Source organism: Chryseobacterium gleum (assembly GCF_900636535.1).
Classification (GTDB): Bacteria; Bacteroidota; Bacteroidia; order Flavobacteriales; family Weeksellaceae; genus Chryseobacterium; species Chryseobacterium gleum.
In genome coordinates this window covers 5371887-5487229 of record NZ_LR134289.1, presented here as the reverse complement: position 1 = coordinate 5487229, position 115343 = coordinate 5371887, and the positions used below count along the sequence as shown (strand labels likewise).

Annotated in this window: 89 protein-coding genes and 2 pseudogenes (2 of these 91 cut by a window edge); 38 read left to right on the top strand and 53 right to left on the bottom strand. The window is 36.8% G+C overall.

Annotation, left to right across the window (positions count from 1 at the left end):
- Nucleotides 1-627, bottom strand: the 5' portion of a protein-coding gene (locus EL165_RS25140) for a CoA transferase subunit B (protein WP_002980639.1). It extends 27 nt beyond the left edge of the window; only the first 627 of its 654 coding nucleotides appear in the window; it begins with the start codon at nucleotides 625-627; its stop codon lies off the left edge, out of view.
- 122 nt (nucleotides 628-749) lie between these two features.
- Between EL165_RS25140 and EL165_RS25135 the strand changes: the two genes are divergently transcribed.
- A complete protein-coding gene (locus tag EL165_RS25135; protein WP_002980641.1) occupies nucleotides 750-2552 on the top strand; it encodes an ABC transporter ATP-binding protein in 1803 nt (600 codons plus the stop codon).
- A 42-nt stretch (nucleotides 2553-2594) separates the two neighbouring features.
- Here EL165_RS25135 and EL165_RS25130 read toward each other — a convergent pair whose 3' ends face one another.
- Entirely contained in the window at nucleotides 2595-3296 is a 702-nt protein-coding gene (locus EL165_RS25130) for a CoA transferase subunit A (protein ID WP_002980643.1), read from the bottom strand.
- Between the two features lie 368 nt (nucleotides 3297-3664).
- Between EL165_RS25130 and EL165_RS25125 the strand changes: the two genes are divergently transcribed.
- Nucleotides 3665-5191 (top strand): toxin-antitoxin system YwqK family antitoxin, encoded by a 1527-nt coding sequence (locus tag EL165_RS25125; RefSeq protein ID WP_002980645.1) that lies wholly within the window; start codon nucleotides 3665-3667, stop codon nucleotides 5189-5191.
- A gap of 289 nt (nucleotides 5192-5480) precedes the next feature.
- Here EL165_RS25125 and EL165_RS25120 read toward each other — a convergent pair whose 3' ends face one another.
- Entirely contained in the window at nucleotides 5481-8219 is a 2739-nt protein-coding gene (locus EL165_RS25120; protein ID WP_002980646.1) for a fibronectin type III domain-containing protein, read from the bottom strand.
- A gap of 293 nt (nucleotides 8220-8512) precedes the next feature.
- Here EL165_RS25120 and rplS point away from each other — a divergent pair, with 293 nt between their 5' ends.
- Nucleotides 8513-8869 carry a 50S ribosomal protein L19 gene (gene rplS, locus EL165_RS25115; RefSeq protein WP_002980648.1) on the top strand — a complete coding sequence of 119 codons (357 nt, stop codon included), beginning with the start codon at nucleotides 8513-8515 and terminating at the stop codon, nucleotides 8867-8869.
- Between the two features lie 71 nt (nucleotides 8870-8940).
- Here rplS and EL165_RS25110 read toward each other — a convergent pair whose 3' ends face one another.
- On the bottom strand, nucleotides 8941-9408 hold the full coding sequence (locus EL165_RS25110; protein WP_002980651.1) for an SRPBCC family protein: 468 nt from the start codon (nucleotides 9406-9408) through the stop codon (nucleotides 8941-8943).
- Between the two features lie 85 nt (nucleotides 9409-9493).
- Nucleotides 9494-10276: an AraC family transcriptional regulator gene (locus tag EL165_RS25105; protein WP_002980653.1), complete on the bottom strand. Its 783-nt coding sequence runs from the start codon at nucleotides 10274-10276 to the stop codon at nucleotides 9494-9496.
- A gap of 75 nt (nucleotides 10277-10351) precedes the next feature.
- On the opposite strand from EL165_RS25105, the gene EL165_RS25100 reads away from it, so the two are divergent.
- Complete coding sequence (locus tag EL165_RS25100; RefSeq protein ID WP_002980655.1) at nucleotides 10352-11488, top strand: MFS transporter; 1137 nt, start codon at nucleotides 10352-10354, stop codon at nucleotides 11486-11488.
- Between the two features lie 6 nt (nucleotides 11489-11494).
- Here EL165_RS25100 and EL165_RS25095 read toward each other — a convergent pair whose 3' ends face one another.
- The 4 genes from EL165_RS25095 to rpsA form a co-directional block, all read right to left on the bottom strand.
- The gene (locus EL165_RS25095; protein ID WP_002980657.1) at nucleotides 11495-12487 is read right to left on the bottom strand and encodes an alpha/beta fold hydrolase; all 993 of its coding nucleotides are present in this window, start codon (nucleotides 12485-12487) and stop codon (nucleotides 11495-11497) included.
- A gap of 81 nt (nucleotides 12488-12568) precedes the next feature.
- Complete coding sequence (locus EL165_RS25090) at nucleotides 12569-13555, bottom strand: EamA family transporter (RefSeq protein ID WP_041461527.1); 987 nt, start codon at nucleotides 13553-13555, stop codon at nucleotides 12569-12571.
- A gap of 126 nt (nucleotides 13556-13681) precedes the next feature.
- On the bottom strand, nucleotides 13682-16309 hold the full coding sequence (locus EL165_RS25085) for a T9SS-dependent M36 family metallopeptidase (protein ID WP_164720354.1): 2628 nt from the start codon (nucleotides 16307-16309) through the stop codon (nucleotides 13682-13684).
- 386 nt (nucleotides 16310-16695) lie between these two features.
- Entirely contained in the window at nucleotides 16696-18486 is a 1791-nt protein-coding gene (rpsA, locus tag EL165_RS25080) for a 30S ribosomal protein S1 (protein WP_002980663.1), read from the bottom strand.
- 403 nt (nucleotides 18487-18889) lie between these two features.
- Here rpsA and EL165_RS25075 point away from each other — a divergent pair, with 403 nt between their 5' ends.
- Nucleotides 18890-20197, top strand: a complete 1308-nt coding sequence (locus tag EL165_RS25075) for a DEAD/DEAH box helicase (protein WP_002980665.1) — start codon at nucleotides 18890-18892, stop codon at nucleotides 20195-20197.
- A 95-nt stretch (nucleotides 20198-20292) separates the two neighbouring features.
- Here EL165_RS25075 and EL165_RS25070 read toward each other — a convergent pair whose 3' ends face one another.
- The gene (locus EL165_RS25070; RefSeq protein WP_002980667.1) at nucleotides 20293-21186 is read right to left on the bottom strand and encodes an SMP-30/gluconolactonase/LRE family protein; all 894 of its coding nucleotides are present in this window, start codon (nucleotides 21184-21186) and stop codon (nucleotides 20293-20295) included.
- 253 nt (nucleotides 21187-21439) lie between these two features.
- On the opposite strand from EL165_RS25070, the gene ccoG reads away from it, so the two are divergent.
- Entirely contained in the window at nucleotides 21440-22882 is a 1443-nt protein-coding gene (gene ccoG, locus EL165_RS25065) for a cytochrome c oxidase accessory protein CcoG (protein ID WP_002980671.1), read from the top strand.
- A 143-nt stretch (nucleotides 22883-23025) separates the two neighbouring features.
- Here the strand turns inward: ccoG and EL165_RS25060 are convergent, their stop codons facing one another.
- Complete coding sequence (locus EL165_RS25060; protein WP_002980672.1) at nucleotides 23026-23907, bottom strand: AraC family transcriptional regulator; 882 nt, start codon at nucleotides 23905-23907, stop codon at nucleotides 23026-23028.
- 181 nt (nucleotides 23908-24088) lie between these two features.
- Between EL165_RS25060 and EL165_RS25055 the strand changes: the two genes are divergently transcribed.
- On the top strand, nucleotides 24089-24433 hold the full coding sequence (locus EL165_RS25055; RefSeq protein WP_002980674.1) for a MerR family transcriptional regulator: 345 nt from the start codon (nucleotides 24089-24091) through the stop codon (nucleotides 24431-24433).
- A gap of 133 nt (nucleotides 24434-24566) precedes the next feature.
- On the opposite strand, the gene EL165_RS25050 is transcribed toward EL165_RS25055, so the two are convergent.
- Nucleotides 24567-24794, bottom strand: a complete 228-nt coding sequence (locus EL165_RS25050; RefSeq protein ID WP_002980676.1) for a hypothetical protein — start codon at nucleotides 24792-24794, stop codon at nucleotides 24567-24569.
- Between the two features lie 241 nt (nucleotides 24795-25035).
- On the opposite strand from EL165_RS25050, the gene EL165_RS25045 reads away from it, so the two are divergent.
- Nucleotides 25036-26298: a ComEA family DNA-binding protein gene (locus tag EL165_RS25045; protein WP_002980678.1), complete on the top strand. Its 1263-nt coding sequence runs from the start codon at nucleotides 25036-25038 to the stop codon at nucleotides 26296-26298.
- A 54-nt stretch (nucleotides 26299-26352) separates the two neighbouring features.
- Here EL165_RS25045 and EL165_RS25040 read toward each other — a convergent pair whose 3' ends face one another.
- The 7 genes from EL165_RS25040 to EL165_RS25010 all read right to left on the bottom strand — a co-directional run bounded on the left by EL165_RS25040 (nucleotide 26353) and on the right by EL165_RS25010 (nucleotide 31799).
- The gene (locus EL165_RS25040; protein ID WP_002980679.1) at nucleotides 26353-27576 is read right to left on the bottom strand and encodes a YncE family protein; all 1224 of its coding nucleotides are present in this window, start codon (nucleotides 27574-27576) and stop codon (nucleotides 26353-26355) included.
- A gap of 162 nt (nucleotides 27577-27738) precedes the next feature.
- Nucleotides 27739-28461: a 23S rRNA pseudouridine(2604) synthase RluF gene (gene rluF / locus EL165_RS25035; protein WP_002980681.1), complete on the bottom strand. Its 723-nt coding sequence runs from the start codon at nucleotides 28459-28461 to the stop codon at nucleotides 27739-27741.
- Between the two features lie 109 nt (nucleotides 28462-28570).
- On the bottom strand, nucleotides 28571-29269 hold the full coding sequence (gene truB / locus EL165_RS25030; RefSeq protein ID WP_002980683.1) for a tRNA pseudouridine(55) synthase TruB: 699 nt from the start codon (nucleotides 29267-29269) through the stop codon (nucleotides 28571-28573).
- Nucleotides 29259-29675 (bottom strand): hypothetical protein, encoded by a 417-nt coding sequence (locus EL165_RS25025; RefSeq protein WP_002980685.1) that lies wholly within the window; start codon nucleotides 29673-29675, stop codon nucleotides 29259-29261. The genes truB and EL165_RS25025 overlap by 11 nt, the downstream gene beginning before the upstream one ends.
- Nucleotides 29675-30493, bottom strand: coding sequence for an undecaprenyl-diphosphate phosphatase (locus tag EL165_RS25020; protein ID WP_002980687.1), 819 nt, complete (start codon nucleotides 30491-30493; stop codon nucleotides 29675-29677). Before EL165_RS25020 ends, EL165_RS25025 begins: the two co-directional genes overlap by 1 nt.
- Nucleotides 30494-30600: 107 nt before the next feature.
- Nucleotides 30601-30897: a DUF3098 domain-containing protein gene (locus tag EL165_RS25015; protein ID WP_002980689.1), complete on the bottom strand. Its 297-nt coding sequence runs from the start codon at nucleotides 30895-30897 to the stop codon at nucleotides 30601-30603.
- 2 nt (nucleotides 30898-30899) lie between these two features.
- Entirely contained in the window at nucleotides 30900-31799 is a 900-nt protein-coding gene (locus EL165_RS25010; protein ID WP_002980691.1) for a cell division protein FtsX, read from the bottom strand.
- A gap of 91 nt (nucleotides 31800-31890) precedes the next feature.
- Between EL165_RS25010 and rsmA the strand changes: the two genes are divergently transcribed.
- Nucleotides 31891-32661 (top strand): 16S rRNA (adenine(1518)-N(6)/adenine(1519)-N(6))-dimethyltransferase RsmA, encoded by a 771-nt coding sequence (rsmA, locus tag EL165_RS25005; protein WP_002980692.1) that lies wholly within the window; start codon nucleotides 31891-31893, stop codon nucleotides 32659-32661.
- 123 nt (nucleotides 32662-32784) lie between these two features.
- Here the strand turns inward: rsmA and EL165_RS25000 are convergent, their stop codons facing one another.
- The 8 genes from EL165_RS25000 to EL165_RS24965 all read right to left on the bottom strand — a co-directional run bounded on the left by EL165_RS25000 (nucleotide 32785) and on the right by EL165_RS24965 (nucleotide 45515).
- Nucleotides 32785-35145 carry a T9SS C-terminal target domain-containing protein gene (locus tag EL165_RS25000; RefSeq protein ID WP_002980694.1) on the bottom strand — a complete coding sequence of 787 codons (2361 nt, stop codon included), beginning with the start codon at nucleotides 35143-35145 and terminating at the stop codon, nucleotides 32785-32787.
- 275 nt (nucleotides 35146-35420) lie between these two features.
- Nucleotides 35421-39005 carry a choice-of-anchor L domain-containing protein gene (locus tag EL165_RS24995; RefSeq protein ID WP_002980696.1) on the bottom strand — a complete coding sequence of 1195 codons (3585 nt, stop codon included), beginning with the start codon at nucleotides 39003-39005 and terminating at the stop codon, nucleotides 35421-35423.
- A 168-nt stretch (nucleotides 39006-39173) separates the two neighbouring features.
- Nucleotides 39174-41534 carry a T9SS C-terminal target domain-containing protein gene (locus EL165_RS24990; protein ID WP_002980697.1) on the bottom strand — a complete coding sequence of 787 codons (2361 nt, stop codon included), beginning with the start codon at nucleotides 41532-41534 and terminating at the stop codon, nucleotides 39174-39176.
- A gap of 191 nt (nucleotides 41535-41725) precedes the next feature.
- Nucleotides 41726-42295 (bottom strand): DUF1003 domain-containing protein, encoded by a 570-nt coding sequence (locus EL165_RS24985; RefSeq protein WP_002980699.1) that lies wholly within the window; start codon nucleotides 42293-42295, stop codon nucleotides 41726-41728.
- 10 nt (nucleotides 42296-42305) lie between these two features.
- Nucleotides 42306-43076 carry a TIGR02757 family protein gene (locus EL165_RS24980; RefSeq protein WP_002980701.1) on the bottom strand — a complete coding sequence of 257 codons (771 nt, stop codon included), beginning with the start codon at nucleotides 43074-43076 and terminating at the stop codon, nucleotides 42306-42308.
- Between the two features lie 7 nt (nucleotides 43077-43083).
- Nucleotides 43084-43998 (bottom strand): ribonuclease Z, encoded by a 915-nt coding sequence (locus tag EL165_RS24975; RefSeq protein WP_002980702.1) that lies wholly within the window; start codon nucleotides 43996-43998, stop codon nucleotides 43084-43086.
- A gap of 68 nt (nucleotides 43999-44066) precedes the next feature.
- A complete protein-coding gene (gene rdgB / locus EL165_RS24970) occupies nucleotides 44067-44642 on the bottom strand; it encodes an RdgB/HAM1 family non-canonical purine NTP pyrophosphatase (RefSeq protein WP_414631917.1) in 576 nt (191 codons plus the stop codon).
- A gap of 42 nt (nucleotides 44643-44684) precedes the next feature.
- Nucleotides 44685-45515, bottom strand: a complete 831-nt coding sequence (locus tag EL165_RS24965) for a CPBP family intramembrane glutamic endopeptidase (RefSeq protein ID WP_002980706.1) — start codon at nucleotides 45513-45515, stop codon at nucleotides 44685-44687.
- 221 nt (nucleotides 45516-45736) lie between these two features.
- Between EL165_RS24965 and EL165_RS24960 the strand changes: the two genes are divergently transcribed.
- Together EL165_RS24960 and EL165_RS24955 are read left to right on the top strand one after the other, a co-directional pair.
- Nucleotides 45737-47335 carry a peptide chain release factor 3 gene (locus EL165_RS24960; RefSeq protein ID WP_002980707.1) on the top strand — a complete coding sequence of 533 codons (1599 nt, stop codon included), beginning with the start codon at nucleotides 45737-45739 and terminating at the stop codon, nucleotides 47333-47335.
- Between the two features lie 266 nt (nucleotides 47336-47601).
- On the top strand, nucleotides 47602-48546 hold the full coding sequence (locus EL165_RS24955; RefSeq protein WP_002980710.1) for a DUF4349 domain-containing protein: 945 nt from the start codon (nucleotides 47602-47604) through the stop codon (nucleotides 48544-48546).
- A gap of 243 nt (nucleotides 48547-48789) precedes the next feature.
- Here EL165_RS24955 and EL165_RS24950 read toward each other — a convergent pair whose 3' ends face one another.
- Together EL165_RS24950 and EL165_RS24945 are read right to left on the bottom strand one after the other, a co-directional pair.
- Complete coding sequence (locus tag EL165_RS24950) at nucleotides 48790-49155, bottom strand: hypothetical protein (protein ID WP_002980711.1); 366 nt, start codon at nucleotides 49153-49155, stop codon at nucleotides 48790-48792.
- Between the two features lie 20 nt (nucleotides 49156-49175).
- Nucleotides 49176-50315, bottom strand: coding sequence for an acyl-CoA dehydrogenase (locus tag EL165_RS24945; protein WP_002980714.1), 1140 nt, complete (start codon nucleotides 50313-50315; stop codon nucleotides 49176-49178).
- A 355-nt stretch (nucleotides 50316-50670) separates the two neighbouring features.
- Here EL165_RS24945 and EL165_RS24940 point away from each other — a divergent pair, with 355 nt between their 5' ends.
- A complete protein-coding gene (locus tag EL165_RS24940) occupies nucleotides 50671-52449 on the top strand; it encodes an AMP-dependent synthetase/ligase (RefSeq protein WP_002980717.1) in 1779 nt (592 codons plus the stop codon).
- Nucleotides 52450-52755: 306 nt separating this feature from the next.
- Here EL165_RS24940 and EL165_RS24935 read toward each other — a convergent pair whose 3' ends face one another.
- From EL165_RS24935 to EL165_RS24925, 3 genes are all read right to left on the bottom strand, one after another.
- Entirely contained in the window at nucleotides 52756-53532 is a 777-nt protein-coding gene (locus EL165_RS24935; protein ID WP_002980719.1) for a zinc ribbon domain-containing protein, read from the bottom strand.
- A 2-nt stretch (nucleotides 53533-53534) separates the two neighbouring features.
- Nucleotides 53535-54632 (bottom strand): Nif3-like dinuclear metal center hexameric protein, encoded by a 1098-nt coding sequence (locus tag EL165_RS24930; RefSeq protein ID WP_002980720.1) that lies wholly within the window; start codon nucleotides 54630-54632, stop codon nucleotides 53535-53537.
- A gap of 127 nt (nucleotides 54633-54759) precedes the next feature.
- A complete protein-coding gene (locus EL165_RS24925) occupies nucleotides 54760-55608 on the bottom strand; it encodes a hypothetical protein (RefSeq protein WP_228370537.1) in 849 nt (282 codons plus the stop codon).
- A gap of 250 nt (nucleotides 55609-55858) precedes the next feature.
- Between EL165_RS24925 and EL165_RS24920 the strand changes: the two genes are divergently transcribed.
- Nucleotides 55859-56686 carry an ion transporter gene (locus EL165_RS24920; protein WP_002980724.1) on the top strand — a complete coding sequence of 276 codons (828 nt, stop codon included), beginning with the start codon at nucleotides 55859-55861 and terminating at the stop codon, nucleotides 56684-56686.
- 43 nt (nucleotides 56687-56729) lie between these two features.
- A complete protein-coding gene (locus EL165_RS26025; RefSeq protein WP_002980726.1) occupies nucleotides 56730-56888 on the top strand; it encodes a hypothetical protein in 159 nt (52 codons plus the stop codon).
- 169 nt (nucleotides 56889-57057) lie between these two features.
- Here the strand turns inward: EL165_RS26025 and EL165_RS24915 are convergent, their stop codons facing one another.
- The 3 genes and pseudogenes from EL165_RS24915 to dnaE form a co-directional block, all read right to left on the bottom strand.
- Nucleotides 57058-59382, bottom strand: a complete 2325-nt coding sequence (locus EL165_RS24915) for a GEVED domain-containing protein (protein WP_002980728.1) — start codon at nucleotides 59380-59382, stop codon at nucleotides 57058-57060.
- A 170-nt stretch (nucleotides 59383-59552) separates the two neighbouring features.
- Nucleotides 59553-62834, bottom strand: a complete 3282-nt coding sequence (locus tag EL165_RS24910) for a fibronectin type III domain-containing protein (protein WP_002980731.1) — start codon at nucleotides 62832-62834, stop codon at nucleotides 59553-59555.
- Nucleotides 62835-63187: 353 nt separating this feature from the next.
- Nucleotides 63188-67856: pseudogene (gene dnaE, locus EL165_RS24905) on the bottom strand (DNA polymerase III subunit alpha).
- 264 nt (nucleotides 67857-68120) lie between these two features.
- Between dnaE and EL165_RS24900 the strand changes: the two are divergent.
- Complete coding sequence (locus tag EL165_RS24900; RefSeq protein ID WP_002980733.1) at nucleotides 68121-70244, top strand: S8 family peptidase; 2124 nt, start codon at nucleotides 68121-68123, stop codon at nucleotides 70242-70244.
- Between the two features lie 76 nt (nucleotides 70245-70320).
- Nucleotides 70321-72393, top strand: a complete 2073-nt coding sequence (locus EL165_RS24895) for an alpha-ketoacid dehydrogenase subunit alpha/beta (protein ID WP_002980734.1) — start codon at nucleotides 70321-70323, stop codon at nucleotides 72391-72393.
- Between the two features lie 39 nt (nucleotides 72394-72432).
- Here EL165_RS24895 and EL165_RS24890 read toward each other — a convergent pair whose 3' ends face one another.
- On the bottom strand, nucleotides 72433-75480 hold the full coding sequence (locus tag EL165_RS24890) for a T9SS type A sorting domain-containing protein (protein WP_002980735.1): 3048 nt from the start codon (nucleotides 75478-75480) through the stop codon (nucleotides 72433-72435).
- Between the two features lie 230 nt (nucleotides 75481-75710).
- On the opposite strand from EL165_RS24890, the gene EL165_RS24885 reads away from it, so the two are divergent.
- On the top strand, nucleotides 75711-76739 hold the full coding sequence (locus tag EL165_RS24885; protein WP_041461530.1) for a bestrophin family protein: 1029 nt from the start codon (nucleotides 75711-75713) through the stop codon (nucleotides 76737-76739).
- 182 nt (nucleotides 76740-76921) lie between these two features.
- Nucleotides 76922-78007 carry a serine hydrolase domain-containing protein gene (locus EL165_RS24880; protein ID WP_002980742.1) on the top strand — a complete coding sequence of 362 codons (1086 nt, stop codon included), beginning with the start codon at nucleotides 76922-76924 and terminating at the stop codon, nucleotides 78005-78007.
- A gap of 34 nt (nucleotides 78008-78041) precedes the next feature.
- Here EL165_RS24880 and EL165_RS24875 read toward each other — a convergent pair whose 3' ends face one another.
- Nucleotides 78042-78500 carry an Lrp/AsnC family transcriptional regulator gene (locus tag EL165_RS24875; protein WP_002980744.1) on the bottom strand — a complete coding sequence of 153 codons (459 nt, stop codon included), beginning with the start codon at nucleotides 78498-78500 and terminating at the stop codon, nucleotides 78042-78044.
- 157 nt (nucleotides 78501-78657) lie between these two features.
- On the opposite strand from EL165_RS24875, the gene EL165_RS24870 reads away from it, so the two are divergent.
- Nucleotides 78658-79887, top strand: coding sequence for an aminotransferase class I/II-fold pyridoxal phosphate-dependent enzyme (locus EL165_RS24870; protein ID WP_002980746.1), 1230 nt, complete (start codon nucleotides 78658-78660; stop codon nucleotides 79885-79887).
- A 174-nt stretch (nucleotides 79888-80061) separates the two neighbouring features.
- On the opposite strand, the gene EL165_RS24865 is transcribed toward EL165_RS24870, so the two are convergent.
- Entirely contained in the window at nucleotides 80062-81066 is a 1005-nt protein-coding gene (locus tag EL165_RS24865) for a glycosyltransferase family 2 protein (RefSeq protein WP_002980748.1), read from the bottom strand.
- Between the two features lie 209 nt (nucleotides 81067-81275).
- On the opposite strand from EL165_RS24865, the gene EL165_RS24860 reads away from it, so the two are divergent.
- Nucleotides 81276-82289 (top strand): SDR family NAD(P)-dependent oxidoreductase, encoded by a 1014-nt coding sequence (locus EL165_RS24860; RefSeq protein WP_002980751.1) that lies wholly within the window; start codon nucleotides 81276-81278, stop codon nucleotides 82287-82289.
- A 38-nt stretch (nucleotides 82290-82327) separates the two neighbouring features.
- Nucleotides 82328-83134, top strand: a complete 807-nt coding sequence (locus EL165_RS24855) for an AraC family transcriptional regulator (RefSeq protein WP_002980752.1) — start codon at nucleotides 82328-82330, stop codon at nucleotides 83132-83134.
- A gap of 67 nt (nucleotides 83135-83201) precedes the next feature.
- Here the strand turns inward: EL165_RS24855 and EL165_RS24850 are convergent, their stop codons facing one another.
- A complete protein-coding gene (locus EL165_RS24850) occupies nucleotides 83202-84185 on the bottom strand; it encodes a helix-turn-helix domain-containing protein (protein ID WP_002980753.1) in 984 nt (327 codons plus the stop codon).
- 361 nt (nucleotides 84186-84546) lie between these two features.
- On the opposite strand from EL165_RS24850, the gene EL165_RS24845 reads away from it, so the two are divergent.
- From EL165_RS24845 to EL165_RS24835, 3 genes are all read left to right on the top strand, one after another.
- Nucleotides 84547-84963: a hypothetical protein gene (locus tag EL165_RS24845; protein ID WP_002980758.1), complete on the top strand. Its 417-nt coding sequence runs from the start codon at nucleotides 84547-84549 to the stop codon at nucleotides 84961-84963.
- Nucleotides 84939-85286 carry a hypothetical protein gene (locus EL165_RS24840; protein ID WP_002980760.1) on the top strand — a complete coding sequence of 116 codons (348 nt, stop codon included), beginning with the start codon at nucleotides 84939-84941 and terminating at the stop codon, nucleotides 85284-85286. Before EL165_RS24845 ends, EL165_RS24840 begins: the two co-directional genes overlap by 25 nt.
- Nucleotides 85287-85536: 250 nt before the next feature.
- The gene (locus EL165_RS24835) at nucleotides 85537-86691 is read left to right on the top strand and encodes a hypothetical protein (RefSeq protein WP_002980770.1); all 1155 of its coding nucleotides are present in this window, start codon (nucleotides 85537-85539) and stop codon (nucleotides 86689-86691) included.
- A gap of 596 nt (nucleotides 86692-87287) precedes the next feature.
- On the opposite strand, the gene EL165_RS24825 is transcribed toward EL165_RS24835, so the two are convergent.
- Nucleotides 87288-88454 carry a THUMP domain-containing class I SAM-dependent RNA methyltransferase gene (locus EL165_RS24825; protein WP_002980772.1) on the bottom strand — a complete coding sequence of 389 codons (1167 nt, stop codon included), beginning with the start codon at nucleotides 88452-88454 and terminating at the stop codon, nucleotides 87288-87290.
- Nucleotides 88455-88591: 137 nt separating this feature from the next.
- On the opposite strand from EL165_RS24825, the gene EL165_RS24820 reads away from it, so the two are divergent.
- Both EL165_RS24820 and EL165_RS24815 read left to right on the top strand, forming a co-directional pair.
- Nucleotides 88592-89317 carry a class I SAM-dependent DNA methyltransferase gene (locus EL165_RS24820; protein WP_002980773.1) on the top strand — a complete coding sequence of 242 codons (726 nt, stop codon included), beginning with the start codon at nucleotides 88592-88594 and terminating at the stop codon, nucleotides 89315-89317.
- On the top strand, nucleotides 89317-90045 hold the full coding sequence (locus EL165_RS24815) for a ZIP family metal transporter (RefSeq protein WP_002980774.1): 729 nt from the start codon (nucleotides 89317-89319) through the stop codon (nucleotides 90043-90045). Before EL165_RS24820 ends, EL165_RS24815 begins: the two co-directional genes overlap by 1 nt.
- Before the next feature lie 56 nt (nucleotides 90046-90101).
- Here EL165_RS24815 and EL165_RS24810 read toward each other — a convergent pair whose 3' ends face one another.
- Both EL165_RS24810 and EL165_RS24805 read right to left on the bottom strand, forming a co-directional pair.
- The gene (locus EL165_RS24810) at nucleotides 90102-91487 is read right to left on the bottom strand and encodes an OmpP1/FadL family transporter (RefSeq protein ID WP_126358712.1); all 1386 of its coding nucleotides are present in this window, start codon (nucleotides 91485-91487) and stop codon (nucleotides 90102-90104) included.
- Between the two features lie 55 nt (nucleotides 91488-91542).
- A complete protein-coding gene (locus EL165_RS24805) occupies nucleotides 91543-92640 on the bottom strand; it encodes a hypothetical protein (RefSeq protein ID WP_041461531.1) in 1098 nt (365 codons plus the stop codon).
- 144 nt (nucleotides 92641-92784) lie between these two features.
- Between EL165_RS24805 and proS the strand changes: the two genes are divergently transcribed.
- The 5 genes and pseudogenes from proS (at nucleotide 92785) to dnaJ (ending at nucleotide 99419) form a co-directional block, all read left to right on the top strand.
- Nucleotides 92785-94260, top strand: a complete 1476-nt coding sequence (gene proS, locus EL165_RS24800) for a proline--tRNA ligase (RefSeq protein ID WP_041461851.1) — start codon at nucleotides 92785-92787, stop codon at nucleotides 94258-94260.
- Nucleotides 94261-94379: 119 nt separating this feature from the next.
- Nucleotides 94380-95711 (top strand): OmpA family protein, encoded by a 1332-nt coding sequence (locus EL165_RS24795; RefSeq protein WP_002980778.1) that lies wholly within the window; start codon nucleotides 94380-94382, stop codon nucleotides 95709-95711.
- 113 nt (nucleotides 95712-95824) lie between these two features.
- The gene (locus EL165_RS24790; protein WP_002980780.1) at nucleotides 95825-97159 is read left to right on the top strand and encodes an Nramp family divalent metal transporter; all 1335 of its coding nucleotides are present in this window, start codon (nucleotides 95825-95827) and stop codon (nucleotides 97157-97159) included.
- 500 nt (nucleotides 97160-97659) lie between these two features.
- A pseudogene (locus tag EL165_RS24785) lies at nucleotides 97660-98201 on the top strand (nucleotide exchange factor GrpE).
- Between the two features lie 102 nt (nucleotides 98202-98303).
- The gene (dnaJ, locus tag EL165_RS24780; RefSeq protein WP_002980784.1) at nucleotides 98304-99419 is read left to right on the top strand and encodes a molecular chaperone DnaJ; all 1116 of its coding nucleotides are present in this window, start codon (nucleotides 98304-98306) and stop codon (nucleotides 99417-99419) included.
- Nucleotides 99420-99525: 106 nt separating this feature from the next.
- On the opposite strand, the gene EL165_RS24775 is transcribed toward dnaJ, so the two are convergent.
- Nucleotides 99526-100407, bottom strand: a complete 882-nt coding sequence (locus EL165_RS24775) for a DUF808 domain-containing protein (protein WP_002980787.1) — start codon at nucleotides 100405-100407, stop codon at nucleotides 99526-99528.
- Between the two features lie 155 nt (nucleotides 100408-100562).
- Between EL165_RS24775 and EL165_RS24770 the strand changes: the two genes are divergently transcribed.
- Both EL165_RS24770 and EL165_RS24765 read left to right on the top strand, forming a co-directional pair.
- Nucleotides 100563-101060: a tetratricopeptide repeat protein gene (locus tag EL165_RS24770; RefSeq protein WP_041461852.1), complete on the top strand. Its 498-nt coding sequence runs from the start codon at nucleotides 100563-100565 to the stop codon at nucleotides 101058-101060.
- Nucleotides 101061-101079: 19 nt separating this feature from the next.
- Nucleotides 101080-101949, top strand: a complete 870-nt coding sequence (locus tag EL165_RS24765) for an alpha/beta hydrolase (protein ID WP_041461853.1) — start codon at nucleotides 101080-101082, stop codon at nucleotides 101947-101949.
- Nucleotides 101950-102198: 249 nt separating this feature from the next.
- Here EL165_RS24765 and EL165_RS24760 read toward each other — a convergent pair.
- From EL165_RS24760 to EL165_RS24735, 6 genes are all read right to left on the bottom strand, one after another.
- Nucleotides 102199-103436 (bottom strand): IS3 family transposase gene (locus EL165_RS24760; RefSeq protein WP_429825934.1). Its coding sequence is split into 2 segments (ribosomal slippage): nucleotides 102199-103088 and nucleotides 103088-103436, totalling 1239 coding nucleotides; the frame shifts between segments, so codons are not numbered across the junction.
- A gap of 103 nt (nucleotides 103437-103539) precedes the next feature.
- A complete protein-coding gene (locus EL165_RS24755) occupies nucleotides 103540-104235 on the bottom strand; it encodes a DedA family protein (RefSeq protein WP_002980792.1) in 696 nt (231 codons plus the stop codon).
- A gap of 86 nt (nucleotides 104236-104321) precedes the next feature.
- Complete coding sequence (gene prfB, locus EL165_RS24750) at nucleotides 104322-105434, bottom strand: peptide chain release factor 2 (RefSeq protein WP_041461532.1); 1113 nt, start codon at nucleotides 105432-105434, stop codon at nucleotides 104322-104324.
- Nucleotides 105435-105560: 126 nt separating this feature from the next.
- Nucleotides 105561-106043, bottom strand: a complete 483-nt coding sequence (locus EL165_RS24745; RefSeq protein ID WP_126358711.1) for a hypothetical protein — start codon at nucleotides 106041-106043, stop codon at nucleotides 105561-105563.
- Nucleotides 106044-106049: 6 nt separating this feature from the next.
- Nucleotides 106050-107156: an NAD(P)/FAD-dependent oxidoreductase gene (locus EL165_RS24740; RefSeq protein WP_002980795.1), complete on the bottom strand. Its 1107-nt coding sequence runs from the start codon at nucleotides 107154-107156 to the stop codon at nucleotides 106050-106052.
- Nucleotides 107157-107230: 74 nt separating this feature from the next.
- Complete coding sequence (locus EL165_RS24735; protein ID WP_002980796.1) at nucleotides 107231-108583, bottom strand: AAA family ATPase; 1353 nt, start codon at nucleotides 108581-108583, stop codon at nucleotides 107231-107233.
- Between the two features lie 116 nt (nucleotides 108584-108699).
- Between EL165_RS24735 and EL165_RS24730 the strand changes: the two genes are divergently transcribed.
- The 4 genes from EL165_RS24730 (at nucleotide 108700) to EL165_RS24715 (ending at nucleotide 111843) form a co-directional block, all read left to right on the top strand.
- Nucleotides 108700-109602, top strand: coding sequence for an ABC transporter ATP-binding protein (locus EL165_RS24730; protein WP_002980797.1), 903 nt, complete (start codon nucleotides 108700-108702; stop codon nucleotides 109600-109602).
- 2 nt (nucleotides 109603-109604) lie between these two features.
- Nucleotides 109605-110450 (top strand): ABC transporter permease, encoded by an 846-nt coding sequence (locus tag EL165_RS24725; protein WP_002980799.1) that lies wholly within the window; start codon nucleotides 109605-109607, stop codon nucleotides 110448-110450.
- A 122-nt stretch (nucleotides 110451-110572) separates the two neighbouring features.
- Nucleotides 110573-111217 carry a hypothetical protein gene (locus EL165_RS24720; protein ID WP_002980801.1) on the top strand — a complete coding sequence of 215 codons (645 nt, stop codon included), beginning with the start codon at nucleotides 110573-110575 and terminating at the stop codon, nucleotides 111215-111217.
- Entirely contained in the window at nucleotides 111214-111843 is a 630-nt protein-coding gene (locus EL165_RS24715; protein ID WP_002980803.1) for a hypothetical protein, read from the top strand. The genes EL165_RS24720 and EL165_RS24715 overlap by 4 nt, the downstream gene beginning before the upstream one ends.
- 42 nt (nucleotides 111844-111885) lie before the next feature.
- Here EL165_RS24715 and msrB read toward each other — a convergent pair whose 3' ends face one another.
- The 4 genes from msrB to EL165_RS24695 form a co-directional block, all read right to left on the bottom strand.
- Nucleotides 111886-112983, bottom strand: a complete 1098-nt coding sequence (gene msrB, locus EL165_RS24710) for a peptide-methionine (R)-S-oxide reductase MsrB (protein ID WP_041461854.1) — start codon at nucleotides 112981-112983, stop codon at nucleotides 111886-111888.
- Nucleotides 112984-113000: 17 nt separating this feature from the next.
- Entirely contained in the window at nucleotides 113001-113444 is a 444-nt protein-coding gene (locus EL165_RS24705; RefSeq protein WP_002980807.1) for a DUF417 family protein, read from the bottom strand.
- 79 nt (nucleotides 113445-113523) lie between these two features.
- Nucleotides 113524-113793, bottom strand: coding sequence for a hypothetical protein (locus tag EL165_RS24700; RefSeq protein ID WP_002980809.1), 270 nt, complete (start codon nucleotides 113791-113793; stop codon nucleotides 113524-113526).
- A 6-nt stretch (nucleotides 113794-113799) separates the two neighbouring features.
- A complete protein-coding gene (locus EL165_RS24695) occupies nucleotides 113800-114354 on the bottom strand; it encodes a sigma-70 family RNA polymerase sigma factor (RefSeq protein ID WP_002980810.1) in 555 nt (184 codons plus the stop codon).
- Between the two features lie 249 nt (nucleotides 114355-114603).
- On the opposite strand from EL165_RS24695, the gene alaS reads away from it, so the two are divergent.
- On the top strand, nucleotides 114604-115343 hold the start of the coding sequence (gene alaS, locus EL165_RS24690) for an alanine--tRNA ligase (RefSeq protein ID WP_002980812.1). The gene runs 1864 nt beyond the window's last position; the window shows 740 of its 2604 coding nt (coding positions 1-740); the start codon lies at nucleotides 114604-114606; its stop codon lies off the right edge, out of view.

Genomic DNA, 115343 nt, shown 5'->3' with positions numbered 1-115343 from the left:
TTCAATGATCAGATCTGCTTCTGTCGCTTTGATAATATCTTCTACTGAGACACCCGGTGCTCTTTCCACCAGCTTGAATCCTGCCGGAGTTACATCCAGAACAGCTAACTCAGTAACCACTTTCTTCACACAGTTTACTCCTGTTAAAGGAAGCGTACATTTTTTAAGGATTTTACTTTCTCCTGCTTTATTTACGTGCATCATTGCAACAATAATATTTTCAGCAGAAGCTACAAGATCCATGGCTCCTCCCATTCCTTTAACCATTTTTCCCGGAATTTTCCAGTTGGCAATATCTCCGTTCTCTGAAACCTCCATAGCTCCAAGGATGGTAAGGTCTACTTTCTGACCACGGATCATCCCGAAACTGAATGCGGAATCAAAAAAAGAACCTCCTTCCAATATAGTGATAGTCTGCTTTCCGGCATTAATGATATCAGCATCTTCTTCTCCTTCGAAAGGGAAAGGTCCCATCCCCAACACTCCGTTCTCACTCTGGAATTCTACGGAAATACCTTCCGGAACATAGTTGGCAACCAAAGTAGGAATCCCAATTCCCAGGTTTACATAATAACGATCTTTCAGTTCTTTTGAAATTCTTTTGGCAATTTGTTCTTTTGTAAGCATAATAAAAACTTAGACTGCAATTTAATTATTTTCACTTGAATACAAAAGGCCTTTGTTGTATTCAACAATTAACACTGTTAGTTAAAATAATATCTGTAATTTTGCTTCATTATTTTAACAGAATGAAAATACTTTTTAGATATCTTAAACCTTATCAGTGGCTGATTATCATTTCTTTGTTTCTGGCTACTGTCAATCAGGTTTTTTCGTTATTTGCCCCGGCTATTACAGGAAATATCCTGGATCAGCTGGTTACTCATCCTAACTTTTTTGATAAAGAAAAACTGCTTCCCAGAAACCTGAACGAATATTTATATGGAAGCTCCGCTTATCATGGTGCTTTTTATTTCCTGGGGCTTCTGATTGGAACAGCAATGGTGAGCAGAATTGCCAAAGCTTTTCAGGATTATGTGGTAAGCGTTATTACACAAAAATTCGGAGCAAAAATATTTACAGATGGTTTAAAGCACTCTATGGCGTTGCCTTATCAGGAATTTGAAGATCAGAGAAGTGGGGAAACCCTTTCTATTTTAACGAAAGTAAGGGAAGACACGGTAAAATTCATTACAAATTTCATCAATATTTTCTTTGGGATTCTGGTGAGTATTATTTTCGTGTCCGTATACGCAATCCGCTTACACTGGTCTATTATGCCGGTTTATATCTGTGGAATTTTCTTTATTGCCATTGTTACGAATTTACTGAGCAAAAGAATAAAAGTCATCCAGAAAAATATTGTGACTGAAACCACAGCTTTGGCCGGAAGTACTACAGAGAGTTTAAGAAACATCGAGATTGTTAAAAGTTTAGGATTAACCAATCAGGAAGTAATCCGTTTAAATAACAATACCTATAAAATCCTTGGCCTTGAACTGAGAAAGGTGAAAAGCATCCGTTCTTTGAGTTTTATCCAGGGAACAATGGTGAATTTTCTTCAGCAGATGATTACCCTGACATTATTGTATTTGATTTTTAAAAATATTGTGACTCCGGGTCAATATCTGTCTCTGATGTTTTATGGCTTCTTTATTTTCGGGCCTATGCAGGAGATTGGAAATATCATCATTTCTTACCGTGAGGCAGAGGCTTCTCTTCAGAATTTTGACCGTTTAATGAAAAAGGATGTGGAAGAAAAACCGCTTCACCCGAAACAGATCGGTGCTATTGAAGAACTGGAATTCAAGCATGTTTCTTTCAAACATCAATCTGCTCAGTACAAAGCTTTGAATAATATTTCCTTTGATGTCAAAAACGGAGAAACCATTGCTTTTGTAGGACCAAGCGGTTCCGGAAAAAGTACCCTCGTCAAATTACTGGTTGGACTGTACAGACCGCAGGAAGGAAATATTTTTTATAATGGTATTAATGGAAAAGAATTTGATTTTGATGAGCTGAGAAATCAGATTGGTTTTGTTACACAGGATACTCAGTTGTTTGCAGGAACCATTAAAGAAAACCTTCTCTTTGTTAACCCTTCGGCGACTGATGAGGAGCTGGCAATTGCTTTACAGAAATCAAGCTGTACGGCATTGCTGGAAAGAGCAGAGAAAGGTATTGAAACCATTATCGGCGAAGGTGGTCTGAAGCTGAGTGGCGGTGAAAAGCAGAGAATTGCTATCGCAAGGGCTCTTCTGAGAAAACCTCATCTGTTGATCTTTGATGAAGCTACTTCTGCGCTTGACAGTATCACTGAAGAAGAAATCACCACTACGATAAAAGACATTTCAAAAGAAAAAGAACAGATTACTGTCCTTATTGCCCACCGTTTAAGTACGATTATGCATGCAGACAAAATCTATGTTCTTGAACGCGGACAAATTGTAGAAACGGGTTCCCATGCCAATCTTATTGACGAAAAAGGACTGTACTACGCCATGTGGAGACAACAGATCGGAGAAAGAAAAACACTTACTCCGCAAGCATAAAAAAAGCGCTGAAACTGTTTTCAGCGCTTTTTATTTTATTATTTATTCTTTAGGTCTTACTGTTCTCTGCTCAATTCTTTTTTCAAATTTTTCTCCCTGGAAAATTCGCTGAACCATAATTCCCGGAATGTGAATTTCATTGGGATCTAATTGTCCCGGTTCTACCAGCTCTTCTACTTCAGCAATAGTAATCTTTGCAGCACCTGCCATCGGATGGTTGAAGTTTCTCGCAGAACCTTTGAAAATAAGGTTTCCGGCATGATCTCCTTTCCATGCTTTTACGATAGAGAAATCTGCATCATAAGCGTGCTCAAGGATATGAGGTTTTCCTTTGAATTCTTTTACTTCTTTTCCTTCAGCTACTTCAGTTCCGTAACCTGCAGGAGTGTAAAAAGCCGGAATTCCCGCCTGAGCAGCTCTGCATTTTTCAGCTAAAGTTCCCTGAGGAGTAAGTTCTACATCCAGCTCCCCGGAAAGCATCTGTCTTTCAAATTCAGCATTTTCTCCTACATACGAAGAGATCATTTTCTTAATCTGTCTTTTGTGAAGCAGTAATCCTAATCCGAAATCGTCTACTCCCGCATTGTTTGAAATGCAAGTAAGATCTTTCACATCGCTTTCTACCAAAGCATTGATTGAGTTTTCAGGAATTCCGCAAAGTCCAAACCCGCCAAGCATCAGTGTCATTCCATCTTTAATTCCTTCGATGGCCTCCTTTGCATTTTTTACTCTTTTATCTATCATGAAATATTAGATTTTTCTGTTGGCTAAATTTAATAAATTTTCCTGTATATCTGATAAATGGAAAAGCCTTTGGAATTCCATATTGTTTTCCCACCATATAAAATAATAGAAATCAAATATTTACCCATAAAAATGAACAGATCTGTTCGTTTTTTGTGGGATTTTTCATCAAGATGGTTTATCTTTGGGGCTTTAAATTCAGAAATACAGCTTATATGTTGTTTTCAGATATCATTTTAAACACAATTTTAATGTAGAAATTATTTTATGAAAGGCAGCTATTGTCGCTTTACTTCTATGGTCTATACACAGATCTTTTATATCAATCGTCACATTAATCATATACAATATTAAGATTACATAAAAACATGAAAAAATTACTTACCTCAGCATTACTTGCACTGGTACTTAGCGTCAATGTGTACGCACAGGAGAGAACTTATTTCGATCAAGACTGGGAAAAAACCACTCAGGATAAAATGGAATATTACCGTGAAACAAGTTCAAAAGGAAAACTAACCTTTATCAAAGATTTCTATAAGGATGGAAAACTTCAGATGGAAGGTCTTGCTTCGGATCCTACCCCAAACAGTGAAGTCTTTGAGGGAAAAGTTACCTGGTATACCCCTGAAGGAAAAGTATCAAATTTTGCCACCTATTCCAAAGGTCAGCAGATAGGTCCTGCCCAGACATATGATGTTAAAGGCCGACTGACAGAAGATGTGGTATATAAAGCTGACGGGACTTTTTCAGGAAAAATGTTCAGCTATAAAGATGCTGAAGAAGGGGTTGATTTTAATATCCTGGTTGATTATGAAAACTCCATACCTGTCAAAACAACGATTTATGATGATGACATTAAAGGCATCAGAAGTGAAACCATTACCGGTAAGGATTACAATACTGAAACGAAGTATTACGGAGAAAAGGGGAAATATCTGGGAAGCGGCACCAGCGGTCCGGGCGAAAATATGGTAGTTGATTATTATTCCAACCCGATGAGGATTTCCAGGATAGAGAAATACAGAAATGATGGCAGTGTAAAGGAAAGCGTATCCTATAGCAAAAGCGGAAAAGTTTTACAGGAGCAGAAAATGAATAAGAAAGATGGCTACAAAACCACTTATGATGAGTCAGGCAAAAAAATAGGACATCTTATTTATCAGTATGATAAGGAAAGTGATATTTACAACGCAATGGATGGTGAAGATTACCAGATTTCTTATTCACAGATTTCATCGATCGATATGTATGAAAAAGGCTCGATTGTAAACAGTAAGATCTTTGATGAAAACGGGAAATTATCCTATGAAAAGTTCTTAAAAGATGACATCACCCAGGAAATTAAATATTATGCTCCTGATGGAACATTGAAATCAACATTAACGTATAAAGATGGTATTCCTTATAGTGGTTCATCTTATGAAGGCTTTAATGAAACAGTTTATAAGAACGGTATTATTTCGAATATCAAAAACTTTTTTGAAGATCATACGCTGAATTATGAGAAAAAGCTGAATGCTAAGCAAACAAACTATGAAACAACTGTTTATGACAGAAATGGCACTGTTCTGTATACTTTTTCACAACCTGTAAGTGAAGACGGAGAAGATTATTCCTTTACGGCACAAATTACACAATATGTAAAAGGTAAGCCTGCCAATAAGTCTTCTGTAAAAGAAGGTGTTATTCAATCCGGAAAAATCAGACTAAACACATTAGATGGCGCCAAAGAACTTGAACGTAACGGAAAATGGGTTCTTTTAAGACTTTATAATACGGATGGAAAGCTTATTCAGGAAACGAAGACGCTGGCCGATGCTCAGGATGAAAATGCCTCTGCTGAAAACCAGACGCTGTTAAGTGAGGATGATCTGTACAATCAGTTTGACTAATTATCACAACTATAATATCAAAGGCGGTTTCAATTTTTGGAATCGCTTTTTATTATTTGTCCACAAATGACGTAGATTTTTATGAATCTATGTGAACTTATTCAATGCAGGAATATCCTCTTCATTAACTTTAAGTGGTTAAAAACTTTTGTGACTTTTGTGGTTTGTTTTTTGCCCACAGATAACGCAGATTTTCGCAGATGATTATGGGAAATTATATTTTTTATTGATATAAAAAGAGACTATCATTTCTGACAGTCTCTTCACTATGATTGTGTTTTAGTTTACCTTACTGAATAATCAGTTTTAAAGTAAACAGCTTTCTTCCGTGTACTTTTACAAAATAAACGCCCGCAGGAAGATTTTCGTTCACGAGAGAAAAACGCTGGTTATTGATATTTTTTGATACATACAGCAGTTCTCCGGAAGCTGAAACCAATTCGATTTTCTCAATCGGGTAATCACTTTTAATAAAAGTAGACTGTCCCGGTTTGGTTGGGTTTGGATATAAGACTACATTTTTCTCTGTACTTCTTGTTTCTTCAGTTCCCAAAGTAGGTGAAGTTACCTGGAACTGTACCCTGTTTGAAACTTCTGTATAGGAATCATTGGTAAACATTACCATATAGTAATTCCCTGGCGTTGCAGGTACAGCTGTTCCCTGGATGGTTTTTGTTCCCTGAGTCACTCCGTCAAAATAGGTGTACGAAACAAAATTATCATCCGGAGTCTGAACACTTTGAGGATAAATTCCTAACCAGTCTTTAATGATTCCCGGAGAATCCGTCCAGGAAGCGGTAATATTTTCACCTAAAGTATAAACAGGTTTGTTGATCCAAAGATCTGTAACAATATCCCCTACTTTAAAGAATACCTTCTCCCCGATTCCGTTATATCCGTCTTCCAGTAAATACTGAGCATAATAATATCCTTTTGGAAGTCCTGTAAAATTAAGAGTTCCGGATGCTGTTGTTACATAACTCCATTTAATAGAGGCTGTAGTTCCCGGAGTTTGTCCCATTTTATAAATTCCAATCCAGTCTTTCTGCAAATTGGGTCCGTTTGTAAAATTAATAGTAACCGTTCCTCCTACAGGATAAGTATCGGCAGTAGCCTGAAGCTGTACTTTCGGTCCTACGTAGAAATTTTTCCTTGGAGTGATTTCCGTATATCCGTTGTTGGCAAAAAAACCTGCAAAATATTGGCCTTTATTCGGAAGACCATTAGTGAAAGTTACGGTTCCTGCAGTCTGTCCATTCGTATAAATATATCCTTGTGAAGTGGTTGTTGCCGGAGTTTGTCCTTTCTTATAGATTCCTACCCAGTCCTGCTGATTTCCGGGACCGCCTGTGAAAGTAGCTGTGATAGCTTCATTCTGAGCATATTCTGTTTTGTTTAAAGTAAAGGTTGGGTTTGACACTACACTTCCCGTAATTTCAAACTGCTTCACATCACTCCACTCACTCCACTCAAGGTTTCTGTCCCTGTAACGTGTTTTTACATAATAAATTCCGTTCGGAATAGAATTCGCTGCCAATGTTACTTTAGTGATATCTACTCCATCATTCAGGTTTTTGGTTTTATCCGGAGTTCCGTTTCCGTCTTTTCCGAACCAGTTTTCAAAATCACGGTAAAATTCTTTTTCAATTACAGAAAAATTCGAAGCTTTACTGATCAGGAACTGAGTTGTATTCAACAGCTCTCCGTTGGAAGAAGAAAACGCACTTCCATTCAATGTTAAAGGTAAAGTAATCGGACCTGAAAAATTGTTTGTAATAGATGGTTTCGCCGGCTTAGGCTGATTTTTATACCTGTGGAAAGAATCTACCAGTACATTGTTTTTCTTATTGTACACCCCACCAATAGAATAGCATTCAACATCTACCTTTCCGGTTGGAACATCTACTTCCACAATCTGGTACGTCCAATCTGTTAACGTTTTCTGAACATCGTCAAAATCCTGTTCATTTGACATTCCCCAATACTGATCCCACGCTGTTCCTCCGGAAATAATCTGATAGTTTGGAGTATTTTTAAGCTGACCTCTGTGGTATAGATGATGGTGAGCTCCAACGTGCATCAGGTATTTGTTGGAAGTTACCAGAAGCGGCACCGCATTTTCCCTTACCCATGTTGAGATGTCTCCTACATATTGCTCAGCCTGATAAGGTCTGTGGCTTAAAGAAATAATCCAGTCTACAGTCGGATCATCATTAGCTGCCGTCAAGATCTGCTGAAGCCAGGTCTGCTGTGCTGATCCTGTATGCTCGGAACTTAAACTCACAAATAAAACATTCCCGGCCTGCTGAGCATAGTAATTCTCATTTCCAGAACTTATATTCTTATATTTGATTTCGTCAATATAAAAGTGGGCATAATAAGAATTCATTCCTAAAGTACCGTAGGTTTCATGGTTTCCTACCGTTGTCTGAATAGGCAGGTACGGAGATAATTTGATATTCTTTTTAAAGTGAACATTTTCATAGTGATCCAGTGTTCCCACATCCACCTGATCTCCCACCATAAAAGTAAGGGCAATATTATCTGACGGATCGGAAGCAGCCCCGAATTTTTCCTTTAATTTTTTATAAGCATTCAGCGTAAGGGTGTCATATCTTGGTTCTGCTTTGATCTGGTTGTCACCCATGATAAGGAAACGGATCTTTCCATTGGCTGTTGCAGCCTGTCCCGGCAGGGGAAGTGTTCTGAAATTATAAACAGCAGACTCACTGGTTCCTGTTTTTATTTTATAATAATACTTTGTATTAGGCTGCAGATTGGTAATCTTTGCTGTGTGATAATAGTAGTTATTGTTGTATCCCGTATCTGAAAAGATATTGGTGGTTCCGGTTACCGTCACATTCAGATTGGTTGGAGAATCTCCATAGATTACTGTTGTTTCATTATTGGAAGAAGTTTTCCAATTGACGATCATGGAATTCGGAGTGGGATTTTGTAAATAAGGAAACAAAACCTGCCCGAAAGCCATCTGGACCGCGAAACAAAAAAAGAAGAAATAATGTTTCATAATCGTTTTCGTTTTAAAATAACATATAGAATTTCGAATTGTAAATCAGTCATTTAAAAATCATTGTTCAGATTTTCATTTCGGGCAAAAGTAGAGTTCATATATAAACTTTTGCTGATGGTATTTTAAAGAAACCGTTAAATTTTAAACAAAATCAGGAAGAAAAAATTATAGTTTTTAGCACATAAATTATTTGGCATATTTGAAAACTATTTTGTACATTTGCAACCTGTTATTCAACCTCTGACGAAAAACGTGTAAGTTGCTTAGCTTTAACATTTTATTTATTAATAATGGATTTATTAAAGTACGTACAAGACAAGTACATCGCGAAAAAAGAATTCCCTGAATTCAAAGCAGGTGATACAATTACTGTGTATTACGAAATTAAAGAAGGACAAAAAACAAGAACTCAGTTCTTCAAAGGAACAGTTATCCAACTGAGAGGTACTGGTTCTACAAAAACTTTCACTATCAGAAAAATGAGTGGTGATGTAGGTGTAGAAAGAGTATTCCCTATTAACATGCCTGCACTTCAGAAGATTGAAGTTGACAGAAGAGGTAGAGTTAGAAGAGCTAGAATTTACTACTTCAGAGACCTTAGAGGTAAGAAAGCAAGAATCAAAGACGCTGCTTACAAGAAGAAATAATTCAGACAACAATACATACAAAAAGAGGCTGTTTACTTATAAACAGTCTCTTTTTTTTTTGAAACATTTTCTTACTTTCTATATGGGGTTCCACTTCCGGTTTCCAGAAACTTTTTTAAACTGCCAAGGAATTGCTGCCATCCACCGGAACAGATTTCATAGCATTCAATATCCGGATTCAGGCCGATATGCGTAAGCTTTACCTGAGTGATAGTATTTTTCTGCTCAATTTCCCAGACAATTGTTGTCCCGATCCATTCCGTCTGATTTTTTAATTCAGGAAGCGCAATCAGTGAATCTTCTACCAACCAGACAATTTCTGCATTGTCCGTTAATTTTTTTATCCGCATTGTTTTGTGAATCTGATCTCCGAATCTTATGGTAAAGACGACGCCTACCTGAGAAGATGATCCTTCAAACATTTCGGTCCACCAAAGAGGAATTTCATGGGTCAGGGCATGATATACTTTATCTGCTGTAGCATTGACCTCCATTACATGGGTGTAATTCTCAACGCTATTTGTATTAAGTGTTTTCATAAAATTATTGTATTAGGTACTACAATTTTATGTAAATTATTCTGAATCAGACTTTTCATAAGACAAGAAATATGTGAAACCTAAATTACTCATTCTTCAAAAGATACTGCAAAGGTGTTGTTCCTGTATGCTTTTTGAAAAACTCTATAAAAGCACTGTCTGAGGGGAAGTCTAAAATATATGACACTTCCCCTATTGAATTGCCTTCAGCCAAAAGTTCAATCGATCGCTGAAGCCGCCATTGCTGTCTCCAATCCTGGTAAGACAGTCCGGTTTCTTTTTTAAAAATGCGGCTGATCGTTTTTTCTGCAGCTCCGGCTTTTTGTGCTAGATCTTTCAGCATTGGCGGTACAGACTGCCGTAACGTCCATTCTTCGGCAATTTTCGTAAAGCGCTTATCCTGTGGCATTTTAAGTTCTAGTTTTTCTTCCGGAGCCTTGCTCATTTCATCCCAGAATACTTTTAAAAGATTAGTCTGATCGTTACTTAGGGCCGGCCATTCCCAAAAACAAATCCTTTCAATAATCTCCTTTAATAAAGGGTTTACATGCAGAACCTTCAGATCAGATTTCATATATTTCCTGGAGTAGCTTACGTCAAAATAGATTGATCTGTAGGCTACAATATTCCTGAAATTCACCCGGTGAACTTCATGGGCCGGAATCCAAAGCATTCTGAAAGGAGGAAGAATTAACTGCCTGTCAGAGGTAGTCACAGTCATACAGCCGGATGGTGCATACAACAGCTGGGCTTTTGTTGTATGAAAATGAAACCCGGAATCATGCATTACCATATCAGAAGCTATGCCGACTACTTGTTCATGAATTGAGTCTGCGTCAAAGTCTTCAGTTTGTTTCAGTAAAGCCATGTCCTATTTTTGATATTTTTTGTTTTTATATCATTATAAATATACATTGATTTTTTGGAAACTTTGCAGAAAAAAATGAGAAAGACAAACCCAATCTGGCTCCTGACCTCACTTGTCATGCTTCCACAGTTTGCAGAAACCATTTACAGTCCCGTTTTGCCGATGGTACAAGAGCATTTTGGAATCAATGAAGAATCAGCTACCCTGACCATCAGTTTATATTTTATAGCATTTGCCATAGGTGTTGCATTTTGGGGCGTTCAATGCGACAGGATCGGAAGAAAAAAATCTTTGGAATATGGTCTTATCACCTATGGAGCAGGCACTCTGGCGGCTGTTTTCGCTCCTGGTTTTATCACTCTCCTCGGTGCCAGGATCATTTCAGCGTTCGGAATTGCCGTAGGTTCTATTGTAACTCAAACCATTTTAAGGGATACATTTGACAAAGAAGATATCAGCAAAGTATTTTCCTGGATCGGGATTGGTTTGTCTGTCAGTCCGGTAATAGGAATGGTTACCGGTTCAATATTAGCCTCCTTTGGCGGACATCAAAGCGTATTTATTACGCTGTGTGTTTTGGGTTTACTTTTTTTACTACTTTCCAGGCAGAAAATTTCTGAAACTCATCACTCAAAGAAATCCGTCAACTTAAAGACTTTGATCAATTTACTGAAACGGATGCTTCATGATCAGAGCATCATTAAGTGTTGTTTACTGATCATGAGTTTTAATGTTCTGCTGTTTTCTTACTATTCACTGGCTCCGTTTATATTTAAAGAAAATCATTATTCTTCTTATACTTTCGGATACAGCAGTATCATTCTGGCTGGAGGCACATTCGCCGGAGCAAAGTTCAACCGATTTCTGCTGCTGAAAAATATACAACCCGAATATTTAGTGAAAGCGTCTACATCTTCAGCATTTATTGCTTCAGTATTTGTCTGGATTCTTATCAATAAAGGGATCTGTTTTTTAATCCCTTATTTTTTTATTGTGATGGCATTCAGCATTGCTATTCCGAATATTCTGAGCACCGCACTCATTAATTACAAAAATGAAACGGGAACTGCAGGCGCCTTATTAGGATTAATGTATTATATACTGATAGGTTCAGGACTGATAAGTATTGGTTTTATACAAAATCTGGGCATTTCGTGTGTCTTGTTTTCAGGAATTGGAATCTGTACTTTATTATTCTTTAAGAACAAATAAATTAATTTACTGTATAAAGTTATACAGTGCCTCAAAAAATTTTGGGTATACTTCAATATGAGGAAGATGTCCTACATTATCAATCTCTACAAGCTTTGAACCGGCAATTTCGTGTTGGGTTTTCTTTCCCAGTTCCTGATACTGCCCCATTTTAGGTTGAAGTTCTTTAGGAGCTCTGTCCTTTCCTATCGCGGTTCTGTCTCTCGTCCCAATAATAAGCAATGTAGGAACTTTGATATTTTTAAATTCATAGCATACCGGCTGGTTGTAGATCATATCCGAAGTAAGCGCTGCATCCCAGGCCACCTGTGGATAATCTTTGTGAAGAGTCCACCCTGCAATTAAGTCAAGCCAGGGTTGGTATTCTTCTTTCCATTTGTTATCATAATAGAATTTCAGCTGATAATTTTTATAGGTTTCCGCTGTGTTTTTAAGCTCAGACTGGTAGGCCTGATCAATGGTTTGGTACGCTGCGAAAGTTTTATAATCTTCAAGTCCTATCGGGTTTTCGAGAATCAGCTTCTGTACTTTATCGGGATACAGTAACGTAAATCTGGTCGCCACCATTCCTCCCATTGAGTGTCCAAGCACTATCGTTTTATCAATTTTTAATTCATCCAGAACCGCTTTGGTATTTTCTGCCAGCTGTGAAAAGGAAAACTGATAAGCATGAGGCTTTGAAGACTTTCCAAATCCTATCTGATCAGGAATAATTACTCTGAATCCTTTAGCTGAAAGGTCTTTCGCTGTTCTTTCCCAATAAGCTCCATTAAAGTTTTTCCCATGAAGAAGCATGATTACTTTTCCATTTGGTTTTTGTGGCTGTACATCCATATAAGCCATTTTCAAATCTTCTCCCTGAGACTTGAAATTGAGAAAATGAACTTCATAAGGATATTGATAATCAGATAACATTGCATCCAAAGGTCTTACCTGTGAAAACATAAAACCGGACATCGTTACTGTGAAAACGGCTATTATTTTTCTGAAATATTTCATGAAGCTTTATTTTAAAGATTAAAATTAAAAAAAACCGCTCCAACGGGAACGGTTTCAACTGTTATTTTTAGTTAAATATTATTAAGACATTTCTGCCATTGAAACTTCTTTTTCTTTTTTTGAAGGTAAATTCATCAAAACAATAGCAAAAAGAATCAGGGCAATCCCTACCCATTGGATGAAAAACACTTTTTCTCCCAGTAAAACAAAAGCCATCGTTACAGAAACCGGAAGCTCAAGAGATGAAACAATACTTCCCAATCCTAATCCTGCATTCGGAAAACCGATATTGAATAAAACCGGTGGAATGATCGTCCCAAACAAAGCCAGAACAAAACCGTATGTCAGGAAAATTGAATAGTTAAACGGGTGAATATGTTCTGTATTATCTGTAAAATTTAAGTACAATGATTTTAACCCATCAAAATACATTGGTCCTATCTGGGCAAAGAATAAAAATGCAAAAACCACCACAGAACCTCCTGCCAGCATAATGATACTCTTTCTGAAAACCGGAAGATGAGTAGCCAGCGTATTGGAAGTAAACATCGTTAAGGTATATGAAGCAGCTGCCATCAATCCCCAGAAGACGCCATGCCAGTCAAGTTCTATTTCCATATTAATAAGATTGGTTGCCAGAACAGTTCCCAGCAATACAATAATTACAGAAACTACTTTTCTTGCATTAGGAAGTTTCCGGGTAAGGATACTTTCAACTACCACACTGAACCAGACCGACTGCATCAGCAATACAATAGCAATGGAAACATTGATGTATTGAACTGCAATATAATAGAACAGACTCGTTCCTCCAAGGGAAGTTCCCGCAAGCAGCAACATTCTGACTTCTTTAGAACTTGGCGCCGATAATTTCTGCTTCGAGATTAGGGTCTGAATAAAATTAAGGATCAGAAGTCCTGTCAAACCTAATACGAATTGGGAAGTAGTTACTTCTGAGGTTGTAAAACCATCATGGTAAGCCATTTTCACAAAAGTGGCCAACATACCGTATATACTAGCTCCAATCCCTACAAATAAAACACCTTTTAGTATATTTTTCTTCTTCATAATTTTTTTAACAGCCTGCAAAGGTACGATATATAAATTAAATGATAGTAAAGTGCTGTGGTAACGGATAAATAAAATCGCCACAAGCAAGCTTGTGGCGATTCTGAAATGAATTATAAAAGTAAATTATTTTTTAACCATTACTTTCGAAGCAGCTTCGAAACCAAGTCCTTTTATTTTAACCATATAAGTTCCGTTGACAAGATTGCTTGTAGAGATTGCTTTCTTGGCATCCGGTGAAATCTTATCTTCTGAATAAACCAGCTTACCAGACATATCATAAAGTTCTACACTCACTTTTCCAAGGGTATTGCTTGGGAAGTTAATATAAAATTCGTCCTTAGCGGGGTTTGGATAGATAGAGATATTCTTATTCTTATCAGCATTTACTTCATTGGTAGCCAGCAGACATTCTTCCGGTACATTGAAGTCCTGAACCTGATCATTGATATTATTTTTAACTCCTGCAGATGCATTTACTCCAAGACCTCTTCTTGCAAAAACGCCCCAGATCATACATTTATCCTGTCCCTGTGTGGTAGCTAATTCTGCAGCCAATATTGCATTTCTTCCATCAATAAAGCTTGGATTACAGCCCTGTAATTTCAGAGCATCTGTTACCAGCTGTAACACTTTTGTACTTCCATTTGGAGTGGTTGATAATACATCTGAAGAATAGCCATATTTCTCAACATATTTCCAGTGAAGGTCCCATAACATCGTTGCCCATACAAAACCAATAGAGTGTACATCCGGAACGATTGCTGATCCGTTATTGTATTCCATTCCGTTGGTATTTCCATAAGTAAATCCGTTAACCGCAAGATTTGTTGAATATTTTGCAGGTCTGATACCAGCACCTGTTATCGCCTGCCCCAGCGCATAAGTCCCAGTACCTCTTGCTACAGTAGCATTGTCACCGGCTTTATTGGTTAACATTAAGGCAAAGAAATCAGACCAGCCTTCTCCCATTTGTTCTTTACTTACGTTAGCATTCAGACATGCATATCCTGCACCTGTCATTCTGTTTGATATTCCATGACCGTATTCATGGGTTACAATTCCGTTATCAAAGCTGCCATCCGGCGTCATATTCCCTTTTAGGGTAACATTTACAGTTGTACTTGCTGCAAGCTGAGTTTTGATGTATTCTCCCTCTGTATTGGTTATCAATACTGAAGGAATGGTAATTGAAGGATCATTCCCCGCCATATTTCCTATAGTAGAGCCATTCGCTACATTATTATATATAATCGCTGCTTTAGCTCCGGCATCCTGAAGATTTTTCACTTTAATTGCAAAAGCACATGTGCCTCTTTCAACCAATCCTATTTTATCAGTCAGTGAACTTGCCGGTAAAGCTGTACATCCATCCAATACTGATGAAAGTGCTACATCTCCGGTTATCCCGCTCATAGGTAACGGGTTTCCAAACTGCGCTGTTCCTGCTCCTGGTGTACGGGAAACGGCGGCAGAAGGTGCATTGTAATAGAATACTCTTCCTACCGGAGACCAAAGATACATTTGCATCTTTCCATTGTATCCGTCTTGAGGTGAAGAGAAATTTGCGTTATTTAAGCCGCTTCCATCCTGCGCCTCTGCATATACAGAGTCATCATCTCCTCCTACAGGTCCGCTACCAAAATTGTTCTGCTGAAAATTTCTCGCAGATTCTGTAAATCCGAACTTGTAGAAAATATCGTGAATTCTGTTATTCAGATAAAATAAGTTAGTAATAGCAGCATTTCTGTTGTTTAAAGGCGTTTCATTAATATTAAAAGGGAAATCAAAATTTCTTGTTGCTCCTCCGTCTGCCGGAGTTCCTGTAAGATAATCAGGTGCTGTTAAAGCAGTTCCCGCTGCATCTTCATAGGCAAAAACGTTATTTCCTCTCGTAATGGTATAATGATTAGTACCGTCAGAATGCCATCCTTCAGGAGAAGCACTCAGGATCCATGGGTTGGTAATAATGGATCTGGAACCAAAGGTTGGTGCTTCAATAGGCAATGGAAATACATTGTATGATGCATTATCCGGTAAAAGCAATGGAATGTTATTCTCTGCTATATTATTCTGAGGTCCTGTTAATGTATTTTCAAAATGATCAGCATGGCTGTACTCTGAATCTGAACTGTAAGCATCATGATGGAAATTACATGACAATGTCAGGTTATTTTTTAACAGGATATTTCCATTGTTCGCATCTACCAAGATATTCCAGTAGTTTGGAGATTTTGGCTCCATTAAGGTATATTCATAAGCAAGACGCAGGTTTCCGCTTTCATCATTCGTATAAACCAGCCTTTGATTGGCTGAAGTAGCTCTTTTCTGGGTCTTTTCAAGGTATCCAAGAATAGTAAAATCAGCAATATCCGGATTTTTCAGTTCTTCAGCAATCTTTTGAAGCGCTGTAGTTTTAGTAATCGCAGCGGTACCTGATGTAGATGTAGTATAATCTTTTACAAAATTATCTGTGTAATAAACAATTTTATTGTCCTTAATCAATGCCGTTCCTACAGAACTGTATACAGGTAAACCATTATAGGTCTGTAAAAATTTTACAACATTTCCGTTCAATGATTTTGAAGGATCTACATTATCAACAATGAAATTATTAAGGTCAGACTTTTTATATTCCCTTATTTTGTTTTGAGAAATATAATCTTTAATCAGTTTTTCATTATCCTGTCCGAATAATATTGTCGGAAATGCAGAAAATACTGCAAATAAAAGAGGTAAAGCTTTGTTTTTCATATCCATTATTAAAGACGCTAATCTACAAATAATTCACACAAGTTTAATATTTTTTTTATCAAAAATTAAAATATAACGAAATACATATATAAAACAGAATATTAAAATTATTTTACATATTTATCAATCAACAGAAAAGTATCATACATTTAGATTTATTAGGTTTTGTTTTTGGTTTTCTATGTGTCTTTTGATTTAAATATTTCCACCAAATAAATTATTTTATTAATAAATTTTCTATTGTATATATCAATCAACTTTTAATAGTTTACTTGAAGGAACTGGTTATTTTAACATCTTAAATATTCTGCTGTTCTTCCTTACATATATTCACAAAAAAAGCCGCTCAAATGAGCGGCTCCCTATTTATATCAATGGTTCAAAGATTATTTACCTTCTTCCATTTTTCTTTTCAACTCTGCTAATGCATCGATGTCTCCAAGAGTAGATCTTTCTTCGTTGTTAGAAGAAGAAGTTACGTTTCTAGAAGAAGCTTCTTTTACGTTTTTCTTCTCTTCGTCTCTAAAGATACCTGTGTGAGATACTACTACTCTCTTGAATTCTTTGTTGAATTCGATTACTTTGAATTGAGCTTCTTCACCTTTTTTGATTTTAGATCCATCTTCTTTCTCTAATAATCTTGAAGGGCAGAAAGCTTCTACTTCAGCATCTTCGAATTGAACAGAAGCTCCTTTATCGTGAACTTCTACAGCTTTACCAGCGTGGATAGTTCCTTCAGCATATTTAGTTTCGAATTTATCCCATGGGTTTTCAGTCAATTGCTTGTGACCTAGAGATAATCTTCTAGCCTGAATATCTAATTCAAGAACTACAACGTCTAATTTATCACCTACTGCGCAGAACTCAGATGGGTGCTTGATTTTCTTAGTCCAAGAAAGATCAGAGATGTAGATTAATCCGTCGATACCTTCTTCTAACTCTACAAATACACCAAAGTTAGTGAAGTTTCTTACAGTTCCTACATGCTGAGATCCTACAGGATACTTAGCTTCGATGTTTTCCCATGGATCTTTAGATAATTGCTTGATACCAAGAGAAATTTTTCTTTCTTCTCTATCTAAAGTTAATACTTCAGCTTCTACTTCATCACCTACTTTTACGAAATCTCCGGCAGATCTTAAGTGAGTAGACCAAGACATTTCAGAAACGTGGATTAATCCTTCAACACCTGGAGCGATTTCTACGAATGCACCATAGTCAGCAAGAACTACTACTTTTCCTTTTACTTTGTCTCCTACTTTAAGGTCAGCAGAAAGAGCATCCCAAGGATGAGCTTCTAATTGCTTCATACCTAACTGGATTCTTGTTTTCTCGTCATCGAAATCAAGGATTACAACTTTTACAGTCTGTCCGTCCTCAAGGATTTCAGATGGGTGGTTCACTCTAGACCAAGAAAGGTCTGTAATGTGGATCAATCCATCTACACCACCTAAGTCGATGAATACACCGTAAGAAGTAATATTCTTAACAGTACCTTCAAGAACTTGTCCTTTTTCAAGTTGAGCGATGATTTCTTTTTTCTGACCTTCGATATCTGCTTCGATCAATGCTTTGTGAGATACAACTACATTTTTGAACTCAGGGTTGATTTTCACAACTTTGAACTCCATAGTTTTTCCTACGAACTGATCGTAATCTTTAATTGGCTTAACGTCAATTTGAGAACCAGGTAAGAATGCTTCGATTCCGTGAACGTCAACGATCATACCACCTTTAGTTCTTGATTTAACAAAACCGTTAACGATTTCACCAGTTTCGTGAAGTTCGTTTACTTTATCCCAAGCTTTAAGCGTTCTTGCTTTTCTGTGAGATAATTGTAACTGACCAGTTTTGTCTTCTCTTTTGTCAACCATTACTTCTACCTCGTCACCTACTTTAAGGCCTTGGTTGTAACGGAATTCGTTAAGAGAGATAACACCTTCAGATTTGAAGTTGATGTCAACGATAGCTTCTTTATCAGTTAATCTTACAACTTTACCAATTAGAACGTCGTTATCGTCTAAGTTGTTTAAAGATCCGTTGTAGATTTCTTCTAAATCGCTTTTCTCTTTTCTAGCATCAGCATCAAGACCAGATTCGAAAGAATCCCAGTCAAATTGTTCAGGTGCTACGTTTTGGTTTAATAATAATTCAGCTGAATTTGTCTCTTTTGACATAATTCTAAAAAATTTGTATTCCTTCTCTTTCAACGGTCTTAATCAATGTGATTGAAAAATACGGAAGTTATTAATATTTAATATTTTACTTTCTCAGACCTTTACCACAAAAAGTGGGTGCAAAGATAAGCAATTTATTTAAGATAAGCAATAGGTTACACAATCTTTAAAGCTCATATAACTCCATGATAATCAATTGTCATCTATTCTTTTTTCATTAAACAGTACAGCTGATTATGGAAATTCTTCACTTCAATGCCCTATGCTCAGAATGACAGTAACGTCGAACTTATAACTGATCTTCATCTCAAACCTCCACTTTCACAACCTAAACCCTCCTACTCTCAAACTCTAAGACTCTCCCACTAAAAATTCAAACTCCGAAATTCACTACCTTTGCACTATGGAACTACAATCAATCTATCAGAAACTGCAGATTCAGGATATGAATCAGATGCAGAAATCTACTTATAAAGCGTCTGAAAATAATACGGATATTGTTTTGCTCTCTCCTACAGGATCCGGAAAAACCCTTGCTTTCTTATTTCCTGTTCTCAGAAATCTGAAAAAAAATGTACAGGGCGTTCAGGCTTTGATCCTGGTTCCGGCAAGGGAGCTTGCTTTACAGATTGAACAGGTTTTTAAAGCGATGGGAACAGATTTTAAAGTTTCTGTCTGCTATGGCGGACATGATAAAAAAATTGAGGTCAATAATTTAATTGAAGCTCCGGCTGTATTGATCGGGACTCCCGGAAGAGTTGTTTATCATTTAAGAAATAACAATTTTGATCCGAAAACCATTAAAACATTGGTTCTTGATGAATTTGATAAAGCACTGGAGCTGGGCTTTCATGATGACATGGAATTTATTTGCAATTCTTTAAAAGGACTTTCACAAAGAATTCTGACGTCTGCAACAACAATGGATGAAATTCCGGCCTTTACAGGATTGAAAGATCAAAAAGTAATCAGCTTCCTGAAAGAAAATGACGTAAAACCTGACCTTCAACTAAGAAAGGTTATGACGATTCCGGAGGAAAAACTGGATACGCTTTTCAACCTGGTTTGTAAAATCGGAAACAAGAGAACCCTGATCTTCTGCAATCATCGTGATGCGGTAGACCGTATCTCTGAACTTCTTCATCAGATGGGAATAGACAGGGAAACTTTCCATGGCGGCATGGAACAGGACGAAAGAGAACGTGCCTTGCTTAAATTCAGAAATGATTCCGCAAGGATTCTTATTACAACGGATCTGGCTGCCCGCGGGCTTGACATTCCTGAAGTAGAATCTATTGTTCATTACCAGCTTCCTCCAAAAGAAGATGCCTTCATCCACCGAAATGGACGTACTGCTAGAATGAATGCCAAAGGTTTTGTCTACCTGATCATGACTGAAGAAGAAAACTTCCCATTCATTAAAAATAATACCCCCGAAGAAAGTGTTGCTGGGTTTACTAAAGTTCCACAAAAAACACCTTTCCAGACCATTTACATCAGTGCAGGAAAAAAGGATAAAGTAAATAAAGTGGATATTGTAGGTTATTTACTGAAGAAGGGCGAATTACAGAAAGAAGATGTGGGAATTATTGAAGTAAAAGACACTACGTCCTATGTTGCCGTTTCCAGAAATAAAGTAAATGCCCTTTTAAGAAAGCTTCAGAACGAAAAACTGAAAGGAAAAAAGGTGAAAATGGAAATTGCTTATTAAACCTTCTATTCAATACTTTATTGTCATTGCGAACGAAGTGAAGCAATCTCATATTCAATGAAAGAGATTGCTTCGTCGCTATGCTTCCGCAAAAATTATTTTATTCCTCTTACTCTCAAAGGGAAGGTATAAACAGACTTGGAGGCAGTAATGAAAAGAATATCATTATTTTTTCCGCCGAAAGTGACATTGGAAGTCCAGTCTTCAGGAATCGGAATATGGTAGATCTTCTTCCCGGAGCTGTTAAAAACATGAACTCCATTTCCGGTTAAATATAAATTTCCATGTTTGTCCATAGTCATTCCGTCTGAACCCATTTCACAAAAGAGTTTTTTCTCAGACAGTTTTCCTTCACCTAAAATATCATACACATAAGTCTTTCCGGCGTCAATATCAGAAATGTATAATTTTTTTAATTTTTCACTTCCTACAATTCCATTGGGTTGTGTAAATGTTTCCAGCTTTGTAACTTTTCCTGTTTTATCCCTGTAATAAAGACTTTTATGAGGCAGTTCCTGTTTGAAATCTATCCAGTAATCCCTTTTGTATAAAGGATCTGTAAAATACATTCCTCCAAATTCATCATTCCACACATCATTCGGACCGTTCAGTCTTTTTCCTTCAAAACCTTTAAGCAGGACTTCCACTTTTTTATCTTTGGAAATCTTCCAGATCTCTCCCTGATTGTCTGAACAGGTGATCAAATACCCGTCTTTGTCAAAATGAGTTCCGTTGGCTCTTCCTGTTTTATCAAGAAATTCTATCACCTGATTGCTTTTCCAGTCCCAGTAATAAATCTTATCATTAGGCTGATCGGTAAAGTAAACATTTCCATCCTTATCTGCTGATGGCCCTTCTGTGAAACTAAACTTATCTGAAACCTTTTCCGGCTGTACTCCTTCATAAAACATTTTACTATAATTTACTGATTGACAGTTTACCAATGCGAAAACCAAACCAATCATACCCATTTTAAAGATATTCTTCATACTTCATTTTTAAACCCGCAATTTACAATATCAATAATAGCTTTCAAAATATTTTCTCTTTCTGATACAATAAAAAGTATAATTTAAAAATGTCCCAATTGTACTATTTTTTAAGTAGATCATATTAGCAGCAAAAAGATATAATGCGGAGCTTTGCAGTAGCAGGATCAATCATTTTTTTCATAGAAATCAATGTAAGAAACAAGATCGGTCAGGATGAAAATTGTACCAAAATACTTTATAGCATACAACAATGAGCGCAGAGTCCAACAATATCAAGTCTTTGGAAATTGAAAATGAAGATTTCAGAAATTCCGTAGGAACCATGGATGAAACCGGAAAAAGGAAATGGGTTTTCCCCAGAAAGCCTAAAGGTAAGTACACCAACTACAGGAATTATACGAGCTATCTTCTTCTTGCTTTATTTTTTGGGTTGCCGTTTGTAAAGATTAACAATAATCCCTTTCTGCTTATTAATGTTATCGACAGGAAATTCTTTATTCTCGGCCAGCCTTTTTACCTGCAGGATTTTTTTATTCTTGCTCTGGGGGCAGTAACTTCTGTGATTTTTGTGATGCTTTTTACGGTCGTTTTCGGGAGAATATTCTGTGGCTGGCTGTGTCCGCAGACCCTTTTCATGGAAATGGTCTTCCGGAAAATCGAATATTGGGTTGAAGGAGACCGGAATAAGCAGATGAAGCTTGACAGACAGGAATGGGACGCAGAAAAAATACGGAAAAGACTGACCAAATGGTCTGTATTTCTCTTGATTTCACTGATCATTTCCCACTTCATGTTCATGTACATTGTCGGATATGAAGAGGTTATCCGTATTATGAGTGAAGGACCTGCTGAACATTCTCTGAAGTTTGTAACGATGATATTCTTTACCATGGCTTTCTATTTTGTTTTTGCATGGCTCCGTGAACAGGTCTGCACATTGGTTTGTCCTTACGGAAGACTTCAGGGTGTATTGATTGACAAGCAAACCATTAATGTCTATTATGATTTTAAAAGAGGTGAAGGCCGCGCAAAATGGAGAAATAATGAAGACAGAAAAGCTGCGGGGAAAGGAGACTGTATCGACTGTAACCAATGTGTTGTAGTCTGCCCTACAGGAATTGATATCCGAAACGGCCAGCAACTGGAATGCGTGAACTGTACGGCATGTATTGATGCGTGTGATGAAGTAATGGAAAAAGTAGGTTTGCCTAAAGGACTGGTACGGTATGCTACGGAAGCTGAAATTGAAAATCAAGACAAGTTCAGATTTACTCCGAGAATGAAAGCAACCACTGTAATTCTTGCTCTGTTAATCGGATTTCTTGGATTTTTAATGTACGACCGTGGTTCTATGGAAGCCAAATTTATTAAACCGGCAGGCTCTACCTTTTTCGTTAAAAATGATAAAATCACCAATACTTTTATTTATACCCTTCTGAATAAATCGAATGAAAAGAAAACCCTTACCATTAAAGTTATTACTCCGGCAAATGCGGAAATCACTTATTTTGGTTCTGAAAAAATTATATTGAAAGGAGACCAGATCCTGAAAGGAAACATCAACATTTCTTTCCCTGAAGACGAGATTAAGTTCTCAAAACAAAATATGGTGATCGGAGTGTTTGATGAAAAAGGAAAACTTGTGGATTCATTTGAGACAACTTTTGAAGGACCATTTAAATTGGCACTTTAGGTTGCAGATAGCAGGTATAGTTTACAGGAATAGTCGTTGATATTTCCATTATTCCCCTCTTCTGGAGGGGTGGCGAAAATTCAAAGAATTTTTGACGGGGTGGTTCCAACAATCTCTCCTCTGAACTTTAAACTTTAAACTGATTAAGCTTTATATTTCCTCATAAACTGTGTGGGAGTCATTCCGGAGCTTTTCCGGAATACTCTTACAAAGTAGGAATATTCTTCATATCCCAACCTGAAAGCAATTTCCACCAGGCTTTCGTCCAGATACATCAGCATCCTTTTAGCTTCCAGCACTACTCTTTCCGTAATAATATCAGTCGCTGTTTTTTGAACAACAGTCTGTGCAATCCTGTTCAGATGTTTGGATGAAATTCCCAGCAAAGATGCGTAATAAGCAATTGATTTCTGCTGTGTAAAGTTCTGCTCAATCAGGTTTTCAAAATCCTGAAAATGCTTAAAATAAGAAAGTCCGGCTGCGGAAGCCAACGTATCAAAGTCTTTTGAAAACAATCTGGCAGCATTAATGAAAATCCGGGACATCAATGACAAAATAAGACCTTCTTTCATTATATTTTTTGCCTGATGTTCTGCGCCCAGTTCCTGAAACAAACTTACATTCTTCTTAAGCTCCTGAGTATCCAGCTGAAGTTTTCTCGGGAAAGATACAGATCCGAAAAAAGGAAAGTTTCTTAGTTTCTGATTGACATAATGCATTTCATAAAACTCCTGGGAACAAAAGAAAATATAACCTTCAATATCCTCCGAAAGCTCCCAGCTGTGAACCTGCCCCGGCGACAAAAAGAAAAGACTTCCTTCAGAGACTTCATATTTATGAAAATCAATTTCATGGACTCCTGACCCTTTTGTAAAGAGAACGGCGGCATAAAAATCATGTCTGTGAGGTTTCTCTATATGACGATGTCCCACCACCAGATGATTCTTCATGGTATTAAAGTAAAAGTCCGAAGTATTTTTACCCGCCTGAAAAAGATCGATATGAAGAACTGAGATCGGATTCATTAATATGAGTGTAAGAATTTACAAATTTAAATAAAAAGAACTGGCACATGATAATCCTTTTATATGATACTTCACTTACTCCCATAAATTCCTTTAAAAACAAAGCCTGACCGCACTTTTTGCAATATATTTTGGATAAAACTTTAAAAAATTTTTATCTTTGAAGTTTAGGAGTTGTAAAATGAAAATAAATTTACCTGATAAACTGTATTATTCTATAGGAGAAGTTGCAAAAGCATTCGATGTAAACACTTCATTAATACGCTACTGGGAACAGGAATTCCCGATTATCAAGCCTAAAAAAAACAGAAAAGGAAACCGATATTTCACCCCTGAAGACATCAAAAATCTTCAGATGATCTACCATTTGGTAAAAGAAAAAGGTTACACCCTTGACGGAGCCCGTGTAGCTCTTACGACCAACAGTAAAATTTCCGAAACCATCACCCTGATCGACCGGCTGGAGTTTGTAAAAGCTGAGCTTATTAAACTGAAAGAATCTCTCGGAGAAAAGGATAGTGAATAAGGTATTCAAAATATAGAAAAGCCGCCGCAATAAATTGCGGCGGCTTTTTATTGATTGATTGTTTATGGAGCTATTCACTGAGATGGAAATGCAAAAAACATTCGTTAATTCGAGATCTTTATTCAGGTAAAAATTATTCATCCTTTTTTTTAAAACTCACTACCAGATATTCTCCGTTTGAACAATATTTCTTACAGCTATCATCTTTAAAGCTTTCAGGTTTTTTGGTGAACTCTTCTATATATTTTGTACTTTCAGCTGTATCAGCCGGAACGATAACAATATGGTAATTGTCAACCACGGTACTGTCAGCTTTTTTCAAAGCCTCTTCCTTGTATTTTAATGCTTCACTGTATTTCATAGTATTATTAATTATTGGTGTTGAATAGATATGGCAAAAAATTACAAAAACCAAGCCGTTTGAAGGAAAAGATGCTACAGAGAAAAAACATCCAGAACTTTTAGCTTCGATTACGAAATTATATCACATAAAAACGTTATACTCATTATCTTATAAACAATAAAACACTTTCTCTGTATAATCTTTAACCATTTCATCATCAGCTATTGCTGTGTTTTATTTTTATCAATAAGTTTACTTCATGATGAGAAAAAACTATTACCGAAAACTGGCATTTATGGTCACCTTGCTGACTGTTTTATTTGTCTACCAGAAATATACCAGCCGGGAAAAGGAGCCTTTTCCTGAGGTTACATTCATTGCAGATGCTTCAACACCTGTAAGTCTGGCAGATTTTGATCCCAATGCGTTAAACAAAGAGCAATGGAAGAAACTGGGATTTTCAGAACAGCAAACTGCTACCATTCTTAAGTATAAAGATATCGTAGGCGGAAAGTTTACATCAAAAGAACAGCTGAGAAAATGTTATGCTATTTCTGATGAAAAATTCAGTGAACTTGCATCTTTCATCATGCTTCCTGAAATGGCAGAAAAAGGAAATTCCAAAGGATTCAATACAATTGAAAAGAAGGGAATTATTATTTCAGGAAAGTTCAATCCTGATCTGTTATCTGCTGATGACTGGCTCAGGATAGGCTTCAGTGAAAGACAGGCAGAAGCCATTATAAAGTATAAAAATTATTTAGGCGGAAGCTTTATCAGTAAAGAGAAATTTAAAGAATGCTTTATTATTTCTCCGGAAAATTACAACAAACTTGAACCCTATATTCTACTGCCGGCAAAAACTCCTGAAAACTTCAGAAATTTTACGAAAAACAATCCTGTAAAATCTAGAATTCAGTATCATACTTTTGATCCTAACCAACTCAATCTAGAGGATTGGAAAACTCTTGGATTCTCAGAAAAGCAGGCAGCCACCATCATGAATTACCGCAACAGGAATTTACAGGGAAGTTTTAAAAATCCTGAAGATCTGCAAAAATGTTTTGTGATTTCAGCTGAGAAATTTCAGGAAATGAAACCGTACATTAAATTTCAGGAAAAACAGCAGGAAAAAACAGATTTTTCAAAAACAGATCTTAATATGATTACTTTCAAACAGCTTATGGAGTTCGGGCTGGACGAAAGAAGCGCAGGTTCAATCATTGGTTTTAGAAAGAAGCTGGGAGGTTTTATGAATAAGCAGCAGATTCTAAGCACTTATAATATTGATCAGGATCTTGTTCAAAAGCTGATTTCAACAGCACCGCTGAATACAGCCAATGTTCCAAAGTATACATTAGTAGATGCACCTGAAGAATGGCTTAAAAATCATCCTTATTTCAAATACTCTGCAGACAAAATCATATACTACCGGATCAGCAATCCGGATGATAAAAAAATATGGAAACTGTTGAAATTAAAACCCGAGTACGAAGAAAAAATGAAATTATACATAAAATAAAACTATTCCAAAATAACCTCCCGGAATAGTTTTATTAAGGCTAAATACTGAATTTTAATGATGCATATAACTGCTGGGGCCGTTGGTTCCTTCAATCGATTCCGGCAGTATCCCATATTTGTTACGCAGATCTACTGTCCCCAGTTTTTTTCCGGTATTAATATCAATAATACTGATGGTTCCGGAGTTTAAATTAGGAAGATCCAATAGATTATTTTGTACCGCTACAACATCTTTTCCTGATCTGGTTTTAAAGAAAGCCATATGATGAGCTCCTTTATCAGCGTCAAAAGTTTTCAAAAGTTTCAGCTGAGGAATATTGCTTATATCAAACACAAGCACTTTTCCAGGATCTGCAAAACTTACGTAAAGTTTATTGGTATCATCAATATACATTTCAAGTGTCCAGCCTAACCCTTGTGTGCTTCCGTCAAAGATCTTCGTAAAGGCATCATACTTTTTGGTTGTATTATTGTATGGAGCTATCCAGATATCTCCTCCAAGCATGGTTGTAGCAAGCGCATACTGTGGAAATTTTCCACGCAGCAGTAAAACTTCAACAGGAGCAGACAAATCTGTTGGTGAATCTGCTACCTGATAGGTTTCTTTGATTTCATAAGTATTCAGGTCTAATAAAGTACAGGTATTTCCCATCCCTGTTGTAAGATCCGGATGAATGGTAGAGGTTACCATCATCAGCCCTTTTTCTTCATTAACTGAAATACCATGCGGATACATGATAAATTTATTGGGATTACTCTGAATAGGTGCTTTAATCGTCTTGATAAGCTGATTATTGTTAGCGTTAAAAACCCCGATGCTCCCATCTTTCGGACCTCCTGCCCCACCCATGAAGGTCATAAAGTACCTTCCGTCATTAGTGAAAAATAAATTTTCACCTACCGTATTCTCACCGGTATCAATAGAAGTTGCACTTATGAGTTTTGGCTGCCCATTCTGATCTTTTCCCGTTTTTACTTCATAGAGGTAACTGCCTCCCAAAGCTGTTGTAAACATTTTTTTTGCATCAAGATTGTAATAAATATGATGTGGCAATACCCCAATACCCAATTCAAGCTTACTGCTGATGTTTCCAAAATTCGGAGCTTCGGGATCAAGCTCTATAACGGCCATTCCGTCTGATGCTCCTTTTAAGCTTCTGTAATCAATGTAAAACGAAGTGTTATGGGGATGGTAGGGATTGTGATTCTCGTTCAGACAACTCGTAAATATTGCCAACGTAATAAACAGGAACACTGAATTAAATTTTAATTTCATGATTTTATGATTATGGTTGTTAGTCTTATAAATATAATATAATTCCTGTAAAAAATAAAATATATTACACCAATATGTGAAAAATCATCACTAATAAAAAAAATACCATCCGATTATAATACCGAATAGTAAGAAATTAAAATCGTTAAAAAAATTCTGCTTTTAATCAAAGGTTTTACTGGAATCAGCCAGTAAAGCGTTTAGCGTATTAAGCTCATCATCAGTCAGATCTCTCCACTTTCCTACCGGAAGATCAAGCTTGATATTCATGATGCGGATTCGTTTCAGCTTTTTTACTTCATATCCGAGATATTCGCACATTCTTCGGATCTGTCTGTTGAGACCCTGAGTAAGAATGATTCTGAAATTCATTTCATCAATCTTCTCAACTTTACATTTTCTGGTAATGGTATCAAGAATCGGAACACCGTTTCTCATTTTTTCCAGAAACTTTGGAGTGATTGGTTTATCGACACGAACTAAATATTCTTTCTCGTGATTATTACGGGCTCTCAGAATTTTATTGACAATATCACCGTCACTTGTTAAAAGAATAAGTCCTTCACTAGGTTTATCCAGTCTGCCGATAGGAAAAATCCTTTTCGGATGGTTGATATAGTCTACAATATTATTCTTTTCTCGTTTTGTATCTGTGGTACAAACAATTCCTACCGGTTTATTAAAAACAATATATACCGGTTTTTCCTGAGGTTCTCTGATCGGTTTCCCATCTACTTCTACAAGATCTTCGTCTGAAACTTTTGTTCCCAGCTCAGGAATTTTTCCGTTTATTTTGATTCTTCCCTCTTCCAAAAGCTTATCTGCTGCTCTTCTTGAGCAGTATCCTACTTCTGATAAATATTTATTGATACGCGTCTTTTCCATTAGTCTTTTCCGTAGCCGGTATAATTTTTATTGCTGAAAATAGTAATTCCGTAATTTAAGCCTGTAAAAAAATATCATCACTATTGTAAGGCTTATGCCATTCATATTCTTACAGGCTTTCGAATCTGTAATCATTATTCAGGAACTGATCTGTAGCATCTTCAATTGCATAATCACCGATTTTGGTACGTCTCAGCTGTGTCAGATAAGCTCCTACTCCCAGTTCCTGCCCGATATCATGAGCCAGGCTTCTGATGTAGGTTCCTTTTGAGCATCCCACCATAAAACTTACAAGAGGAAAATCTATTTTGATATCTTTAATATAATGAATGGTTGTTTTTCTTGCCTTCATTTCAACTTCTTCGCCTGCTCTGGCAAGGTTGTAAGCTCTTTCCCCATCAATTTTAATGGCTGAATAAACCGGTGGTTTCTGTTCAATTTCTCCGACAAATTTCTCCAGAACTTCTTTTACCTGTTCTTCAGTAATATGAGAGATATCCTGATGAAGGATTTCAGGCTTTTCAGTATCATAGGACTCCGTCTGTACCCCAATCTTGATCTCTGTCCAGTATTCTTTAGGAGCATCCTGGATCTCTGGAATTTTCTTTGTGAACTTTCCACAGCAGACAATCAAAAGCCCGGTTGCTCTTGGATCTAAAGTTCCGGCATGTCCGATTTTAAATTTTTTAGGAAGATCAAATTCCCTTTTAAGTTTATATTTCATTTTATTGACAGCCTGAAAGGAAGTCCAGTCCAAGGGCTTATCCAATAAAAAAATGTATCCTGATTTCAGTTCTTCAGCGGTCATTTTTTCCAATATTATTTATTTCTTCCACTTGTTTGAAACTAACTTTATATTTATTGACAAGATAAAGAAGAATTACTAAAAATATAGTTATTACAGCTTTATAATAATAATGAATATAATCAGAATTATGATTAAAAAATAAAGCAATAAAAGATTTACTATTTATTAATAAAACTAATACGAGGTAAATATTTATTAATTGTATTGCAATTCTTTTTTTGTTAATCAAGAAAATGAAAATTACAATTGCAAAAATAAGAATACTTATTGCAAAAATATTATGTTTTAAACCTACATTATAAGCAAAAGGATGAATATTTAAAGGAATAATGATAAAGCCACCGAGGATAAAAAATAACAAGCAAAGAGCATTAACAAATTTCTTTTTAAATAATATTTTTTGCACTATTTAAAGAAATAAAAGTAAATCAACAGGGCAATTCCTACAAAAATACGGTACCAGCCCCAAGGTTTAAATCCATATTTATTAAGTACTCCAATGAATGCTTTGATCGCAATAAGAGCCACGATAAATGCCACTATATTTCCGATCACAAAGATCATAATGTGATCCTGCGAAGCCATGATCATTTCATATCCTTTTTGTGGATTGGCTGTTTCTTTTCCCCAGGTCTTAACAAAAACCGAGTATACCGTTACTGCCAGCATCGTAGGTACTGCAAGGAAGAAAGAGAATTCTGCAGCAGCTTTTCTTGTAAGGCCCTGTGTCATTCCTCCAATAATAGAAGCAGCACTACGGCTTGTACCCGGCATCATTGCAAGACATTGCCAGAAACCAATGGTAACAGCTTTTCTTATCGTAATTCCTTTTTCGTCATCAATTTTAGGATTCTTAAACCATTCATCAGCAAATAGTAAAACTACACCACCTAACACCAATACTGAAGAGATCGCAATCTGATTTCCAAGAACAGCCTCAATTTTATCATCAAATAAATACCCCAGTACAAGAGCCGGAACTACAGCAAAAGCAAGTTTGAAATAGAACTGAATATTATTTAAATCAAAAAACTTTTTCCAGTATGCTACCACTACAGATAAAATGGCTCCAAACTGAATAGACACCTGAAACATTTTTAAAAATTCTGTTTCTTCCAACCCCATAAGATTCGCTGTAAATCCCATATGTGCCGTTGAAGAAATCGGAAGGTATTCCGTAAGCCCTTCTACGATGGCAATAATAATTGCTTTGATTAAATCCATATTCTTTTAAAAATTAAAAAGATTAAAAGATTTAAGAATTAAAAAACAGCTCATTAGCTTACATCTTTCAATTCTTAAATTTTTTAATCCTTAAATAAAATTATTATTTATTTTCTTTTTAAGATTGCGTACACTTCTATTACAAAACCGATTACGACAAACAGAGGCGCTATCCTGATTCTTCTGATAGAAAAGATATCGTCATTCCATGAGTTCGGATCAAATTTTCCATCTACTGTATTAGCATCAGGCCCCATCATCAGTAGAAATCCTACTACAATAAATGCAAGCCCTATCAGCATCCATTTGAAATTCTGCTGCCCGAAATAGAAAGCGTTTTCCTGTGGCACTTCAGCTTCACGTCCAAAGTCTGAAGCGGAAAATTTATTTGTTTTTTTCCTCATTATTAAGAGTAATATAAATCGTCAACGTTTGATTTTAAGAATCTCCATGTAGCGAAAATCGTACTTAAGACAGAAATAAAAATTCCTACTCCAAGCACCAGGATGATCAACCAGAAATACTGATTGTTGTCCTGTACAAAGGCAGAGCCAATCTGGCTTGTAAAATAATACCAGACTCCTCCAAGAGCAAGAAGACCTATTACAGAGCCGATAGCTCCTAAGATAATAGCTTCCACAATGAAAGGTTTAAGGATAAATCTTCTTTTCGCCCCTACCAGCTGCATTGTTTTAATAATAAATCTCTTCGAGAATATTTTCAGACGGATTGAGTTGTTGATTAATACAACGGCCAATATCAGGAACAAAATTGAAAATCCTAGGATCCATTTTAAGATTCTGCTCAGGTTATTGTACACATCCACCATCAAAGTGCTGTCATTCTTAACATCAACAATTCCCGGAACAGACTTGATCTCTTTAATTGCTTCATCAATTTTGGCAGGATCTACGAATTCCGGTTTTAAAGCAACTTCAATAGAAGAAGGGAAAATATTTTCCTCGAACAATGCATCACTGTCGATTCCCATACTTTTCTTGGCTTCTTTTGCCGCCATATCTCTTGAAATATAGGTTGCTTTTTTTACAGGAGCTAATAACTGTACCTTTTTAAAAGTTTCTTCCTCAAGTTTTGCAATTTTTACAGAATCTTTAGCATCATAGTTTTCATCAAAATAGGCGTTCACCACCAATTGTTCTTTGATATAGTCAGAATACTTCTGGGCATTGATCAGAATAAGCCCCATTAATCCTAACAAAAATAACACTAAGGCAATACTTATCACTACTGTAATATTGCTGGACCGAAGCCTTTTCTTATTAAACTCATCTACAGATTTAGCCATTAATATTAAAATTTTTGGCTAAAATAGAAAAAAACTTCCGAAATTTGGGACGAAATAAAGAAAATCATTGTTAATAAAATCATAAAAAACTTTGAGTGTAAAAGCAAAAAAACATCTGGGGCAGCACTTCCTGACAGATGAAAACATCGCAAGGAAAATCGTAGAAGGCCTTAGTTTTGAGAACTATAATAATATCATGGAAGTGGGTCCCGGAATGGGCGTTCTTACTAAATATCTTCTTGAAAAGGATCAGAACATCTACCTTGCAGAAATCGATACGGAATCTATCGAATACCTGAAAAATAATTATACAAAGGTTACAGAAGAAACTTTTGTAGGAGATTTCCTGAAGCAGGATTTCAACTTCATTAAGGAGGATCAGATTGCCATCATCGGTAATTTCCCTTATAATATTTCTTCCCAGATTCTGTTTCAGATTGTGGATCATTATCAGCTGATTCCGGAAATGGTAGGAATGTTCCAGAAAGAGGTAGCGGAAAGAACCGCTGCCGTTCCTAGAACTAAAGATTACGGTATTCTTTCAGTTTTGATACAGGCTTATTATGATGTATCGTATATGTTTACCGTACATGAGAATGTCTTCAATCCGCCACCAAAGGTAAAATCAGGAGTCATCAGACTTACAAGAAATCCGAAGGAAGGCCTTGCAGGGAACGAAGTTCTTTTTAAACAGATTGTAAAAGCAGGATTCAATCAAAGGAGAAAAAAGCTTTCCAATGCTTTGAAAATACTAAACACTCCTGAAGCTTTAAAAGGTCATGAATTTCTTGACAAAAGAGCTGAAGAACTTAGTGTTGCAGATTTTATACACTTTGCTAATCTCTGGAAAGAAAATCAGTAAAAGATATTAAAAGTTTCTAATAGAGAAGCTTTTTTTGAATACAATATTGGTGTATTATCTCATAAAAAGCAGAAAGCCTTTCAAGTACATTTGAAAGGCTTTCTTTATGTTGCATTATCAATTTTAGTTTCTGTTCTTCAGCATGATCCATCCTGACCAGTTCATCTGAGCTTTTGATTTTGGATACTCAAACTGGAACTTATACCAGTATGTTGCTGTCGGAAGTCTCTTACCTCCTACGGTTCCGTCCCAGATAGGATTTTCTTTTGAGAACCTGAACATTTCTACTCCATATCTGTCATATACAGAACCTGTAAAGTTTTTAAAGTCTCCAAGAGCTTTAAGATCCAGTACATCATTGATTCCGTCTTCGTTTGGAGTAATAATATTATTAATCTGTAAAGTAAAGAATTCAAGAGATCCAACGCAGTGTGTGCCTACTCTTCTTACTAAAACAGTATAGTTTGTATTATCTAAAAGGTTGCTGAATACGTTGGAAGCCTGCCATGTGATACCACCATCAAGAGAATATTCCAAAGTGCTTGGTGTATTGTTCATTGGCGGATTTTCAGCAGTGATGGTTACTGTTTTCTTGATGCTTTCATAATTTAAGGCAGTAACAAAAGGAGTAGCTGCTCCCATTACTTTAGCTTCAAAGACTTTTTTACAGATACCGTTATCAACTTCCACGCTGTAGATCCCCCATTGAGTTACATCAATTTTCTGTGTTGTTGCCCCTGTACTCCAAAGGTATTTGAAACCTTGTCCTGCTCCTGCATCAAGGGTTACAGTATCTCCTACACACATTTCAACATCTTTTAATGGTGAGGTGATTTCCGGTGTAACTTCAATTCTTATGGTTGCCGGGTTCAGAGATTTACATCCTTTTGTTCCAATTGCATATACTGTAAATGTTGTTGTCTGGTATAGAGTAACCGTCTGCATATTACCAGTTCCCATGAAATTGCTCCACAGATAAGTATCTCCTCCTTCAGCAGTAAGGGTTACAGATTCTCCCGGACAGATTTTTATTCTGGAAGCTTTTACTTTCGCTGTAGGCGTAACTTCTTTCAGTAATTTCAATTCAACTATTTTACTACAGAATCCTCCGTTGGAAACAAGTACATATAGAATTTGTCCATCATTACCATTATAATTCAATGGCGTCTGAATATAATTATTATTCTGGGCAACTGCATCCGCCTGGTTTTCGTAAAACTTAAAGATGGCTCCCGGTGTCGGGCTTATCGTGGATGTAATTGTACTTAGGTCAAAAGTAGTAATATCCGGTGTGGTACACAGCAGCAATGTAGCATCCTGAGCCTGAGGAGTTGTTCCTCCGTGAATTTCTATTGATGCTTTTCCCGGACATGGGTTACCAGGAACACTTACTTCAATTGTATAGGTACCTGGCTGTATTGCTGTAATGGTATTGGTAGTGGCATTTGGTACCGGTGCACCATTATAATACCATTGGTAAACAAGGTTAGGGTCACTTACAGAAGCTGTAATTACCTGAGGCACATTATCACATACATTGATATCTGAAGGTAATTTTGTTCCTGCTGAATCTAAAAGATCTACTCCAATATTAAAAGATCCTCCTTCAAGGAATACTGCAGAGTCATAACTGTGGTCACTGTAATCGGCAATTACCATTTTGAAGTGATATTCCTGCCCTGCGACTACAGTTGCTGTTGCTGTTAAAGGAACTGTTCTTCCTTGAAAATTTGTTTCAATATTCGCAGTATTGTACCCTCCAAAATACTGTTCGTTTACTGCACCACAGCTGGATCCGATTGCCGGGTGGATATTTGTAATACTTACCGGTCCTGCACCACCAGGTAGTACAGCCATATTCACATAAGGTCCACCTGATGTAGGTTTCAATAATATAGCAAAAGCATCAGCAAACGTACAAGGGAATGAACCGGTGTATTCTTCAGACGCAATCAGGTAATTAAATTTAATCTGAGAGGTTGTAGGAACAAAGTCAAATTCCAGAAGAACAGCATCATTAAGTCTGTTTTCCACTACTCCGATTACCTGCGCAAGATCAGGGTCTGAACCTCCACCATTAATGTCACTAAGCGTATTGCCTTCAAGGCCATTTCCTGCCTTTCTTGCATATCCGGTAGAAAGAATAAGACCATCCTTAAAAGGGAAATTGGTTGTTGCTTTATGAAAATATCCCCATGCTCTGTCTGCATTACTTGCGGCATGGTTTGGAGTAATCTTCACATTGGTTACATTAGGTGTCAGACACGTATTGGTTCCGGATGAGATCAGTACATCTTTTACCATTTTATCAATAGCATAAGTACTTTCAATATATTGCGGGGCATTTACATCAATAAAAGCGCCTGCTCTTCTTGACAGTGCTGTACTGGGTTCCTTTACACTCTTTCTGGGTAACGGGGTCTGGGAAAATAAAAAAGTCGAGATGACTAAAAAAAATAAACAAAGCGGTAGATATCTTCTCATAATATTTTTGTTTCAACAAATTTAATTTTTTTTTAAATATCTCATATACATATTTACATTTTTTACAGCAAAAAATCAAAATAAGATCGTTTTAGAGTAAATTTTCGTTAATCAATCCCTATCCGGACAAACCATAAATTGTGTGGTAGTATTATTTTAACATATTTGCCATCTATTTCAAATAATTCACGAAACGCAATACAAGTTCCCTTTAAAAACAACAAAATCTCTCATTGCTGAGAGATTTTGTTGCTTATTTTTTATTTTGAAAATATCTAGTTTCTGTTTTTGAGAAGAATCCATCCTGAGCGCTGTTCCAGTTTTTTACTGGCCGGGTTTTCCCACTGTACCCTGTACCAATATGTTCCCGTAGGAAGATTGATTCCTTTTAAAGATCCCCTCCAGATAACATCACCTTTACCAGCTTTGAATACCTCCGCACCGTATCTGTCAAAGATAGAAGCTGCAAAATCTTTGTAACCGCTTATTCCGGAGAAATCTATAGTATCATTGATGCCATCCATATTAGGTGTAATAGCATTGCTGATGATGAATGTAAAATAATCCAATGAAGTGCCGCATTTAGCCCCTTTCACCCTTACCATTACAGAATACATGGTATTATTCAAAACTCCTGTAAATACATTTGATGGCTGCCATGTCAATCCGCCGTCTATGGAATATTCCAGAATACCGCCTGTAGGATTACTTGCCGTAAGTGTGAGAATATGATTATCATAAAAAATATTCGTAAACTGTGGCAGGTCAGGATTGATCAGCTGTGCAGAGAAAGTTTTGGAACAAACTCCATTGCTGATTGTCACAGAATACGTCCCGGGAATATTAGTTGTTATGGTTTGCGTGGTTGCCCCAGTACTCCATACATAGGTATAATTTGGCCCTGAACCTGCATCCAGAGTTCCTTTGTCACCGGCACACACAAATACATCTTTTAAAGTAGAAACGATTGCTGGAACTACCTGAATGGTAACTTTAGCCGGATCAACAGAACTACATCCGTTTCCACCCAATGCATATACTGAATATTCTGTTGTTGCTGTAGGTGTAACAATCTGTGTATTTCCATTTCCGGTAAGGCCTACCCAGTTATAAGTAATACCTCCCGAAGCTGTTAATGTTACGGATTCACCTTCACATATTTTTAATTTAGATGCTGTAAGACCTGCTATTGGCGGACCTACCTCAACCGTCACACTGGCCGGTGTTGCAGAAATACATCCATTAGCTCCAACAGCAAATACTGTATATACTGTAGTTGTAGTAGGCGAAACCACCTGAGTATTTCCATTTCCGGTAAGGCCATTCCCCCAGTTATAGGTTACCCCTCCGGATGCTGTTAATGTCACAGATTCACCAACGCAGATACGGGGTTGTGATGAAACCAATGCAGCAACCGGCTGCACTTTATCTTCCTGTACGGTTACTGTAGACGTAAAAGTACAGGTCAGGTTTCCTGGTTGTGAGACATTAGTAACTGTTAAAGTATATGTTCCACCAGCGCTTACAACAGGGGTCAGTGTATTTCCTCCGGACACAATAGTTCCTCCGGTAGTTGTCCAGGCAATGGTAGATCCTGCAGGCACTACAGATGCTGAAGCATTGATAGTAATCTGAGAATTTGTACAGGTAATTGTTTGCGGAGCAGCAATTGTAAGTGTGGTCTGAGCTGTGCTTAATAACTGCAATGATACTACGTAACTACACCCTCCGTTGCTTACGAGTACGTAAATAGTCTGGCTTCCTCCCGGCGGTGTATAAGCTGTAGGTGTTAAAATAAAGTTTCCGTTAGCAGCAATGGCATCAGCCTGATTGACATAGTAAGTAAAAGTAACTCCTGCTGTAGTAGTGATCTGAGGTTGGGCTTCTGTAAGATTATAAGTTAATCCCGGCTGGTAACATTTATGTAATGTTGCATTCTGTGCTGTAAAAGGTTCTGAAACTTCAATTGTTATACTCGCCGGATTTTGAGATGCACAACCGTTAGATCCTACTGCTGTTACGGTATAAGTGGTTGTCACAGTAGGTGAAACAACCTGAGTATTACCATTTCCTGTAAGGCCATTACCCCAGTTATAGGTAGCCCCGCCTGAAGCGGTAAGTGTTGTGGAATCTCCTTTACAGATTTTTATTTTGCTTGCCGTAAGACCTGTAACAGGTGGAGCACTGTTTCCTGTCACGGTTACAGTTCCTACTGCTGTACAGCTGATATTTCCTGGCTGATATACTTTTGTAATGGTTAAGGTATAAGTTCCCGGAGCATTAATAACAGGATTCAGGGTAGTTCCTCCTGAAACAATATTTCCTCCGGTAGTGGTCCAGTTAAATGTTGCACCCGCAGGATAAACGGAGGCTGATGCATCCAGAGTAGTCTGAGAATTGTTACAGGTAAGCACTGCCGGCGGTGCAATGGTAGGTACCATCTGTGGAGCTTTTACCAGTTGAAGTTGTGCCACTTTTGCACAGAAACCGGTTGCTACTCTCACATATACCGTACCTCCTGCACTCGGAAAAGCGGTAGGATTGGGAATTGTGTTTGCGTTTCCTGCATTAGCATCTGCCAATGTGGTATAGTATGTAAACACAGCACCAGGAGTAGTGCTTATCGAAGCCTGTGCTGATGTTAAATTAAAAGTTGCATTTCCTGCAGCATAACAGGCTGTCAGGGTGGCATTCTGTACAGTAGGAGATGTTCCGCCAACTACCGTAATGGTAGCTTCTCCCGGACAGGTGTTACCCTGAATAAAAACTTTAACGGTATACACACCTGGTGCTGTTGCCGTATAACTTGCGCCTGTAGCACCCGGAATCGCATTAGTTCCCAGATACCACTGATATGTTATATTGGGGCCCTGCACAGAAGCTGTAAAAGTCTGGGGTGTATTATCACACATATTAACAGATGAAGGCAATTGTACTCCGGCCGGATCCAGAATCTTCACTCCGATATCAAATGATCCTGCTTCAAGAAATACCGCAGAATCAAAATTGGGATCCTGATAGTCAGCAAGGACAATTTTAAAATGATAAGTTTCCCCTGGAATTACCGTTGCATGAGCAGTTAATGGAATAGTGCGTCCATTAAAGTTGGTCTCAATCTGAGCATTATTGGTCCCTCCATAATAGGCTTCATTCTTAGGTCCGCAATTTTGGTATTGCGGATGAATATTGGTAACACTTACAGGTCCTGCTCCTCCCGGGAGTACTGCAAGATTGGTATAAGTAGGATCAGACGCTTTTTTTAACAGCAAAGCAAAACCGTCGGTGATGGTACATGGAAAGTTTTGCTGATATTCTTTAGACGCGAATAAATATCTGAAAGTAATTTCAGTAGAAGCAGCTACAAAGTCAAATTCTATAGACGTTGCATTGGTAAGGTTATTATTACCGATTCCCAAAGCGTTTGCCAGGTCTACATCTCCTCCAGTTCCCAGATCATCACTTAAAGTTCCCTGGAAAACATTTCCCGCTTTACTGGCATATCCTGTAGAAAGGATAATCCCTTTACTGAAAGGAAAGTTGGTATTTGATTTATTAAAATATCCCCAGCTTCGGTTCTGATTACTTGCAGAAAGGTTTGGAGATACTGTTACATTGCTTACACTTGAGCTGGTACAGGTAGTTCCTCCTGATATAAGAACATCGTTGATCAGCTGGGTTATAGGATAGCCGGATTCCGGATAGCTTGGTGCATTTACATCTATAAATACACCGGCTCTCAAAGAAGCAGCCTTAGGTTTTGCAGCAATTTCTACCCTTCCTTTATTCTGAGCCAGAATAAAATTTCCCATGAAAGCTAAAAATAACGCTAAAAATAAATTTCCTCTCCTCCTATTTAACATTTTATATTATTTTAAACAAAAATACTATTTTTTTTGATTGAAATTCAAGTTAACACAATTTACATTATTACTAACGCAAATTTATTTATGTTAGAATATCAACTCTGTTTATTTTAAAATAATAAAAAAAGACTGACAAAATTGTCAGTCTTTCAGTTAATAGTTTAATTATTCTATATTTTTAAGCAATATCCATCCTGTTTTCACAGTAAGTTCCTTACTGGCAGGGTCTTCAAAGGTTACCTGATACCAGTACGTTGAAGTAGGAAGTTTTTTGCCCTGGAAGTATCCGTCCCAATATGGTCTGATTTTCTCTGCTTTGAAGACTTCTCTTCCATAGCGGTCGAAAACCTGTCCGCTGAAATCCTTATAGTTGACAACTCCGCTGAAATCAATAATATCATTAATATTATCCCCGTTTGGAGTGATTACATTTTTCATTACGAAGGTGAAAAATTCAAGGAAACCTACACAGCTTGTATATTTAACTCTAACCCTGATCGCAATGATTTTATTTTTAGGCACATTGTTAAATATATTTGAAGACTGCCATGTAACTCCGTTATCTACGGAATATTCCAGAATACCATTACTTGGATTACTTGCTGTAATGATCATGGTTCCGGTTTCATTATAATCTACTTTTATCACTTCCGGAATTACGGCTTTAATCACCTCAGTTTTGAACTCTTTTGAACAAACTCCGTTACTGATCGTTACCGAATATACTCCCGGAGTACCTACTGTAATGCTCTGACTTGTTTCGCCAGAACTCCACTGATAGGTATATCCCGGTCCTGAACCTGCATCAAGGATAATTTTATCACCCTGACAGATATGACCTCCTTTCAGATTTGAAACAATAGCAGGAACTACTTCAATTGTAATACGTGCAGGCTGAAGAGATTTACACCCTTGCGCTCCGATTGCATATACAGTATACGTAGTGGTCTGAGTTGGACTTACAGTTCTTATTCCTCCCGTAGTCGCAGCAGCATCACCCCATTCATAGGTTACTCCGCCGGTTGCAGTTAATAATACAGATTCACCGGCACAGATCTTTAACCTTGGAGCCGTCAGCACAGCGGTTGGTGTTTCTTCTTTCCTTAATGTTAAGGTTGCAATCTTACTACAGAAAGCTCCATTGGAAACCAACACATATAATATTTGACCATCCGTGCCTGTATAATTGGTCAGATTCGTGATATAGCTGTTATTTTGAGCCTGTGCATCAGCCTGATTGGCATAGAAACGGAATACCGCTCCCTGCGTTGTACTGATGAGAGGTTTAGCAGCTTCCAGATTAAACGTAGTCAATGAAGGGGTTGTACAGAGCTTAAGTTCAGCATTTTGTACGGTAGGACTTGTTCCTCCAATGATTGTAATGGTTGCTTCACTAGGACACTGATTTCCCGGAACCATTACTTTTACCGTATAAACTCCTGCCTGGGTAGCTACATATATAGCACTAGTTGCTCCCGGAATGGCCACTCCGTCTTTATACCACTGATAAGTCATTCCCGGAATCGGGGCTACCTGGGCTTTAAGCTGTTTTGGTGTATTGTCACACATATTGATGCTTCCCGGTAAAACCACTCCTGTTTCATCTACAATCTTAATTCCAACGTCAAAAGATCCTCCTTCCAGGAATACAGCTGAGTCGTGAGTAGAGTCCTTTGCATCTGCCAGTACCATTTTGAAATGGTAAGTCTGACCTGGGATTACTTCTGCAACAGCCGTTAAAGGTGTTGTTCTTCCGAAATAATTAATAAGCAGGTGCGGGTTTGCCAATCCTCCAAAATAAGCAGCATTAATAGGTCCGCAAGTGAATCCGTTTCCTGCAGGAACGATATTGGTTGCACTTACAGGACCAGCAGTTCCAGGTAATACCGCAAGATTGGTATAAGTAGGATCCCCTACTTTCTTCAGCAACAGTGCAAAAGCATCAGAATAACCGAGACAAGGGTAATTTGAAGTATACTCATCAGAAGCGAATATATAATTAAATTTTACCTGATTGGAATTCGGAACGAAATCAAATTCAAGGGCTACCGCATCCGTTAAGCTAACATTGGCTCCGGTAGCTGCTACAAGGTCTGCATCACTCCCTGTTCCTACTGATTGTCCTACAGCTGCTACGTAGCTGTTACCTGCTTCAGAAGCATACCCTGTAGTGAGCACAATCCCATCCGTAAAAGGGAAGTTGGTTGTTCCTTTATGAAAATATCCCCAGAATCTGTTGTTGTTGGTCACATCATGATTAGGAGATACGGTAACATTCGTAACGTTGGCTGTTGTACAGTTGGTACCGCCATTGATCAAAATATTCTTTACCAGCTGCTCCGGAGTATAGTTTGAAGGAGTATAAGGAGGTACATTCACGTCAATGAATGCTCCTGCCCTGAGGCTGGCTGCAGAAGGCTTTATCTTTTCTGATTTTCTGACAGGTCTCGTTTGAGAAAACGCAGAAACAGAAATCAATAAAAGAGAAAAAAGGAAAAAATAGTTTTTTAGTCTATAAATTAACATTTTAATTTCATTTGTTCAAATGTAGCAAAAATAATTATATCAAATTAGCCTTTAACACTAGTATTTCATAAACAGACAGCTAAATCCACAACATTTTTTTCTTATTGTTACATTTTCTTCAAATCATAAAAAACAAAAACCATATCATAAAAAAACAGATCAATAGTATTGATCTGTTTATGTTTTAGCAGTTATTCTTCTGCCTGTTTATCATCTTTTTTAAGCTGATCGATTTCATTCTGCAACTGGGATATAATATCTTTCAAAGCTTTTATTTCGTTCTTGTTTGAGCTTACATTACTTTTCAGCATTACATTTTTCGCTCTTTCATTGTGATCTTCTTCATCTTCTTCCTCATTGATCTCCTCAATATCTTCCTGAATGTCTTCGATATCTTCATTAATCTCTTCAATGTCTTCACTGATTTCTTCGATATCCTCGCTGATCTCTTCAATATCTTCCTGAATATCTTCAATATCTTCGCTGATCTCTTCAATATCCTCCTGGATATCTTCAATTTTCTCATGACTCTTGTTCACGGACATCTGAATGAAGATTGCCAGATAAATAGCTTCCAGAGAAAGTACTGTCGTAAGAATGAGAAGCATTTTATCAAAATTGACAATATTCAACATCGGAAGCACAAACGAAGTTATGAACAGTAATGTATGAACAATCAGGGATTGGATAGACCCTATCCATGATGTAATCTTATCTGCTATTTTTTCAAGAACTTCTGTTTTTTCGTTATATTTTTTCATCCTTATATGTTTACAACAGTTCCTTTGTTACTCCTAATCCAAACAATGCAAAATCATATTTTGCCGGATCTTTCTCATCAAATTTTCTGATGGCAATATCCAGTTCTTCTACCGTTTTCCAGTCGTTCTGGGTTCTGGAAACCAATCCCAGCTTTCTGGAAATATTTCCGGTATGTACATCCAGAGGAATGGAAAGGTTTTTCTGATCTATATTTTCCCAGATTCCAAAATCTACGCCACGTTTATCTTTGCGTACCATCCATCTCAAAAACATAATAATCCTTTTGGCAGATGAATTTTTATAAGGTGAGCTGATGTGTTTATGGCTTCTGTGCTTTTCTGTTTCTAAAAATCCGCTTCTGAACCTTTCTATGGCATGCAAAAAGTTATTCTCTGTTTCTTTTATTTCAAATAAGCTTTCCAGGCTTTCATTTTCTTTATAAATCCTGTTGAACTGTCGGATGAAATAGGAAAAGTCCTGTCCGTTGAAAGTTCTGTGAATGCTTTTATCCTGAATACTTTCCAGATCTTTTTCTGTATAATTCATCACAAAATCATAGGGAGAATTCCCCATAATATCAAGCATTTTGTCCGCAGAATTAATGATCGACTTTCTGTTTCCCCAGGAGATCGTAGCTGCCAGAAAACCTGCAATTTCAATATCCTGCTTTAAAGAAAAACGATGTGGAATCTGTATCGGGTCATTTTCAATAAAATCGGGAGCGTTATACTGATCTGCCTTTTCATTGAGATAATCTCTTAGTTCTTCAAATTTCAGCATATTTATTTTAAATCTTTACACTTTCCAATGCTTTTGGCAGGAATGTGTTGGGAAAAATTTCTCTTGCTTCATCGGTAAATACGGTAAGATCTCCGTATCTGTTGGAAAAATGTCCTAAAATCAACTTTCCCACCTGAGCTTTCTGAGCAATTGTAGCTGCTTCCAAAGCTGTAGTGTGGCCTGTATAATCCGCCATTTCCTTCAGGTCGTGTAAAAAAGTGGATTCATGATATAAAACTGTTACATTTTTGATAATCGGAATTACACTTTCAAGATAGCGGGTATCACTACAGAATGCATAGGATACTGATGGAGCCGGATCAACAGTCAGAATCTCATTTTTAAGAACGTAACCGTCACTTAGTACAAAGTCCTTCCCTGCTTTGATATTATGATAATCACAGGTTTCAATTTCGCTGTATTTAGCAATCTCTTTCATATTGAGATGCCTGTCTTTCGGTTTTTCTTTAAAAAGGTAGCCGTTACAGTAAATCCTGTGATCCAAAGGGATAGTATATACTTCTATCCTGTTGTCTTCATATATTTTTTCAGAATAATCTTTATCCAGCTCATGGTAAACCACTTCAAAACCGCGATGGGTTTCTGTAATCTGAAAAATGGTTTCCAGCATCTTTTTAATTCCTTTCGGACCATAAACGTGCAATGGGTTTTCTCTTCCCAAAAGACGGAAAGAAGCAATAAGCCCCGGCAGTCCGAAACAGTGGTCGCCGTGAAGATGAGAAATAAAGATATGATTGATTTTTGAAAATCTTGCTTTCGCTTTTCTCAGCTGCACCTGCGTACCTTCTCCACAATCGATAAGAAAGAGTCTTTCCTCCATTTCCAGCAGCTGTGCCGTGGGTGATGTGTTGATGGTTGGAATCGCTGAATTAAAGCCTAATATTGTTAAATAAGTACTCAAATCAATAATTTATGGTAACAAATGTACAACAGAAAAACCAAATGGACGTTTTGCCCTGATATTTAAACTTAATCAGTCACTTTTAAAAAATCCATAAATAAATCCAATGCCTGCTTACGGTGGCTGATTTTATTTTTGTCTGCAGGATCCATTTCTGCAAAGGTTCTTTCATATCCTTCAGGAACAAAAATCGGATCATATCCGAATCCTTTAAATCCTTTGTTTTCTGTGAGTAAATTTCCGTGAACCCTGCCCTCAAAATATTGAGCCCCGTTTTCATCATAATAGCAAAGAACTGTCACAAAATAAGCTTTCCTGTTTTCAATTCCCTGCATTTCTTCCAATACTTTTTCGATATTTTTTGCAAAGTCATGATCTCCGGCATAACGGGCAGAGAAAATCCCGGGTCTTCCATCCAAAGACTCTACAACCAGACCACTGTCATCCCCCAGACTTGGAATACCTGTTTTTTCAAAGCAATATTTGGCCTTGATCAGGGCATTGGCATGGAAAGAATCTCCATCTTCCACAATTTCTTCGTGAATATTATAATCGGTAAGACTCTTCACAACGCAGCCACTTCCCAGGATCTGCTGGATTTCTTCTTTTTTATGTTCGTTGTGGGTAGCTACTAATAATTCCATTTCTATATTCATTTTCAATTTTTACTTTTTTAATCAGGTTACCTACATTTCAGCATAATGCACTTTATACTTTTTCATAAAAAGATAATAGAATAAAGAGAAAAGTACAATTCCTGCAGCCAGTACAAGCCATTCTGAAATATGAAGAACCTTCGCAAAACTCTCATCTTTACCGTAAAGTACCAATAAAGACAGGGTTAAATTATTAAATGCATGCAGCAGTATCGGCAACAGCAAAGATTTTGTTTTATGATATACCAGTCCCAGCACACAGCCCAGCATTACTGCACTGATGAACTGCCATGGATTTCCGTGAACAACCCCAAAAATAATGGAGGCGTACAAAATGGCTCTCCAGGGTTTCACTCCCTTATTGATCAATCCTTTCTGAATAATTCCCCGGAATATAATTTCTTCAAAGACCGGAGCCATAATCACCGTCATGATAATCATCACAACCGGATTGTCAGTTAATTGACTCATCAGCTGGGTAAAATATTCATAAAAATCCCCGAAAAATGGTCCCGTAGTAGGAATCTGAGCAGCAACAAACTCAGAAATAAACATCATCCCGGTCATCATTGGAAAGATCAGAAGATAGGTAGAAAAATTAACCGATGATAAATTGAAGTTAAGCTTCTTTTGGGTGGTACGCCTTACGATGAAAAAATCAAAAAAGGCAATTGCAGTAAGGAATCCCACGGAATTTGCTACCATCAGAAACCAGTCTTTCAGTTCAATATTTTCCCTGAAAACAACTTTCCAAAAAGTGCTGAATAAAGAAACAGCCATTGTTCCTACGAATAATCCAATCACCAAAACAACACCACCAATCCATGTAAAAGTAAACTTCGGATATTTGCTATTTTCCATCCTTTCTCTGTAAAAGTTTATGAGAAACAAAGATAATTTTTTTGACTGCCACAGGCAACTAAAAAAGGACTTTCTTATGTATTTGATGATGTTATAAAGTCCATTTGTAAACCGTTTCCAAACTCTTCTACCCGCCTACGCTCTATAGTGATCAACATTGTCTTCATTTAAATTTGAAAACCTCGTAAAAAATCACGATTTTTGCAACTTCAAAATACGATATGTCAGACTTAATCAAAGAAATACAAAAAAGAAAGACCTTCGGGATCATTTCCCACCCGGATGCCGGAAAAACAACCCTTACAGAAAAGTTACTTCTTTTCGGGGGTGCTATTCAGGAAGCGGGTGCGGTAAAATCCAACAAAATAAAAAAAGGAGCCACCTCCGACTTTATGGAAATTGAAAGACAGAGAGGAATCTCAGTAGCAACTTCCGTATTGGCTTTTGAATACAGAGACCATAAAATCAACATTCTCGATACTCCGGGTCACAAAGACTTTGCTGAGGATACCTACAGAACATTAACTGCTGTAGATTCCGTAATCGTTGTTATTGACGTTGCAAAAGGGGTTGAGGAACAGACCGAAAAATTGGTCCAGGTTTGCAGAATGAGAAACATTCCGATGCTGGTTTTCATTAATAAGCTTGACCGTGAGGGTAAAGATGCCTTCGATCTGTTAGACGAAGTAGAACAGAAATTAGGATTAACCGTTTGTCCGCTTTCTCTGCCAATTGGTATGGGAAGTGATTTCCAGGGAATTTATAACATCTGGGAAAACAATATTCAGTTATTCCTCGAAGAGAAAAAACAGAAGGTTGGTGATTCCATTAAGTTTGATGATATCAATGATACTTCTATTGACGAGGTTATCGGTGAAAAAGCGGCTAGTACTTTAAGAGAAGAGCTTGACCTGATCCAGTCTGTATATCCTGAATTCAATCGTGATGACTATATGAGGGGCGATCTTCAACCTGTGTTTTTCGGTTCGGCATTGAATAACTTTGGTGTACGTGAATTATTAGATGCTTTCATTGATATCGCGCCGATGCCACAACCTAAAGAAAGTGATACCCGTCTGGTAAAACCGGAAGAAAGCACTTTCACAGGATTCGTTTTCAAAATCCATGCGAATATGGATCCTAAGCACAGAGACAGACTTGCTTTCGTAAAGATCGTTTCCGGTACTTTTAAAAGAAATGAAAATTATTTACTGGTAAGAGAAGGTAAAAAAATGAAGTTCTCCTCCCCTAACGCATTCTTTGCAGATAAAAAAGAAGTGGTGGAAGAAAGTTTCCCTGGGGATATTGTTGGTTTACATGATACGGGAAGTTTCAGAATCGGAGATACACTGACAGGTGGAGAAAAGTTAAACTTCAAAGGTATTCCAAGCTTCTCTCCTGAACATTTCCGTTATATCAACAACAATGATCCGTTAAAAGCCAAGCAGCTGGCAAAAGGTATTGATCAGTTGATGGATGAAGGAGTTGCCCAGCTGTTTACACTTGAAATGAATGGCAGAAAGATCATCGGAACAGTAGGAGCCCTTCAGTATGAAGTTATTCAGTACCGTCTTGAGCATGAATATGGTGCTAAATGTACTTATGAACCATTATCCATGCATAAAGCATGCTGGGTAGAAGCTGATGAAAAATCTGAAGAGTTCAAGGAATTTGCAAGATTAAAGCAGAGATTCCTGGCAAGAGACAAATACAATCAACTGGTATTCCTTGCTGACTCATCTTTCACCATTCACATGACGCAGGAGAAGTTCCCGAATGTGAAACTGCACTTCATCAGTGAATTTAGAGATATTAAATAAAGGTAAAATCGCGAAAAAGCGAAATTGTTTAAATATAGATCCGCAGAAGTTTTCTGCGGATTTTTTTTCTTACTATAATAAGGATCGAGAACACAGATACTGTTTTTACAGCATTAAAACGCAGAAAAACATTTTGTAAATCTTTTGTAAAACAAATACAAAACACTGAAAATACAACAGTTATAACTTTACCAGCAGAATACAGTCTATTTACAACTGTTACAAGAACTTCACTTCTAATTTTACTTCATCAAAAAATTAATCTTATGAAAAAGTTCATATTACTCGTTGCTGTATCAGGCACTTTCATTATGTGTAAAAAAGGCGAGGCTGCCCAGGATAAGATCAATGAAGCAATCCACACAGCTGACAGCGCTTCGACAGTGGCTACGGAAACTGTTGACAATGTCAGCAAAACAGCAGATAAGGTTCTCGATTCTGCGAGTATTAAAATAAAAGATTTTGAAAATACCAAAAATGACATCCAGCAAAAAATAGAGAACACCTCGAAAATGGTAGATTCTTTATCTGAGAAAATAGCTGCAACAAAACTGGAATCAAAAGTTGAAAAAACAGATTCTGCAGAAAAAAAATCTGAAAAAATTGCTGTAAAAGCTCCTGCTCCGAAGGTTATTAAAGAAACCAAAATCATTTACAAAGAAAGGCCCAAAAATGACAGCTATGAATTGAATATGGCCAAAGATAAAATGGTAAAATCAGGGTATCTTGCTATAAAAGCAGAGAATGCAGAAACGGTGAAGGAAATCATCAGGGATGAAGCCTATAAAAATAATGCTTACATCAAAAATGAAAATCTTTCTTTTGTGGAATCCGCAAGTCCTGACGGGGAAAATCAAAAAGTTTACAGCCTTGATATTAAAGTTCCTATGCAGTACTTTGATGGCTTAATGAATGCTATCAGCAGCAATATCGGGGATATTGATACAAAAGATATTCAGGTTTCGGGAAGTCAGTATGCAGATAATATCATCTGTACAATCAATGTCAGTATCAGCAATCAGCTCAAAGTGGAAAAAGAACCTGAGACCTTTGGTGGCAAATCATTAGCGGCTATTGAATCAGGCTGGAATGTTATTACTTCCATATTCCTGTTTATCCTGCCGTTATGGCCTTTGTTTCTTATTGCCGGCATTGGATATTATTTCTATAAAAAAAAGAATAAAAACACCGCTGACAATGACTCTCATTAGATTTTTAATATTTTTTTAATGAGATTTGGAACTGATGTTCGATTCTTATGTTTAATTTTATCAAATATTCAACGGAAGTATTGTTTATTAGAAAAATTACTGCTAACTTTAAGTATAGTCAAAGTAAATGAATCTTCGATACAGACGAAGTTCTCAATAAAAACGGAAATTTTAATTTCATATATTAATATTTTGTGATTTGGTGTAAAAGTAAGGCTCTCAATCTGAGAGCCTTATTTGTTTTTATTTCATGTTCACTACTTTATCTACGATAAATTTTGTGTTTCCTCTCCACGGAAGAGCGCCGTTGTACTCTTTGTAATGCAGATCAAAGGTTTTACCACTATTGGTTTCCAGTTGTTTGAAAACTTCAGGATCATCTACAGAAAACTCAAACTCATAACTTGTAATGGTTCCTGTTTTCCCTCTTCCAAAACCTTCCTGGATCAGTTTTCCTTCATAGGTTTTAAAGATATAGCCTTTCTTCATAGCATAATTCAGGTAGCCGGATTTTACTCCTTCCCCAAAAACGAAATAATACTTATACCATACAAATACTCCCAGTAAAAGCAGTACGACACCGAGGGTGATCCACAAAGATTTTTTCATAGTAGTGTGTTTATAAAATGTTATTTTGCGATGCTTCTTGAGATCACGATTTTTTGGATTTCAGAAGTTCCTTCATAGATCTGAGTGATTTTCGCATCTCTCATTAATCTTTCTACGTGATATTCTTTTACGTATCCGTATCCACCGTGAATCTGTACTGCCTCAATCGTAGTATCCATTGCTACCTGAGAAGCGTATAGTTTTGCCATTGCTCCGCTTTCAGAAATATCTTTTCCTGCATCTTTTTCACAAGCTGCTTTGAAACACAACATTCTTGCAGCAGTGATCTGAGTAGCCATATCAGCCAGTTTGAATGCGATCGCCTGGTGGTTGATGATTTCAGTTTTGAAAGCTTTTCTTGTTTTAGCATATTTTAATGCCAGTTCGTAAGCTCCTGAAGCAATACCTAACGCCTGGGAAGCAATACCAATTCTTCCTCCGTTCAGTACAGCCATCGCAAAGTTGAATCCGAATCCGTCTTCGCCGATTCTGTTCTCTTTTGGAACTTTTACGTTATTAAAGATCAAAGAATGCGTATCACTTCCTCTGATTCCTAATTTGTCTTCTTTTGGTCCAACCTCAAAACCTTCCCATCCTCTTTCTACGATGAAAGCATTGATTCCTTTATGCTTTTTCTCAGGATCTGTCTGTGCAATTACAATATAATAGCTAGCTGTACCACCATTTGTGATCCAGTTTTTGATACCATTTAAAAGATAGTAATCTCCTTTGTCTTCAGCAGTTGTTTTCTGAGAAGTTGCGTCAGAACCTGCTTCCGGCTCAGACAATGCAAATGCTCCGATTACCTGTCCGCTCGCCAGTGGAGTAAGATATTTTACTTTTTGCTCTTCAGAAGCAAATTTTTCAAGACCGGCGCAAACCAATGAATTGTTTACAGACATTACAACAGCTGCAGAAGCGTCCACTTTTGCAATTTCCTCCATGGCAAGCACGTAAGAAACGCTGTCCATACCTGCACCTCCGTATTTTGGATCTACCATCATTCCTAAAAGTCCCATTTCTCCCATTTTCTTCACCTGTTCTGCAGGGAATTTCTGGTCACGGTCTCTTTCAATCACTCCAGGTAAAAGTTCGTTCTGTGCAAAGTCTCTTGCTGCCTGCTGAATCATCAGCTGTTCTTCCGATAAATTAAAGTCCATAAAAAAAATAATTAGATAGCCGTAAATTTACACTTTTTAAGCAAATCTGAAAAAATAAATTAAAAGCAGGAAAATGGCACAGAAAAAGCAATTTTGGAGAGGTTTAAAGATCTGAGATCTATGTTTCGGGATTCAAAAGAATAAGATTCCAGATTTAAACAGAAATAATACAGGAATTGTGGAGTTATATAAAAGGCCTATTGAAAAGATTAACCTTTTATTCAGGCTTTCAAAGCTGTTTCTGATATAAATTGTTATGGCAAGCATTTAAGTAATTTCTAATTATTGGCTTCAGATGTTTTCAATTAAAAAAAATGCTTATATTTAAATTTCTTTATAAATTACGTAAAAAATCATGACGATCAAGAGATTATTCGATATTCCACACTACGCTTTGGAGAAATATCCTAAAACGGATATGTTTGTAACAAAGTATCATGGTGAATGGAAAAAAACTTCTACGCAGGAGTTTATTAATGAGGGAAATAAGATATCAAGAGGGTTGTTGAAACTGGGCATAAAACCTGGTGACAAGATCGCTTTGATTACTACAAATTCCCGCACTGAATGGGCAATTATGGATTTCGGGATTTCTCAGATCGGGGTCGTTTCAGTACCGGTTTATCCAAGTATTTCTCCGGAAGATTATGAATTCATCTTCAACAATGCAGAAATTCAGTACTGTTTTGTTTCTGATAAGGAGCTATTGAATAAGGTCATGAAAGTAAAACACAACATTCCGAGCTTACAGGGAATTTTTACTTTTGATAACATCAGCGGCGCGGCCAACTGGAGAGAGATTCTGGATCTGGGTAAGGATGAATCTACACAAATTGAAGTGGATGATCTTTCCAATGCAATCAACACTGAAGATCTGGCGACGATCATTTATACTTCCGGAACCACCGGAAGACCGAAAGGGGTGATGCTTACTCACAATAATATTGTTTCCAACATACTGGGAGCTATTCCGAGGATTCCCAAAAAGAGAAGTTTCGATTACAAAGAAGCGAGAGCATTAAGTTTCCTACCGATCTGTCATATTTTTGAAAGAATGCTGTTCTATCTTTATCAGTACAACGGTTTTTCCCTTTATTTTGCGGAAAGCATTGAGAAAATGGGTGAAAACGTAAAAGAAGTAAAGCCACATTACATGACTGTAGTACCAAGACTGGTAGAAAAAGTATATGATAAAATTTACAATACAGGATCTTCTGCCGGAGGACTGAAATCAAAAATCTTTTTCTGGGCACTGAATTTAATCAGTAAAAAGAAAACCATTTCAAAGCCATCCGGACTTCAGGAAATCATTGCCGATAAACTGGTATTTTCCAAATGGAGAGAAGGTTTAGGTGGCGAAATCGTGACTTTGGTTTCTGGGTCTGCAGCATTATCCACAAGACTCAACCTAATTTTCCAGAATGCAGGAATTCCTATTCTGGAGGGCTATGGTTTAACAGAAACTTCTCCTGTAATTTCTGTAAACAGCTTTGATAAGATGAAGGTAGGAACCGTAGGAGTTCCATTGGATAATCTGAAAGTAAAAATACAGGAAGACGGTGAAATTACCGTTAAAGGCCCATCTGTATTCAAAGGATATTTCCAGAATGAAGAAATGACCAGAGAAGCCTTCACAGAGGATGGGTACTTCAAAACCGGAGATATCGGACATATAGACAGTGACGGATTTTTACAGATCACCGACCGTAAGAAGGAAATGTTCAAAACTTCCGGCGGAAAATATATTGCTCCCCAGACTATTGAAAATTTAGCAAAAGCTTCTAAATTCATTGAGCAGATTATGGTAGTGGGTGATGGTGAAAAAATGCCATGTGCTTTGGTACAGCCTGATTTCGAATTTGCAAAAAGCTGGGCGATGAGAAACAATCTGAACATTGGCTCTACACCGGAAGAGATTGCGAAAAGCCCTGAACTGAAACAAAGAATTGAAAAGGAAATAGAAGGTATCAACGAACATCTTGGGAACTGGGAGAAAATCAAAAAAATTGAGCTTACTCCTGAAGTATGGAGCATTGAAAGTGGATTGCTTACTCCAACATTAAAACTGAAAAGAAAAGCAGTTAAAGAGAAGTTTATTGCTTTGTACAATAAGATGTATGATCATCATGATTAAATACGATCAACCGCTTCATTTTGAGGCGGTTTTTTTATAGGTTTTAGCTAAAGCCAATGGAGAATATGGTATTTTTGATTAAACGGGCTAAAGACAGTTCTTATTGATTCCCATCATTCCGTTTTTTAATCAATTACAACACTATCAATGTCATTCTGTAGAATCCATGTTATGTTGAAAGAAGAACCGAGATTCTACGGAACGGCAAAGACTCTGATTAAATTGTACTGCTATGTTTAGATAAGTTCAGATAAAAAAAAGCTGCTTCATTTCTGAAACAGCTTTTGTATGTGATAAAATCAATAATTAGAATTTAATTACAGATTTCATTTTTTCGTTTTCTTCCATTACCAACTCGTCATCAACAAGGATTTTCCCAGAGTGCTCATCAATAATGATTTTCTTTCTCTGAGCAATTTCCATCTGCTTTTGTGGAGGAATCGTGAAGAAAGATCCTTTTGGAGCTCCTCTTTCCAATCCTACTACAGCAAGACCGTTGATAGAGTTTGTTCTGATTCTGTTGTAAGAAGCCAGTAATCTCTCATCAATTTTAGCTGCGAATTCTTTAGACTGCTCAATTAAATACTCTTCTTCTTTCTGAGTTTCAGAGATCAGCCCATCCAATTCTTCTTTCTTGAACTTCAAGTGGCTTTTCAGATCGTCGATCTTAGCATTCAGTTCGCTTAAAGTTTCGTTTTTGTGAGCAATTTTAGCTCCGAATTCTTTAATTCTTTTTTCAGCAAGCTGAATTTCCAGGTCCTGGAATTCTATTTCTTTCCCTAATGCTTCAAACTCTTTATTGTTTCTTACATTATCCTGCTGAGATTTGTATTTCTCAATTAAAGTTTTAGCATGGTTAATCACTTCATGCTTTGTTTTGATCTGATCTTCCTGATCTTTGATATCTGCATGAAATTTTTCAGCTCTTTTTTCAAGGCCTTCAATCTCGATTTCAAGATCTTCAACTTCAATTGGCAATTCTCCTCTAGTATTTCGGATTTCATCCAATCTTGAATCAATGATCTGTAAATCGTATAAAGCTCTTAATTTTTCTTCAACTGAAATATCGTTGGTTTTTGCCATATTTAAATGAAATAATTTACTGGGTTTGTTTTTTCAATAGATTTTGAAATTGCAAATGTACTAAATTTTTGTGATAAAATTTCAAATAATTGTTGAGTAACAAATTGTTCAGATTCATAATGTCCTATATCACAGATCAGCATTTTAGACTCTGCCAGAAAATAATCATGGTATTTAAGATCTCCGGTAAGGTAAGCATCACATTTTTTGGCGGCTGCAGATCGTATCCCACTGGCTCCTGAACCACCCAGAACCCCTACTCTTTTGATTTTTTTATTGTTGAAAGACGAATGTTTTATGACTTCAAGTCCAAACTTTTCTTTCACAAACCCAAGAAAATCCTTTTCATCCATTTCTTCTTCCAGGTCTCCATACATTCCCAGTCCGGCATGATGATTTTTATTATCCAGACTGTATATCTGATGCGCTACCTCCTCATAAGGGTGTGCAGCTTTCATCGCTCCTACAATCTGTCCCTGTTTAAAGTCTTCAAAAATTACAGAGATCATGTCTTCATCCGCATTTTCACGAATTCCCTGCTGCCCGGAAAATGGATTGGATCCTTCTACCGGTCTGAATGTTCCGTTGCCGTTCACTGTAAAGCTGCATTCGTCATAAAATCCAATGCCTCCTGCGCCGGCTGAAAACATAGCTTCCTTTACTTTTTCTGAATATTCTTTGGGAACAAATACCGTCAGCTGTTTTAAATTATTTTCCTTTGGCTGAAGAATTTTCATATTTTTTAGTCCCAGCTGGCTGCATATTCCATGATTTACCCCAAAGAAGTCATTATCAAATGCAGTATGAACGGCATAGATCGCTACTTTATTTTCAATAGCCTTTAATACGGCTCTTTCCACATAGTTTTTTCCCGTCAGGGATTTTAATCCTGAAAATATAATTGGATGAAAACATACTATGAGATTACAGTTTCTCGCAACAGCCTCATCTACTACATTCTCCAGCGCATCATGGCATACCAGAATCCCGGATACATCGCGGTCATAAACACCACACAACAATCCTACATTATCAAAATCTTCTGCCTGTCTGATACTTATTTCCTCTTCTATCTTTGCGATTACAGTTTTTAGTTTCATTACTTTATATTTTACAGTTACAGCGAAGATATTAATTTTACTAAAAATCCGGAAAAATTTCTACAGCAATAAAAAACCGGCTTTCATCGGCCGGTTCATTTTGATATTAAAAGAATAAAAAAGGCTGTTAATCTTTGAAAAGTGATACTCTTGTAAAGGATTCTATTACTACACCGCAGTTTATATCAGACTCCATAAAAAGCTGATAGCCTTTTCCGGGATCCAGACTCGCAGGGTCTGCAATGGTATAGAAGTAAAAGGTAAGAATGTTACCTGCTCCACTTGAACCGCTTGGAACCAACTGGATAGAGTTAATTTCAAAACCGGAATCAGGATTTTTAAACGTGGCCTTTACAGATCCTGAAGAATTAGATCCGGGAGTAATTGTTGCAATTACCCTCCATACGTGGACCTGACCGTTAATTTCATTTTCCCTCCATTTCCCTGTAGCCGAGACATAAATATTGCTTGTAACTCCAGGAAATGGAACAGTTGTTTCCGGCCAGCTTGTAGTAGGGCTTGGAGCAAAGACCAGCGGTGTGGCATAAAGTACCTGTTGTCTTGGGCCATAGCCACTTCCTGATGCACTTAAACTGAATGAGGGTTTTACATTTGCGTTTCCAGAATTTATTTTAACGACACCGTCGTTACCAGCCTGAGAAGATGTGGGAACAAAAAGCTGTCTCCAGAGGGTACCATCCCAATACTGGAAATTATTCGTTGTCGTATTAAAAATGAGAGTTCCTGCAGTAAGGTTAGCATTAACAACACCTGCAGGAGGTACTGTGGAAGCATTATTATCAGCCAGGTAAGTATCCCGGTCAGTGTCTGTAAGACGAGGAATGAGAATTCCTTTTTGGTTTGAGACTATATCCAGTACTGCGGCACCGTTTGGCGTAGTTGTATTAATCCCAACCTGAGCATACGTAAAACTGCTTATCAAAAAAAGCATAAACAAGGTTAAAATTTTTCTCATGATATAAAGCTTTTGTAGATTAAAATTACAAACTTGGTCTATAAAAATGTTAAAAAAAACATTTTTATATGTCATATTTTATTCGTATTTTACTAAATATAACACATTGAAAAACATATAATTAAGTGCATATAATTCACTTTTTAATGATAGAAAATTCATTAACATTTGCAGAATTCTTTTAACAATCATATCTTTACCCTATACTTTACAGAAATTACTAACTTCGCTGTGAAATAACCCTATAGAAATGGAAAGAGAACATAATCTTGTTCCTGAGGACAAACTTTGGAAAAGATACCTTTACCGGATAATTTACCGCTCCGATACAAAGCTTGGAAAACTCTTCGACATCATATTATTGTCTTTAATTCTTGTAAGTACTGCTATTATTATGATGGAAAGCGTACCTAAACTTGATAAAAGGTTTCATTATACTTTCCTGATCCTTGAATGGGTAATCTCTATTTTCTTCACCCTGGAGTATTCTATGCGGATTGCTGTAGTAAAAAATAAACGCAATTATATATTCAGTTTTTTTGGAATCATAGACTTTCTTGCTCTTGTGCCTTTTTACCTCAGCTTTTTCTTTCCGGTCACCAAATATTTCCTGATCTTCAGAATGCTGAGAATGCTGAGGATATTCAGGATTTTCAATTTACTTGATTTCATGAATGACGGCTACTTAATTGTGAGGGCATTAAAGAACAGTTCCAGGAAAATCTACATATTCCTTCTGTTTCTGATCATTTTCTCCGTTATTGTAGGTTCACTTATGTTTATGGTGGAAGGCGGGAGACAAGGTTTTGAAACGATACCGCAATCCATCTACTGGGCAGTGGTTACTGTGACCACCGTAGGATATGGTGATGTGTCTCCTATTACGCCTTTAGGAAAGTTTTTTGCGGTTGTTCTGATGCTGGCAGGTTATTCCATTATTGCAGTTCCTACCGGTATTGTAACAGCGGAGATGAGAAACAAAAGACAGAACCTGGAAATGGTATGTGAACGGTGTGGTAATGATGACATTGATGATGATGCAAGGTATTGCAAGAAATGTGGCAAGAAATTAGCTTAACATTTGATATAAGTAAAATTTATTCACCAAATACCACAAAATCATGGAACCGAAAAAGAAAAACAGACCGAATAGCCTAGTACTTATTCTTTTTGCACTGGTAGTGCTGATGATCGTCATTTATTTTATCTTAGTAATGTTCTTCCCTACTGTTTTTGATCTTATGAATAAGGGAGACATACAGCCGGTGCCCAACAAATGATCAGTAATAAGTTATGAGGTAATAATTGATCATAAATGATCATCAAGATAAAATAAAAGATGAGTGAAATGTTTCACTCATCTTTTATTGATCAATTTAACTTAAATCATCATCAATAAAAAATGACGGGTCATATGATCCGCCATTTTCTTTTTATTTAAATGATTAATTACTTTTTAATCGCTTTAATGGTGTGCTTGGTACCGTCTTTCATTTCCAGAGTTACTAAATAGACACCTTGCATTAAATCCCTCAAATGGATTGCAGATTCAGGGTTCGCAATAGTTTTCACCAGTCTTCCTGTAGTATCTGTTACCAATATATTTTTAACATTCTTGCTGTCAGAAATATTTAAAACATCTGTAAACGGATTAGGATAAACCTGGATCGTATTCTTCGCTACAGCAACTTCGGATGTTGCAAGGTTGGCGTTGTTAATACTAATATCATCGATATACAGATAATACTGGTCAGAATCTGAATATGCATTAAATCCAAAGAAATACACACCTGTTACAGGAACTGTAAATGTCACAGATTCTGTGTGAGCAACGCCATCATTAATTGAAGGATAATCTGCTACAGAACCTGTCATCGCTGCTGCATCCGGTGAAGTTCCGTAGGCTACTTTCAATTTTTCAACATAGGTTGATGAGTTATTACCATACTTATAGCTGATCGTATACTGCACTCCTGCTGTTAAATTCAGTCCTTGTGTAAAGAACCAGGTATTGGCAGCGCTGGAAGAGTTATAATGATACTTCAATACATTAGTCGTGAATCCCTGGCTGTCAGAAGGTGGATCTGACGTTTCCCAATTATTTCCTGTTCCCACATTAACATTCACGGTACAACCTGGAAGCGCCGGAACAGTAACATTTTCAAAATCTACAGTATAAGGAAGACCGGTACTTGAACATAATGTTGTAAATGAAGCCGACTCACTCCATACACTTTTACTGGTAGCACTACATGCAGATCTAACCCATACATAATAAGCAGTAGAAGCTGTTAAGCTCGGAATATTATAGGTAGTCGCAGTAATTCCTGTGAAATTAGGTGTAGTTGCGGATGTAGGTGCTGTATTGGTTGTACTATAATAAATATCATATCCGTTCGCAGGTACGGGAGTTGCTCCTGTCCAGGAAACTGTAGCTCCAGCTGCACTTAGATTGGAAATGACTAGTGCGCTAGGTTCACTACAAGCCGGTGCAACATCTATATTGATATCATCCACATATAATTTATTCATATTAGCATCAGAATAAGCCTGGAATCCAAAATAATAAACACCTGTAGAGGTCGGTGTGAAGTTTACAAAGGTACTGGTAGCTGCACTGGTGACAATATTCGGGTGATCTGCTAATGTATTAGTCATTGCTGCACCTGTAGCCGAAGTTCCGTAAGCTACTTTTAACTTTTCAGCGTACACAACTCCTTCTGCATTTGCATATTTATATTTGATTCTGTAGGTAACTCCTGCGGTAAGGTTTATTCCATTTGTGAAGAACCAGGTATCGGCACTATTGGCATAATCATATGAATACTGAAGTACATTTCCCGTAAATCCTTGAGCATCAAGGTCACCTGTTTCCCATATATTCCCTGAACCGTCATTAACCACTGAGGTACAATTCGGCAGATCAGGAGGTGTTATACTTTCAAAATTCAGAGTATATGGCACTCCTACAGCAACGCAGGATGTCATAAATGTAGCCATTTGGGACCACGCACTTTTATCTGTAGCAGTACATACGGAACGTACCCATACATAATAAGTAGTTGCTGGTGTAAGTGAAGGCAGGTTGGTACTTAATCCTGTGCTTGATCCTGAAGCTACCGTAGAAGCAGTAGGATATGTGCTGGAAACTGAATAGTAATATTCATATCCAACACCTGGTGCAGAAGATGGTGCCGTCCATGCTATCTGAGCTGAATTAGCTGTAACTGAAGATGCCGTTAAAGCAGTAGGGGCCAAACAGGTTGGAGCCGATCCAATTACCACTGTATAATCATGGGCTTCACCATAGCCTCCTGTATTACAAGGGATAGGTTGACTGGAATAACGATCTCCTACCCTCATTCTGTAAGTACCAGGAGTAACGGTAGAAGGTATTGTTATAAGCCCGGAAGTAATATTTTCTCCTCCTACAAGAGTACTGCTTGCAGACGCAGCAAGCTCAGGAGCTGCATCATCAAAAGTTCCGTCATTATTAAAATCTATCCAGATGCGTACATTCTGATTACTGTAATTGTGCTTAACGCTAAAATCATAACTTAAACCTGCATTCAGGTTGATTGTCATGGAAGTGTAATCTCCGTATGCATTCGTGGAGCATCCAGTATTCGAATGATCAAATCCGGCTGCCGGAATTTTAAAAGAATCTATCATGTCCCCTCCATCACAGCCACTGGCAAACTGTGGTGTACAGTAACTCTGTGCTGAGGATAAAAAGCCGGTTATTAAGAAACCAACAAGTAAAAAATTTCTCATATAAAAACAGTATTAGTTGATCAAATCTAGTGAAAATCAGCAACAAAAAAAATTATTTATTTATAATATGACAACAAATGTAAACTTTCCTTCAACAAAAGACAATTCCACTCATAAAAAAAGACTGCTCAAATTGAGCAGTCCTTTTTTCCATATCATTTAAAAGTCACTTATCTTTTAATTGCTTTAATGGTTTGCTTAGATCCGTCTTTCATATTCAAAACAACCAGATATAATCCTTCTTTCAGATCTCTCAACTGAAGTTCAGAAGAAGGTTTTTCAATTGTTTTAATCAATCTTCCGGAAACATCAACAATTGAAACTGATTGTACTTTAGAAACATCAGAAATTGTTAATGTATCAGTAAACGGATTAGGATATACATTAATCTTATTCTCTTTCACAGAAGTTTCAGAAGTTGCCAAGTTAGGATTTTGTTTTATTTCAACATTATCTAAAAGAACATCATCATAGAAGTATCCGTTACCATTTACATTTTTATTTACAGTAAATCTTACCTGAATAGTAGCCCCGATATAAGAAGCTGCTAAAGGAACAGCAACTGTTCTCCATTGATTCAGGTTTGTATTATCACTAAAGATCTCTATCCAACCATTTCCATCATTTACCTCTACAGTAAGTTTATTGTTATCATAAGTAGATGGAGAAACTGTAGTAGAAGTTGATGTTGAATGATTTTTAAACCAGTCAAAAGAAACAAGCGGTGCAGTTAATCCTGCCAGATTCACAGAAGGAGTAACCAATTGCACTGTATTCACTCCTGCTCCGCTATATGGCGAACTTGCATCTACCCAGGCGTAAGTACCTGCCGGTCTTCCATTGTTAGCTGTATTTGCACCATAATCTGCTGATCCTGAGAATTTCCAGAAAAGATTCGCATCAGTAGTAGTTGCCGTCGGATTTACATTATTCCAGCAGCTTGGAGCAACTCCTGCATCAAAGTTTTGAGAGAACGGAGCTGTTACTGCGTTACAAAGTGTAGTGAAAACAGTTGCCGGAGAAGTCCAGACACTCTTATCAGAAGCACTACATACAGATCTCACCCAAACATAGTAGGTTGTAGAAGCAGATAACCCGGATAAAGATGCTGAAGCTGTAGTGCTGGTTCCCGAAGCAGTTGTAGAAGCTGTAGGAGCAGTACTGCTTGTAGAATAATAATATTCATATCCATTTCCAGGAGCTGCAGCAGGAGCAGTCCATGAAACATTTGCGCCACCGTTTGTAATAGCAGAAACAGTAACACCTGATGGTTCTGAACAAGTAGGAGTAGCGTCTATATAAATATCATCAACATAAATCTGGTTCATATCCGCGACAGAATAAGCCTGGAATCCAAAATAATAAATACCAGTTGCGCTTGGTGTAAAATCTACGAAAGCACTTGTGGCTGTTCCACCGGTAATATTAGGGTAGTCAGCTAAAGTATTTGTCATAGCTGCACTTGTAGCTGACGATCCATAAGCAACTTTTAATTTTTCAGGATATTGTGTCGTTCCTGTTGAATTTGCATATTTATATTTGATTCTGTAGCTAACACCGGCTGTAAGGTTCAGTCCTTGTGTAAAGAACCACGTATTAGCAGCATTAGTGCTGTTGTATGAGTAGTTAAGTACTTTTCCTGTAAAGCCAGTAGGTCCAGTTGCTGTTTTCCAGAGATTTCCAGAACCACTATTAACAACTGTTGTACAGATAGGTAAAGCAGGCGTCGTAACATTTTCAAAATCTAAAGTATATGGTAAGTTGGTAGAAGTACATATTGTTTGGAAAGATCTTACCGTACATGCTGTAGCCGGCCCTGTAATATTAGCAGTATATGCAGTAACAGAGTAATAATAAGTTGTTGAAAAATTTAATGGAGAAGTGAAAGTATAAGATGTATTAGCTCCACCAGCAATATCCGTATCTAAAATATCATTACCACCTGAAGTTGTTCCAACTTTTAACTTGTAGCCTGTAGCCCCATTTACAGCATTCCATGTTATTGTAGGGTTTACGCTTACTCCTGTAGCACTGGATGCCGGAGCGGTAACTGTAGGACAAAGACCTAATGTTGTAAAGTTAGCTGAACTTGACCATACTCCTTTATCTGTTCCGTTACAATTTGCTCTCACCCAATAATAATACTGAGTTGAAGGAACCAGACCGGATAAATTTGCAGTTGTTATTCCGGCACCTACAGAACCTGAAGGAGTAACCGTTGAAACAGGTGTAGTGGAAGATGTAGAATAATAATATTCATATCCATTACCTGGAGGCGTTGTTGAAGCAGTCCAGCTTATCGTTGCGGTTTCAGGAGTTAAAGCAGAAGAAGAAAGACCAGTAACTGTACTTGTACAATTAGCCAATGTTGTAAAAGATCCTGTAGAAGCATAACCACTTCCTGTTCCTGCAGCATTTGGAATATGAGAGTAAACAGATTGCACCGAACCATTTAAAGCTTGTACCTGTACCTGATAAGTTGTATTCTGCGCCAGCCCTGTAATTGTGGCAGAAGCAGCAGAAACCGGATTACCAGCGAAGTCAGTCCAGTCACAACTTCCAACCGCTCTATACTGGACATTGTAAGCTGTTGCTCCTGTTGGAGCAGTCCAGTTGATTGTCGCAGCATTATTAGCAATTGCAGTTGCAGCAGCAAAAGTTCTTACTGGTGCCTGCGTACCTGGAGTCCATTTATACTGCAATCCGGCCGGAATTTTAACACTTGCATTGGTTGTACTGGAGAACAGCATAGTGCTGCTATTAGCACTACCGGTAACAGCTTTAGACCAGTCGCAGGTAGTACCGGAAGGTATATTTCCAATCATCAGAGAGTTAACATTTGAAGCGTAGGTAGTACTATTACCCCTTATTCCTACCTGAGGTGTACTGTTGGAGGTACTGGTTCCAGGATCTGTACAGTTTCCATATATGATTTTGATTTCTCCGGTAGCATACACAAGACGGATTTGAAAATTCAACCTTTCAGTAGATCTGTTGCTGTAATTGGCATGATCCTGCCACTGTACTACAAACTCAGTTCCCAGATCCTCATATCTTACTTCATGATTTCCGGGTGGCTGTGTTGTATCTGACGATGAAAAACCTCCATCCTGCCCAAAGGCTGAAATAGCTCCTGTTGTTGATCCCAGAGATGACAATGGAGTATAGTTTGTCCCTGAAGGTGCAGCTCCAAAGGCTATAAATCCATTAGCACTCACATAACATGTAGTCATCGCAACACCTCCAAAATTAAAAGGGGAAGAAAGAGGAATTGCCGCAGATACGTCATTATCATAAGTTGTATTATTTCCCACCGGAAATAATTTTGTACCTCCTGTAATTGAGGTGTAAGTCACCCCCGTACTTTTAGAAAAAGTATAGTTGGCGATGTTGGTTTGTGCATAGACTCCCATACTTAAAGAAGCCAGACACGAAAGTAATAGTTTCTTCATAAAATAGTAATAATAAAAGTTAGGGCGGTAAATGTATAAATATTAATTTAATTTTTAAAAGAAATACCAAAAAAATATCATAAAATTTTAAATAAAAACAAATAAAAAGAGTATAAAAACAAAATAAAATCAAACGTTTATTTAATTTTAATATTTATTTCGCAATACATTGAAAAACATCAAATAATTGACAATCAGCACTTTAATTACCATATAATTAAAATAGACTTCAGAAAATTTTTCTAATTAACATAAAAACACATTAATTTTTTTTCATAAATATTCTCAATATGCAAACAAAAAAAGAGTGACCTAAGCCACTCTTATACATTAATATTTTATTTTTTTATATTCTAATTCAAATAAAACTCATATTTATTCAATAACTGAATTTCTTTGATCAGATCTCCATTCAGATCAACTGAGTGCTTCATAGACTGCACTTCAATATGGGAATCATCTTCAAGGTTTTTAATAAAAAACTTCAGCTTTTGATTTCCTTTATTCCGATCCAGAACTGTTCTGAAAAAATCAAGATCTTCAGGCCTTACATCCATTACATCCATTACAAGCGAAATACTTTTTGCAAATCTTTCGAATGCTTCCTGAAGCTCTATAACATCAACTACATTAACGAAAACTCTTCCGTCTTTCACCTGGGCAAATTTTATTTTAAATATAACAAATCTCTGAACCTCCAGCTTTTCCTTCAGCCTCATATAATCTCTGTCCCCCAATCTGAATGAATATGAACCGGAATAGTCTTCCAGCGTAACAAAAGCAACCTTCTCACCACTTCTGAAACCATCCTGAACTCTGTATTCCGTAATTAGACCGGCGACAGTATACTCTTTTCCTCCGCCACCGTTTTCTCTTTCTTTCTGAAGGGTTTTCCAGTCTTTCTTTTTCTCTTCAAACAATTCTTCCTGCTTGTTGGCAAAGGCCTGCTCCTTATAAGCATCCACTTCATCGAGATTCAGGAACAGGAAATTTCCTTTTGGTTCTGCTTTTTTGGTCACTTCTTCTATAACTTCCTCTTCACCTGCCACTACATCATCTGAAACAATCTCAGTAAGATCCACAGCATCGTCCAGGGCATCCTGCTCCAAAACAGGTGCTTCATCTGTAACTACCTTTTCTTCTTCATTTTTCTCAAGAACCGCTTTCTTGGAAAGCTGTCCCTGCATAAACTGAAACTGATATTTAAATTCATCCAGCGGATGTGCAGAAAGGTAGAAACCAATAATCTCTTTTTCTTTATTGAGCTTATGCATATTTGGCCATTCGGGACATGGTGCAAGTTTAGGCTGTTCAATCTGAACTTCTTCCGCAAAATCTGCAAATAACGAGTGTTCCATCTCATTTTTACTTTCCTGAAAGCTTTGTCCGTATCTGATCAGTCTTTCCAGGTTTGTTTTCCCGGCCATATCAATATCAAAATACTGACCTCTGTGGAATGAATCCAGCTCGTCAAATGCACCGGCTAGCACCAAACTCTCCGCTACCCTTTTATTCATCTGGGAAGGCAAAATTCTTTCAAAGAAATCATAGATATTTTTGAATCTTCCGTTTTCCCTTTCTCTGGTGATCGCCTCGCTCGGCCCTTCACCTATTCCCTTAATCGCTCCCAGCCCGAAACGGATCTGCCCTTTTTCGTTTACTGAGAATTTATATTGAGATTCATTAACATCGGGACCTAATACATCCACGCCCATACTTTTACAATCCTCCATGAACATAGTAATTGAATCTGTATTGTTAATGTTGTTACTCATCACACTCGCCATATATTCTGCCGGGTAATTGGCTTTTAAATAAGCAGTCTGATAAGCGATAAAGGCATAACATGTTGAGTGAGACTTATTGAAGGCATATTCTGCAAAGGCTTTCCAGTCATTCCAGATTTTTTCCAGTCTTTCCTCATTCAGGTTGTTTTTGCGACCACCTTCAATAAATTTCGGATACATTTTATTCAGAACGTCAATCTGCTTTTTACCCATTGCTTTTCTTAGCGTATCGGCCTCACCTTTGGTGAAATTAGCCAGCTTCTGGGACAAAAGCATTACCTGCTCCTGATAAACGGTAATTCCGTATGTTTCTTTTAAATATTCTTCCGTTTCCGGCAAGTCATAAACGATTTCTTCAATTCCATGCTTTCTGTTAATAAAGTTTGGAATATACTTAATAGGGCCTGGACGATACAAGGCATTCATAGCGATAAGATCGGCAAAAACCGTTGGTTTAAGCTCTCTCATGTATTTTTGCATCCCGGGACTTTCATACTGGAAAATCCCTACTGTTCTTCCTTCTTTAAATAACTGATAGGTTTTAGCATCATCAAGCGGAATAAGATCGGGATCAATATCAACTCCATGCCTTGCTTTCACCAGTTTTAAAGCGTCTTTAATGATCGTCAGTGTTCTGAGCCCCAGGAAGTCCATCTTCAGAAGACCTGCACTTTCTGCTACCGAGTTATCAAACTGAGACACGAGGATATCAGCATCTTTTGCAGCAATCGTCACAGGAACCAGGTTGCTCACATCTTCCGGTGTGATGATCACCCCACAGGCGTGAATTCCGGTATTTCTGATACAGCCTTCCATCTTTTTAGCACTGGCCAGAACTCCGTGCCGCGAATCATCCGGACTCTCGAGAACGTATCTCATTTCATCAACGAGCATCTGCTCTTCCGGCTTTAGCTTATCATATTTTGCTAAAGCTTTTGCAATGTTCATTCCGGGTGTGGAAGGAATCAGCTTGGCAATATTATTCGTATCCGGAATCGGAACATCCAGTACTCTTCCGGCATCTTTAATGGCAGACTTTCCTCCAAGTACAGAATAGGTAATGATCTGTGCTACCTGGCTCTGTCCGTATTTTTCAATTACCCATTTGATAACCCTGTCTCTTCCTTCGTCATCAAAGTCAATATCAATATCGGGCATGGATACCCTTTCCGGGTTCAGGAACCTCTCAAAAAGGAGGTCGTATTTAATAGGGTCAACATTGGTAATTCCGATACAGTAAGCTACCGCAGATCCTGCAGCAGAACCTCTTCCCGGACCAACCCAAACTCCCATTTTACGGGCCTCGTTACAGAAATCCTGTACAATAAGGAAGTATCCCGGATAACCGGTATTGGCAATTACTTCAAGCTCAAAGTCAAGACGCTCTTTGATTTCATCGGTAATACCTTCTTCTCCATATCTGTTTTTTGCTCCTTCATAGGTAAGATGCGTCAAATAAGCCATCTCTCCTCTTTTCCCACCATCTACCTCATCTTCTGCATGGATAAATTCTTCGGGGATATCAAACTTAGGAAGCAGTACATCTCTCTTTAAGGTATAAGGTTTAAATTTCGCCCGTAAATTCTTCATAAGCATCAAATGCATCAGGATAAGCTAAAAAAGCTTCTTTTATTTCATCTGAACTCTTGATATAATATTCACCTGTAGCCAGTCCCCTTCTTTTACCAAACCCTTTTCCTATAGGTGTTGTGAGTTTTTCACCATCTTTGATACAGCTTACAATATCCTGGATATTGGCATCATCTTTATTGGTGTAAAAAGTCTCGTTCTGAGCTAAAATTTTGACATTATATTTATCCGCCAGATATAACAGCACTTCATTCAAATGCTCTTCTTCAGGAAGTTTATGATTTTGAATCTGTACATAAAAATCATCTTCAAAAGTATCTTTCCACCATTTGAAAAGCTCCTCTCCTTTCTGTTCACCGGTATTCAAGATCGCATCAGGAATATCCCCCATAATTCCGGAAGTTAAAGCAATAACTCCTTCTTTATATTGGGCAATCAGTTCACGGCTTACCCTTGGAACTCCAAAATAGAATCCTTTAAGAAAACCAATACTGGAAAGCTTTGCCAGATTTTTATACCCGTTAAAATCTTTTGCCAGAAGCACCACCTGCGTTCTCCTGTCAGGATCGTCTTTTGTAAACTGCTTTTGCTCGTAACGGTCTGAAATATAAAATTCACAACCCACAACAGGAATAAGCGGTTCTGAAACAGGTTCTTCTTCATTAAATTCAGTTCCGTTTTCTTCTGCTTCCTGTTTTTTGGCAAGATATTCTTTATGTTTTTTCGCTCTGTCTGCATTAGCCCCTTCCACTGCTGAAACAAACTTAAAAGCTCCCATCATATTTCCAAGATCCACCATTCCGACAGCCGGAAAGTTTTCGTCAGAAGCTTTTTTAATCAGATCATTGATGCTTGAAGTAGCTGTAAGTGTGGAGAAAACACTATGGTTATCAAAATTGAAATATTTACCTAAATCAATTTCATCAATGCTTCCAAAATCCTGCTGCTTTTTCTTATTATGAAAATCAGCAACCTGCCTTCTGATAACAATATTGAAGGGCTTGATCGGATCCGGGTAAAGACTCTTGAAATAGGCCAGCTGGTCTTCCGAAATCTTTAATGTTTCTGCAGGAACTACTCCAATTCTTACCATTTCGAAGAAAGCTCTGGCCGTTGCATTTACGTCGGCAGCAGCATTATGGGCCTCATCAAACTTACTTCCGTAAAGTTTTTCATAAAGCTCTTCAAGTTTCGGGGGTTTAAATCTTCCTCCACGTCCTCCGCCAAGCTGACAGAAGTCGGCACCCAAAATCATGGTATCTGCTTTGGGCTTTTCCTGGAGATTGTCTTTTAGATTTTTTCTGTAAAATTCTGCTCCTACAATATTATAGTCGAATTCTACATTATGTCCGGAAACTACTCTTACTTTTTCCAAAACTTTGGAGAATTCTTCTAGAATCTCCTGAAGATCTCGTCCTTCCTCATTGGCAATTTTCGTAGTAATCCCGTGAATTCTCGCTGCATTGAAGGGAATATCATACCCTTCAGGTTTTATTATATAATCCTGGTTTTCAATCAAGTTTCCGTCATCATCGTGCAACTGCCAGGCAATTTGTACCATTCTTGGCCAGTTATCAGAGTCTGAAAGCGGAGCGTTGAAATTTTTTGGTAAACCGGTTGTTTCTGTGTCAAAAATTAAATACATATAATGCTCTAACTTTTTTATAAAAGAGAATGTAAAGTTACTTCATTTTTTCGAATTATTGGTTGGTACTAAAACACAACAAGTCAACAACATTAAAACAACAAAACAACTCCGCTTTATTAAAAAATAATTAATTACAATAATCATAAAATAAATATCAAAAAATAAGATTAAAAAATTAGAATTATCCACCAAAAAGCACTATATAATAAATATTTATCATATATTTGATGAAATAAAATTTTAATATTTCTATATCTAAAAATGAAGAAACATCTACTTCTCATCAGCACTTTGGCAATAAGTTTAGTAAGTGCACAAAACAACGACGCGTTAAAAAGAGAGTTTGACAGACAAAACAAAGAGAACAATGAAAAATTTGACTCTTATGTTTCGAAAAGGTTCGGTAGCGACAGAAGCCCTGAAACACAAAAAATAATTCAGGATATGAGAGAAAATTTGGCAGGATTTAGTGGAAATGTTCCAAACTTTTACCAATCAGAAGATCAAAATCAAATTTTAAATAACAATGTAGATGCATTAACTACTGCCGGAGGTGTAAACGGGCTAACCGGGGCTTTTAAAGGAGAAGGAATTCTGTATACTATTTTTGATGGAGGAAGGATTTTTGAAACTCATACAGCTTTTAATAATACACCAGGCAGAATTACCAATAAAGAGGCGGCAACCAATGCTTATAGTGCCCATTCTACAGGGGTAGCAAGTATTATCGGGGCTAAACCATCTCCTCTAACAGCTACTAGCAATGGAGTATCAATCTCAGGAGATGCAATGGGAATTGCCCTGAATTCTACAATGGATTCTTACAGATTTGCAACTACAACATTGCCGGGCAACACAACCACAAGCACTGTATTCAGTAAAATTTTACTGGCTCAGCCTAAAATTTCAAATCATTCTTATGGTGTAAATGCAGCTTGGGATTACAAAACTACCGCTAACGGATATCCGGCCAATGCCTGGTATTGGGGAGGAAATTATATTGCCGGAACTAATTACGATTTAATGGGGACCTATTATACAAGTGATCAGTCTTATGATGCCATCGTGTATAATAATCCTACGTATACCATTGTAAAATCAGCCGGGAACTACTTCGGGTTCGGACCAGGGTATTCAGGCAGTACCACTACAGCATATTATTATAATGGTTCTGGATATTCAACTTATGCCGCAGGTACAGCCCCACCTGCTAACTGTTCACAAGGCTACGACTGTATAGGTTACGGATCATTAGCCAAAAACATTATTGTAGTGGGAGCAACCGATCCTATTACAACAAACAATAAAAGATATACTGCCGCTACTGATGTAGTAAAATCCGATTATAGCAGTGCAGGGCCGAGAGATGACGGGGGTATCAAGCCGGATATTTCTGCTCCGGGTACCGATGTCTGGATGGCTTCTACAGCAGAAAACACTACCGGAAGTATAATGTGGCAGATTAATAGCGGAACCTCAATGGCAGCTCCTCAGGTGGCGGGGATTATCGGACTTTGGATGCAGATATATAAATCCTTATTCAACAATGCGGAACTCATTGCTTCTGCTTCAAAAACACTAATGGTACATTCAGCTCTTGAAGCAGGAACAATAGGGCCGGATCCATGGTATGGCTGGGGGTATATCAATGCCAAAAAAGGAGCTGAACTTCTGGTAGGAAAATCCAACAACACGATAATCTTTAATAATGAAACATTAAATAACGGCGCTGTTAATACTAAAACTGTAAAAGCATCCGGGTCTGAACCATTAAAAGTGACTATATCCTGGATTGATCCGGAGTATACAAATATTACCAACCAATGGGATAATTTATATAATAACAGAGTTTCAAGGTTAATCAATGATTTGGATGTTAAAATTACTAACATGGCAAACAATACAGTGTATCTTCCATGGAAACTGGATGCAAACAATCCTATGTCGCCGGCAACAAAAGGTGACAATACAGTAGACAACGTAGAGCAGGTTGTGATCGATAATCCAACACCAGGAGCTGTTTACAAAATTGAGATTTCTCACAAAGGTACCTTAAAAAATAATGCTTCCCCAAGTGTTACTGCTCCTCAAAACTACTCCATTATTGTAACAGGGTTTACAGAAGTACTTGGAACAAAAGAAGCAGCCTTTGCTACAGACGGGATTACTTTAGCTCCAACTGTTGTAAAAGATTTCACGAATATATTAAAAGCCCCTAGAAAATCTGCTTTTACTATTTATGATCTTTCAGGTAAGAAACTGCAAAGCGGCATCATTAACAATGATAAAGAAACAGTAGATTTATCCTCTTACACAAAAGGAATCTACATCATTGAAATAAAAACAGACAAAGATGTTATTTCTAAAAAAGTGATTAAGGAATAATCTATATCTGCAAAGAATTCGTTACAAAATACTAACAGTTGTTAGTATTTTGTTTTTTTATGTATATTTGCTTCCTATGGAAAATGCACTTCACGAAAAAGTTTCTCAGGATATATTACTCAAAGCGTATAATCATATGATGCTTGCCAAGGCAATGGCTGATATTTACGAAGAAAACAGAAACGTATGCAAATACGTTCACAGTACTTCAAGAGGTCACGAAGCCATCCAGCTTGCAACAGCTTATCAGTTAAAAAAAGAGGATTGGATTTCTCCTTATTACAGAGATGAAAGTATTCTTCTGGGCATTGGCTTTGAGCCTTACCAATTAATGCTTCAACTACTGGCTAAGGCTGATGACCCTTTTTCGGGAGGAAGATCCTACTATTCACATCCCTCAAGCAGAGATGAGAACAAACCAAAGATCATTCATCAGAGTTCTGCAACCGGAATGCAGACTATACCTACTACAGGAGTAGCACAGGGAATCAAATATATTCAGGATTTCAACCTTCAGAATTTTGAAAATAATCCTGTTGTGGTATGCAGTCTTGGAGATAATTCTGTTACCGAAGGTGAAGTAAGTGAGGCATTACAATTCGCTGCTTTGCACCAGCTTCCTATCATCTTTCTTGTTCAGGATAATGAATGGGGAATTTCTGTAACAAAGGAAGAAGCCAGAACATGTGATGCTTATGATTTTGTAGCAGGATTTACAGGACTAAGCAGAATGAGAGTGGATGGTACTGATTTCGTGGAAAGTTTCGAGGCCATGAAAAAAGCTGTAGACTTTGTAAGAACAGAAAGAAAGCCTTTGGTGGTTTGTGCAAAAACAGTACTGATTGGACACCACACTTCCGGAGTAAGAAGAGAATTTTATAGAGATGAAGAAGATTTAACTAAACACAGAGCCAAAGATCCGGGAGAAATCCTTAGAAAGTATTTACTGGAATCAGGTGCTGATGAAGATCTTTTAAAGCAAATCACTAAAAAGGCACGTCTTGAAGCAGAAGAAGCTTTCGAAAAAGCTAAAAATGCAGAAGATCCGAAGCCTGAAACCGTTATGCAGCATGTTTTTGCCCCCACTCCTATCACGGAAGAAACAGGGACACGCGAGCCTGCTAACGGTGAAAAAATTGTAATGGTTGACGCCGCTATCCACGCCATTCAGGAATTAATGTGGAAACATCCTGAAGCCCTTCTTTATGGTCAGGACGTAGGAGAAAGAATAGGTGGAGTTTTCCGTGAAACGGTTACTTTAGGAAAAAAATTCGGAAGTAAAAGAGTATTCAACACAGCAATTCAGGAAGCCTATATTATCGGATCCACAACTGGTATGAGTGCTGTTGGATTAAAACCAATCGTTGAAGTTCAGTTTGCTGACTATATTTATCCGGGCATAAACCAGTTAATTACAGAAATTTCAAAATCAAATTATTTAAGCGGCGGGAAATTTCCGGTAAGCAATATTATCCGTGTTCCTATCGGAGCATATGGCGGTGGTGGACCTTATCACAGTGGAAGTGTTGAAAGTATTCTTGCCAATATCAAAGGAATCAAAATAGCATACCCAAGCAATGCAGCGGACTTTAAAGGTTTATTAAAAGCGGCTTATTACGACCCGAATCCTGTAGTGATGCTTGAGCACAAAGGATTATACTGGAGTAAAGTTCCTGGAACCGAAGATGCAAAAACTATCGAACCTGCCGAAGACTATATACTTCCGTTCGGAAAAGGGAAAGTAATCATTGAGGCTGATAAAACTGAAACTGAAAAAGGCAGAACCGTATTGGTAGTTACTTATGGTATGGGAGTGTACTGGGCTAAAGAAGCCGTTAAGAATTTCAACGGAAGAGTTGAAGTAATTGATTTAAGAACTTTAATTCCTCTTGATGAAGAACTTGTTTTCGAAAGAGTAAAAGCACACGGAAAATGCATCGTTCTGACTGAAGAACAACTTAATAACTCATTTGCAGAAGCATTTGCACACCGTATTTCTAAAAACTGCTTCAAATATCTTGATGCTCCTGTAGAAACAATGGGATCATTGGATGTACCTGCAGTACCCATCAATCTTGTACTGGAAAAAGAAATGCTTCCGAATGCAGAGAAGCTTTCCAAGAAGATCGAAGAAATGCTGAAATATTAAAAATAAAAAACTCTAAAATATTTTTAGAGTTTTTTTATTTTATTTCTTAATTATTTTCTTTATTATCATTCCCTTTTCTGTTTTAAGTTTTAAGAGATAAGTTCCACTTATTAAACTGTTTAAATCTAACGAAACTTTTGCTGTATTAGCTTGTTTTTTATTCAAAACTAAGATTCCGCTTACATCATATATTTCAATGTCTTTAATTTCATTATCTTTCGTGGACATTAGATTAACTTCAGAAACAACGGGATTAGGATAAATAATAAGCGATAGAGCCTTTTGATCTTTTATATTACTAATTGTTTCATTAATTCCTAATGTAATTGGATTAACATCCATTACATATAATTCATTACCATAAAAATTAAAATTATTCGAATCATTAAATGGAGCATTCAAAAATATTTTATTATTTACTTTTGAAATAGAATTAATTATTTTGCTGTTTACTGTTATATTATTAGACTGAATAGATATTGGGCTTACTGGTCCGTTACCATTAGTAACCCATATTTCATTTTCTGAATACGTTTTATTAAGAAAAAACAAATTACCATTGATACAAACATTATTATAAGGTATATAATTATTTGGTAAAAATGTAGAATTACCTAGAGATGGACTAGTGTATACATTACTAAACTGCCCATTATTATATACCCACATACTATTGTATCCATTGTAATTTGGAGCACTCATATAATAAATTTTATTATCACAATGTGTTATAAAACTTCCACTATGTGAAGCTACAGGATAAGCTCCATTAGCAAATTCATTACTTGAAATTTTATAGGTTCCATTAATTGTTCCATCAGAAACATAAGGGGCATGTTTTGTTAGATCCGCAGTATTTTCAGCACAAGCAAAAAAATACAATTTTCCTTCTTTAACATCTACATTACTATTGAAACCTGGATTGGAATAATGAGGATTACTGAAGGATTTCAACATCAATGTTCCATTTACAGATCCATCAGAAACCCAAAGTTCTATCTTACTTGTCCAATAATCTATTTGATTATTCACTAGAAAAAAAAACTTATTATCAGTATATCCTAAAATTGAAGAAAAACTTTTGTTTCCAACAAAATTATAAAATACCTGAGTACCATTCTGAGTACCATCTGTAGACATCAACACTCTTTTGTTTAAGGTATAATCAAAAGCAGCATAATATGATTTATTATTTATAATAGCATATTTATTTTGGAAACTTGGAAGGGCATTTAAATTATAAGTCCCATTTTCAGTACCATCAGAAACCCAAAGTTTAGCAGAGAAATCATTTTCACTTACTTTAAATAAAAACTTGTTTGTATTCCCTACTCTGGCAAAGGATGGATAATCATAAGAATTTGAACCATCTTTTCCCATTGGGTTAACATTCTTAATCATTGTTGTACCTGCACTTGTCCCATCACTGACACATAATGCTATAGGCGCTCCTCCTATTGAACATGGAAAATAGATTTTATTATTCAGCTGTATACTGGGAACATAGTCGCTAACCGGCCAACCATAGAAACCTGCATTAACATCATTTTTTATTCTATATGTTCCAGTAGCTGTCCCATCTGAAATCATTGGGCCTAAACCATATTCATCTGTTCCAAAATAAAAAAGTTTATTATTGAACTCCTGTGGAGATAATAAAGAAGATCCAGTAGTAGAATTTGCATTTTCATATAAATCTGAAAGTCCATTGCTAAAATAAAACTTAAAAATTTCCTGCCCATACTTTTTATTACCTGCATTAATAATAAAATTATTGTCTGGTGTATCTGTAATCTCCATTTTAAAACCAGAATCATAATCGAATAATAAATTCTGAATAGGCTTTAATGAAGTTCCATTAAATGCGATGAAATTATTATTGTTATTACTGGAATATGTGTTAAAAATCAAATAATTACTTTCGCCGAAATTCGAATTTGATTTTTCTACAATAGATGCAGTCTCAAGCTCAGGAAATACATCTGCAAGCTTAATCAATGTACTACCATCATAAAATAATTTTGCATATAAGTTATTTCCTAATAAACAGTTAAAGTAAATATTATTTTTAAAAAAGTAAATATTATTGACATTTTGAAGATTTGGATATAAATTAGAAGTAACCATATGGGTTCCTATGCTTGTCCCATCTGATTTCCACAAAGAATTATTGTTAAAAAAGACCAAAGAATTATTCTGTAAAAATAAATCTTCATTTCCGCTAATCATTCCAGGAAGATTTAAAACATCTACAATGGAGTTGTTGTTAGGATCATAATAAGATAAGGACAGGACATTATTCTTCCTTTTTATAAAATAAACGAAACCATTAAAACCAACCATCTTTCCTTCAACAGTAAAATCGTCTTGTATACCGCTAAAAACAATAGAAGTATTTGATATTGTTCCATCTGACTTCCATAATTTCCTTTGAGAAGCAGAATTATAATTGGTAAAGTACAGAATATTGTTAACGTTTACGTAATTATTAGTTCCACTGTTAAAATTATTACTTATCGTATTGGCAATTTCAGTTCCTAAAGAAGTTTCATCAGAAACCCATAACTCATTCCTTGTTGGTGATCCGAACTGATGAAAAATATCAAAAATAAGCTTACCATTAATCTTTGTAAATGCTGTAATACTAAAATCTGACGTTGAAAAATTTACATTAGGAAATTCTTTAATCATTTTTGTACCAGCATCCGTTCCATCTGTTTTCCAGAGACTTAATTTTGAGTTCTTTTTTATAAAAAAATAGGCATTATGATCAATTACAGAAATATGTAAAGCTTTCGTCGCATCATACGTATATGTATAATCTTCATTGACATAGTTTTTATATGCTGAACTTATTTTGATTAACAATCTGCTATTTTCATTACCCGAGCCTTTTATTGTAATCCCAAATTTAGTATTGAAAATCAATTTATCAGAAGTAATAAAATTCATTTGAGAGGGCTTACTATCAGCACTAAAATTAGTTTCCAATAGATTAGCTGTTGCTTGTAAATTCTGTCCTAGAAGATCACCATTTTCTAGTAGGCTTAATAACAGAACAAAAGAAGCAATTTTAGATATTTTCATAGTTAAAAATTTTTGCAAAGATAATTATTTCAACCTTTTTTATATTGTTATATAAGTGTAATACCTCCAAATACCGAGACGCTTTCTCATAAGATCGAAGAAATGCTGAAATATTAAATATATGAAACCTCTGATTTTTCAGAGGTTTTTTTATTAATTTTAATAAACAGAACGGATACCTCATTTTGGTATTCATTTTGTTTATATGCACACCTAATTTCATACGTTTTATGATCACAACCAAATACGTCAATTATAAGCAGGTCCTCAATTTATCAGGTTTTCACCTCATCCTGATTTCAATCTGGTGTACTATGATCGCTGTACTGTTCTATTTCTTCAACTGGCAATGGATGACAATTCCATGGGTTCCTGTTGCCCTGATTGGTACCGCAGAAGCATTCCTTGTAGGTTTCAAAAACAACCAGGCGTACGACAGACTTTGGGAAGCCAGAAAAATCTGGGGAGGAATTGTAAATTCAAGCCGCTCGTTTGCTTCTATGGTTTATGCTTTTGATACTAAAAATGAAGAAATCGGTGTATTTGATCTTGAAGACCGTAAAAGAAAAATTGTTTACCGCCATATTGCCTGGTTGTATACTTTTCGTGAGCAGCTTCTGGTTCCAACGGAATGGGAGCATATCAGCACAGAAAATAAATTCGGCAACATTAATCTGAGAAGAAACAGACTGATCAAAGCAGGATTTCCGGATTACGGAAGAGCTCCCATTTTCTTACATAAATACCTTTCAGAAGAAGAATATGATCTTAAAAATGATTATAAAAACTTCGCTACCTACCTGATTGCCCAACAGGCAAAAGATATCAACGAGCTGAAAAATATGAATGCTATTACAGATTTTAACCAGACTCAGCTGCAGAACAGTCTGAATGAATTCTATAATTTCCAGGGGCAGGCAGAAAGAATCAAGAAATTTCCTTCACCAAGACAATTTGCCAGTACAGCCTTTGTTTTTAATATCCTGTTTATTATGCTTCTTCCGCTCGGATTGGTAAACGAATTCGCAAAGCTTGGCGACTGGGGAATCTGGACCTCAATTCCTTTCTGTATCATCATCGGATGGATCTACATCATAATGGAATTAGTAGGAGATTATTCTGAAAATCCTTTTGCAGGATTAATGTTTGACGTTCCTATGCTTTCTATCTGCAGAACCATTGAAATTGATCTTCTTCAGCTAGGCGGAGAAACAGAACTTCCAGATCCTATTTCTTCCAAAAATGGAGTTTTGGTATAATTTCTTTTTCCGAAAATCATTGTAAAAAACATCAGAATATATTTCAGATTTCATTGTTATTTCATAACTTAGAAAGTTGAAAACATCAGCTGAAATCTGTCCAAAATTGAGCTACTGTTCTATTTCGGACAGATTTTAACTTATAATTTTCTCCACTAATAATTGATCCTTTCTTTTTAACAATGAGATCCAAGCAAGTACTGCAGGTTATGACAATGCTGTGTCTTATCCTATTCTGTCCTGAAGTAAAGTCACAGGCTGCCTTCAATAAAGAATTGCCCAAAGAGTTTAATGAAAAATTCACCAAAGAAATCAACGACAGTATTCCTTCTCTGGGGTCATTCATTGTTTCTCAGAATGACAGGATAATGTATGAGCAATACTCTCACGGAGCCGGCAAAGAGACTGTTTTCAGTATAAAATCTGTCACCAAAAGTATTGTTTCTGTTCTTGCGGGAATTGCTAAGGATAAAAACTTACTTCCCAATCTCAATACTCCGGTTTTAAAGATTCTTCCGGAATACAATGTATCAAGGAGCAGTTTTAAAAACATTTCCAATATCGAAGGGAAAGTGATTCACGATTCAATAAGAAATACATTAACATTAAAAAATCTGCTGACCATGCAGGGAGGTTTTGACTGGGTTGAAAATTCCAAAATCTCGACAGCGATGTCATTTTCCGGTGATCCTGTAAAGTTTGTGCTGGATCTTCCTTTTGAGGAATATCCGGGAACTGTATTCAATTACAACAGCGGTGAATCTCACCTTTTTGGAGCTGCACTGGCAAAAATTGTAAAGACCAACCTCAAGCAATTCGCAACAGAAAATCTTTTCAGGCCATTAAAAATGAATATTCCTCGATGGGATACAGATTCCATGAACAGAAATATCGCAGGTTCGGAAATGTTTTTGAAACCTGAAGATATGTTGAAATTTGGTTTAATGGTTCTGAACAACGGAAAATTGGGAGGCAGGCAGATTGTATCCCAGAAGTGGATCCAGGAATCTACAGCTGAACAGGTAAAACTGAATTCCTGGGACGCAATGCCGGATGCCAACGGATATGGCTATTACTGGTGGCGAAGAAAAACCAATGGACATCAGGCTTTTGTAGCAACGGGTTATGGCGGACAGCTTATCTGTGTTATCCCGGATTTAAAAATGGTTATCGTAACAACGTGTTTTTTAAATGACAAAAACAGAGGCAGAACCGAGATTAAAAGGCTCCATTATTTTATCGATAAAATGACTAAAGAAGTTGTATAACAACAAATCTTACATTCAGTTGAGATACGGTAATCTATAATACGATTGCTGTTGTATTTTTTACTTCAGAAATCATAAATGAACTGTGTGTACTTGCAATGTGCTGAAGTGTTGTAAGTTTCGTCAGCATAAAACTGCGGTAATCTTCAATGTCCTTCACTCCTATTTTAAGGATGTAATCATAATCTCCGCTTACATGAAAACATTCTGTAACTTCCTCAAGATCCATTACTTCCTTTTCAAACTGAAGTACAAATTCTTTTTTGTGCTGGCTTAATTTTACGTGGCACAGCACAATAAAATTTTTCTTAACTTTACTCTTGTCCAGCAAGGCTACATATTTTGAAATAACACCCGCATTTTCAAGCTTTTTGACACGCTCATAAATTGCTGTAACAGACAATCCAAGCTTACCGGACAGTTCTTTGGTGGTTTGTTTGCAGTCTTCCTGTAAAAAATACAGGAGTTTCTTGTCAGTTTCGTCAAGTTCCATAGATATTTTTTTGGTAAAAATTTAACAATCCCGAAGATACTAAATAATTTTTCTAAATAAATAATATTTTACAGTTTTATTTTCTATAAATTCAAATTTATGTTGTAATAATTAACAAATTAATGCAAATTGAGACCATAAAATAAAAACGATATTTATGGAAAACTTTAACGCCGCCAATGAGATCCAGGATCTTCAATATTTTGGTGAATTCGGAGGAGTGAATCCTTCTATCTCTGACAGCTCTACTTACACATTCCTTTCTGCAAAGACCATGTTTGATACCTTTGAAGGAAACGCTGAAGGATGTTATCTGTATTCCAGACATTCATCCCCGATGAACCTTTACCTGGCTCAGGCTCTTGCCAAGATGGAAAATACGGAATCGGCCAACGTTACAGCATCAGGAATGGGAGCCATCACTTCTGTTTTGATGCAGCTTTGCAAAAGCGGAGACCATATTATTTCAAGCAGAACCATCTACGGAGGAACCTATGCTTTTCTTAAAAATTTCTTTCCGCAGTTTAATGTAGCGACTACTTTTGTTGATATCAACAACTTTGAATCTATAGAAAATGCCATCACACCTAATACTAAAGTTATTTACTGTGAAAGTGTGAGCAACCCGCTTCTTGAAGTGGCAGACCTTAGAAAACTTTCTGAAATCTGTAAAAAACACAATCTGAAACTGATTGTAGACAACACCTTCTCCCCTCTTTCGATTTCTCCTACGCTATTCGGGGCAGATGTTGTGATCCACAGCCTGACAAAATTCATTAACGGAAGCAGTGATACGGTAGGAGGTGTATATTGTGCAACACAAGCTTTCATTGATGATACTAAAAATGTGAATTCAGGAGCATGTATGCTTCTTGGCCCTACAATGGATAGTTTAAGATCTTCAAGCATTCTGAAAAACCTGAGAACATTACATATCCGGATCAAACAACATAGCCATAATGCCATGTATCTTGCGGAAAGATTCGAAAAAGACGGATTAAAAGTTTCTTATCCGGGATTGCCATCCCATAAAAACCATAAATTGATGAAAAGCATGATTCATGAAGAATACGGATACGGAGGATTACTGACGCTGGATGCCGGAACTACAGAAAAAGCAAACGAACTGATGGAACTGATGCAGACAGAAAACCTGGGTTATCTTGCTGTAAGCTTAGGGTTCTACAAGACCTTATTCTCGTGCTCAGGAAAATCGACCTCCTCTGAAATTCCTGAAGAAGAAAGAGCTTCCATAGGCATTTCTGACGGACTGATCAGATTCTCCATCGGTCTTGACCACGATATCAAAAGAACTTACCAGAAAATGAAGGAATGTATGTTGAAAGTAGGAGTTCTTAACCACCATGAAAACATTTCCATATCCTAAATTTATTGTAAAAGGCTGTTTCGTTTTTGAAACAGTCTTTTTTATTTGTCAATCCACCTCTAGATTTGGAATAACAAATGTTAAATATAATCTATTATAGCTTTTGAAGAATTTATTTATTATAAATGGGCTAAAGCCTATTCCTATTGAATTTTATTGGCAACTATTACCCTGTTATTTCTTATAATAATGATGCGGAAAGGCATCCTCAGGTTTCATTCTGAAAACATTGAGCAGTATCCAGGACTTTAAGAAACCGTATCCGTAAGAAAACATCTGGATATAAGTGGAAATAACCGCCATTCCGGCAATACTGATATTTTTAGTCAGTAATAAGGCATGAAACAACACAAGGAAAGTATACAATCCATAAAAAGCAAGGATGATCCCTCTATGCATGATGAAATACTCCAGAAATCCCATTACATATCCCAACATAAATAATGTAGGAAATGCAAAAGATATTTTTACATAGTTCGGGTGTCTTTGATTAAGAATAGGCCTTGCACAGCCAAACTGATAAACCTGTTTGGAGAATTTTCCAAAATCGACTCTGCGTTTATGATAAACAGCAATATCATCAAAAAAAGCAGTGGTAAATCCATTTTCCCAAAGCGTCATAGAAAGATCCGGATCCTCACCAATTCTCATTTCAGAAAATCCGCCCACTTTTTTAAAGACTTCCTTTTTCACGCCCATATTAAAACTTCGGGGCTGAAATTTGGAAACCGCTTTCTTACTTCCCCTGATTCCACCTGTTGTAAACACCGATGTCATAGAATAGGAAATGGCTTTCTGCATCAGATTAAATCCTTTATGCGCTTTATCTGCCCCTCCAAAAGCATCACAGGGAATGGTCAGGATATCGTTTTTAATGTGCTCTATATAATCTTTTTCAACAATGACATCACTGTCTACAAACACCAGCCATTCATTTGCTGCTCTGGCTGCCCCATAGTTTCGTGTCAATCCCGGTCCTGAATTATCCTTTCTGAAATATTTAATATCCAGAATTCCATCAAAATTTTTAATGGTAGGTTTCAGATCGATGAGAGAACCGTCATCTACAATAATGATCTCAAACTCCTTATCCGTCTGCTGGGTAAGGGAGGTCAGCAACTCAAAAAGCTCGTCTTTTCGGTTGTAAATAGCAACGACAATGGAAATAGTGGGTTTCAAATTGAAAATTTTTCAAAATTACTTATTCGCCGGACAAACTACAAACAGTTTAACAGCTTATTCAGAGAAATTAACGATACTGAGTTTTATTCACCTTATTTCATGGAAGTTACAAATGAAATTCTGGACCAAGTTATTTGGAATTTTAAACAAAACGAACCTCGGCAATCCATCCTAATTTTGCTATAGAAATTTAAACCAATAAAAAAATGGAATCTATTATCAGCACATTGCAGCAGCCTATTCAATCAGGCTTTAATGCTTTTTCAACAGCTCAGGAAGTTATTCAAGGTATTGATCTTACCGGAAAGACAGTGATGATTACCGGTGGCTACGCAGGAATCGGTCTTGAAACAACAAAAGTACTTACTTCAGCAGGAGCCCGTGTCATTATTCCTGCAAGGGATATTGAAAAGGCAGGAAAAAACCTTACAGGAATTGAAAATATTGAACTGGAAAAAATGGATCTGATGGATCCGGCATCCATCGATGCTTTTACAGAACGATTTACAGCATCAGGCCTAAGTCTGGATATTCTTATTAATAATGCAGGAATCATGTGGGTACCCCTTCGCAGGGACAGCAGAGGTATAGAGTCTCAGTTGGCAACGAATTATCTTGGACAGTTCCACCTTACCGCAAAGCTATGGCCCGCACTGAAAAAGTCAGATGGTGCACGAGTTATCAGTGTTTCTTCTTATGGACATCAGATGGCTCCGTTTGATTTTGAAGATCCCAATTTTGAGAAAAGAGCGTATGACACTCTTTCCGGATACGGACAATCCAAAACGGCCTGTAATTTATTTGCTGTAGCATTGGATGAAAGAGGTAAAGAACACCACATCAGAGCCTATTCTCTTCATCCGGGTTCTGTATATGGTACTGATCTGGGAAGAGAAGAACCCATCGAACTTTTTAAACAGCTTGGGACACACGATGAAAACGGTAATATCAAACCGGAAGTGCAAGCCAGATTAAAAACTATTCCTCAGGGTGCTGCCACTACAGTCTGGTGTGCTGTAAGTCCGTTGCTCCAAGAAATCGGAGGTGTTTACTGTGAAAACTGTGATATAGCAGAAATAGACAGAGGACAAATAGAACACAGATTTGATGAACCGGCAACTATTCGTGGAGTACAGCCCTATTCTATTGATAAGGAAAATGCAGAACGGTTATGGAAATTAAGTGAAAAGATTCTTGGATTCCGGTTTGATACCAAGTAATTGTTTTTAAATACATTTGTAATGAAAAACTTTTGACAATGGATTTCCAGATACAATATCTCACACCGGATATCAAGCTTTCCAGTTATGATGACAAGCTCTTCAAAACAGAAACAGTTTTTGAATACCATATGTTGGTCTGGTTCATATCAGGAGAAACAAAAATTATTCAGGCAGATAAAACCTATGTTTTCAAAGCAGGAGATATTTTCCTGATCCCAAGAAATCATCTTGCGACCATTATCAACTATCCGAAAGACGATCTTCCACATAAAGCCGTAGTAATGCACCTTACTACGGAACGCTTAAAAAACTTTTACAGTTCTGCTGATGTGCAGAAGAAAACAGGGCATCGGGAATCAAGCATTCATCACTTCAGCAGCCATCCTCTTCTGAAGAGTTGTCTTACCTCACTCATTCCTTATTTTGAAATTAAAGGGCCATTTCCCGAAAATATTGCTCATTTGAAAATCACTGAAGCAATTAGTATTTTAAGAGAAATTGATCCGGATATAGATGCTGTACTTGCTGATTTTAATGAACCTGGAAAAATGGACCTTATTAATTTTATGGAAAAGAATTATATGTTCAATATGCCCCTGGAACGATTTGGGTATCTCACAGGAAGAAGTTTATCTACGTTCAACCGGGATTTCAGAAAAATATTTCAGACAACGCCACAACGGTGGCTTACCCAAAAACGTCTTGAACTGGCCTATTATCATTTGTCAGAAAAAAACAAAAAACCTTCTGATGTATTTCTGGAGGTAGGTTTTGAAGACCTTTCCCATTTTTCGCATGCTTTTAAAAAACAGTATGGGTTTGCACCTTCATTGGTCCGATAAAAACAAAAAGGTTGTACCTATCAGTACAACCTTTTATCATTTAAAATATCTTCTGATAAAATAATAATTACTCTGGTTCTTTTTGGATATATTGATATTTTGAAGGTTTGACACCAACAGTTTCTTCAAACACTTTGACAAAGGTAGAATGATACCGGAACCCCGCCCCTGTATATATTTCTTTCATTCTTTTTTTATTATCCTGTAACTCCCTTTTTACATGTTCAACCCTATACCAGTTAATAAAATTATTAAATGTTTTTCCTTTTTTATTTAAAGCAGCAGACGCGTAAGATCTATTAGTTCCTACAATCTTTGCTAAGTCTTCCAATCTGAAATCTGGATTGGTATATGATTTTTCCATCTCTATATGTTTGACCATGCTCTCATAGATTCTGTTTAACTTTATATCATAAACACTTTCCTGAGAATCACATTCCGACTCATCATAAAAAATCACCTCTTCAGGTTCATTAATTTCATTTTTTTCATTTATTCTATGTTCTATATACTCCTCATTATGTAAATAAAATTGATATACAATAATGATGATTACCATTATAAAAAAAAAGATATCTATATAGTTTAAAATAAATAATTGATCTTTTGATAATATTTTAAAAGCTAAACTCATAGTATCCGAGAGTCCAAAAATATTGGAAATAAAAGGAGCAAGAATTATAGAGGCAACTGTGAAAATTGAAACACTAATGGTCTTTTTAATATTATGCAGAAACAAACTGCCTAAAGGAAAAACTGCACCCCATATTATATTAATGGGCATTACTTCCCAAAATATCATGTTACTAATAAAATATATAGCTATGTAAGGATATAAAGCTATCTGAATAAGATGCACAAAATCAAAATTTGCTTTGTAATTCCAGACTACGATAAAAATGTAAAGAGAGAAAACTGAAATAATTAAATGATGAATTACAAGCATGACAAGCCCCCATACATAATACAGAATACTAAAGCTCAAAGAAATAATAAGCATCACGAAGATAAAACTTAAAGTGATTTTCTTTTTCGATTTATTGTAGTTCATTGATGATATTTTATTTTCCAAGTCGCAAAAATAAATATTATTTTACTTTAGGATTTATTTCAGATAAAAACAATAAAAAACATAATCGTCAATTTTATTTATTGGTAAAAAAAATAACATTATCGTCAATAAATAAAAATACAAAATACTGAATATCAAAAAATTAATTTCAAATCAAATAAATATACTCAATCTTCATCGTATATTGCTTCTTTACATTTTCTTATATCATATTTGCTGTATTGTATCATACAACAGTTGTTCTTAAGTCTTAAGCAAAAATAATATTAAGAGCCTCTATACTATTGAATAAACCAGATCTTTCAAAAAAACTTTAAAAATTCATAACGAAAAGGAAAACATGAATTTCAAAGAAATACATATAGGAAAATTATTACAGAAAAAAGTCAGAGAAGAAAAGATTGAGATCTTACGAATATGCAACTTCTTTAAACTCTCAGAAAGAGAAATTGATGAGATGTATGATAGTGTATCATTAGACATCAATATTGTCCTTAAATGGTCTAAATTATTACACTATGATTTTTTCAGACTGTATTCTCAGCATCTGATCTTATATGCCCCTAAGGGGAACAAAAAACGGAACAATTTGAAAAGTTCACTGCCAAGCTTCAGAAAGAATATTTATACAACTGAAATTATAGATTTCATTCTGACAGAAATTAAAAAGGGAGAAAAAACCAAACAGGAAATAGTAACTGAATATAAAATCCCAAAAGCAACTCTACACAAATGGATACAAAAATATCAAAAGTAAATAAAACGATTCCTGACTATAAGAGAATTTATACGGATATGATCCAAAAAAGATATCCGCATAAAAAAGAAGAATGCAGAACTATTTTAGAAAAAAATAAGTTAACTACATTAGATATACTCAAGCTGAACAATATAATTTCAGATACTCATAATTGTGTGGCTTGCAAATCAAATCAAAAACACAAGTCTTATGATTCAGAAACAATTATAAAAATATTAGAGTACCAGAAAGAAAATAAGATCGCCAATTACCAAACAGCTATTTACTTTAATATGAGCAGGAATACTATTACAAAATGGAAAAAAAAATATGCTGTCTAGAACCAACAGCCATTAATCATGACCTCCACAACAAAAGCATTTTATGTAAAATCTTAAATAAAAACATATTCAAAGAATTACCCATTTATCATTTTAGAACTCCATATCACTAGCATTCATAGTATGCTCCAGAAAATTAATAAAGTATTTTGGGGAATTCTCATAGGAGCACAACATTCTTATAGACATAGACAAGATCTGCACAGTTAACAAAAACACATAGAATTATTCATTTAAATTAAATACAAACATGAAAAAAAAATTATTTTTATTGGGATTTGGAATTATCTCAAGCTATTTGTTAAGCCAAAACGGAGGTGTTGGAATAGGAACCACTTCTCCGGATGCATCTGCAATACTTGATATAAATTCAACAAATAAAGGGGTTTTGGCACCCCGAATCGCCTTGACCTCTACTACAGATACGACTACCATACCTTCTCCCGCAACCGGATTGTTGGTATATAATACAGGAACTGCCGGACTTTCTTTTGCAGGATATGTATTTTGGAACGGTTCTGAATGGAGAAGTCTTAACAATTCTTCTCTTACAATTGGTACAATAGGAAATCTTCTTTGTAGTAATGCTACCCTTTCTCCGGAGACTTATACCCAAAATGTTCCCTATTCAGGAACATTGACTATTCCTTATACTGGAGGAAATGGTGGTACTTATCCATCGCAAATCATCTCTTCAAATGGGCTTACAGCTACACTGCAGGCAGGAAACCTGGCTACAGGAACAGGAAATCTTATCTACAATGTATCAGGTACTCCAACAGTTTCAAGCCCTACAGTAACTAATTTTACCATTAATGCCGGAGGTAAAACATGTACTGCTTCTGTCGGAATAAAAAATACGATAGGAGTAGGTTCAGAAATTTACTGGTATGGTACCGCTCCTGCAAATGTAGGAAGTGGTGGATTGAATGCTACCACAACAGTTCCTCAAAACTATATGAGTTATTATGCTCCGGACATGCCCGTTATAGAAGGTGTGAGACTTGATATTTATTTTATTGATAATGTTACAGCGAGTGGCACCGTTTCCGAAATGATCCGTTTAGTAAATGTTTCCGGAGCTAACGTAAAAGTTAACTTTTCGTTATTGTCAAGTTTCAATAGTTTTGGTGCCTCTAATGTATGGTTAGGAAATGGACAGTTTATTAATCTCGATAATGGAAATTATAATGGAGATGGATTAAATATGACGACCAGCAGCACGCCTCAAAGTATTCCTGATACAACCATATTAGAATTTCAAAATGAAATTACAACAGTTCACTTAACGATCAATGGACATTGGTACAGAGCTGAGTTTTTCACTGTGATTGATAATAATAATACGACCGCTACTAATGATGATATTAGAAGGGCAGGAATAGTAATAAAAAGATTAAAATAAACAACACATAGACTAGAAATTAGCCAGAATACCAGTTTCGAAGTCCGATTTTTGTTTAACAGAAAAAGCACAGTTATCCATTAATGAATGACCGTGCTTTTTATTATTTTATTATACTCATCTGCAGATACAAATCTGAGACTTTATTGTTATATGAAAAGTCCTGATTTAAAATAAGCATATATTATTGCTGAAATAAAAAAAATTATTATTGAGCAGCTGAAAAAAAGTAGGTTAAATAATGTTTTAAAATAATAAAGTTCTAAAACATATAAAACAAAAAAAACTAAAAGTGAAATGCCGACTCCTATTAAAGACGCTATCACTAAGATTTTTGTATAGTTTCGTATGGGCAGCGGATCTTTAAAAACAATAAAAAGCCAAAATGCCGCTAATACCAGTGCCACTACACTTATCTTTTCTGTGAAATATCTGGATTTTTTTGATTCTTTCTTTTGAGGTTTTTCATCATAATTTAAACTTTTCCTGTCAGAAGAAGTTGAACCTGACGGATCAGAGGAGCTAAACAACTTCAACGCATCCACAATGATATCAAATACTTCTAGAAAATTCCACGACATTAATCTCAGAGATTATTAATTATTACCTTCCAGCTTATGGATCTTCTTCGTTCCTTCGTACATTTCGTACTGTAAAAATCTTGTTTCCAGCTTTCCGTTGAAAAGTTTGATTTTTCTGGAAGGACGTAATCCGATTTTCTTCACTGCCTCCAAGTCAGAAGAGATCAGCCATGCCAATGTATTCGGATAATTTGTTTTAAAGGTATCTCCAATCTTTTTATAGAAATCATCATCATTAATGGAAATTCTCTCATCATATGGTGGATTGAATACCATTAATAATGGGAAAAGCTCTTTTTTGGAATCAAAGAAGTTTTGTTTTTTAATCTCAATAACATCTTCCATTTCCGCTGCTTCGACGTTCATTCTTGCGGCATTCAGCATTCTTGCATCAATATCGTATCCTACAATTTTTCCATCAAATTGTTTTACTCTGTTAATTCTGAATTCTTTGATCTTTGCAAACAGATCGGCATCATAATTATTCCAGTTCTGAAACCCGAATCTCTTTCTGAAGATCTGAGCCGGAAGATCCATCGCAATCATCGCAGCTTCAATCAGCAATGTTCCCGAACCACACATCGGATCAAGAAAATTTCCTTTTCCGTCCCAGCCAGCCAGCTGAAGCATTCCGCTTGCCAGCACTTCATTGATAGGTGCTTCTCCCTGCTCTCTTCTGTATCCTCTTTTAAACAAAGGATCTCCTGAAGAATCCATGGAAATCATCACCAGCTCCCGGTCAATATGAAGATGGAATTTAATATCCGGATTTCTCGTTTCCACATTCGGGCGTCTTTTGAATTTTTCCTGAAAATAATCCACAATGGCATCCTTCATTTTTAAAGTCACAAACTGTGAATGCTTAAAGGTCTCAGAATTTACGGTTGCATCAATAGAAAAAGACTGGTCAACATCCATAAAATTATCCCATTCAAATTTGAATAATCTGTCATAGAACTGATGCTGATTAAAAGCTTTAAATTCGTGAATCGGCACCAATATTTTCAGTGCTGTTCTTGCAGAATAATTGATTTTATAAAGAAAGCCAAGATCTCCTTCACAATTTACCGCTCTGTTCTTGATTTCAACATTTCTTCCCCCTAATTTTTTGATTTCTTCTGCCAGAATTTGTTCCAATCCGAAGAATGTTTTTATCTGTATTTTTATATTTTCTGTATCCATACGTATAAATTAAAAGATTTAAAGCTTTAAAAATTAAAAGATTAACTATTCAATTTCTTGTCCAATTGAATTTTTCAATCTCTTAATGTTGTAAAATACTTTGCTTTTAACCGCACAAATTTAACTATTTTTGCGTTATGGAATGGTTTGAATCTTGGTTTGATACCCCTTATTATCATTTGCTTTATAGCAACAGAGACTATACTGAAGCTGAAAACTTCATTACAAAACTCACTGCGGATCTTCAGCTTCCGCCTCAGTCGAAAATCATAGATCTTGCCTGCGGTAAAGGAAGACATTCGGTTTTCCTCAACAAATTAGGGTATGATGTTTTGGGATTGGACCTTTCAAGACAAAGTATTGAATCTGATAAACAGTATGAAAATCAAACCCTGCTTTTTGAAGTTCATGATATGAGAAACCCGATTGATGCAGATCCTATGGATGCAGTATTCAATCTGTTTACAAGTTTTGGGTATTTTGACAATGAAAACGACGACAAAAAGGTATTTCAGTCGGTTTACAATGTTTTAAAACCCGGAGGATATTTTGTACTGGATTATCTGAATGAAGAATTTGTAAGAAATACGTTGGTTCCTGAAACCACCATTACCCGCGGGGATATTGAATTCAGAATTCTTAAGAAGATTGAAGGGAGACACGTCATAAAAGATATCCGTTTTGAAGCGGATGGTAAACCTTTTCATTTCTTTGAAAAAGTAAAGCTGCATACCCTGGAAGCCATTCACGCATATGCTTCAGAATGTGGCTTTGAAAGAATAAAAATCTGGGGAGATTATCAGCTGAATGAATTTAAAAAAGAAAATTCCCCGCGATGCATCAATTTATTTAAGAAAAAATAATGACAACAGTATTTTTACTGATTTTAAGTGTCGTAACAGGAGTTTTTCTGGGAAAACACTTTGGTAAGAAAGAGAAACTGGCGAAAAATCTTCTGATATTAAGTGCCGGTTTTCTGATCACGATTTGTCTCAACGAAGTCTTCCCACAGGTTTATACCTCATCCGGAAGCAGTAATCTTGGGATATTTGTCATCGCAGGAGTACTTCTTCAGATGATTCTGGAGGCTCTTACCAAAGGTTTTGAGCACGGACACTTCCATCATCATAGTGAGCATAATATCCTCCCTGTTGCTTTAATGGTGGGATTATTTATTCACGCCTTTATTGAAGGAATTCCGCTTGCCAATGAAGAGCATGAGATCTCACCCTACCTTTGGGGAATTGTATTTCACAATCTTCCCATATCATTTATTCTGGGAGCATTTTTATTTAACAGAAAAGGAGAATCAAAAGCCTCCTCATCTTATCCTTCTATTCTCATTGTAGCCTTATTTGCCCTGGCTTCTCCAATGGGAATGTTATTAGGGAATTATTTCAATCCGGATCTTCAGCCCTATTTTCTGGCTATTGTAGGAGGAATTTTTCTTCATATCTCATCCGTGATCATTTTTGAAAGCAATAAAAATCACAATATAGACTGGGTAAAAATAGGGTTGGTTGTTTTAGGTGTTTCACTTGCATTGATGATGCATCTTTTTCATCAGCATCCCACTGCTCATTCTCATTAAAAGTAAAAAAGCTCCGGAATATCCGGAGCTTTTATTATATAGAGCTTATGTAAAGCTTAGAATTTCCATCCTAATGTCAGGAAGAAATTATTTCTGTTGTTTTTCACATCGCTTACTGCGTACGAATCACTTTCGAAGATTTTACTCGAAGAATAATAAGATGAATCAAAATTATCGCCCATATATCCTCTCATAAAAGGATTGGTATATTTGGATGAGATGTTCTGATAAGATGCATCAATATAGAATGACTTGAAATCATATCCGATACCGAATGAAAGCGTGTTTCTGTCACTTAGCATCAGATTGCTGTAAGACTGGTCACCCACAGTACCGGCATCATTAAATCTGCTGATGGTAAGCGCATCAAAAGGACTTGACTGGTAAGAATAACCACCTCTCAACCTGAACTGCTGTACCCTGTACTCAGCCCCTACTCTTACTTCTGAAAGGTTCTTATAATTATCTTTGAAGAAGTCGTTCAATTCTCTTTCTGCACCTCCGTATCCTTTGTAATCAGGTTTTGTAAGTCCTAGCGTATAGTCTACGTTTAATGAGAAATTTTTACTTGCTACAAAAGCTGCACTCACAGTCGCTTTAAGCGGTGACGTAAACTTTCTGTTTTCAGCACCCATATCATCTCCGTAAACCGGATCGTTGTAGAAATAATAATTTCTGTCTATTGTCCAGAATGTAGGCGTTTCAAGGGATGCACCTACTCTGAAATTAGGACTTAACTTTCCGATTACCCCTAAGGAAGCAGAAAAACCTGACGATCTTTCTGAATAAGGAGTATCCTGCTTACTGAAACCTTCCGTAGAATTATTAGTCAGATTTCGGTAAAATAAGCTGTCATACTGATCCAGTGAGGCATTGAAGAAATTAAAGCCTGCACCTAAATATAAATTATGATTATAATTGGCCCCAACCCCAAAGCTCATCTTTGACAAGTTCCCATATCTTTCATATATATGCCCCGCCAATGCAGCATCTTTGGTGATATCATCTTTATCAAAAGCATACACGATATTATTATTTCCCGGTGACTGGATTACATTGTCCAGCGTCTGGTTAGAGAAATTAATACCAATATTGATAAATTTCCATCCGGTTTCTGTCATCAAAGGAAAAGCAATGATTCCTCCGGCATTTCCAAGATCACCTTTCGTTTTGCTATAATCTATGGTAGCTCCCGCTAAAGAGCTGCTGTTTTTATTTCCTAAAATAGATAAAGTTCCTGAAACCTCTCCTGAAATAGCTACCCCTAAACCTGCAGGGTTTGTAAGCAAAGAATTTGCATCACCACCCAGCGCACCATTAGCTCCAGCCATTGCATTAAACTTAGCTGATCCCACCATAGGAGTACTTGAGTAAACTTCTACAGTATTTCTTATCACAGAAACATCCTGAGCCTGCGCATAAAATGCAGCAGAAATACTCATTAATACTAAAGATTTTTTTAACATTATTTTTTATATAGTTTATTAGTTTGAACAATTATCTGAAGCCTCCTCTGCCTCCGCCGCCGGATCTCATTCCGCCTCCGCCTGAAGAACCACCTCTGAAGCCTCCGCCTCCGCCATTGAAACCTCCGCTGGATCTGAAGCCTCCGGAATCATTAGACCTGAAACCTCCGTTATTGTATCTTGGCTGCGACTGCTGATAATTGTAATTAGGTCTTGTTTGTGGTGCAGAATTACGGAATCCACCATTGGACTGAGTATTTCTGAAACCTCCTGAACTTCCGTTTCTGAACCCTCCGGAATTACCTCTGAAGCCACCATTTGAATTAGAGTCTCTGAATCCGCCATTGCTGATATTTCTGAATCCTCCATTTCCATTGGTATTTCTAAATCCTGAGTTAGCTGTATTGGTTCTGTAAACTGCATTAGCTACCCCTGTATTCTGGAATCCTCCTCCACTGACACCGCTTCTTCTGTAAACAGGTCTGTTATAATAGCCACCACCCCAGTAGCCTCCTCCGTATCCCCAATATGGGTTTCCGTAGTATCCACCCCAGAATGGATCATAATATCCTCCCCAATAAGGAGAATAACCCCAGTATGGACTTCCCCATCCGAAAGAGCCTCCCCAGCCCCAGCCGAATGATCCGCCCCATCCCCAGGAAAGGCTTGCACCCCAGCCCCAGCCACGGTTCCAGCCCCAGCCCCAATATGGGCTATAACCACCATACCATCCCCAAGGAGATCCCCATCCCCATGAGTTGTCATAGTAGTTTGTCTGGGAACCCGCATAAAGTCCCCAGTCAGAATCTGTAGCAGTGGTATTCCAATTTGGATTGGTACCGCTCCAGTCATTATATCTGTTCTCCTGCTCACGGCTATTCGCCTGGGCATTCTGAATTACGTTGGAATCCTGATAGTAATCATAATATTCTCCTACTCTGTTCCCGCTATCATTGATGATAACTCCTTCAGGTAGCGTATCCTTATTGGGGTCGTAATACACCCCGTCTGTCTCGCTATACCCTCCCATCTGAGCACCACAAGACACAAGTAATAATCCGCCTGATATCGCCAGAATCCCTTTGGATCTTAGCAGACCAAGCAAATTTTTATGTATATTTCTTTTCATGATAACGTAAAAATTTTTAATTTAAATTATATTTGCAATCTGTACCAAAAATGTACCAAAATACCGGTAAAAAAATCTATCAAAAATAGATTTTTATTTTTAGATAACAATAATGTACAAAAGTTAAAAAAATTTAAAAAAATAATGGCAAAATTAACCTCAAGAAGCGAAGATTACAGCAAATGGTATAATGAGCTGGTTGTAAAAGCTGATTTAGCTGAAAACTCAGGCGTGCGTGGATGTATGGTGATCAAACCATATGGCTATGCGATCTGGGAAAAAATGCGTGATGAAATGGATAAGAAATTCAAGGAAACAGGTCACGTTAACGCATACTTCCCGCTTTTTGTGCCCAAAAGCTTGTTTGAGGCAGAGGAAAAGAATGCAGAAGGTTTTGCAAAAGAATGCGCTGTTGTTACCCACTACAGATTAAAGACCGATCCGGACAACCCATCCAAGCTGATTGTGGACCCGGATGCAAAACTGGAAGAAGAACTTATCGTTCGTCCTACTTCAGAAGCTATTATCTGGAACACATACAAAAACTGGATCCAGTCTTACAGAGACTTACCAATACTGATCAACCAATGGGCTAATGTTGTCCGTTGGGAAATGAGAACACGTCTTTTCCTGAGAACTGCTGAATTCTTATGGCAGGAAGGACACACTGCTCACGCTACAAAAGAGGAAGCTGTTGAAGAAGCAGAAAAAATGAATAAAGTTTATGCAGATTTTGCAGAAAACTTTATGGCTATTCCTGTTATCCAGGGATTAAAAACACCGTCTGAAAGATTTGCAGGGGCTGATGAAACTTACTGTATTGAAGCATTAATGCAGGATGGAAAAGCTCTACAAGCCGGAACTTCTCACTTCCTGGGTCAGAATTTTGCAAAAGCATTTGATGTAAAATTCACCAACAAAGAAGGAAAAATTGAGCATGCATGGGCAACATCTTGGGGAACTTCAACCCGTCTGATGGGTGCATTGATTATGACACACTCTGATGATTTCGGATTGGTACTGCCTCCTACTCTTGCGCCAATTCAGGTAGTAATCGTTCCAATCTTCAAAGGGGAAGAGCAATTGGAGCAAATCAGCGAAGTAGCTTTGGATATTCAGGCTAAACTGAGAGCAAAAGGAATTTCTGTAAAATTTGACAATGATACTCAGAACAAACCAGGCTGGAAATTCGCAGAATATGAGTTGAAGGGAGTTCCTGTAAGAATTGCCATGGGACCAAGAGACCTGGAGAACAAATCGGTGGAAATTGCTAGAAGAGATAACCTGACTAAAGAAGTTCGTTCTATTGAAGGTCTTGATTCTTATATTGAAGATCTATTGAAAACCATTCAGCAGGATATTTACAACAAAGCATTTGAGTTCAGAAAAAATAATATCACGAAAGTGGATACTTATGAAGAATTCAAGAAAGTTCTGGAAGAGAAAGGTGGATTTATCTACGCTCACTGGGATGGTACTGCTGAAGAAGAAGAACAAATCAAAGAAGAAACCAAGGCAACGATCAGATGTATTCCTTTGGATGATGATATAGAAGAAGGTGTTTCATTGATCTCAGGAAAACCGTCTAAAAGACGTGTATTATTCGCAAAAGCTTATTAATAATTTTAATGATTTTAAAAAAAATCATTAATTTTTAAAGAAATATTCAAAAAAAGGTGACATTTGGACGGATTTTTGTTTAAATTTATATCAACATTAATCCAAAAAAATTTATTATTATGTCTTTAAATGTCATTGATTTAATTAAAGGACAATTAGGTCCCGCTTTGGTTTCACAGGCTGCATCGCAGTTTGGAGAAAGTGAATCCGGTATTTCTAAAGCAATTGGCGGATTATTACCTGCTGTAGTAGGTGGATTAGCCAATAATGCAGATAAGCCTGGCGTTGTGGATGCTATTACACAGGCCTCTTCAAGTGGAATTTTGGGAAATCTATTAGGCGGAGCGTCTAATAACCCGATTATTTCGAACTTGTTATCTTCAATATTTGGAGATAAAATAAGCGGACTGGTAAATTCCATTGCCAGTTTTTCAGGAGTGAGTAACACCACTGCAGGTTCTTTATTAAACCTGGTGACTGGAGCTACAGTAGGTACTGTTGGAAAATACGCAGCCGACAATAATCTGGGGGCTTCGGGTATTTCCAGCTTACTGAATGATCAGAAAGGCATTGTTTCTTCTCTGCTGCCTGCGGGACTTTCTTTGGCATCCTTTGGATTAGGAGCTGAAAATTGGTTTGGCCAGGCAAAAGAAACTGTTTCTTCGGTAACTTCTACAGCTAAAGATAACATCGCTGAAAGTGTTGCTACAGCAAGAGAAAATGTTTCAGAAGGAGCTAGAGAAGTAAGAGAAAGATTTGAAAATAACAACAATAATAATCAAGGCGGAGGTTCAATCTGGAAATGGTTGCTTCCGCTTTTATTATTAATAGCTGCTGCGTATTTCTTATGGAAACAGTGTGAGAAAAAGCAGACCACGACAACCACTACCACTACGTCTGATTCAACAGCAACTAGTTCAACTACTGATACAGCTGCTACTACAGGAACAGCAACGCCCGCACCGGCAACCGCTAAAACTGATGAAAACATTGACCTTAACGGGGTAATGCTAAAAGGTTACAAAGGCGGAATGGAAGACCAGATGATTTCATTCCTGAAATCCGGAGGTTACAAAAATGCAGCTGATGATTCTGCGTTGAAAGATAAGTGGTACGACTTCGATCATGTTAATTTCAAAATGGGAAGTTCTACCGAGCTTGAAGCTGGATCACAAGGACAATTGGACAACCTTGTAGCTATCCTTAAGGCTTTCCCTGATGCAAAAATCAAAATCGGAGGATACACAGACAAAACAGGAAATGAAGCTTCCAACGTTAAACTTTCCCAGGCAAGAGCTGATTATATCAAATCTGCTTTAGCTAAGGCAGGTGTTGGAGGTCAGGTACTTGGTGCTGAAGGCTACGGAAGTAAATTTGCTAAAGTAGATGCAAAAGCTTCTGATGCTGAAAGAGCTGCTGACAGAAAAATGTCTGTAAGATTTGCCAAGTAATCTTTAGACTCAATAAAAATTAGATCCCGGGAACCAGTTCCCGGGATTTTTTTATCTTATGATTTTTCTGTTTACATATATTTAATTAAATTTGTTAGTCATTTCTAACATTTATGAATTTGAATTTAAAAAGCGCCTGGCGAAAAGATAAAACAGACCATTCCTTATCAGAGGTCTATTCATCGATCAAAGTACCTAAAAATGCAACTTTCTGGAGAAAATACCTTGCCTTTGCAGGACCTGGGCTAATGATTGCCGTAGGTTATATGGATCCGGGAAACTGGGCTACAGATATTGCAGGAGGGGCTCAGTTTGGGTATACACTTCTTTCAGTAATCCTTATCTCCAATATTTTTGCAGTGGTTTTACAACACTTGTCTGTAAAACTGGGTGTGGTTGCCGAAAGAGACCTTGCACAAGCCTGCAGGGATCACTTCAGCCCAATAACCAATTTCATACTCTGGGTATTCTGTGAAATAGCCATTGCTGCCTGCGATCTCGCTGAAGTCATCGGATCAGCGATTGCCTTAAATCTCCTATTCCATATTCCTCTGACCTGGGGTATTGTCATCACAACTGTAGATGTGTTAATTATCCTTTTGCTTCAGGCGAAAGGCTTCCGTTGGATTGAGAGTATTGTAGGCGGACTTATATTCATTATTCTGGCCTGTTTCATGTATGAAATTGTTATTTCCAAGCCTGCGTTCAATGAAATCCTGGGAGGGCTGGTTCCACAAAAAGAAATTATTCAGAATCCTGCTATGCTTTATATTGCAATCGGGATTTTAGGAGCTACCGTAATGCCCCACAACCTGTATCTGCACAGCAGTATTGTACAGACCAGAGACTATACCCGTGATACAGAAGGGAAAAAAGAAGCCATAAAGTTTGCCACTATAGACAGTACAGTTTCACTAATGCTGGCTTTCTTCATCAATGCAGCCATTCTTATTCTTGCAGCCGCTACATTTCATACAACCGGGAACGAACATGTTGCTGATATTCATGATGCCTACAAAATGCTGACGCCCATTTTAGGAGCTTCAATGGCAAGTATTGCATTTGCTATTGCTTTGCTGGCTTCTGGACAAAACTCAACATTAACAGGAACTCTTGCCGGTCAGATTGTGATGGAAGGATTTCTGAATATCAGATTAAGGCCATGGCTTCGAAGATTGATCACAAGACTTATTGCTGTAATTCCCGCACTTATTGTCGCTATACTTTATGGCGAACAGGGAACAACCGAGTTATTGGTTTTAAGCCAGGTAATTCTATCTATGCAGCTGAGCTTTGCAGTGGTTCCATTGGTAATGTTCACCAACGATAAAGCCAAAATGGGTGAATTTGTCAATAAACCCTTTCTTAAAATCTGTGTATGGATTATTTCCATCATTATTATTGTTTTAAATCTGTATCTGCTCTACCAGACGTTTACAGGGAAATAAAAATATAACTATAGCTTTTAAATTGACTATTGGGCATTGTTAGGTGAATGGTCAATGGTCAATTTTTGCTTTGCAAAGTCAGTTTTTAATGCTTAACAATTACAAATTCACAAGTGAAACGGATTGACATCTTAATCATTGCAGGTGAATCGTCAATGGTCAATTTTTGATGTAAACAATTACTAATTCACAAGCGAAGCGGATTGACATCTTAATCATTGCAGGTGAATGGTCAATGGTCAATTTTTGCTACGCAAAGTCAATTTTTAACGATGAGCAATAACCAATTCACAAGCGAAGCGAATTGACATCTTAATCATTGCAGGTGAATCATCAATGGTCATTATTGCTACGCAAACTCAATTTTTAACGATGAGCAATAACCAATACACAAGCGAAGCGAATTGACTCACTCACCATTTACCGCCGCTCATTTTTCTGCCTTAATGTCCAGATTTTATATTTGGCAGGCTCTTTGTCAAACAATCTGTAAATAAATATTGAATTATGGAAACCAGGATATTAACGAAGAAAGCATCAATAATCAGGAAGAAAACAATGTTCAGAATGACGCAACATCTCAGGACAATGTGACAGCTGCTCCTTCTGCGGAGGAACTTTTGGCAGAAGAAAAAGACCGTTACATCAGATTGTATGCTGAATTTGAAAACTATAAAAAAGAACGAGCAAAGAGAAGATGGAATTCTTCCAGTATGCCAACCAGGAGATGATGGTTTCAATGTTAGGCGTTTTGGATGATTTTGAAAGAGCATTAAAAGAAATCGCTAAAAACGGAAATCCGGCTGATCTTCAGGGTGTAGAACTGATCTATCAGAAATTCAAGAATAAACTTACTGAAAAAGGCTTAAAAACAATGGAAGTAAAGGCTGGTGACAGCTTTGATGTTGATTTCCATGAAGCGATTACTCAGATCCCTGCTCCATCAGAAGATTTGAAAGGAAAGATCGTAGATGTTATTGAAACAGGATATACGTTGAATGATAAGGTAATCCGTTTTGCAAAAGTAGTAACAGGAAATTAAAATTCATAAATGATAAATGGTGAGTGATAATTGATGAATGTTTTCACTTATTAGCTTTACAATATCTTTTATCATTTATCAACAATCAATTATAAAATTGTCATGTCAAAAAGAGATTATTACGAGGTTCTTGAGATCAGCAAATCTGCATCAGGCGACGAAATAAAAAAAGCATACCGTAAAATGGCCATTAAATATCACCCGGACAAAAACCCGGGAGATAAAGAGGCAGAAGAAAAATTTAAAGAAGCTGCAGAGGCTTATGAAGTTCTGAGCGATGATCAGAAACGTGCCAGATACGACCAGTTCGGACATGCCGGAATGGGTGGCAATGGTGGTTTCGGAGGCGGAGGCTTCGGAGGTGGAATGAACATGGAAGATATTTTCAGTCAGTTTGGAGATATTTTCGGTGGCGGTTTCGGAGGATTTGGTGGTGGCGGTGGCCGTCAGCAGGTGAAAGGTTCTAATTTAAGAATCAGGATCAAGCTGAATCTTGAGGAAATGGTAAACGGAACTCAAAAAACCATTAAAGTTAAAAAGATGAAGATGGCAGAAGGTGCCACTTCAAAAACATGTCCTACCTGTAACGGTTCCGGTGTTCAGATAAAAGTAATGAATACGATGTTTGGCCAGATGCAGACACAGACTACCTGCGGTACATGTCAGGGAATCGGAAAAGTTGCCGATAAAATTCCTGCCGGCGCCAATGCGCAGGGTCTTGTTAAGGATGAAGAGGAAATTACAATCAACATTCCTGCAGGAGCAAGAGACGGTATCCAGCTTAATGTAAGAGGAAAAGGGAATGATGCTCCGTTTGGAGGAACTCCTGGGGATTTATTGGTAATCATTGAAGAGGAAGTAGATCAAACCATCAAGAGAGAAGGAGACAATCTTCACCAGGAACTTTATGTTTCATTTGCTGAAGCTGCTCTGGGAACCAAAAAGGAAATCCCTACAGTAGGCGGAAAAGTAAAAATTACTGTTGATCCGGGAACACAGTCCGGAAAGATCTTAAGATTGGCAGGAAAAGGGCTTCCAAGCATCGACAGCTACGGAAAAGGAGATATGTTTATTCACATCAATGTATGGACACCGCAGAAGCTTACCAAAGAGCAGAAAGATTTCTTTGAGAAACAGATGTCCAGCGGAGAAATGGTTGCAGAGCCATCCGGAAAGGAAAAGACTTTTTTTGATAAAGTAAAAGATTTATTCAATTAATATATAAAAAGAGGCTTGTAAAAGTCTCTTTTTTGTTTTAAAGAATAAAAAATCCTGCACTCTTTCGGGTACAGGATTTTTTGGTTATTTAATTCTAATTCTGTTCTTATTTTTTTGTCACCAGGGAATAAATTGATTTTCCTAAAGTAAATACTGCTACTGCAGCGATCCCTCCTACAAGACCGAAAGTAAACTCTTTCAGCATAGCCGGCCAGGTTGGAAGCAATTCATGCAGATAATGGATATTGTGGGCAAAAATACCTCCTGAAACCAGTATCAGAGCAACCGTACCTACAATTCCCAGAAGTTTAATAATTACAGGCAATGCTTTTACCAATAAATGTCCGATCTTGGAAAAGAATCCCTTATCATGACTTTTCTTGATCAGGCTGAAACCGGCATCATCCATTCTCACGATCAGTGCTACAATTCCGTATACCCCAACTGTTGCCAAAAACGATACAAATGTTACTGTTATGATTTGCGTAAGAAGCGGGTGCTCCTGCTGAATAACAGTTCCCAGTGCAATAATTACAATCTCAATGGAAAGGATAAAATCTGTTCTGATGGCTGAGTTTATTTTCGCTTTTTCAGAGGCTTCGGAATTTTCTTCTTCATCACTTTCTTTGATGACTTCATGTCCTTTTTTGGAACGGTGAAACAGGAATTCTATAATCTTTTCCACACCTTCAAAAGCAAGATAGATTCCTCCTAAAATCAGAATCATTTCAATAGCCGGCTTATAGAGCCAGTTGAGCAGAAAAGCGATGGGAAGAATAATCAGTTTATTGATAAATGATCCTTTGGTAATAGCCCACAGCACAGGAAGTTCTCTTGAAGAAAGAAAGCCTGTGGCTTTTTCTGCATTTACGGCCAGGTCATCTCCTAAAATTCCCGCTGTCTTTTGCGTAGCAATCTTACTGGTAACCGCTACATCATCCATCAATGCTGCAATATCATCTAAAATCGCAAAAAAGCCTGATGCCATATTTTAATAATTTTTTAATCTTTGTTAAGTTCAGCAAAAATAAATATTTAATTCCGTTTTTGAATTCATAATCTGACAATAATTTTAAAAATTATAAGACTGATTAAACAATGCTCAGCTTTCAATATTTTATATATTTGTTTAAAATCTATCCGATGGATGAAAACTGGGAAACCCAATTACAACGTATATGGCTAAAACTTGGAACGATAAGTGATGAAGAGTTTATTCAGCAAATTGAAAATCATGTAGAATTGCTTACCATTACGGATTATCAGGCTATTGCTGATTTTGAAAGAGCCTGTGCTTTTGACTCCACCGGACATGAAAAGAAAGCAGAGCCTTTGTACAGATCAGCATTAGACAAGGGATTAACCGGCTTACGAAGAAGGAGAGCAAGAATCCAGCTAGCAAGTACCTTAAGAAATAACGGAAAAGCAGAGGAAAGCATCCGTATTTTAAGGGAAGAAAAAGCCAGTTACTCTGATGAGCTCAATGATGCCGTAGATTCTTTTTTAGCGTTATCTCTTTCTTCAGCGGGAATGTATGAGGAAGCTTTATCGCTAACCCTAAAGGCAATTTCACATCATTTACCACGATACAGCCAGTCTGTTTACCGTTATGCAAATGCTCTGTATAAAGAATTACCATAATATTTCTTTATTTGATTCTATGAAAAAACTCATTCGCAGGTATCATTTTTTTGTGATGGGATGTATTGGTTTCATGCTGCAGTCCTGCAATACGAAATTCAGAGTCTGGGTAGGCCCCGGAGGCCAGCAGAAAATTTATAATCTCAAATATGGTGAGCATAAAAGGCAGAAAATGGATGTTTTTCTTCCCAAAAATTATGCTGAAGATACTCCTGTCGTGCTTATCGTTCATGGCGGGGCCTGGACTTTAGGAAAAAAAGAGCATATGATCCAGATTCAGAAGATGCTTTTTGAAAACAGGATTCCGAGCATCAATATGAACTATAGACTGGTTTCTGCAAAGAAAAAAATCACTTACAAGCAGCAGCTTGAGGATATTGGCCAGGTGATTGAAAAATTTAATTCACTTGCAGATAAAGCTGAGCTTCAACCCGACAATTATATTCTTCTGGGAGAGAGTGCTGGCGGGCATCTGGCACTTCTTTACGGATACCAGCATCCTGAACAGATCAAAAAAATCATTTCACTGAGTGGTCCAACAGATTTTTTCAGTTCGCAATATCTTAAATCTTTTTATTCAAAATATACCTCTCCTACTATCCAGAAAGTGGTAGGTGCCAGATTTGACCGCAGCAATGTTTCTGAAGCCTTTAAGGAAGCCAGCCCTATTGCGAACATTACCAATGTCCCTACGCTGTTATTTCAGGGAAATAATGATATTCTGGTCAATCAGCATCAGGGAATTGCTATGGATTCGGCGCTCACCCGGATGAATGTTCCGCACAAATTTGTCTTTATGAAAGGAGCAGGCCACGCACCCAGATTCTTCAGCAAAAGGAAAAGAGACAGTATTATTTATCCTAATATCCTGGAATGGATTAAAAAGTAAAGATGTCTTACAGAATTTATTTGATTATTAAACGCAAAGGATAATAATTACAACGCATTATTGTAAGGAAGCGAAGAAGTCGTGACTTTGTCACTGACGAAGCTAACGAATATATATATCCATACGCTTAGAAAGAATCAATTCATTGATTCCTACCTTTTCTCTCTTAAAATAATACTCAATACAAATTAATCTTTGCGTTTTAAAAATTCATTACAAGTGAGTCGTCCTAAAATAGGTTGACATAAATTAAACAATATTTAATCCGGAGAGATATTTTATTTCTTCGGATTTTTTATGCACTTTATCTGGAGTTTGCATATTAAGGCTTAGATGTGGTCTTTTAGTATTATAAAGATAAATACTTTCTTTTACTAATGAGTTTAGATCTTGCATATTCTTTGTTTTATAAAAAAGGAATTCTTGTTTCAATATTCCATTCACCCTTTCTGCCAGTGCATTTTGATAGCAATCATAACCATCAGTCATTGACGGTTTGATTTCATTCTTATTAAGTATTTTCTGGTAATAACCAGAGCAATATTGCAAACCTCTATCTGAATGATGAATTAATGGGCCACTTGAACCTCTATTTTTTATTGCCATTTTTAAAGCTTTCGCAACATTTTCAGTGTTCATATTTGAACTTAATGAATATCCCATGATCTTTCTACTATAGGCATCTGTTACCAAAGATAAATAACATGTAGATTCTTTGGTTTTAAGATAAGTTATATCGCTTACAAACACCTGTTCCGCTTTTTCTACTCTCAAATCCTTCAACAGATTGGGATGCTTTCTAAGCCAATGCTTTGAAAATGTTGTTTTAATATATTTCTTTTGTCTACGGATTAGCATATTCTCTCTTTTTAAGTAGGCAAATAAAGCATCTCTTCCCAATTTGACATCTTCCTGTATGAGCTGTTCTTTAAGAAGATGATAAAGTTTTCTTGTTCCTAATTTAGGTAACTTCATTCGTATTTCCTGAACCAGAAATTTTACCTTCAGTAATTGGTTTTCCCGGATTAAAATCCTTTGCTTAGCTTGATAAATAGCCTGACGGCTTATCCCAAACAATCTACACAGTCTTGATATACTTATTCCTTGTCTGTGGAGTTGGAAGATTGTTGGGAGGAAAACTTTTTTCTGATTTGAGTCCCATATTGTTTATCTGAGATATCAATCATCGTATTAAGAACCTTGGTTTTTAGCTTTTCATCAGCTAGTTCTTTTTCTAAACGTTTAATTTTTTGAGCTGGTGTTTCTTTGGAATTAGGCATAGTATGAAGTTTAGGTTTACTCCACTCTAAGTTACCATATCTTCGCAACCAAACCAAAACAGTACTTCTTCCCTGGATACCATACTCTTTTTGAGCCTGCTTGTAAGTGTAATCGCCGTTTTCTACTTGAGAAACTATTCTTAATTTAAAGGCTATACTGTAGTCTCTTTGTGTGCGCTTTTCTCTTTTTAATACTTGATCTTTCATAAATAAGTCGATTAATTGTCAACTTATTTCAGGACGGGACAAAGCAATAAAAAAAGCCATCTCATGATTGAGACGGCTCTATATTTTTAATTGCATTGCTTATTTATTCAAAGTCCTGATCTTCGTATTTGGATAAATCTTCTTTTTTCCCGAAAACAAATTTGATGATTACCGGAAGTGTAGTTACCAGTACAATCACGATAATAATATATTCCAGTTTTTCTTTTAAGTTGATGCCAAACTGCTCCATAAAGAGCTTATCCAGGTAATGTCCTGCAAAGATCAGAATAAACGACCATAATACAGCACCGATAATATTATCTCTTAAAAACTCTTTTTTATCCATCTTCACGATACCGGCTACAATAGGGGTAAATGTTCTTACAACAGGTAAAAACCTTGCCATAATAACTGCCAGTGCTCCATGTTTTTCAAAGAAATCATGTGCCTGATAAAGATATTTCTTTTTGAAAAGCATTGAATCCGGTCTTTTATACAAAGCGGGGCCGGCTTTTCTTCCGAAATAATAACCTACTTCATTTCCAATAATGGCTGCAAGGGATACTCCTGAAGCCAGAAGTGTAGTATCCAGGAAATCGCTTCCTGTAGAGCCAAAAGTCTCTTTGATGATTTCAACGGCATAAATTCCTGAAACGAATAAAAGTGAATCTCCCGGCAGGAAAAATCCTACAAAAAGCCCTGTTTCAGCAAATACGATAAACAAAATAAGCCAAAACCCTCCCATTTTAATATAAAACTCAGGGTTTAATAAATCCTTCCAGCTATTGAAATCTTCCATAAATATCGATGAACAACAAAAATAGGTCTAAAAAGTCTGAAACAAAAATTAATTATAAGATTTTAACTAAAATTGAAACATGATTTTTATAAGTCGAGGTCATCATCGGAAACTGCCGTCCCATCGGCCATCAGGAATGCTTTGAGGAAAGGAGTGATATTACCGTTCATAACAGCATCCACGTCTGACGTTTCATGACCTGAGCGTACATCTTTTACCAGCTTGTAAGGGTGCATGACGTAATTTCTGATCTGGCTTCCCCACTCGATCTTCATTTTATTGGCTTCAATCTCGTTTCTGGCTTTCATACGTTCTTCCAGTTCCATTTCGTAAAGTCTTGAACGAAGAAGCTGCATTGCTTTTTCTTTATTCTGAAGCTGGGAACGGGATTCTGAGTTTTCGATGATAATGCCGGTTGGTGCGTGACGAAGACGTACAGCGGTTTCCACCTTGTTGACGTTCTGCCCTCCGGCTCCAGAAGCCCTCATGGTCTCAAAACTGATATCGGCAGGGTTGATATTGATCTCAATGGTATCATCCACTAAAGGATAAACGTACACGGAAACAAAGCTTGTATGGCGTTTCGCATTACTATCAAAAGGTGAGATTCTCACCAGTCTGTGCACGCCGTTTTCTCCTTTCAGATATCCGAAAGCATATTCCCCTTCAATTTCAAGGGTTACAGTTTTCACTCCTGCCACATCACCTTCCTGGAAGTTCAGTTCACGGATTTTATACCCTTGTTTTTCTGCCCACATCGTATACATTCTCATCAGCATAGATGCCCAGTCACAACTTTCTGTTCCTCCTGCTCCTGCTGTAATCTGAAGAACGGCAGAAAGTTCATCCCCTTCATTGGAAAGCATATTTTTGAATTCAAGGTCTTCAATTTTCTCTACCAACTGCGGAAATGTTTCATCCAGTTCTTTTTCAGAATCAGGATCTTCTTTGGCAAAGTCAGCCAACACCTGCAGATCTTCAAACTGTGTATGAATCTCATCATAGCTTTCTACCCATTTTTTCTTTGAACGAAGCTGTTTTAAAAATGCTTCTGCCGTTTTTGGGTTGTCCCAAAATTCAGGTGCTGCAGTTTTTTCGTCATCATTGGCAATTTCAATCTTCTTTTTCTCAATCTGAAGATATCTGTGTAAATCTTCAATTCTGGATTGAACTTCTTTTATCTGGTCGTTGTTAATCACGAATTTTTCTTTTTGCAAAAATAAGGAATTCTTTTAGAGTGGAGAGATGCGCGTTTAAAGTTCCCGGTTTAAAGTTTTGGGTTCGGAATCCGGTTTTTTAGGATTCGAGATTCGATGGATAAATAACTATTCTTTTACGATTTCAGCTTCAAAGCTTCTTCTAAGGTATTCTTTTGATTTTTTACTTTCCGTTTTGAAGCCTGCCATTGTTAAGATATAAACAAAAAGTAACATCAGCAGAGGCATGAAAAATTCTACAGACATTTTTTTCTCTGTTGAACCGATCATAATGAATATCCCTACTGCAATGGAGCACCAGAATAGTAAAAATACAAGTACAAATACATGTAACTTCATGGTAACTTCTATTTCTGTCCCATAGTTATTTTTTTGAACAATTCCGCTTATTTGGGGAAGAAAAGAATTTCTATACTGTATCACTCTGCTTATTTCAAAGCTGTTATTATTTACAGATCCTTCATAGTCTTTTGTATAATTCCTTCCAAAACCAAATTTTTTAGCCTCTACAAAACCGGAAAGTCTTGTTAAAACTTCCTGTTCAGATAAATTTGTCCTGTAGGTAATCCGTTCAAAAGGTAAATATTTCATTTGCATTTAAATCATTTTTGCTATCTCCTTCCCAATTTCAGGAGCTAAAGCGACTCCCATTCCTGAAAGCCTTACGGCACAAAACTGTCTTTCCGAAATCTGTTTTACAATGGGTGTTTTTTCCAGACCCATTGCCATTATTCCTGACCAGCGGAGTGCAATTTTAAAGTCTTTATAAGGAAGAATAATTTCTCTTAAAAAGTTTTCCAGGTGATTCTGCAGAAATTCTGTAGTTTCAAAAGCGATGGTTTCTTCGGTTTTAAAATCCTGATTTCTCCCCCCGCCCAGCAATATTCTGTTGCCTAAGTTCCTGAAGTAATAATACCCTTCATCATAATGAAAGGTTCCTTTTAGTTTTAATCCGTCTATAGGTTCTGTCAAAAGGACCTGTCCACGGGCTGGAACGATATTTTCTTTTTCCAGAAACTTTGAAGTGAAAGCATTGGTACAATAAATCACTTTACCAGCTTTTACGGACACATCGCCGGAGAGATAGACCTCAGCATCTTCTGTTCTTTCTTCAATCTTCAGGACTTCTGTTCCGAATAAAAACTCTACTTTCAGTTCATGGCATTTTTCCAGCAGTTTTTGTAACAGTTTTCCTGAATGCAGACTTCCTTCACAAGGGTTTTCGATGAGAAATTCAGATTTCCCAAGTCCGAATTCTTTTATTTTATTCTGTTTCAGACTGTATGTTTTATCCAGTCCTGTTATTGTTTTCAGTTTTTCATTAACACTGTCGATATGGGTTAAAGGCTCTTCATTATTTACAATTTCATAGCCTCCTTCAAGTTCAAAATCAATCTCATCATTTTTAAAATAATGTCGGATTTTCTGAAGCCCTTCAAATCTCATTTTAATAAGCTTCAGTGTTTGTTCCCATCCCATTTTCTCAGAATCAGCAATGATTTCGGTAAGGCTTCCAAAACAGGCAAACCCGGCATTTCTTGTTGAAGCACCTAACGGAATAGCATTTCTTTCCACGATTAAGACAGATTTTTCAGGATATTTCTCTTTGATGACTATTGCAGTCCAAAGCCCGGAAAATCCGGCACCTATGATGATAATATCTCTTTTTCTGTAGAATGTATCCAGTTCCCAGATGCTGTTCATGAATAATAAGTAATGAGTGATGAGTGATGAGTATTTTTTGTAAATCTTAAAATTTAAACTTAAACGTTGAACAATTACCCTTTATCTCCCCCATCATTATGCTGAAACCCGATGGCTCTTTGTGGTTCTTCCACTACTCTGTAGGTTTCCAGTTCATTCTTCAATGCCTGAATTCTGAACTGAAAGTCATCAAAATTATTGATAATGGCATCAGCCAGGAATCTTGCTACCTGATCAAGATATTCTTCAGTAAGCTTGGATCCTGCATCTCTTAATGCTCCATTTAAGAGATTCTGGTCGATCTTCAGTTTTTCGTTTCTGGTTTTCTGGTAAAGGTTTTTAATCCTTTTCTTTAAGCTTTGGGTAAAGTCGATCAGCATGGTATTGCTAAAGGCCTTCATTTTTGAAGAGATGTCATGCCAGAAAGGAATTTTATCCGCTTTGTTATTCTTAAGAATTTTATACAATAAAGAATCTTCCTCAAGTCCTCTGGTCATCGCATAAAGAATAATTTCTGAACGCTCAGAAGCATTAGGAGGAAAAACAGGGATCAGCACATCAAATCTTCCCGGTGCCAGAATTTCTTCATCAATTTCTGCCACAGAATTAGCTGAGCCCACCATCAGAACTCCTTCTTTTTCAAATTTGCTGATGTAATGCAGAATGAGTTCCTGCGCTTCAAGGTTACAGGAAGCAATATCTGTCTCTGCTTTTCGCTGCATCATAATTTCATCAAAATCATCCATGAAAAGAAGCATTTTATTTTCCTTCATCATGCTCAGCAGAAAATCACTGAAATTGATTTCATTGCCATCAATTAATGAAGTTCCCAGATAATGTTTTTTAACTTCTTTAAACTGATATCCGATGATTTCAGCAATTTTGTTGGCCCAGAATATCTTACCGCTACCGGGAGGTCCGTACAGGATAATTCCTGCAGGCTTGTTGATTCCCCAGTCTTTGATCTGTTGTGGGTTAAGGAACGGTTCCAAAACGCTGGACGTATAAAAAAACAGATCTCTGTATCCTATGAAATCTCTTTGCTGCAGACTGGTTTTATGCCCGAAATAATCATACACAAACTGATAGTTTCCTCCCAGTTTGTTATCAATTCCATAACTTGATACAGAAGATTTGAAAAAACCGTTGTCGAAAATATTGATATTATTGTCTTTAATTACCTTTTCAACTTTATCTTTTGGCTGCTTGATCACTTCTGCAATCTGCTCCAGGGTTTTATTTTTATCGAGATCTTTTTCGTATAACCTTAGAAAATCTACATTTTCGCGGGCAAACTTTTCAAAATCTTTCTTTACCTCAAAATTAGTGCTTATACAGTCTACCAGTTCAAGATCAAAATCCTGGATAAACTGTTTAATGGCTTCTGCAGAAACCTGTAATTCTTCTGCGAGTTCAATTAGCTTCATAACTGTTCATTAATTCTATCAAATTTAATGCATTTACCCTTAAATTAATATTGATTTTTGTTAATTCTGTAACATTCTCTAATTTATATAGACTACTACTATGTAAAACAAATTACATGGAAAAGATTTTATCAGTAAAAAATTTGACGAAGAAATTCAAAAGAGTTGTGGTCAACAATATTTCTTTTGATGTCGAAAGAGGTAATGTTTATGGACTGCTGGGGCCTAACGGAAGTGGAAAGTCCACCACTTTCGGTATGCTGCTTTCAACCATCAACCCTACCAGCGGCGACTGGTTCTGGTTTGGAAAAAAGGGAACAGATCCGGACACCTTAAAAAAGATCGGGGCTATTATTGAACAGCCTAACTTTTATCCTTATTTAAGTGCGGAAACCAACCTCAAGATTGTTGCAGAAATTAAAAGTACTCCTTATACAAGGATTGATGAAGTTCTGAAAACCGTTAATCTGTACGAAAGAAGAAAAGATGCTTTCAAAACTTTTTCTTTGGGGATGAAACAGCGTCTGGCTATAGCTTCTGCCATGCTTAACAATCCGGAAGTATTGATTTTAGATGAACCTACCAACGGGTTGGATCCTGAAGGGATCATACAGATCAGAGAAATCATCAGCGATATTGCCAAACAAGGCATCACCATTATTATTGCAAGCCATCTTCTGGATGAAATTGAAAAAATCTGCAGCCACGTAATTGTATTAAAAGAAGGAAATTCCATTTACTGCGGAAGAGTGGATGAAATGACCTCCAACAATGGATATTTCGAATTAAAAGCAGACAACAACACTTTGCTTTTAAATGCCTTGTATGAACTTCAATGGTTTTCCTCCATCAATAAGGAAGGCGACCTTATCAAAGCGCAGATCCGTGATGATGCTTCAATTTCAGCTTCAGCAATGAATCAGAAGCTGGCAGAGAAGGGAATTTATCTTTCCCATCTGACGAAGAAAAAGCTGTCCCTTGAATCTCAATTCCTTGAACTTGTAAAAAACACGAATTAATCATGATAAAATTATTAAAACTGGAATACTACAAAAACCTGAATTATAAGCCATTCAAAGTTTTCACGATACTTTATTTCGCCATTCTTATTGCTTTGCTTTTCATCGGATTGGTTGACTTTGATGTTTTTGGAGGGACTGTTAACTTAAAGGAGCAGGGAATTTATAATTTCCCGGAAATCTGGAATTTCACTACATGGATTGTTGCCTTATTGAAAATCTTCCTGGGACTGATTATTGTTTTCTCCATTTCACAGGAGTTCAGCAACAGAATGTTCAAACAGAATACGATTGACGGACTGAGCAGAAAGGAATTCATCACTTCTAAATTGCTGACAATAACTATTTTCACCATTGTTTCAACAGCTATTGTATTGGGAATTACTTTGTTCCTGGGGTATCAATACTCAAATACAACGGAATCTGCAAAGGTTTTTGCTGAAATTTTCTTTATCGGAAATTACTTTGTCAAGCTATTTACTTTCTTCTGCTTCTTAATGTTTCTGTCCATTTTACTGAGAAAATCAATTTTTGTATTTCTTGCTCTTTTTGTATTCTGGATTGGGGAAGGGATTTTAACCGCTGTTGAAGTATTCTCAAAAGTAAAAGGAATGCAAGGTCCACAAAGAAATGAGATTCTTCAGAATGACTTTTTTATAACGCATCTTCTGCCATTGGAAAGTATGTCTAACCTTATTCCCAATCCGATGATGAGATTGAATATGGCCAAAGTGATGGGTGTAAAATATGATTTCCATTACCCTACAGAAAGTCTTATTGCCTGTCTGGTGTGGTGTGGTATTTTTATATTCGGATCTTACTGGATTCTGAGAAAAAGAGATTGGTAGTTTTCAGTACTGAAGATTAAAAGATTTAATCATTAAAATATTTAAATCGTTTTTTAAGTGATTCGTTTTCGGATCACTTTTTTTGGCTCAAAATTTTCATTCAGGATTACTAAAAACTAGCCATGAAAAAAATATACTATTTTCCGGGATTGATCAGTGCTATGCTGATTCCTGTTTTATTCTGGTATTATGGAAGTCAGAGAGTTCAGCCACCGTATACTGCAATTGAACTGGCAATTCCAGCAAAAATAAGACCTAACATTCCCTTAGACAACACTTTTGAACCCTATAGAAACTGGAATTACAAAAAAATCACAGTTAAGCCCAACACAGCGCTTCAAAATCAAAGTTTTTATGTTTCAGAACTTAAAAAACTGCAGGAAAGAAATGAGAAACAATCCGGAATTGAGTTTGTAATCAATGATAAAAACAATTATCAGGATTTTATTGCTCTGATAGATGCTATGGAACTTTCCAAACAAGAAGCTTACGGTGTTGATATGGAGAAAACAGGTCATTTTTTTGCACTTCATTTTTATAAAGACCCGAATAAAATTGAAAGAGGTTATGATATTATTTGCGGAACGGAAGCTGCAACCATTTATTATAAAGAAGAAAGCAATTATAAAGGATTTGATAAATTAAAATATTTACTCGAACTTCCTAAACAGTCATTCTATGTAATTTTCAGCTTTTTATTGTTTGTGAATATTTCCATGTTCAGCATTAAAGAAAATCTCCAAATCCAAAGAAAAAGATTAGCATGAAAAAAATATACTACTTTCCGGGATTAATCAGTGCTGTACTGATACCTGTTTTGTTCTGGTATTATGGAAATCGAAAGTTTGAAGATATTAATCTTTCTGTGATAGACATTGGACTTCCTGCCAAAGAAAGAGAAGGGATTAAAAATACTTTTGCAAATTTTGAATCCGTAAGAAACTGGACTTACAAAAAAATAAAAATAGCTCCTGGTGCAGCCAAAGAAAATTCAAAATTATATGTTTCTGAACTGAAAAACCTCCGGAAAAGAAATGAGAAAGAATCTGGTATTGAGTTTATTTTAGATCAAAATAATAGCTATGGTGATTTTGTTTCTGTTTTGAATGATCTGGCGATCGCTAAGCAAGAACAGTATGCAGTTGATCTGGAGAAAACAGGACACATTTTTGCTGTTTACAACTATATTGATCCTAAAATGCAATTTCCTGAATATGAATGTTTGCTTTGTAATGATGTTATCAGACCAGAATATAAACCTGATTTTTTTGAAAAAATACAATTGCTTCTCACAGAACTTCCAAAAGATATCTATTACTTTATTTTTGGATTCCTTATATTTCTGAATATCTCCATGTTCAGCATCAAAGAAAGATTTCAACTACATCATTAAATTAAAATAAAAAGGCTGCCATCCGGCAGCCTTTCTTTCACATTACTTTTTATCTAACAACGGAAGATATTTTCCGTATCCTTTACTTTCCATTTCTGCTTTTGGAATAAATTTCAGAGAAGCACTGTTGATACAGTAACGAAGTCCTCCTTTATCTTGCGGGCCATCTGTAAAAACGTGTCCTAAATGGGCATCACCGGTTTTACTTCTTACCTCTACTCTTGTCATCCCGTGGGAGCGGTCCATTTTTTCTTCAATCAGACTTTTTGTAATTGGTTTTGAAAAGCTTGGCCATCCACATCCGGATTCAAATTTATCTGTAGAAACAAACAACGGTTCTCCTGTTGTGATATCTACATAAATTCCTTCACGTGTTTCATTCCAGTATTCGTTCTGGAAAGGTCTTTCTGTACCGTTTTCCTGAGTGACATTATATTGTTCAGCGGTCAGTTTCTCCTTTAAAACTTTCTTATCCTGTTTTTGATAGGCTGGCTTTGGAAGTGGGTTGGCTTTTTTTGCCATTTCAAAAAGTCCCGGTTCAATGTGGCAATATCCGCCAGGGTTTTTGTCCAGATAATCCTGATGATAGTCTTCTGCTCTATAGAAATTTTTCAACGGAATGGTCTCTACCAATATTGGTTTGCTATAGTTTTTTGCCAGCTTCTGAACTTCGTCTTTTACTACTGCTTCATCTGATTTATTGGTGAAATAGATTCCGGTTCTGTACTGGTTTCCTCTGTCATTTCCCTGCTGATCTTTACTGGTAGGATCGATCGTTTTAAAATACAGATCAATTAACAGTTTCAGATCTACCTGTTCCGGATCGTATTTTACTTTTACGGTTTCTGCAAAACCTGTTGTATGACTCACTACTTCTTCATAGGTAGGATTTTGAGTATTACCGTTGGCGTACCCCACTTCTGTTCCTACAACCCCACGAATCTGTTGAAAAAAATGTTCTGTTCCCCAGAAACATCCACCTGCAAAATAAATCTCTCTAACGTTTTTACTATCCATAATTTTCTCATTTTCTTTTTTTATTTCCGCCACATTGGGCTTTGCTTTCCTGAAAAGTCCGGATCCAGCAGCAAATACTGCGATACCCAGAATGATTCCGAGTACAATTAATATATTTTTCATTTTTACCTTTTTATTCATTACTTATTATTTTGAACGATCATGAATCCAAATCCTAAAAGCATAAGATCTTTTACAATAAAGAAATCCGTCACAGGCACTCCGTCCACTATCTTCCACATTCCCGGAGTAGTAAACAGGTAGCTTAATGTTGTCAGGAAAATAACAATCATTCCTATTCCCGCATACTTCTTCAGTACAGCAAATTTCGCACTAAATATCAGGAGTAATGCAATGATAATTTCTATCGCTCCGATAAGATTAGACACTGCCTGGACGCTCATAATTTTATATACGAAAAAAGTTAAGAAATGGTTTTCCACCAAAGGTTTTATTGCGGCTGCTTCTGTGGGGGTAAATTTGAAGATACCGATCCAAAGCAAAATAAGAGCTGCTCCGAAAAGGGAGATGTAATACCCGGTTTGGGATAATTGATTTTTAGATTTCTGTACTGTTCCGACCATGTTTTTAAGATTTTAATTAATACTTTATCTTTTTCAAAAGTATAGTCGGAGCTTTTTTATAATCCTGACAGAATTTTTATCAGAAATTTAACTTATCGATCATTTTATTCTTAAAGTCCTGAATTTCAGAATCATTAATTTCAGTTTCTTTCTTAGAAAAAGTCTTTTTAAAAGCTTTATCCAGAAGAGCCAGCTTTTCATTGTACATCCTGCACCATTTGCAGATCATCAGGTGCATACTCAGCATCCTGTTTTCTTTGGCAGAAATAGATCGGGCATTCCTTTTTTCCATCAGTAAAGTAGCTTCACTGCATGGTAAAAATAATATGTGTAGTATTCTTTTTATCATTATTCCTTATGATTTTGAAAACCAGTTAAACTCCAGACATTCTCTGAGCTGCATACGGCTTCTTTGCAAAATCTTCCAAAGATTAGTCGTGGAAACATTTAATTCCTGACTTACTTCCGGTGCTTTTTTTTCTTCTATATAATACATTTTCAGCAGGATCTTCCATCTGGAGGGCAATTCCTCAATACATTCCTCCAATGTTTTATTAAAATCCGCACTGTCTAAAAGTTCATCCCCTTCACCGGATACATTCCAGTCATTCAGAACATCATTATGCTTCCATGAGCCGGTTTCATCAAAAAAATGATCAAGCCTGATATTGGGTTCGGATTTATATTTTTTCCGGTAAAAATCTGCCACTTTCCTGTTCAGGATCGCCATAAGCCATGTCAATGCCTGACTTTTCCCTTCGAAAGAATTATATGCTGAGTAGGCCGCAAGAAAAACTTCCTGAACAACATCCTGTGCATCTTCTTTATTTGAAAGCACATACAGCGCCCGCTTCAAAAGCGGCCCTGAATATTGCTCTATCCAGTTTTTCAATTCTTCATCTTTTGTCATAGGAAAGATTTCTATATTTTCTCAGATCACAACGAAGGTAGTAAGTTAAACGGATATTCCAAAATTAGATTATTATTGATTGTTATTGTCACAAACCTTATAGGTTTTAAAAACCTATAAGGTTTACGATACATCCGTTAACCCAACCTGCACCATTCAAAACATAGCATAAAATTATTACAAATCGCTTAAAAATAGTAAATTTGCATCTTATCAAAATTTGATACTAAGAAAAGCAAAAGCAATACTATGACATCACAAGAGATACGTCAAAAATTTTTAGATTATTTTAAAAGTAAGGAACATTTAATCGTTCCTTCAGCTCCTATTGTGCTGAAAGACGACCCTACCCTTATGTTTTCCAACTCCGGAATGACGCAGTTCAAGGATTTTTTCCTTGGCTACAAAACCCCTACCGCCCCTAGAATTGCCGATACACAGAAGTGTCTGAGAGTTTCAGGGAAGCACAATGATCTGGATGATGTAGGTAGAGATACTTACCACCACACCATGTTTGAAATGTTGGGAAACTGGTCTTTCGGGGATTACTTCAAAAAAGAGGCTATTGCTTTTGCCTGGGAATTACTGACTGAAGTATACGGAATTCCAAAAGAAAATTTATACGTTACCATTTTTGAAGGTGATGCTTCAGAAAATCTGGACAGAGACCAGAATGCTTATGATTTCTGGAAGTCCCATATTTCAGAAGACAGAATCATCAACGGAAATAAAAAAGATAACTTCTGGGAAATGGGTGAAAGCGGACCGTGTGGACCGTGTTCGGAAATCCATATTGACCTGAGAACTCCTGAAGAAAAAGCAGCAGTTCCGGGAATTTCCCTTGTAAATAAGGATCACCCGCAGGTTGTGGAAGTTTGGAACCTGGTTTTCATGGAGTTCAACAGAAAGGCAGATAAATCTTTAGAAAAGCTTCCTGCTCAGCACGTAGATACGGGAATGGGCTTTGAGCGTCTTTGTATGGCGCTTCA

Coding starts and splice junctions, on each gene's coding strand:
- EL165_RS25135 (WP_002980641.1), top strand. CDS start 750: ATGAAAATACTTTTTAGATATCTTAAACCTTATCAGTGGCTGATTATC.
- EL165_RS25130 (WP_002980643.1), bottom strand. CDS start 3,296: ATGATAGATAAAAGAGTAAAAAATGCAAAGGAGGCCATCGAAGGAATT.
- EL165_RS25125 (WP_002980645.1), top strand. CDS start 3,665: ATGAAAAAATTACTTACCTCAGCATTACTTGCACTGGTACTTAGCGTC.
- EL165_RS25120 (WP_002980646.1), bottom strand. CDS start 8,219: ATGAAACATTATTTCTTCTTTTTTTGTTTCGCGGTCCAGATGGCTTTC.
- rplS (WP_002980648.1), top strand. CDS start 8,513: ATGGATTTATTAAAGTACGTACAAGACAAGTACATCGCGAAAAAAGAA.
- EL165_RS25110 (WP_002980651.1), bottom strand. CDS start 9,408: ATGAAAACACTTAATACAAATAGCGTTGAGAATTACACCCATGTAATG.
- EL165_RS25105 (WP_002980653.1), bottom strand. CDS start 10,276: ATGGCTTTACTGAAACAAACTGAAGACTTTGACGCAGACTCAATTCAT.
- EL165_RS25100 (WP_002980655.1), top strand. CDS start 10,352: ATGAGAAAGACAAACCCAATCTGGCTCCTGACCTCACTTGTCATGCTT.
- EL165_RS25095 (WP_002980657.1), bottom strand. CDS start 12,487: ATGAAATATTTCAGAAAAATAATAGCCGTTTTCACAGTAACGATGTCC.
- EL165_RS25090 (WP_041461527.1), bottom strand. CDS start 13,555: ATGAAGAAGAAAAATATACTAAAAGGTGTTTTATTTGTAGGGATTGGA.
- EL165_RS25085 (WP_164720354.1), bottom strand. CDS start 16,309: ATGAAAAACAAAGCTTTACCTCTTTTATTTGCAGTATTTTCTGCATTT.
- rpsA (WP_002980663.1), bottom strand. CDS start 18,486: ATGTCAAAAGAGACAAATTCAGCTGAATTATTATTAAACCAAAACGTA.
- EL165_RS25075 (WP_002980665.1), top strand. CDS start 18,890: ATGGAACTACAATCAATCTATCAGAAACTGCAGATTCAGGATATGAAT.
- EL165_RS25070 (WP_002980667.1), bottom strand. CDS start 21,186: ATGAAGAATATCTTTAAAATGGGTATGATTGGTTTGGTTTTCGCATTG.
- ccoG (WP_002980671.1), top strand. CDS start 21,440: ATGAGCGCAGAGTCCAACAATATCAAGTCTTTGGAAATTGAAAATGAA.
- EL165_RS25060 (WP_002980672.1), bottom strand. CDS start 23,907: ATGAATCCGATCTCAGTTCTTCATATCGATCTTTTTCAGGCGGGTAAA.
- EL165_RS25055 (WP_002980674.1), top strand. CDS start 24,089: ATGAAAATAAATTTACCTGATAAACTGTATTATTCTATAGGAGAAGTT.
- EL165_RS25050 (WP_002980676.1), bottom strand. CDS start 24,794: ATGAAATACAGTGAAGCATTAAAATACAAGGAAGAGGCTTTGAAAAAA.
- EL165_RS25045 (WP_002980678.1), top strand. CDS start 25,036: ATGATGAGAAAAAACTATTACCGAAAACTGGCATTTATGGTCACCTTG.
- EL165_RS25040 (WP_002980679.1), bottom strand. CDS start 27,576: ATGAAATTAAAATTTAATTCAGTGTTCCTGTTTATTACGTTGGCAATA.
- rluF (WP_002980681.1), bottom strand. CDS start 28,461: ATGGAAAAGACGCGTATCAATAAATATTTATCAGAAGTAGGATACTGC.
- truB (WP_002980683.1), bottom strand. CDS start 29,269: ATGACCGCTGAAGAACTGAAATCAGGATACATTTTTTTATTGGATAAG.
- EL165_RS25020 (WP_002980687.1), bottom strand. CDS start 30,493: ATGGATTTAATCAAAGCAATTATTATTGCCATCGTAGAAGGGCTTACG.
- EL165_RS25015 (WP_002980689.1), bottom strand. CDS start 30,897: ATGAGGAAAAAAACAAATAAATTTTCCGCTTCAGACTTTGGACGTGAA.
- EL165_RS25010 (WP_002980691.1), bottom strand. CDS start 31,799: ATGGCTAAATCTGTAGATGAGTTTAATAAGAAAAGGCTTCGGTCCAGC.
- EL165_RS25000 (WP_002980694.1), bottom strand. CDS start 35,145: ATGAGAAGATATCTACCGCTTTGTTTATTTTTTTTAGTCATCTCGACT.
- EL165_RS24995 (WP_002980696.1), bottom strand. CDS start 39,005: ATGTTAAATAGGAGGAGAGGAAATTTATTTTTAGCGTTATTTTTAGCT.
- EL165_RS24990 (WP_002980697.1), bottom strand. CDS start 41,534: ATGTTAATTTATAGACTAAAAAACTATTTTTTCCTTTTTTCTCTTTTA.
- EL165_RS24985 (WP_002980699.1), bottom strand. CDS start 42,295: ATGAAAAAATATAACGAAAAAACAGAAGTTCTTGAAAAAATAGCAGAT.
- EL165_RS24980 (WP_002980701.1), bottom strand. CDS start 43,076: ATGCTGAAATTTGAAGAACTAAGAGATTATCTCAATGAAAAGGCAGAT.
- rdgB (WP_414631917.1), bottom strand. CDS start 44,642: ATGGAATTATTAGTAGCTACCCACAACGAACATAAAAAAGAAGAAATC.
- EL165_RS24965 (WP_002980706.1), bottom strand. CDS start 45,515: ATGGAAAATAGCAAATATCCGAAGTTTACTTTTACATGGATTGGTGGT.
- EL165_RS24960 (WP_002980707.1), top strand. CDS start 45,737: ATGTCAGACTTAATCAAAGAAATACAAAAAAGAAAGACCTTCGGGATC.
- EL165_RS24955 (WP_002980710.1), top strand. CDS start 47,602: ATGAAAAAGTTCATATTACTCGTTGCTGTATCAGGCACTTTCATTATG.
- EL165_RS24950 (WP_002980711.1), bottom strand. CDS start 49,155: ATGAAAAAATCTTTGTGGATCACCCTCGGTGTCGTACTGCTTTTACTG.
- EL165_RS24945 (WP_002980714.1), bottom strand. CDS start 50,315: ATGGACTTTAATTTATCGGAAGAACAGCTGATGATTCAGCAGGCAGCA.
- EL165_RS24940 (WP_002980717.1), top strand. CDS start 50,671: ATGACGATCAAGAGATTATTCGATATTCCACACTACGCTTTGGAGAAA.
- EL165_RS24935 (WP_002980719.1), bottom strand. CDS start 53,532: ATGGCAAAAACCAACGATATTTCAGTTGAAGAAAAATTAAGAGCTTTA.
- EL165_RS24930 (WP_002980720.1), bottom strand. CDS start 54,632: ATGAAACTAAAAACTGTAATCGCAAAGATAGAAGAGGAAATAAGTATC.
- EL165_RS24925 (WP_228370537.1), bottom strand. CDS start 55,608: ATGAGAAAAATTTTAACCTTGTTTATGCTTTTTTTGATAAGCAGTTTT.
- EL165_RS24920 (WP_002980724.1), top strand. CDS start 55,859: ATGGAAAGAGAACATAATCTTGTTCCTGAGGACAAACTTTGGAAAAGA.
- EL165_RS26025 (WP_002980726.1), top strand. CDS start 56,730: ATGGAACCGAAAAAGAAAAACAGACCGAATAGCCTAGTACTTATTCTT.
- EL165_RS24915 (WP_002980728.1), bottom strand. CDS start 59,382: ATGAGAAATTTTTTACTTGTTGGTTTCTTAATAACCGGCTTTTTATCC.
- EL165_RS24910 (WP_002980731.1), bottom strand. CDS start 62,834: ATGAAGAAACTATTACTTTCGTGTCTGGCTTCTTTAAGTATGGGAGTC.
- EL165_RS24900 (WP_002980733.1), top strand. CDS start 68,121: ATGAAGAAACATCTACTTCTCATCAGCACTTTGGCAATAAGTTTAGTA.
- EL165_RS24895 (WP_002980734.1), top strand. CDS start 70,321: ATGGAAAATGCACTTCACGAAAAAGTTTCTCAGGATATATTACTCAAA.
- EL165_RS24890 (WP_002980735.1), bottom strand. CDS start 75,480: ATGAAAATATCTAAAATTGCTTCTTTTGTTCTGTTATTAAGCCTACTA.
- EL165_RS24885 (WP_041461530.1), top strand. CDS start 75,711: ATGATCACAACCAAATACGTCAATTATAAGCAGGTCCTCAATTTATCA.
- EL165_RS24880 (WP_002980742.1), top strand. CDS start 76,922: ATGAGATCCAAGCAAGTACTGCAGGTTATGACAATGCTGTGTCTTATC.
- EL165_RS24875 (WP_002980744.1), bottom strand. CDS start 78,500: ATGGAACTTGACGAAACTGACAAGAAACTCCTGTATTTTTTACAGGAA.
- EL165_RS24870 (WP_002980746.1), top strand. CDS start 78,658: ATGGAAAACTTTAACGCCGCCAATGAGATCCAGGATCTTCAATATTTT.
- EL165_RS24860 (WP_002980751.1), top strand. CDS start 81,276: ATGGAATCTATTATCAGCACATTGCAGCAGCCTATTCAATCAGGCTTT.
- EL165_RS24855 (WP_002980752.1), top strand. CDS start 82,328: ATGGATTTCCAGATACAATATCTCACACCGGATATCAAGCTTTCCAGT.
- EL165_RS24850 (WP_002980753.1), bottom strand. CDS start 84,185: ATGAACTACAATAAATCGAAAAAGAAAATCACTTTAAGTTTTATCTTC.
- EL165_RS24845 (WP_002980758.1), top strand. CDS start 84,547: ATGAATTTCAAAGAAATACATATAGGAAAATTATTACAGAAAAAAGTC.
- EL165_RS24840 (WP_002980760.1), top strand. CDS start 84,939: ATGGATACAAAAATATCAAAAGTAAATAAAACGATTCCTGACTATAAG.
- EL165_RS24835 (WP_002980770.1), top strand. CDS start 85,537: ATGAAAAAAAAATTATTTTTATTGGGATTTGGAATTATCTCAAGCTAT.
- EL165_RS24825 (WP_002980772.1), bottom strand. CDS start 88,454: ATGGATACAGAAAATATAAAAATACAGATAAAAACATTCTTCGGATTG.
- EL165_RS24820 (WP_002980773.1), top strand. CDS start 88,592: ATGGAATGGTTTGAATCTTGGTTTGATACCCCTTATTATCATTTGCTT.
- EL165_RS24815 (WP_002980774.1), top strand. CDS start 89,317: ATGACAACAGTATTTTTACTGATTTTAAGTGTCGTAACAGGAGTTTTT.
- EL165_RS24810 (WP_126358712.1), bottom strand. CDS start 91,487: ATGAGTATTTCTGCTGCATTTTATGCGCAGGCTCAGGATGTTTCTGTG.
- EL165_RS24805 (WP_041461531.1), bottom strand. CDS start 92,640: ATGAAAAGAAATATACATAAAAATTTGCTTGGTCTGCTAAGATCCAAA.
- proS (WP_041461851.1), top strand. CDS start 92,785: ATGGCAAAATTAACCTCAAGAAGCGAAGATTACAGCAAATGGTATAAT.
- EL165_RS24795 (WP_002980778.1), top strand. CDS start 94,380: ATGTCTTTAAATGTCATTGATTTAATTAAAGGACAATTAGGTCCCGCT.
- EL165_RS24790 (WP_002980780.1), top strand. CDS start 95,825: ATGAATTTGAATTTAAAAAGCGCCTGGCGAAAAGATAAAACAGACCAT.
- dnaJ (WP_002980784.1), top strand. CDS start 98,304: ATGTCAAAAAGAGATTATTACGAGGTTCTTGAGATCAGCAAATCTGCA.
- EL165_RS24775 (WP_002980787.1), bottom strand. CDS start 100,407: ATGGCATCAGGCTTTTTTGCGATTTTAGATGATATTGCAGCATTGATG.
- EL165_RS24770 (WP_041461852.1), top strand. CDS start 100,563: ATGGATGAAAACTGGGAAACCCAATTACAACGTATATGGCTAAAACTT.
- EL165_RS24765 (WP_041461853.1), top strand. CDS start 101,080: ATGAAAAAACTCATTCGCAGGTATCATTTTTTTGTGATGGGATGTATT.
- EL165_RS24755 (WP_002980792.1), bottom strand. CDS start 104,235: ATGGAAGATTTCAATAGCTGGAAGGATTTATTAAACCCTGAGTTTTAT.
- EL165_RS24745 (WP_126358711.1), bottom strand. CDS start 106,043: ATGAAATATTTACCTTTTGAACGGATTACCTACAGGACAAATTTATCT.
- EL165_RS24740 (WP_002980795.1), bottom strand. CDS start 107,156: ATGAACAGCATCTGGGAACTGGATACATTCTACAGAAAAAGAGATATT.
- EL165_RS24735 (WP_002980796.1), bottom strand. CDS start 108,583: ATGAAGCTAATTGAACTCGCAGAAGAATTACAGGTTTCTGCAGAAGCC.
- EL165_RS24730 (WP_002980797.1), top strand. CDS start 108,700: ATGGAAAAGATTTTATCAGTAAAAAATTTGACGAAGAAATTCAAAAGA.
- EL165_RS24725 (WP_002980799.1), top strand. CDS start 109,605: ATGATAAAATTATTAAAACTGGAATACTACAAAAACCTGAATTATAAG.
- EL165_RS24720 (WP_002980801.1), top strand. CDS start 110,573: ATGAAAAAAATATACTATTTTCCGGGATTGATCAGTGCTATGCTGATT.
- EL165_RS24715 (WP_002980803.1), top strand. CDS start 111,214: ATGAAAAAAATATACTACTTTCCGGGATTAATCAGTGCTGTACTGATA.
- msrB (WP_041461854.1), bottom strand. CDS start 112,983: ATGAAAAATATATTAATTGTACTCGGAATCATTCTGGGTATCGCAGTA.
- EL165_RS24705 (WP_002980807.1), bottom strand. CDS start 113,444: ATGGTCGGAACAGTACAGAAATCTAAAAATCAATTATCCCAAACCGGG.
- EL165_RS24700 (WP_002980809.1), bottom strand. CDS start 113,793: ATGATAAAAAGAATACTACACATATTATTTTTACCATGCAGTGAAGCT.
- EL165_RS24695 (WP_002980810.1), bottom strand. CDS start 114,354: ATGACAAAAGATGAAGAATTGAAAAACTGGATAGAGCAATATTCAGGG.